The 115,343-nt window shown below is 69.7% G+C and carries 94 protein-coding genes and 2 pseudogenes (2 of these 96 only partly in view); 36 read left to right on the top strand and 60 right to left on the bottom strand.

Features of this window, described 5'->3' with window-relative positions; genetic code table 11:
• From ACZ7L1_RS20115 to ACZ7L1_RS20095, 5 genes are all read left to right on the top strand, one after another.
• Positions 1-466: the 3' portion of a hypothetical protein gene (locus ACZ7L1_RS20115; protein WP_471438850.1), read on the top strand. 239 nt of this gene lie to the left of the window's left edge; the window shows 466 of its 705 coding nt (coding positions 240-705); its start codon lies beyond the left edge, outside the window; its stop codon occupies positions 464-466.
• 318 nt (positions 467-784) lie between these two features.
• Positions 785-6,148: a toxin glutamine deamidase domain-containing protein gene (locus ACZ7L1_RS20110; RefSeq protein WP_471438848.1), complete on the top strand. Its 5,364-nt coding sequence runs from the start codon at positions 785-787 to the stop codon at positions 6,146-6,148.
• Between the two features lie 252 nt (positions 6,149-6,400).
• Positions 6,401-7,228: a hypothetical protein gene (locus ACZ7L1_RS20105; protein WP_471438846.1), complete on the top strand. Its 828-nt coding sequence runs from the start codon at positions 6,401-6,403 to the stop codon at positions 7,226-7,228.
• An 81-nt stretch (positions 7,229-7,309) separates the two neighbouring features.
• Positions 7,310-9,244, top strand: a complete 1,935-nt coding sequence (locus ACZ7L1_RS20100) for an ATP-binding protein (protein WP_471438844.1) — start codon at positions 7,310-7,312, stop codon at positions 9,242-9,244.
• Between the two features lie 520 nt (positions 9,245-9,764).
• Positions 9,765-10,283 carry a hypothetical protein gene (locus ACZ7L1_RS20095; protein WP_471438841.1) on the top strand — a complete coding sequence of 173 codons (519 nt, stop codon included), beginning with the start codon at positions 9,765-9,767 and terminating at the stop codon, positions 10,281-10,283.
• A 156-nt stretch (positions 10,284-10,439) separates the two neighbouring features.
• On the opposite strand, the gene ACZ7L1_RS20090 is transcribed toward ACZ7L1_RS20095, so the two are convergent.
• The 5 genes from ACZ7L1_RS20090 to ACZ7L1_RS20070 all read right to left on the bottom strand — a co-directional run bounded on the left by ACZ7L1_RS20090 (position 10,440) and on the right by ACZ7L1_RS20070 (position 14,912).
• Entirely contained in the window at positions 10,440-10,922 is a 483-nt protein-coding gene (locus tag ACZ7L1_RS20090) for a hypothetical protein (protein ID WP_471438839.1), read from the bottom strand.
• A gap of 30 nt (positions 10,923-10,952) precedes the next feature.
• Positions 10,953-11,384, bottom strand: coding sequence for a hypothetical protein (locus tag ACZ7L1_RS20085; RefSeq protein WP_471438837.1), 432 nt, complete (start codon positions 11,382-11,384; stop codon positions 10,953-10,955).
• A gap of 97 nt (positions 11,385-11,481) precedes the next feature.
• Positions 11,482-13,137 carry an alpha/beta hydrolase gene (locus ACZ7L1_RS20080; RefSeq protein ID WP_471438835.1) on the bottom strand — a complete coding sequence of 552 codons (1,656 nt, stop codon included), beginning with the start codon at positions 13,135-13,137 and terminating at the stop codon, positions 11,482-11,484.
• 297 nt (positions 13,138-13,434) lie between these two features.
• Positions 13,435-14,565 (bottom strand): WXG100-like domain-containing protein, encoded by a 1,131-nt coding sequence (locus ACZ7L1_RS20075; RefSeq protein ID WP_471438833.1) that lies wholly within the window; start codon positions 14,563-14,565, stop codon positions 13,435-13,437.
• A 20-nt stretch (positions 14,566-14,585) separates the two neighbouring features.
• Complete coding sequence (locus ACZ7L1_RS20070; RefSeq protein ID WP_471438831.1) at positions 14,586-14,912, bottom strand: WXG100 family type VII secretion target; 327 nt, start codon at positions 14,910-14,912, stop codon at positions 14,586-14,588.
• Between the two features lie 205 nt (positions 14,913-15,117).
• Here ACZ7L1_RS20070 and ACZ7L1_RS20065 point away from each other — a divergent pair, with 205 nt between their 5' ends.
• The 6 genes from ACZ7L1_RS20065 (at position 15,118) to ACZ7L1_RS20040 (ending at position 19,777) form a co-directional block, all read left to right on the top strand.
• Positions 15,118-15,621, top strand: a complete 504-nt coding sequence (locus tag ACZ7L1_RS20065) for a hypothetical protein (RefSeq protein WP_471438829.1) — start codon at positions 15,118-15,120, stop codon at positions 15,619-15,621.
• A gap of 30 nt (positions 15,622-15,651) precedes the next feature.
• Positions 15,652-16,233, top strand: coding sequence for a hypothetical protein (locus tag ACZ7L1_RS20060; RefSeq protein WP_471438827.1), 582 nt, complete (start codon positions 15,652-15,654; stop codon positions 16,231-16,233).
• A gap of 185 nt (positions 16,234-16,418) precedes the next feature.
• Positions 16,419-17,690, top strand: a complete 1,272-nt coding sequence (locus ACZ7L1_RS20055; protein WP_471438825.1) for a hypothetical protein — start codon at positions 16,419-16,421, stop codon at positions 17,688-17,690.
• 438 nt (positions 17,691-18,128) lie between these two features.
• On the top strand, positions 18,129-18,377 hold the full coding sequence (locus tag ACZ7L1_RS20050; protein WP_471438823.1) for a hypothetical protein: 249 nt from the start codon (positions 18,129-18,131) through the stop codon (positions 18,375-18,377).
• A 39-nt stretch (positions 18,378-18,416) separates the two neighbouring features.
• Positions 18,417-19,523, top strand: coding sequence for a hypothetical protein (locus ACZ7L1_RS20045; RefSeq protein ID WP_471438821.1), 1,107 nt, complete (start codon positions 18,417-18,419; stop codon positions 19,521-19,523).
• Positions 19,524-19,609: 86 nt separating this feature from the next.
• A complete protein-coding gene (locus ACZ7L1_RS20040) occupies positions 19,610-19,777 on the top strand; it encodes a hypothetical protein (RefSeq protein ID WP_471438819.1) in 168 nt (55 codons plus the stop codon).
• 200 nt (positions 19,778-19,977) lie between these two features.
• Here ACZ7L1_RS20040 and ACZ7L1_RS20035 read toward each other — a convergent pair whose 3' ends face one another.
• Positions 19,978-20,667 carry a hypothetical protein gene (locus ACZ7L1_RS20035; RefSeq protein ID WP_471438817.1) on the bottom strand — a complete coding sequence of 230 codons (690 nt, stop codon included), beginning with the start codon at positions 20,665-20,667 and terminating at the stop codon, positions 19,978-19,980.
• A 47-nt stretch (positions 20,668-20,714) separates the two neighbouring features.
• Here ACZ7L1_RS20035 and ACZ7L1_RS20030 point away from each other — a divergent pair, with 47 nt between their 5' ends.
• Positions 20,715-21,047 (top strand): hypothetical protein, encoded by a 333-nt coding sequence (locus ACZ7L1_RS20030; protein WP_471438815.1) that lies wholly within the window; start codon positions 20,715-20,717, stop codon positions 21,045-21,047.
• Positions 21,048-21,297: 250 nt separating this feature from the next.
• On the opposite strand, the gene ACZ7L1_RS20025 is transcribed toward ACZ7L1_RS20030, so the two are convergent.
• Positions 21,298-21,696, bottom strand: coding sequence for a hypothetical protein (locus tag ACZ7L1_RS20025; RefSeq protein WP_471438813.1), 399 nt, complete (start codon positions 21,694-21,696; stop codon positions 21,298-21,300).
• Between the two features lie 84 nt (positions 21,697-21,780).
• On the opposite strand from ACZ7L1_RS20025, the gene ACZ7L1_RS20020 reads away from it, so the two are divergent.
• Both ACZ7L1_RS20020 and ACZ7L1_RS20015 read left to right on the top strand, forming a co-directional pair.
• Positions 21,781-22,098 (top strand): WXG100 family type VII secretion target, encoded by a 318-nt coding sequence (locus ACZ7L1_RS20020; protein ID WP_200422704.1) that lies wholly within the window; start codon positions 21,781-21,783, stop codon positions 22,096-22,098.
• 121 nt (positions 22,099-22,219) lie between these two features.
• Positions 22,220-22,861 carry a hypothetical protein gene (locus tag ACZ7L1_RS20015; RefSeq protein WP_471438811.1) on the top strand — a complete coding sequence of 214 codons (642 nt, stop codon included), beginning with the start codon at positions 22,220-22,222 and terminating at the stop codon, positions 22,859-22,861.
• Between the two features lie 6 nt (positions 22,862-22,867).
• Here the strand turns inward: ACZ7L1_RS20015 and ACZ7L1_RS20010 are convergent, their stop codons facing one another.
• From ACZ7L1_RS20010 to eccB, 13 genes are all read right to left on the bottom strand, one after another.
• The gene (locus tag ACZ7L1_RS20010; RefSeq protein WP_471438809.1) at positions 22,868-23,458 is read right to left on the bottom strand and encodes a hypothetical protein; all 591 of its coding nucleotides are present in this window, start codon (positions 23,456-23,458) and stop codon (positions 22,868-22,870) included.
• Between the two features lie 333 nt (positions 23,459-23,791).
• Positions 23,792-24,937: a S8 family peptidase gene (locus tag ACZ7L1_RS20005; RefSeq protein WP_471438807.1), complete on the bottom strand. Its 1,146-nt coding sequence runs from the start codon at positions 24,935-24,937 to the stop codon at positions 23,792-23,794.
• A 62-nt stretch (positions 24,938-24,999) separates the two neighbouring features.
• The gene (locus tag ACZ7L1_RS20000) at positions 25,000-25,722 is read right to left on the bottom strand and encodes a hypothetical protein (RefSeq protein ID WP_471438805.1); all 723 of its coding nucleotides are present in this window, start codon (positions 25,720-25,722) and stop codon (positions 25,000-25,002) included.
• A 653-nt stretch (positions 25,723-26,375) separates the two neighbouring features.
• The gene (locus tag ACZ7L1_RS19995) at positions 26,376-27,002 is read right to left on the bottom strand and encodes a hypothetical protein (protein WP_471438803.1); all 627 of its coding nucleotides are present in this window, start codon (positions 27,000-27,002) and stop codon (positions 26,376-26,378) included.
• Positions 27,003-27,861: 859 nt separating this feature from the next.
• On the bottom strand, positions 27,862-28,986 hold the full coding sequence (locus tag ACZ7L1_RS19990) for a hypothetical protein (protein ID WP_471438801.1): 1,125 nt from the start codon (positions 28,984-28,986) through the stop codon (positions 27,862-27,864).
• 98 nt (positions 28,987-29,084) lie between these two features.
• Positions 29,085-29,486 (bottom strand): hypothetical protein, encoded by a 402-nt coding sequence (locus ACZ7L1_RS19985; RefSeq protein WP_471438799.1) that lies wholly within the window; start codon positions 29,484-29,486, stop codon positions 29,085-29,087.
• Positions 29,487-29,575: 89 nt separating this feature from the next.
• The gene (mycP, locus tag ACZ7L1_RS19980) at positions 29,576-30,934 is read right to left on the bottom strand and encodes a type VII secretion-associated serine protease mycosin (protein ID WP_471438797.1); all 1,359 of its coding nucleotides are present in this window, start codon (positions 30,932-30,934) and stop codon (positions 29,576-29,578) included.
• An 83-nt stretch (positions 30,935-31,017) separates the two neighbouring features.
• The gene (locus tag ACZ7L1_RS19975) at positions 31,018-32,472 is read right to left on the bottom strand and encodes a hypothetical protein (RefSeq protein WP_471438795.1); all 1,455 of its coding nucleotides are present in this window, start codon (positions 32,470-32,472) and stop codon (positions 31,018-31,020) included.
• A gap of 40 nt (positions 32,473-32,512) precedes the next feature.
• On the bottom strand, positions 32,513-32,860 hold the full coding sequence (locus ACZ7L1_RS19970; protein WP_471438793.1) for a hypothetical protein: 348 nt from the start codon (positions 32,858-32,860) through the stop codon (positions 32,513-32,515).
• Between the two features lie 81 nt (positions 32,861-32,941).
• On the bottom strand, positions 32,942-34,237 hold the full coding sequence (mycP, locus tag ACZ7L1_RS19965; protein ID WP_471438895.1) for a type VII secretion-associated serine protease mycosin: 1,296 nt from the start codon (positions 34,235-34,237) through the stop codon (positions 32,942-32,944).
• A 206-nt stretch (positions 34,238-34,443) separates the two neighbouring features.
• Positions 34,444-34,731 carry a WXG100 family type VII secretion target gene (locus tag ACZ7L1_RS19960; protein ID WP_471438791.1) on the bottom strand — a complete coding sequence of 96 codons (288 nt, stop codon included), beginning with the start codon at positions 34,729-34,731 and terminating at the stop codon, positions 34,444-34,446.
• Positions 34,732-34,862: 131 nt separating this feature from the next.
• The gene (locus tag ACZ7L1_RS19955) at positions 34,863-35,174 is read right to left on the bottom strand and encodes a WXG100 family type VII secretion target (protein ID WP_103843682.1); all 312 of its coding nucleotides are present in this window, start codon (positions 35,172-35,174) and stop codon (positions 34,863-34,865) included.
• A 208-nt stretch (positions 35,175-35,382) separates the two neighbouring features.
• On the bottom strand, positions 35,383-36,981 hold the full coding sequence (gene eccB, locus ACZ7L1_RS19950; RefSeq protein WP_471438789.1) for a type VII secretion protein EccB: 1,599 nt from the start codon (positions 36,979-36,981) through the stop codon (positions 35,383-35,385).
• A gap of 495 nt (positions 36,982-37,476) precedes the next feature.
• Between eccB and eccE the strand changes: the two genes are divergently transcribed.
• From eccE to ACZ7L1_RS19935, 3 genes are all read left to right on the top strand, one after another.
• On the top strand, positions 37,477-38,793 hold the full coding sequence (gene eccE / locus ACZ7L1_RS19945) for a type VII secretion protein EccE (protein ID WP_471438787.1): 1,317 nt from the start codon (positions 37,477-37,479) through the stop codon (positions 38,791-38,793).
• Positions 38,794-38,885: 92 nt separating this feature from the next.
• Positions 38,886-39,635 (top strand): hypothetical protein, encoded by a 750-nt coding sequence (locus ACZ7L1_RS19940; protein ID WP_471438785.1) that lies wholly within the window; start codon positions 38,886-38,888, stop codon positions 39,633-39,635.
• A 198-nt stretch (positions 39,636-39,833) separates the two neighbouring features.
• Positions 39,834-42,806 carry an SCO5717 family growth-regulating ATPase gene (locus tag ACZ7L1_RS19935; RefSeq protein WP_471438783.1) on the top strand — a complete coding sequence of 991 codons (2,973 nt, stop codon included), beginning with the start codon at positions 39,834-39,836 and terminating at the stop codon, positions 42,804-42,806.
• A gap of 108 nt (positions 42,807-42,914) precedes the next feature.
• Here ACZ7L1_RS19935 and ACZ7L1_RS19930 read toward each other — a convergent pair whose 3' ends face one another.
• The 9 genes from ACZ7L1_RS19930 to rimP form a co-directional block, all read right to left on the bottom strand.
• Positions 42,915-43,145, bottom strand: coding sequence for a DUF397 domain-containing protein (locus ACZ7L1_RS19930; RefSeq protein WP_103845576.1), 231 nt, complete (start codon positions 43,143-43,145; stop codon positions 42,915-42,917).
• Between the two features lie 96 nt (positions 43,146-43,241).
• Positions 43,242-44,198 (bottom strand): bifunctional riboflavin kinase/FAD synthetase, encoded by a 957-nt coding sequence (locus ACZ7L1_RS19925; RefSeq protein ID WP_471438781.1) that lies wholly within the window; start codon positions 44,196-44,198, stop codon positions 43,242-43,244.
• Between the two features lie 387 nt (positions 44,199-44,585).
• Entirely contained in the window at positions 44,586-45,491 is a 906-nt protein-coding gene (truB, locus tag ACZ7L1_RS19920; protein ID WP_471438779.1) for a tRNA pseudouridine(55) synthase TruB, read from the bottom strand.
• Positions 45,488-45,940 carry a 30S ribosome-binding factor RbfA gene (gene rbfA / locus ACZ7L1_RS19915; protein ID WP_471438777.1) on the bottom strand — a complete coding sequence of 151 codons (453 nt, stop codon included), beginning with the start codon at positions 45,938-45,940 and terminating at the stop codon, positions 45,488-45,490. The genes truB and rbfA overlap by 4 nt, the downstream gene beginning before the upstream one ends.
• Positions 45,941-45,985: 45 nt before the next feature.
• Complete coding sequence (locus tag ACZ7L1_RS19910) at positions 45,986-46,279, bottom strand: DUF503 domain-containing protein (RefSeq protein ID WP_200422685.1); 294 nt, start codon at positions 46,277-46,279, stop codon at positions 45,986-45,988.
• 422 nt (positions 46,280-46,701) lie between these two features.
• Positions 46,702-49,794 carry a translation initiation factor IF-2 gene (infB, locus tag ACZ7L1_RS19905; protein ID WP_471438775.1) on the bottom strand — a complete coding sequence of 1,031 codons (3,093 nt, stop codon included), beginning with the start codon at positions 49,792-49,794 and terminating at the stop codon, positions 46,702-46,704.
• 145 nt (positions 49,795-49,939) lie between these two features.
• Positions 49,940-50,251, bottom strand: coding sequence for a YlxR family protein (locus ACZ7L1_RS19900; RefSeq protein WP_471438773.1), 312 nt, complete (start codon positions 50,249-50,251; stop codon positions 49,940-49,942).
• A 101-nt stretch (positions 50,252-50,352) separates the two neighbouring features.
• The gene (gene nusA / locus ACZ7L1_RS19895; protein WP_471438771.1) at positions 50,353-51,372 is read right to left on the bottom strand and encodes a transcription termination factor NusA; all 1,020 of its coding nucleotides are present in this window, start codon (positions 51,370-51,372) and stop codon (positions 50,353-50,355) included.
• Positions 51,373-51,374: 2 nt separating this feature from the next.
• Positions 51,375-51,884 carry a ribosome maturation factor RimP gene (gene rimP / locus ACZ7L1_RS19890; RefSeq protein ID WP_471438769.1) on the bottom strand — a complete coding sequence of 170 codons (510 nt, stop codon included), beginning with the start codon at positions 51,882-51,884 and terminating at the stop codon, positions 51,375-51,377.
• A 259-nt stretch (positions 51,885-52,143) separates the two neighbouring features.
• Between rimP and ACZ7L1_RS19885 the strand changes: the two genes are divergently transcribed.
• Genes ACZ7L1_RS19885 through ACZ7L1_RS19875 form a run of 3 tightly spaced genes read left to right on the top strand, consistent with a single transcriptional unit; the run spans position 52,144 to position 54,125 of the window.
• Positions 52,144-52,671 (top strand): hypothetical protein, encoded by a 528-nt coding sequence (locus ACZ7L1_RS19885; RefSeq protein WP_471438767.1) that lies wholly within the window; start codon positions 52,144-52,146, stop codon positions 52,669-52,671.
• Positions 52,672-52,700: 29 nt separating this feature from the next.
• On the top strand, positions 52,701-53,156 hold the full coding sequence (locus ACZ7L1_RS19880) for a ferritin-like domain-containing protein (protein WP_471438766.1): 456 nt from the start codon (positions 52,701-52,703) through the stop codon (positions 53,154-53,156).
• Positions 53,157-53,213: 57 nt separating this feature from the next.
• A complete protein-coding gene (locus ACZ7L1_RS19875) occupies positions 53,214-54,125 on the top strand; it encodes an aminoglycoside phosphotransferase family protein (RefSeq protein ID WP_471438764.1) in 912 nt (303 codons plus the stop codon).
• Between the two features lie 134 nt (positions 54,126-54,259).
• Here the strand turns inward: ACZ7L1_RS19875 and ACZ7L1_RS19870 are convergent, their stop codons facing one another.
• The 7 genes from ACZ7L1_RS19870 to dxr all read right to left on the bottom strand — a co-directional run bounded on the left by ACZ7L1_RS19870 (position 54,260) and on the right by dxr (position 63,560).
• Positions 54,260-55,963 carry a proline--tRNA ligase gene (locus ACZ7L1_RS19870; protein ID WP_471438762.1) on the bottom strand — a complete coding sequence of 568 codons (1,704 nt, stop codon included), beginning with the start codon at positions 55,961-55,963 and terminating at the stop codon, positions 54,260-54,262.
• 73 nt (positions 55,964-56,036) lie between these two features.
• Positions 56,037-56,585, bottom strand: coding sequence for a GNAT family N-acetyltransferase (locus ACZ7L1_RS19865; protein WP_471438760.1), 549 nt, complete (start codon positions 56,583-56,585; stop codon positions 56,037-56,039).
• An 89-nt stretch (positions 56,586-56,674) separates the two neighbouring features.
• Positions 56,675-57,523, bottom strand: a complete 849-nt coding sequence (locus ACZ7L1_RS19860; RefSeq protein ID WP_471438759.1) for a GNAT family N-acetyltransferase — start codon at positions 57,521-57,523, stop codon at positions 56,675-56,677.
• A 98-nt stretch (positions 57,524-57,621) separates the two neighbouring features.
• Positions 57,622-59,445, bottom strand: coding sequence for an alpha-L-fucosidase (locus tag ACZ7L1_RS19855; protein ID WP_471438757.1), 1,824 nt, complete (start codon positions 59,443-59,445; stop codon positions 57,622-57,624).
• Between the two features lie 230 nt (positions 59,446-59,675).
• Positions 59,676-60,833, bottom strand: a complete 1,158-nt coding sequence (gene ispG / locus ACZ7L1_RS19850; RefSeq protein WP_471438755.1) for a flavodoxin-dependent (E)-4-hydroxy-3-methylbut-2-enyl-diphosphate synthase — start codon at positions 60,831-60,833, stop codon at positions 59,676-59,678.
• A 169-nt stretch (positions 60,834-61,002) separates the two neighbouring features.
• Entirely contained in the window at positions 61,003-62,307 is a 1,305-nt protein-coding gene (locus ACZ7L1_RS19845; RefSeq protein WP_471438754.1) for a M50 family metallopeptidase, read from the bottom strand.
• Complete coding sequence (dxr, locus tag ACZ7L1_RS19840; RefSeq protein ID WP_471438752.1) at positions 62,304-63,560, bottom strand: 1-deoxy-D-xylulose-5-phosphate reductoisomerase; 1,257 nt, start codon at positions 63,558-63,560, stop codon at positions 62,304-62,306. Before dxr ends, ACZ7L1_RS19845 begins: the two co-directional genes overlap by 4 nt.
• A 313-nt stretch (positions 63,561-63,873) precedes the next feature.
• On the opposite strand from dxr, the pseudogene ACZ7L1_RS19835 reads away from it, so the two are divergent.
• Positions 63,874-63,999, top strand: a pseudogene (locus ACZ7L1_RS19835) (PIN domain nuclease); the annotation flags it as partial.
• A 27-nt stretch (positions 64,000-64,026) separates the two neighbouring features.
• Here the strand turns inward: ACZ7L1_RS19835 and ACZ7L1_RS19830 are convergent.
• A complete protein-coding gene (locus ACZ7L1_RS19830) occupies positions 64,027-65,976 on the bottom strand; it encodes an acyl-CoA dehydrogenase family protein (RefSeq protein ID WP_471438750.1) in 1,950 nt (649 codons plus the stop codon).
• Between the two features lie 471 nt (positions 65,977-66,447).
• Here ACZ7L1_RS19830 and ACZ7L1_RS19825 point away from each other — a divergent pair, with 471 nt between their 5' ends.
• The gene (locus tag ACZ7L1_RS19825; protein ID WP_471438749.1) at positions 66,448-67,461 is read left to right on the top strand and encodes a LacI family DNA-binding transcriptional regulator; all 1,014 of its coding nucleotides are present in this window, start codon (positions 66,448-66,450) and stop codon (positions 67,459-67,461) included.
• A gap of 132 nt (positions 67,462-67,593) precedes the next feature.
• Positions 67,594-69,636 carry a glycoside hydrolase family 31 protein gene (locus ACZ7L1_RS19820; RefSeq protein WP_471438747.1) on the top strand — a complete coding sequence of 681 codons (2,043 nt, stop codon included), beginning with the start codon at positions 67,594-67,596 and terminating at the stop codon, positions 69,634-69,636.
• Between the two features lie 67 nt (positions 69,637-69,703).
• Here the strand turns inward: ACZ7L1_RS19820 and ACZ7L1_RS19815 are convergent, their stop codons facing one another.
• From ACZ7L1_RS19815 to ACZ7L1_RS19795, 5 genes are all read right to left on the bottom strand, one after another.
• Entirely contained in the window at positions 69,704-70,417 is a 714-nt protein-coding gene (locus ACZ7L1_RS19815; RefSeq protein ID WP_471438745.1) for a glycoside hydrolase family 12 protein, read from the bottom strand.
• Positions 70,399-72,633: a glycosyl hydrolase family 95 catalytic domain-containing protein gene (locus ACZ7L1_RS19810; protein WP_471438743.1), complete on the bottom strand. Its 2,235-nt coding sequence runs from the start codon at positions 72,631-72,633 to the stop codon at positions 70,399-70,401. The genes ACZ7L1_RS19815 and ACZ7L1_RS19810 overlap by 19 nt, the downstream gene beginning before the upstream one ends.
• Before the next feature lie 237 nt (positions 72,634-72,870).
• Positions 72,871-73,797, bottom strand: coding sequence for a carbohydrate ABC transporter permease (locus ACZ7L1_RS19805; protein WP_471438741.1), 927 nt, complete (start codon positions 73,795-73,797; stop codon positions 72,871-72,873).
• Positions 73,794-74,846 (bottom strand): ABC transporter permease, encoded by a 1,053-nt coding sequence (locus tag ACZ7L1_RS19800; RefSeq protein WP_471438739.1) that lies wholly within the window; start codon positions 74,844-74,846, stop codon positions 73,794-73,796. The genes ACZ7L1_RS19805 and ACZ7L1_RS19800 overlap by 4 nt, the downstream gene beginning before the upstream one ends.
• On the bottom strand, positions 74,846-76,525 hold the full coding sequence (locus ACZ7L1_RS19795; RefSeq protein WP_471438737.1) for an extracellular solute-binding protein: 1,680 nt from the start codon (positions 76,523-76,525) through the stop codon (positions 74,846-74,848). The genes ACZ7L1_RS19800 and ACZ7L1_RS19795 overlap by 1 nt, the downstream gene beginning before the upstream one ends.
• A gap of 370 nt (positions 76,526-76,895) precedes the next feature.
• On the opposite strand from ACZ7L1_RS19795, the gene ACZ7L1_RS19790 reads away from it, so the two are divergent.
• Complete coding sequence (locus ACZ7L1_RS19790; RefSeq protein ID WP_471438735.1) at positions 76,896-79,727, top strand: glycoside hydrolase family 3 C-terminal domain-containing protein; 2,832 nt, start codon at positions 76,896-76,898, stop codon at positions 79,725-79,727.
• 76 nt (positions 79,728-79,803) lie between these two features.
• On the opposite strand, the gene ACZ7L1_RS19785 is transcribed toward ACZ7L1_RS19790, so the two are convergent.
• The 3 genes from ACZ7L1_RS19785 to ACZ7L1_RS19775 form a co-directional block, all read right to left on the bottom strand.
• Positions 79,804-81,249 carry an aldehyde dehydrogenase family protein gene (locus tag ACZ7L1_RS19785; RefSeq protein WP_471438733.1) on the bottom strand — a complete coding sequence of 482 codons (1,446 nt, stop codon included), beginning with the start codon at positions 81,247-81,249 and terminating at the stop codon, positions 79,804-79,806.
• A 142-nt stretch (positions 81,250-81,391) separates the two neighbouring features.
• On the bottom strand, positions 81,392-83,074 hold the full coding sequence (locus ACZ7L1_RS19780; RefSeq protein ID WP_471438731.1) for a PucR family transcriptional regulator: 1,683 nt from the start codon (positions 83,072-83,074) through the stop codon (positions 81,392-81,394).
• A 135-nt stretch (positions 83,075-83,209) separates the two neighbouring features.
• Positions 83,210-85,327 (bottom strand): type IV secretory system conjugative DNA transfer family protein, encoded by a 2,118-nt coding sequence (locus ACZ7L1_RS19775; protein ID WP_471438729.1) that lies wholly within the window; start codon positions 85,325-85,327, stop codon positions 83,210-83,212.
• A gap of 290 nt (positions 85,328-85,617) precedes the next feature.
• On the opposite strand from ACZ7L1_RS19775, the gene gabT reads away from it, so the two are divergent.
• Positions 85,618-86,952 (top strand): 4-aminobutyrate--2-oxoglutarate transaminase, encoded by a 1,335-nt coding sequence (gabT, locus tag ACZ7L1_RS19770; protein WP_200422656.1) that lies wholly within the window; start codon positions 85,618-85,620, stop codon positions 86,950-86,952.
• Between the two features lie 324 nt (positions 86,953-87,276).
• Here gabT and ACZ7L1_RS19765 read toward each other — a convergent pair whose 3' ends face one another.
• On the bottom strand, positions 87,277-87,705 hold the full coding sequence (locus tag ACZ7L1_RS19765) for a DUF5959 family protein (RefSeq protein WP_471438727.1): 429 nt from the start codon (positions 87,703-87,705) through the stop codon (positions 87,277-87,279).
• A gap of 104 nt (positions 87,706-87,809) precedes the next feature.
• Between ACZ7L1_RS19765 and ACZ7L1_RS19760 the strand changes: the two genes are divergently transcribed.
• Complete coding sequence (locus tag ACZ7L1_RS19760) at positions 87,810-88,451, top strand: phosphatase PAP2 family protein (RefSeq protein WP_471438725.1); 642 nt, start codon at positions 87,810-87,812, stop codon at positions 88,449-88,451.
• A 17-nt stretch (positions 88,452-88,468) separates the two neighbouring features.
• On the opposite strand, the gene ACZ7L1_RS19755 is transcribed toward ACZ7L1_RS19760, so the two are convergent.
• The 6 genes from ACZ7L1_RS19755 to ACZ7L1_RS19730 all read right to left on the bottom strand — a co-directional run bounded on the left by ACZ7L1_RS19755 (position 88,469) and on the right by ACZ7L1_RS19730 (position 95,741).
• A complete protein-coding gene (locus ACZ7L1_RS19755) occupies positions 88,469-89,887 on the bottom strand; it encodes an NAD(P)/FAD-dependent oxidoreductase (RefSeq protein ID WP_471438724.1) in 1,419 nt (472 codons plus the stop codon).
• A 37-nt stretch (positions 89,888-89,924) separates the two neighbouring features.
• Entirely contained in the window at positions 89,925-90,725 is an 801-nt protein-coding gene (locus ACZ7L1_RS19750; RefSeq protein WP_471438722.1) for an ABC transporter permease, read from the bottom strand.
• 3 nt (positions 90,726-90,728) lie between these two features.
• On the bottom strand, positions 90,729-91,661 hold the full coding sequence (locus tag ACZ7L1_RS19745; protein ID WP_471438720.1) for an ABC transporter permease: 933 nt from the start codon (positions 91,659-91,661) through the stop codon (positions 90,729-90,731).
• Positions 91,661-92,854, bottom strand: a complete 1,194-nt coding sequence (locus tag ACZ7L1_RS19740) for an ABC transporter ATP-binding protein (protein WP_471438719.1) — start codon at positions 92,852-92,854, stop codon at positions 91,661-91,663. Before ACZ7L1_RS19740 ends, ACZ7L1_RS19745 begins: the two co-directional genes overlap by 1 nt.
• Positions 92,851-94,098 carry a polyamine ABC transporter substrate-binding protein gene (locus tag ACZ7L1_RS19735; protein ID WP_471438717.1) on the bottom strand — a complete coding sequence of 416 codons (1,248 nt, stop codon included), beginning with the start codon at positions 94,096-94,098 and terminating at the stop codon, positions 92,851-92,853. Before ACZ7L1_RS19735 ends, ACZ7L1_RS19740 begins: the two co-directional genes overlap by 4 nt.
• An 89-nt stretch (positions 94,099-94,187) precedes the next feature.
• Positions 94,188-95,741, bottom strand: coding sequence for a gamma-aminobutyraldehyde dehydrogenase (locus ACZ7L1_RS19730; RefSeq protein ID WP_471438715.1), 1,554 nt, complete (start codon positions 95,739-95,741; stop codon positions 94,188-94,190).
• Positions 95,742-95,922: 181 nt separating this feature from the next.
• Between ACZ7L1_RS19730 and ACZ7L1_RS19725 the strand changes: the two genes are divergently transcribed.
• Positions 95,923-96,552 (top strand): NADAR family protein, encoded by a 630-nt coding sequence (locus ACZ7L1_RS19725; protein ID WP_471438714.1) that lies wholly within the window; start codon positions 95,923-95,925, stop codon positions 96,550-96,552.
• Here ACZ7L1_RS19725 and ACZ7L1_RS19720 read toward each other — a convergent pair.
• On the bottom strand, positions 96,526-97,422 hold the full coding sequence (locus ACZ7L1_RS19720) for a DUF4190 domain-containing protein (protein WP_471438712.1): 897 nt from the start codon (positions 97,420-97,422) through the stop codon (positions 96,526-96,528). The genes ACZ7L1_RS19725 and ACZ7L1_RS19720 overlap by 27 nt on opposite strands.
• Before the next feature lie 14 nt (positions 97,423-97,436).
• Between ACZ7L1_RS19720 and ACZ7L1_RS19715 the strand changes: the two are divergent.
• Both ACZ7L1_RS19715 and ACZ7L1_RS19710 read left to right on the top strand, forming a co-directional pair.
• Positions 97,437-98,641, top strand: a pseudogene (locus ACZ7L1_RS19715) (adenosine deaminase).
• Positions 98,642-98,711: 70 nt separating this feature from the next.
• A complete protein-coding gene (locus ACZ7L1_RS19710) occupies positions 98,712-99,437 on the top strand; it encodes a glycerophosphodiester phosphodiesterase (RefSeq protein WP_471438710.1) in 726 nt (241 codons plus the stop codon).
• Here ACZ7L1_RS19710 and ACZ7L1_RS19705 read toward each other — a convergent pair.
• A complete protein-coding gene (locus ACZ7L1_RS19705; protein ID WP_471438708.1) occupies positions 99,419-101,074 on the bottom strand; it encodes an RNA polymerase sigma factor in 1,656 nt (551 codons plus the stop codon). The two genes, ACZ7L1_RS19710 and ACZ7L1_RS19705, sit on opposite strands and share 19 nt — an antisense overlap.
• Before the next feature lie 422 nt (positions 101,075-101,496).
• On the opposite strand from ACZ7L1_RS19705, the gene ACZ7L1_RS19700 reads away from it, so the two are divergent.
• The gene (locus tag ACZ7L1_RS19700) at positions 101,497-102,651 is read left to right on the top strand and encodes a serine hydrolase domain-containing protein (protein ID WP_471438706.1); all 1,155 of its coding nucleotides are present in this window, start codon (positions 101,497-101,499) and stop codon (positions 102,649-102,651) included.
• Between the two features lie 145 nt (positions 102,652-102,796).
• On the opposite strand, the gene ACZ7L1_RS19695 is transcribed toward ACZ7L1_RS19700, so the two are convergent.
• Positions 102,797-104,236: a gamma-aminobutyraldehyde dehydrogenase gene (locus tag ACZ7L1_RS19695; RefSeq protein WP_471438704.1), complete on the bottom strand. Its 1,440-nt coding sequence runs from the start codon at positions 104,234-104,236 to the stop codon at positions 102,797-102,799.
• Positions 104,237-104,401: 165 nt separating this feature from the next.
• Between ACZ7L1_RS19695 and ACZ7L1_RS19690 the strand changes: the two genes are divergently transcribed.
• From ACZ7L1_RS19690 to ACZ7L1_RS19665, 6 genes are all read left to right on the top strand, one after another.
• Positions 104,402-104,917, top strand: coding sequence for an Lrp/AsnC family transcriptional regulator (locus ACZ7L1_RS19690; protein WP_200422641.1), 516 nt, complete (start codon positions 104,402-104,404; stop codon positions 104,915-104,917).
• Positions 104,902-106,284, top strand: coding sequence for an aspartate aminotransferase family protein (locus ACZ7L1_RS19685; RefSeq protein WP_471438702.1), 1,383 nt, complete (start codon positions 104,902-104,904; stop codon positions 106,282-106,284). The genes ACZ7L1_RS19690 and ACZ7L1_RS19685 overlap by 16 nt, the downstream gene beginning before the upstream one ends.
• A gap of 218 nt (positions 106,285-106,502) precedes the next feature.
• A complete protein-coding gene (locus ACZ7L1_RS19680) occupies positions 106,503-107,240 on the top strand; it encodes an ABC transporter ATP-binding protein (RefSeq protein ID WP_471438701.1) in 738 nt (245 codons plus the stop codon).
• Complete coding sequence (locus ACZ7L1_RS19675) at positions 107,222-108,436, top strand: hypothetical protein (RefSeq protein WP_471438699.1); 1,215 nt, start codon at positions 107,222-107,224, stop codon at positions 108,434-108,436. The genes ACZ7L1_RS19680 and ACZ7L1_RS19675 overlap by 19 nt, the downstream gene beginning before the upstream one ends.
• 108 nt (positions 108,437-108,544) lie before the next feature.
• On the top strand, positions 108,545-108,952 hold the full coding sequence (locus tag ACZ7L1_RS19670; RefSeq protein WP_471438697.1) for a VOC family protein: 408 nt from the start codon (positions 108,545-108,547) through the stop codon (positions 108,950-108,952).
• A gap of 226 nt (positions 108,953-109,178) precedes the next feature.
• A complete protein-coding gene (locus tag ACZ7L1_RS19665) occupies positions 109,179-109,871 on the top strand; it encodes an LAETG motif-containing sortase-dependent surface protein (RefSeq protein ID WP_471438695.1) in 693 nt (230 codons plus the stop codon).
• 68 nt (positions 109,872-109,939) lie between these two features.
• Here the strand turns inward: ACZ7L1_RS19665 and ACZ7L1_RS19660 are convergent, their stop codons facing one another.
• The 5 genes from ACZ7L1_RS19660 to rlmN all read right to left on the bottom strand — a co-directional run.
• On the bottom strand, positions 109,940-110,380 hold the full coding sequence (locus ACZ7L1_RS19660) for a GNAT family N-acetyltransferase (RefSeq protein ID WP_471438693.1): 441 nt from the start codon (positions 110,378-110,380) through the stop codon (positions 109,940-109,942).
• A gap of 174 nt (positions 110,381-110,554) precedes the next feature.
• Positions 110,555-111,586, bottom strand: coding sequence for an ABC transporter ATP-binding protein (locus tag ACZ7L1_RS19655; RefSeq protein ID WP_471438691.1), 1,032 nt, complete (start codon positions 111,584-111,586; stop codon positions 110,555-110,557).
• Between the two features lie 2 nt (positions 111,587-111,588).
• On the bottom strand, positions 111,589-113,253 hold the full coding sequence (locus tag ACZ7L1_RS19650; RefSeq protein WP_471438689.1) for an ABC transporter permease: 1,665 nt from the start codon (positions 113,251-113,253) through the stop codon (positions 111,589-111,591).
• Complete coding sequence (locus tag ACZ7L1_RS19645; protein ID WP_471438893.1) at positions 113,229-114,269, bottom strand: thiamine ABC transporter substrate-binding protein; 1,041 nt, start codon at positions 114,267-114,269, stop codon at positions 113,229-113,231. The genes ACZ7L1_RS19650 and ACZ7L1_RS19645 overlap by 25 nt, the downstream gene beginning before the upstream one ends.
• Positions 114,270-114,534: 265 nt before the next feature.
• A protein-coding gene (gene rlmN, locus ACZ7L1_RS19640; RefSeq protein WP_471438687.1) for a dual-specificity RNA methyltransferase RlmN crosses the window boundary here: on the bottom strand, positions 114,535-115,343 show its 3' portion. Its footprint extends 298 nt past the window's final position; 809 of the gene's 1,107 nt are visible here — the last part of the coding sequence; the start codon falls outside the window, past its right edge; its stop codon occupies positions 114,535-114,537.

Genomic DNA, 115,343 nt, shown 5'->3' with positions numbered 1-115,343 from the left:
GACCGTGAAGCAGTGCCAGGTGAGCCACCCGAACAACGCCTCGCGGAGCAGTCACAAGAACCGCCGCCCCGTCCGCTGCGAGGGCACGTTCGTCTCCGACGGCGGCACGAGCAAGGACGCGGTCGCGGCGGTGCAGGTCAGGCATAGGTACGCGGAGGGCACCGAGTTGGCGGTGCAGCAGACGGACGCGCCGACGACGGCCACCTCGGGGAACGGCGACTATGTCCAGGGCGGAATGGACCGCGCCTGGCGCTTCTTCGGGGCCTTCTTCGGCGGATGGGTCCTCACCGGCCTGGGCGTCTTCTGCCTGGCCACGGGATACGCGCCGTTCGGCCAGAGCCGCGTCTCGTACGACGAGGCGTGGGAGGCGGCGGGGCGGGGGGTGACGCGTCCGGTCCTGCTCGGGATGATCGGCGTGGGGATCGTGGGAGCCGGGGTGTCCTTCCTGGTCAGCTACTTCGTCTGACCGGTGCCGGCAGGGGCCGACTGACACGCTGTGCTCCACCGGGGTCCGACCCTTCGGGCGCGCCCCGCCTCCGGCCGCCGTCAGCAGGAGCGGGGGCGGGCGGTGGGCCGCGGACGGTTCGCCGATGCGCGCGGTTGGCGGTCGCGCATGTCGAAGCAACCGTCAGGACCTGCAACGGATTTGTGACAGCGATGCCTGAAGTCGCCGGTGGGTGATTCCGTAAACTTTGCCAGCGGCTGTACTCCTGTGTGATTTCCCTTGACGGATGAGGGAGTTGTACGGCCGCGTCGGCTGACGGGGGTGCTTTCTGCTGTGTCGATGATGCTGCCGGACGAGCTCGAATGGGTTCTCGAGATGCTCGGCTACCGCTGGCCGACGGCAGACGAGGACAAGCTCAAGGAGTGCGCCGCCCTGTGGCGGAAGTTCGGCGACGACGTCACCGAACTGCACACCGCGGCGAACGCCAGCGCCCGCCAGGTGGTCGCCCACAACGCCGGCGAGTCGATCGACGCGTTCACCAAGGTCTACGCCAAGTTCGACGGCGGCGGCTCCGGAGGCTACCTCGCCAACGCCGCCCAGGCCGCCTACATCATCGCGACCGTGCTGGAGGCCTGCGCCTACCTCGTCGAGTTCGCCAAGTGGGCGGTGATCGCCCAGCTGATCGCCTTGGCCATCGAGATCGCCGCCGCCCAAGCCGCCGCCCCCTTCACCTTCGGCCTGTCCGAAGTCGGCGCACTGGGCGCCACCCAGGCCACCCGGCTCATCGTGCGGCGCCTCCTCGACGAACTCAAAGAAGCACTGCTGGAGGCGATCGTAGAGGCGATGAAGGAGCCTGCGATCTCCATGATCGAGGCGATCATCACCGACCTGATCCGCCAGACGGTCAACGTAGGCTTCGGCGCCCAGGAGGGCTACGACCTCGCCACGACCGTCAAAAAGGGCACCGACAGCGCCTGGGACGCCATCAAGCAGACCCCACAGACCCTCGCCGAGGGCGTGCGCGACAGCCTGGGCGAGAAGGCCGGCCACCGCGCCCACCACGCCATCGACAGCCGCATCGACGGGCATGAGGCGTCTGGGAGTGAGGGCCGGGACGGCTCGAGCGACAGTGCCGGGGATTCCGGCTCGTCCGGGAGCGATGGGGATTCGGACTCATCCTCGAACAACTCCTCCGACTCGTCCTCCAGCTCCTCGTCCTCCGATTCGCCCTCCTCAGATTCGTCCTCCGCCGACTCCCACTCCGGCTCCAACGGTTCCGACTCGTCCGGGTCGGACTCCTCGCCGTCGACGCGTTCGGACAGCGGCCCCGGCACGAACATAGGTGGCGGGATATCCGCCGACACCGGCGGCACTCACATCGGCACGCCAGATCTGGGTGCGGGCCCCGACTCCGACCACTCCGGGTCGGACCCCGGGCAGAATCCTTCCACCTCGGACATTCCGACCCCGAGGCATACGACGTCACTGTCCGACTTCGACGATCCCGCACTCAGCGCACCATCGCACAGCGCTCCGGACACCACCGGCTCGACCGACGCTCCCAGCACGTCAGGCCCCACCGGCACCGGCGGCGGCTCTTCCCCGGCCGGTATCTCCTCACCGACACCGCACGCCGCACCCAGCCACGCCTCCTCCAGCGGCACGGCATCCCCGGCGGAAGGCGGCAGCGGCGGCGGAATCGGCACGTCGATCGACAGCCTGGCCGCCAGCGTCCCCACCCACTCCAGTGCCGCACCCACACCGACGACGAGTGATCCGTCCCCTGCGGCCACCGGAGGCGGGGGCCGTGTGGATGGCGTCTCGGCCATCCCGACGCCTCCTGTCGCGCCTTCCACGACGGGCGGTGTGGCCGGTTCGCACCAGGGCGGGAGTACGTCCAGCAATGCCTCGCCCGCCGCGACCCCGAGCAGCCCGACCGCCAACTCGGGTGGGGTGAGGGTTCCTTCCGCCAGTGCCTCCAGTACGTCCTCCTCCACGGCCACCGGACCTGCCTCCACCCAGAGCCCCACGTCTCCGACGACACCCCGGAGCACTCCGGGCCCGACGGCGGACAGCCGGGTATCCGGCACGGCCGACGGTCGGGCATCCGGCACGGCGGACGGCCGAGTATCCGGCACCGCGGACGGCCGGGCATCCGGCACGGCCGACGGCCGGGCATCCGGCACCGCGGACGGCCGGGTATCCGGCACAGCGGACGGCCGAATACCGACCCAGCGCACGCCCGGGAGCACGGCGCCGGGCGACGGCACCACGCCGCGCAACACGCCTGGTACGACGCCCGGTGACCGCACGTCGCCTCGCGACACCCCCGGCACGAGGCCGGGCGACGGCACCACCCCCCGCACCACGATCCCGGGCGACGGCACCACGCCCCGCAACACTTCCGGTACCACTCCGGGGGACCGCACGTCGCCTCGCGACACCCCCGGCACGAGGCCGGGCGACGGCACCACCCCCCGCACCACGCCCCCGGGCGACGGCACCACGCCGCGCAACACTTCCGGTACCACTCCGGGGGACCGCACCGCCCCCCGCGATACCACGGACCCGGCCGGCAGCACCCCTACCCGCACTCCGGGCCAGAACACCTCCGCGACGACGCCGTCCCCCTCGACCGGCACCGGATCCGAGCGAGGATCGACACCGAGCAACGGCACCTCGAACTCCTCGACACCGAGCAGCCGTACCCCGAACTCCTCAACCGCGCCCGGCCCCGCCGCCAGCCCCACCGTCCAGAGCACACCCGGCACGCCCGGTGCCCAGAACCGGCCGGGCACCGACACCGGCTCCGCTCCCAGCAGGCCGCCCCACGAGCCCGCGGGCAGCAGGCCTCGCACCCCCAACGCGCCACAGCAGCCTGCCGCACAGCCGAACACGCCGTCGCAGAACGCACCGTCCAACAACCCGCAACAGCAACAACAACATCACCAGGTGACGGCGGTCCCGATCCACACCCCCGTCCACACCCCGAGCGCCTCGGCCTCACCGCCGCACTCGGCAGGGCCTGCCACGCCGCACCACCCGGGCTCCCCCCAGGCCACTCCCGGCACCCCGAATCATCAGCAACACCCGCAGCAGGACAGCCTGGAGGACATTCGCGCCGACCTGGACCACTACCCGGGAGGCCTGTCCGAACCCGACCCCGCCGATCAGCTGGCGCTGGTCGACGCGGTGCCGCACGACGAAGACGGCACCCCGCAACGCTTCCCGGACCCCTTCGGTCACTGGTCCCAACTCCAGAACGATGGCGGCAACACCGTCCCCGGACGCAGCAACAACTGCGCCGACTGCTCCCGCTCGTTCCTGGAGACCTGGTACGGAAACCCCCAGGTATCGGCCCCCCGCACCCTCGACACCGACGAACACGGCAACCCCGACGTCTGGTCCCCCGAGAACAACGCGAACGACAACCAGATCCGCTGGACGGGCGCCGCCCACACCTACGCCGGCCCGGGCAACAACCCCGACACCGCGAACAACATCGCCAACACGCTCCAGCAAGCCGGCCACGGCTCAGCGGCCATCGTCCAGGTCGACTGGCCCGGCGGAGGAGGCCACGCCTTCAACGCCGTCAACCACCACGGCGACATCATCTGGATCGACACCCAGACCGGGCAGGTCAGCCATGACCCCATACACATCGACAACGCCGAGCACGTCTGGCACATCCCGCTGGACGCCGACCGGAACCCGATCGACACCAGCCAGGCCCACTCGGAGACCTCCGAGGACGGTACGGACTCCTCTCAAGACGGAGCCGATGCCTCCCAAGAGGCTGCGGAGACCTCCCAGCAGAAGACCGACACCCCACTGCCAGACGGCGAAACCCAGACCACCACCGCTACGGATCCGTCCGCCGAATCCTCTGATGCTCCCAACCCGGACTCCGCCCAGCCGGACGCCGGGAAACCCACGGACGACCAGTCGGTCGCCGATGCCGACGACCGCAGCCGAGCCGACGAGGGTCCCTCCCATGCCGACTCGCCGCGGCCCGAGACACCTTCGACGGGTGAGTCGTCCGACACCACCCGTGCCCCCGACTCCAGCCCGACGCGTTCCGACGCCGAGAGCAGCCTGGACAACGCACGCGACCGGGAGACGCCCCCCGCAAAGGACGCCGTTCCGGCGCCGGACAGCACGCCGCGTACCGACGCAACGAACACGTCCGGACCCGACACGACCGATCCCGCCCCTCATGCGTCCCCGGGCGACCCGGTCACCGATTCGATCACTCCGGGTCGAACGTCCGACCAGGAACAGCACACTTCCCCCCCGGTCGACAGGCCCGATCACCGAACGCCGGAAGAGCCCGGTGGAAAGACCAACGGCGACAGCGAGAACCCTGCGGACTCCGGTTCCGCCCAGGACAGCCCCAAGAAGAACTCCGACGATCACCCCTACACCGATCCGCACGACCGCGGCGACAGTGACACCTCGGACGAGAGCCGCCGGATCACCGAGGAGGGCCCGGACAGCGACACCTCTCGCACACATGAGCATCCGGAGGACTCCGGCTCCAGGGAATACGGCATCGAGCCCGACGCACTGCAGGACACACTGCGCGACAACCGGGACGTCTACAGGGTCGAGCTGGACCGGGTTCATGACCGCCTGCACCGGTGGGCGGAGTCGGGGCAACTCACGAACGTATTGCGGGCGACTTCCGGAGACAGTCCGCACCCCCACCCCGACGGCCCGCGAAGCTTCACCAGGGCCCAGCTCAGCCAGCATCTGGAAGGGTTCGATCGACTCTCGCGAGGAGAGCAGCAGGCAGTCGTGGCTTCGCTTGCCCGGCTCGGCCTCTCCTTCCACAAGGAGCACAGCGTCGGCGTCAACCCGGAGCGAATCAGCCGCCCTTATCGAGGTGAGAACGAGGGCGACCCGGCTCCGAAAACACCCGACCGGGGCGCCAAGATGTCCAAGGAGTCACTGGGCGTACGACTGCACCGAATGGCGGTCAACCAACTCTTCAAGAAGGCGTCTTTCAACAAGCTCCCCTCCGACGAGGCAGGAAAAGTCAGGCGCAACGGACCGGATTTCAGCGGCAAGAACTTCGCGGTCCTCGAAGTACAGGGCCCGCCGCCGGACCACGAAGTCACCTATGTAGTGGATTCATCGGTTCCTGCCAATCAAAAGCTGCCGGGCGTTCAACCGCGCCACTCGGAGAGGCATCTGCTCGACTGGCTCAAACGCATGGACCAGGAAGGCACGAAGTACACACCGCTGGGACTCTATACCGAGCGCGAACCGTGCGGACAGGGCGAGGGGCACATGAAATGCTCCACGGTCCTCCTGGACGACCGCTTCAAAGGCGTGCCGATCCATTACAGCACGACCTACCGAGACGACCCTGAGGGTGTCGCGATCCGCAAGCAGATGCGCGCCGAGAAGAAAGAAACGCTCGCAATGCTGAAAGACATGCCGGACGACAAGATCAAGGAGCACATGGCTGAGCAGTGGAGTGAGCGCTACAAGGGTGACGAACAACGGCTCGCAAAGGCGCTGAGGAGGCTCGAAGGAAAATCCGGCACCAAACTGATCGACTCCATCACCAAAGAACTTGATGCCCAGCGCACCGAGACCCGGACCCTCAAGGAGCAGGCCATTACTGCTGAGTTCGATCGACACATCGATGCTCTCAGGGAAACCTGGGACACGATCCTTCCTGCGCTGAAGAAGTAACGTCACACACGCGGATACCGCTCAGGGACACATCCTCAACCACTCCCATGGACCAGAACTAGGCTATGCCCCATGCCAGAAACCGTTGACACCCTCGTTCGCGACCTGTCGGTTCGAGACCGCACCGTTCGCCGGGCGGCAAGGGACGCCCTGGCGGCACTCGGGCCGGAAAGCATTGACCAGCTCCTGCCCCATACCCTCGACCGAGGACCGAGGAGCCCCAGGCGTGACGTTCAGTCCATCATTGAACGCATGGGTGACGAGGCGCTCCCGCGCCTCCGTGCGATCCGACGTGAGGGCCCCGGGCGGCTGCGCGGCAACGCCTTGGAGATCCTGGTCAATCTGGGCGGTGCGGACGCGCTCGACGAGGTCGACCGCCGTGCCCTGGAACGCCTCGTACGCATCAAGATCATGGACGAACGCCCGGTTTCGGTCCCCTCGGAGGCCGGCCGCTGGCTGGCCTTCCCGGCGGACCGGCTCGACGACGCCGTAGCGGCTCTCGGCCTGCACGACCTTCGGCCGGTGACCACCGTCATGGGCGTGGCCGCGGCCACCCAGGCCACCGACGCCCTGGACTTCCAGGATTCCCGGGGCGAGACCCGGCGGGCCTACCGGGTCTTCATCACCCCGGAATTCGAGAACTGGCGCGCCAAGGGGCAGGTCGCGAACTGGCGCATGCTGTGGGGAAATTCGTTCCTGGACGAACTCGACGGATTCCGGCTGGCCAGGGAACTCAGCGAGCGATGCGGTGAGGCCCACTTCTACATCATCGACCCCTACAACTCCGCCGAGAACTGGTACGTCGCCCGCGACGGCCACCTGGTGCGCAGCTACGGCACCTACGAACATCCCCAGTTCGAAGGAGAACCGCTGCCCTTCGAGGTCTCGTACAGGGAGGACGCCGACGAGGACGAGGCCGAGGAGTACGCCGAAGGCGTTCCCGACGCGTCCAGGGCAGCCGACAATCTCTCGGTCGAACCCGGCCCTCAACTCGCGCAGTACACCCACGGCCACGGCTGGCTCGCCACCACCCACCCCGACGTCCCCAACTCCCGCTTCAAGGGAGCCCTGCCCATCTGAGGCCCGCACCGGCCGACGGCCCGGACCACCCGGAAGCCGAAAGCCTGCGCACACGTCCGCACCAGCGGAGGACGGGAATCCATGACCGATGCAACCGGCGGCTACGCTCCGCACCCCCACATAGGCGGTCGCACCAACGCCCTGCGCGCGCTTGCCGCCTGGCGCATGGCGTCGCCGGGGGCGCCTCGTGTGGTGGCACTCACGGGACATTCCGGCAGTGGCCGCTCTCGGCTGCTCACCGGGTTTCTGATGCTGTGCGACCCGGAGTCCCGCAAGCAGCTGGATCTGGATCGGCTCGACCCGTCGATCGTGCCTGCCGAGCTGCCCGCACCCGCTGCGGCGGCTTCGCGCGGACTGACGGCCCAACAATTCCTCTGGGCCCTCGCCGACCACTACGAGCTACCGGTGGAGCGAACCGAGGACGTCTACGCCGAGCTGGCAGCCGTCGACGAACCGGTGTCCCTCGTCGTCCTCGATGTGGATCAGGCGGGCCCGGTCCGGCACACGGACGAACCCTCCGTACTGGTACGCCACGTACTCAAGCCTCTCGCCGCCCTCGACTCGGTCCGCCTCGTGGCGGAGCTGCCGCGACATCTCGTGACCGAGCTGGCTGAGGGACTGCCGGCGAGCACACTGCAGATCATCGATCTCGACGAGCCGCCGTGGGCCGACCCCGAAGGGCTTGTACGGCACGCGGAGGCGGCGATGAGCCCTCGATTCGCCGGGACGGACCTGCCGTTCATCGATGACCCGGAGGCCCGGCGCGCCCTCTCAGCGGCCATCGGGCGCCGTGCGGGGACCAGCCCCTTGGTCGTGCAGCTCGCCGTCCAGAGCGTTCTCACCGCTCCCGAGGGCTTCGATCCGGCCGACGAGAGCCAGTTGCCGACCTCCGTCGGCGAGGCACTCGACCTGCACGCCAGACGGCTCGGCGTCGACCCGCAGACCCTGCGGCTGCTGCTGGCGCCGCTCGCCCTGGCCGAGACCGACGGCATGCCCGTCCACCTCTGGGCGCGGCTGGCGAGCGCGGTCGCCGGGCGGGACATGAGCCAGACCATCGCGGGCGGGATGGCACTTGTCGGTCCCTTCGTACAGCTCGTGGAGCACAAGTCGGACGGCGGCGAGGACGACAACAGCGAACGTACGCTGCTGCGCCTCCTGCACCCCGCCATCGGCGACGAGATCCGAGCCGGCCTGCCGAACGTTCGCGCCGCTCAGACGCAGATCGCGATGACGCTGCTGGAGGCCGTGCCCGAACAGGACTGGAGCAAGGCCGACCCGTACGTACGCGACCACATCGCGGGCCACACGCTGGCGGCGGACCTGCTGCCCCAACTCCTGACGGATCCTGGGCTGTTCGTTTACGCCGACCCGGTGCCGCTGCGCGCCGCCATCGAGGCCGTCCCGGTGGAGGAGCTGAGCGCACCCGCCCGTGCGTATCTGCGTGCCGCGCCCCTGCTGACCCGCAACGAGGTCTCCGCGCCGTGGCGTGCCGCTCTGCTGGAGACCGCGTTCGTCGAGCACGGCCTGCCCGAATACGCCGCTGCCGTACACCGGCTCGGAGTCGACCTGCCCTGGCAGACCCTGTGGAGCCTGCCCGTTGCGGGCATCAGCGATGTGACCGTCGCCAGCCTGCCCCAGGGCGAAGGGCCGGCGACCCCCGTGGCGGTACTCGTCGTGCCACCCGACACACCCGGCGCACGTTCGACGGACGAGATGAGTGGTTCCGCGGTGCTCGTCCACGGTCTCGCACAGGCGGATGACCTCGGCGACACCGATCCCGCACAGATCCTGCGTCCGACCGAGGAGGAACGGGGTGCCGCCCCGCTGGGCCTCAGCCGCGGCGCCGACTACGTGCGCATCTGGGACCGGGAGAGCCACGAGGTCGTGGCCGCGCTCATCTCCGACGTCCCGATCACCTCCGCAGACCTGTCCCCCGACGGCATCCTTCTCGTCGCCACCGAGCGCGGGGCGAAAGTCCTCCGCCTCCGTCCGGTGGACTCGGCGACAGCCACGTAGGGCATGAGACACCCACCTTCCCCCTCGATCAGTCGGCCACCTCCCGGGATGTGACACCCGCGCCGCCACGGGCAGCGCGGCCCTGTCTCCGCCCACCGAGGCGCACCCTGAAGAGACGCCCGGCGTGACCGCCGTACTCGCCCCTCGGCGCCTCACGCAGCCCGCTCCGGCTCCGACGGCCGCCTGCTGATCTCACTGGTAGGTTGCAACTTCTGCCAGTTGATATGCCAGTTGACTCCATGGGGGATTCATGAGCCGGCCGCCGTTCCAACCACCACCACAACCCGCACAGCCACCGACGAGCCCTTACAACCCTTTCAACCAGCCCGCCCCGCCGTCGCAGCAGCCGCCGGGATTCGGGCCGCCGACTTCCCCTGAACAGCCCCCGATGCAGCCCGGGCCGCCGCCGGTTGCGGGGCGACCCTCGATGCACGCCGGGTTGCCACCCGTTCCGGGCCAGACTCCGGTGTACGGTGGGCCACCGCCACTCCCAGGCCCGCCGCCGGTGCAACCGCCATATTTGGTGCAGCCCGGCCCGCCGTTCCAGGCACCCCCCTTCGGACAGCAGCCGAGCGCAAGCGGTAATCCGGTCGGAGCGGTCCTCCTCGGATTCTTCGTCTCGGTCGTCGTCTCGCTGCTCTACAGCGGTCTCATCCTGGCCACGTACAAGGATCAGTCGCTCACGACGGCCAACACCCTTTATCTCGCCCACGCGTTGCTCAACGGCGCGATCGTCGGCTCCCTGGTCGGCCTGATGGCTCACCGGAGCAACGGCGCCCGGATCGGTGGGGCCGTGATCGCCGCGCTCGGCGCCTTCTTCGGCTATGTCAACGCCATCCCGCTGGTCTTCGCCTGGGAGCGGTCGCCCATGGCCCTCATGGACCTGCTGGAGGCCGAGCCGTTCTTCCCGGCCAAGGCCTGGTGGACCAGCGAAGCCCACGGCGGAGTCGACTGGTTCTCCCCGCTCGGCCTCGTGGTCGCCGCGGCCGCAGCGTGGGGTCTTGCCTACGTGGTCGGCAACAGCCGCCGTCAGACATGACTGCCCGTCAGTAGCGCTCCGTGGCTGGACCTGAACCGATTCCGGGGGCCGCGGTCACGGAAATCCCGTCGCCGTGTGGGTCCGTGCGGTGAGGCACGTGCAGCGAGTCAGCCGAAGTCGTTCGTGCCGGGCGTGGGGCGGGTGCCGATGGTCTCGTCATATGTCGGCATGTTGGTGCCGTACGAGGTGCGCGGGTCCAGTGGACCGTCGCCGGACGGGCGGCCCCCCCGGGTCCAAGCCCGGGGCGGCGCCCGGGTGCCGGACGGGGTGCTGCTCGCCCCCGCGCGGGCGAAGCACCGCGGGCATCACACCGGGGGTGGCCTGCGTCGCGGTGTCCGTGCCCATCTTCTCGAAGTCCTGGGAGACCCGCTCGTCGTTCCACTCATGGCCGTCCGCCGACGACCTGAGATTGTCCCCGCCGGCTTGGACACGGGCGTGCAGACCGGCGAGCGCGGGCTTCCAGCTGGTGGCGATCTCCGCCAGGGCGGGTCCGATCGACCAGCCGGTGAGTGAGGTGCCCGCGGTGCCGGTCTCCTTGACCGCCTTGTCGGCTGGGTCCTTCATGGCCCGGGCCATGCCGTCGCAGGCTCCGGCGGAGGCGCGAAGTTCAGCCGGGTCGACGTCCGTGCGCTGGGACACGTGCGGTTCCTCCCAGTTCCTCGTGGCCGTTCAGAACTGCTGCTGCTTCACTCCGGGCGGCAGCATGCAAGGGGTGCGTACGGCGAAGGAGAGTTCCTGTGGCTCCGTCTTGCCGGAACCGACGGTGTCGGCCGTGACCACATAGGAATTCTTCTTGTTGCGGGCTCTGAACACCGCCGACGCATAAGCGTTCTTGAACTCCCGGTATGAGGTGACCTCGTACCCTTGCTGAGAGAGTTCCCGGCGGAGCGTCCGCACGACGCGTGTGTGCTCCGTCACAGGGGCCGGGGAGTTGACGTAGTAGAAGAGGCTGTACCGGCCGTCCTCGGCGACCTCGTCGTTCTCCCCGATGCACGCCTCGAAGTTCACCTCGGCCGTCGAGGGGGTGAGTTCGACATCGGTGAGCCGGGCCATGTACGCGGTGTAGTCCTTGGCCCATTTCACCGCGGCGTCCTTTTCCATGCGGGGTAGCGGAGCGTTCGGGTCGTCACCTTGAGACATACAGCCTCCAGTCAGGAGCAGGGCTGCGGAGACAGCCAGTACCGTGCGGAGAAGGGAGTTAAAGGCCGGGTACGATTTGAGCCTCCGGTGGCAGGTCCTCCTTCGGAACCTCCGTGGGCTGCTTCCCCGCGATGACTGCTCCCTGGTTGGCGAGGGAGTCGCTGCCCTTGTTCCAATAACCGCTGTGGCCGTGCGTGTCGACTTCGAAATCGTTGCCACCGAATTCTCTCCACATCGGGTCGGGGCCAAGGGTGAGATTGGCGGCGTGCTTGATTACGGCGTCGTCATCCGCCCCGCCGATCCATACGTGCTCCGGGTCCATCTGCAGATCATTCGCCTTGTCCACGGTCATCCCCGGACTGCCGACCACCACTACGTCGTCAGCTCCCAGACCGGAGCCCCCCGCCGCAGCGGCACCGACAACCGTCGAGCCATAGCTGTGTCCGAGGACGGTGGTGTGACTCGGCGACCCGTCGTGGGAGGCGTGCATGCCCGCCACGAACTGGCGCAGGTCCGGAGCGGCGTCCTCGGCCCGTCCGGTCCCGCCGACGCTGTTGAAATCGGTCAGGGAAGCCTCGGGGGCGTCGTAGCCGAGCCAGGTGACCATCGCCACGCTCTGGCCGTTGGACTGCTGCATCGCCGCCGACTGCAGCCTGCCGATGCGCTCGATCTGACCAGGCACGGCGTCCATGTTCGTGTTGGTGCCTGGCACCAGGATTCCGGTGTGCGCGGCGGTGTCCGGGTCACCCATGGCGATGATGGCCCGTCCGTCGTCCTTGGAGTCATAGCCAAGGAGGTACAACTCCTTGCCCTTGGGTGCGCCGTCCGCGGCGTCGAGCCGCTCGTTGAGCACCAGCATGTTGTTCAGACGCCTGTTGACCGTCTCCAGGCTGTCACCCGGGAACCCTTCGGCGTAGTTGCCCTCCTGGGCCAGATTGATCTCCTGGGCGAGGGCCGTGCGATTGGCGTCGTCGCGTGCGTCGGTCGGCAGACCATCGGTCGCGCCGATCTCCTTCGGATAGAGCGTGGTGTAGGCCTGACGCTCCTCGGGGCTGAGAGCCTTCCACCACTCGGCGGCGGCCTTCGGGTCGTCGTCGGGGATCTGCGGAGGCTGGACGCCCACCGCCTTCATGGCCTGCTTGACGTCCTGGGCGGATTCGGCTGCCGCGTCATGGCTGAGCGGGTCGGTGAGGATGTCACCGTTCAGCTCCGCAAGGGCCTTCGCGCCGTCATAGCTTGCCTTGTGCGCGGCGGTCAGGGCCTCGTCGATGGCCGCGCGGTGCTCTCCCAACAGGGCACTGCGGTCCGCGATGGTCTGCCGTGCGTCGGGGTCCTGGTGTGGCAGGCCGGTGGTCGTCGGATCGCTGACCTCCCCGTCACCGTCGACCTGGAAGTGGTCCTCTTCTGCACGTCGCACCGCGTTGCGGAGGTCCGTCTGGGCCTGCTCCATCCAGAACTTCGTGGTGTCCAGGACCTCGGCGATGGCCATGGCCTCCGTCTCGACCACACCGATCCGCGATTCGACGTCCTCCAGGTAGAAGAGGGCCGCGTCTGCGTCGTCGCCCTTCCAGGACTGGTGCAGTGGTCCGGTGACCTGCCGGCGGTGGCGGTCGGTGAGGGAGTCCATGGTCGTCGACAGGTTGCGCCAGCCCTTGGCAGCGGCTTCCAGGTCGGAGAAGTCCTGTTTCATCAGCCGGGAGAAGTCAGAAGCCACGTAGGCCCCCGGTCGGCCGGCCCGCGCGCCCCTCAGGGCATGGCAAGTCCACCCACGTGGCCATGAGGCAACCCCCGTTGCTACTGCTCACTCATGAGTTCGAGGCGCACAGCCTAGCCGACGGCCTCGCCACCGGGGCAATCGCCAACTCGGCCCGCTCGCCGGCCGCTTCGACCGATGCGGGCCGAAGCACCCGTACCCATGAGTTCCTCGTCCTCGATCTCCCGGTCGGCGGTCACGGGTCGGGCACGTCCTTGCAGCGATGGAGCGGTGAGGCGGTGAAAGGCAGCCGCGGCGTCATCCGAACTCGCTGCGCGCCCAGTCGTCCGTGCTCTCCGAGGTGTTCGGGGAGCTGGAGCGCCCGGCGGAGGCGATGGCCACGGCTCTGTTGGACCCCTGCGTGGCGCCCGCGGAACCGGAACCTTCCGTGGAGGCGCCTCCGGCCGGCTGCGTCGTACGGGCACCGTGTCCGGCCACCGCGTCGACACCCCGCTGCACGCGGTCCCCGACCGCCCCGCTGACCTTCTCCGTCGCGCTGTCCACGGCGTTGTCCACGTGCCCGGACACGTCGGTGTAGTCGGCGAGGGTCGACCCCTCTCCCCCGGTGACCTCGTTCTTGAGGCCGTCCACGTACTCACCGGCCGCCGTCCTGGCGACGCCCGCCGTCTCTCCGAGGTCGATGCCGGACCGCGCGTCGAAGTAGGTCTCGACGCTCTGCCGGCCGATGTCCTGCGCCATTCCGATGGCGGCCTCTTTGGCCTTGTCCTTGGCGGCGTCGACCACCTTCTCCTGGACGAACTGCTTGGCCTGCTGCTTGATCTGGTCCTTGGCGAACTGCTTGACCTTCTCCTTGGTGATCTTCTCGAACTGCTCCTTGGCGATCTTCTTGAGAGCGTCCATGGAGGCGTGCTCCATGGCCTTCGTGATCGCCTCCATGACCTCCCTCTTGAGCTTGTCCAGCAGCTCCCGAACGATCACGCGCGTGGCCTGCGTGGCGCCCAGCCCGCCGATCTCGGACAGTCCGAAGGTGAAGGGTGCCGACGCCTGCGCCGCGATGATCTCCAAGGCGAGGGCGACGAGCTGCGCGATCACGGACAGCTTTGCCGTGAGGACCGCCACCGCGGCCGCGTCGAAGGCGAGGGCGATCACCTCGCACGCGGTCTTCGCGTCGGGGATGTATCTGTCCTCGCCTTTCGCGCCGGTGTAGGCGCCCCAGGACTTGCTGAAGCCGTCGACGGCCGTGCCGACGTTGGCGCCGACGACGGTGCGGGCGAAGCGTTCGCCCTGCGTCTCGATGTCTTCGAGCGCCTTGCCGAAACTCCGCCAGGCCTCGGCGACCTCGTGCAGTGCCTCTTCATCGGCCTCGGGCCAGCTGTAGCCGAGGAGGTCGAGCACCCAGACGAGCTCGCTGGGCAGTGTGAGCGACATGCCAATAGCCCCGTATTTGATTAGATGTGGCCGGAAATTCCGTTCAGCAGGTCGCTGTTCGACGCGTCCGATCCGTCGTAGTCGCGTGCCATGTCCTGTAGGTTGTGCCCGATTTGCTGGAGCCGTTCCGCAAGGCTGTCCATCGATGTGAGGATTCCGTCGCGAATCGGGGTGTAGACCTGGCCGAAAAGCTCCCCGAAGTCCGCGTCCTCCCAGGGCTCTCCCAGCCCTTCGAGGGTGCCCTGAAGCCCTTTGGAGGCTTTCGAGAAATCACCCCCGAGGTCGATGAAGTTCTGCCCCTGATTCCGGAGCACGGCCGTGTCAACGTCAAAGGTGTCGAACTCCATCGCTCTCCCCCGGACTCCCTGTTGCTGCAGTTCGTATTGCACGACAGGCCGATACCTTAGACTCCTCGCGCACGACCCAGCCAGCCCGTAAGTCAAGAGATCGTCAAGTCGCCCGGGGGGACCAACAGTGCTGACAGCACAGCCGAGTTACAGCAGTACAGGGAGCCTGTGGGCGGGAAGACTCCTCGGACTGGGACTGCTCGTCGTGGCTGCGGTCGTCGCCGCGTCGACCATTCCGGAACTGCGCAGCGAACTCGCCGGCGAGGGCACCGACGGAACCCTCACCGTCTCTTCATGCGAAGCGCACACGAAGACCCACTACGGCACGCACAGGCGGACCACGGAACTCAGGTTCAGTTGCACCGGGACCTGGACCGCAGAACGCGGTGGGGTGACCTACCAGGATGTGGCGGTGCAGACTACGTCGCGTTTCGAGACCGGGACGAAAATCCCCGTTGTACAAGTGGACGACACCTTCGAGCAGCCGCAGGACCGGGATCCCGGAAAAGACGCCGCAATTCTCTCGTTCTGCCTCTCCTTGCTGGCATTCGGCAGCTACTGCCTCCTCACCGGCTTCGGCACACGCAACGCTCCCGGTTTCACGGCCTCCTGGCAGCGCCTGCCGGCCGCGACCGTGACCGGCCCCGTCCTGGGCGGCGTCTTCGCCGTGGGCGTCCTGGCAGCGCTCGTATGCTCGTTCGCCCTGTGAAGCCCGCATCCCCATCCTGAGGAACCCTCAATGACCCAAGTACACGGGAACGCCGCGACGAATGCCTCCGCATCCGGAGACCGGACGCGCCTCGGCCGCCTCATCGGTGCGGGCCTGGTCCTCGTGGGCCTCGTCCTCCTGGCCCTCGGCGTCTTCCTCGGCCCCTACACCTACGCCACGTCCACACCGGGCAAGCTCACCGTCGAGACCTGCACCGTCGACTACAAGTACCGGAGCACGTCAAGCAGTTCACGGAAGAAGACCAGGACCAGGTGGTGCTACGGCACCTTCACCGCCGACGACGGCAGCGTCAAGGACCTCAACGCCGAACTCAAGAGCGACTCCCTGTACCAGCGCGGCCACGTCCTCGAGGCCCGCAGGACCGGCGACACCTCCTACAAACTGGACCACGGTTGGGTCGGCGCCATCGCCGTCGGCTGCGCATGGTGGTTCGGCGCCCTGATCCCCCTCGCCGTCGGCCTCCTCGGCGCAGTCACCGGCTTCTCCTCCAGGCTGCCGGCGAGCCAGGCCCTGCTGCGCACCACCGTCGTACTGGTCGTGGTGGGCGTTGCAGGGTTCGCCATCAGCCTGCTCGTGGTGTTCTTCACCTGACGGAGGCCCCCGGCGTGCGCCTGTCACCCACGCCTGTCACCCACCTGACCTTCTGAGGCGGTGCACCCCGCGCATGCGGGGATGGGCCCTTGTTCTCCGCCGGCCGTGCCCACGGGGTTCGCCGGTGAGGCACAAGCCGGGTTGTGCTGCTTGATCAATTGTGCATAGCTTTCCGCCTCATGACCATGACACGGAGAACGATCCTCAAGGGGCTGACCGCCGCCCCGTTCGCCGCAGCCGCCGGCAGCCTGACGGTCCCCACCGTCGCCGAAGCGGCCACGATCGACGCGGGACAGTTCAGCCTCAGCAGCCGGTCCTCCAACAGTTACGGCGAGTTCGCCGATCTGGCCGCGGGCCTGGCGACCAAGCTGACCAAGGTGGACGCGACGACCGTGATCGCCGACACCAACCGCAACGCCACCCACCTCACGAGCGCCCCCAGCACCGTCGAGGCGTTCGCGACCGGATTCGCCTGGGACAGCGCCGACCAAGCGGTGGACTACTGGATCCCGCAAGGCGTCACGACCAGCGCCGACGCCTACGGCAACGGGGTCTACCCGGCAGGCGGCAGCAACAGGGTCGTCCTCGTCTCCTGGTACTTCGAGACCGACCCCGACGACGACGGCGTCGACGAGTACGCGCTCGACAAGGGCCTGAGGCTGACGTTCGTCGACTACACCACCGCCGGCACACCGACGTACCGGCACGTCCTTCTCGTAGAGCCGGTCATGACCGGCACCGGGGAGTACTCCTTCAACCCCATCCACAAGCACGCCGGCGGCATTATGTGGTACGGCAACCTGCTCTATGTCGTCGACACCTACAAGGGACTGAGGGTGTTCGACCTGAACACCCTCTTCAAGGTCGCCACCACTCAACCGGATGTGTGCGGACTGCACACCGACGGGTCCTACTACGGCTACGGGTACCAGTACGTCCTGCCGCAGAGCCACGCCTACGACAACGCGGGGACGTACCTGCGCTACACCACGATCGGGCTCGACCGGGCCAGCAGCCCCGACAGCCTGGTGGTGAGCGAGTACTCCCTGTCCGGGACCGTCGACTACACAGACGGCACCTTCAACGGCACGGGCCCCGGTACGACCACACCCAAGGTCGTCCGCTGGAACCTCGACTACACCAACCGGCAGATCGCCTCGCTCACCGCGTCGGAAGCGGTCACCGTCGCCCAGCAGAAGATTCAGGGAGTGGTGTCGCGCAACAGCAAGCACTACCTCGCGACGAGCGCCGGAACGTCCACGAAGGGTTCGCTGCGCACCTTCAGCTCCGGCGACTCGACCGCGGCCACCGTCTGTGACCTGGCCATCGGCTGCGAGGACCTCAGCTACCACAGCAGTGGCGCGTCCGGCTGGGCCTACAGCGAGTCCGTCATCTGGAACCTCAGCGAGTACGTCGGCAAGAGGTACGTCTACGCGGTCCACGCGGACGGTTCGTAGCCGCGTTTGGGGACGGCCCCGAAGCAATCGCCGTCCCCATCCGGCCAGAAGCAGACGAGCGGAGCCCGCGATCAGATGCCCGATCGCCCTCTGCGGCCTGCCGCCTGCAGGCGGCTGCGGTTCAGGGAGATGTCACTGGCATGCCAAGTGACCGCTGGCCTAGGCTGAGCAAGAACGTTCCTTCCGTACGGGGTGAGGGCCGGCCAACCGGCTCCAGGAAAGGCGACGATGAACCAACCGGTCGATCCGAGGCTGGCCTATGCCCAGGTATCGGCACCAGCCACGACCGCTGCACCGCAGCCAGAGCCGTCGCCCTCGCCGGGTCCTCCGCCCGCGCCTCCGCCGGCCTCGCCACCGGTCTGGGGCGGCGATCCGGACGTCGGCGTCAGCTCGTCCTTCCTCCGGGCCAGGGCCGGCGTGTGCGACAGCACGTCCGAGATGCTCCGCAAGACGCGGGGCGCTGCCGAGGACGCCGACGGCGACCTGGCGAAGGCAGCGCCCGGATGGTCGTTCGTCGGCAGCATCGACGACATGCAAGGCCGCTGGGAGGGCCTGCTCAAGGTCGTCACGGACCGCTTGGCCGAGGCCGCGCATAACTTCCGCGACAGCGCGGACGCCTACGACCGGAACGAGCTCGCGACCGCCTCGCAGTTCGCCGACCCGCACGCCCCCAACCCGTTGGGCTGAGCCGGAGGCAGCAAAACTGTGGTCACTTTCCATCAACTCATGGAACTCGACACGAACGCGCTGGAGACGTTCGCCGACAGGTGGAACGCCATCCACCGCAAAATCGACGAAGCCCGTGCGGAGTTCCACGACGGCGTGGTCCAGAAGCTGCACCAGGACCACTGGCGCGGCGAGGCCGGTCAGCGGGCGCAGGTGTTCTGCGACCGCGTGCAGATGGACATCGACGCCTTGGACAAGGAGGTCAGGGGGCTGCGCGACTTCATCGACACGGAGGTCGACGGCGCCAAGGGCACCGGCGGGACCAAGGGTTTGCAGGCACTCCAGCGCCAGGCCCAGGAGATCCAGCAGGAGGCGCTGGAGCAGGGCATGACGGTCAGTGCGGACGGTCGGATCGAGTTCTGCGTCATCGACGACCCGGACGACCCCGAGGTGCACGAGAACTACGAGAAGCACCAGAACACCGCTGACCGTCTCCAGGAGCGGCTGAACCAAGTCCTCGGCCGGGCGAGCGAGGAGGACGAGTGGCTGGCCAAGAGCCTGAAGGTGGCCTTCGGCACGGCCCACAACTTCGAGAGCGAGAACCGGAAGTTCGACATCGAGGAGCCGGACGCAAAGGACCACAAGGTCCGCAACCAGCTGAACAACGTCGGCGCGTACTTCGCCACGGTCAAGGACTGGCCCACGGCTGCGGGACTGATCCAGCACTACCTCGACTGCAGTGGCAAGACGGTCGAGGTGGAACCGCAGACCATGATGGATCAGATCCCGGCATTCCAGTCGGACGTCGACGACACGTTGCGGAAGGATGTCCACGGCCGCCCGGACGGCCCGTTCACCACCGAGTGGAACTCCACCGCTCCCAACCCCGCGGACGGCGACAGCAGCACGGAGTGGTACTACGCGCTCAACCACTTCCAGTACCGGCTGACCGGCTACGTGCACGACGGGGAGGTCACGTACCGGGTCGAGGTCAAGAAGCGTTACGACTGGGGCATTCCCAGCGAGCACCGCGCCAACGCGACCGGGGGTTGGGGGCCGGCCAGCATGAACCTGGAGCAGGCCGACATCGCCCACCTCAACACCGTGGGCATGGGCCGGGACTTCGATGTCGTCGGCACCTCCGACGAGATGACGTCCTGCGCATGACCGGCCGGCACACCCCCAGCAACGGCGCTCGCGGGGACCTGGACCCCGACCCGACAGCCGAGCCGACCCCTGGCCGCCGCGGATCCGTGAGGTCGTTACTACGGGTCGTACTGTGGCTGGCGGCGCTGGCCGCCGTCGCGTTCACCGTCGTCGTGGTCTACGGCTTCATCAGACTCGACCACGACATCGACCACCCACAGGACGGCTTCTCGGGCTGGCAGTGCGCGAGCGAGTCGGGGACCTGCGATCGGTGAGCCCAGCCGGGCAGGTTGGCCAGGTTTGCCGTCCCATGACATCGGTTCTTCGCCGTCAGGCCTGACCCCACCTCATCCGCAGGACGGCCGTAGGACACCGGCCGCCGGTGCGTGCCACTCTCGCCTCGCAAGGCGCCGGCCACTGGACGGGGTCTGCGCCAGGACACACCCCGTTTCCACTAGGGCTTCGGTGTGCCGGATCAGCGTCGCGGGGGTGGGACGATGCCCTGACTCAGCGCCTCCAGAGCGCGGGCCTGCTCCTTGGTCGCCTCGACCGCAGCCATGGAGCCGTCGGCGAAGTGCAGGTCCACACGTTCCGAGAGCGATGTGTGCCGGATGACGACGTTCCGGAGCTGTCCCGGCAGGATCTCGCCCAGACACCGGGCCTCCCTGAGCGGCGTTCCGGACGGGACCTTGCCGAACAGGGACACCTTCTTGGTGGAGACCGTGCACATCAGCAGGATCCTGCGGTCGGTGAAGACCATCAGCGCCCGCTCATTGTCGTAATCGGTGCGCGAGGTGTCGGGTCCGGTGCGCACAGCGATCACGAACTGGCCGGCCATGCTCTGCCATCCGCCGGTGAGACCGGCCCCGCGCACGATGCGTCGGAGCCTGCGAATGATGCCGAAGTCGAAGAACTCGACGGCATCCGCGACCGAGGCAGCAGCATAGACGGCACCTTCCACTGCACCGAGCGCGCCCCTCCACTGCTGGCCGGGCCGCAACTCACGGGGCACGCGGCGGATCAGATCGCTCAGCTTCACCTCGACGATCCCCAGCAGATGCTCACGCGGGTGCAGCCACGGCGCCATCAATGGCACATGGGAGCCGCCGGCGAACAGGCGTGGCTCGAAGATGGGCTGTGGTGGACCGTACTGACCGGCGCTCATCCGAAGTCCTCCTCGATCCGCGTCTTCGGCACACGGTACGGGGCATCATGCTTGCGGCCATCGAGCTGCCCGGTCCCAGCGTCGATGGCAGGGTCCTTGTTCAGTCCGTCCGTGACGGCGCTCGTCGGGGCGGCGGTAGCCAGGTCGGTGACGCCTCGTCGACGGTCAGCGCGCCCGTGGTCCGCGTACACAAGAACATCGTGTACAGCAGCCGGAGTGAGTACCGGATGTACACGCCCTCTAACTTCGGCCGACTCGACGGCTTTGCAATCGATTCCGGCATCAGTTCGGTTGAACGGAACGCCGCTCGGTGGAGTCCCCCGTGGGCGCGGCTGCTCCGCGACAACGAGTGGATCGTTAGAGAGACCTGGGTGAGCTGACCGGCGAATCGGGGCGGAGGTGAACTGCGGTTGGCGCACTGCAGGGTCAAGTGCGGTAAGGATCCGAACGAATCCTGAATATGCCGGTCACTCTGCGAGTGAACGTCGCAGCATTCACCCAGCAATGGACATGTTTGCCAAGAACCCGTCCATATGGACGGGATGGAGCGCGCCGACCCTGCTACCCCCGACTCGCCACGTAAAGCACTCCGTGATGATTAGTAGCTCCGGCACCTGCCCCCGGAACGCTTCACAGCTGCCAGCCACGGCTATGGTGTCGAGCCGTCGCCCCCTTCTTGCGCGTCACCCGCTCCCCCTGCCGGTCAGCGTGCTCCCGGTCGATCTCCTCCTGATACTCGTCCAACTGCCGCTGGCCCTCGGCTTCTGCAGCACGGCGCTCTTCAGCACTCATCTGCTCGTACGCACGCTTTCCCAGCGTGGCGCTCTCTTGCAGCGCCTCCCGGTAGACTCCCGTCCGCATCGCTTGGCGCAACCCGACCCTGCCAGCCAGCACTTCGCGAGCCATCTCCCGCAAGGTTTCGTCTCCGCTACCCGCGAGCCTCTGCAGCGACTTGCGCAACGCCCGGGCCCGAGCCGGGTCCTTGGCGATGTCGAGGAATTCGTCGTCTCCGACCTCGCGTTCATCCATGCGCACTGCTCCTCACGTGGGGTTCCTGGACAGCGCTAGAGTAGCTGGCGGCTGTGGATCGGAAGCATGGTGACGGGGTGAGGAATGACGTTCGAGGTCAAGCCGGATGATCTTGACGGGTACAGCCGCCAGGTGGAGCGTGCAGCTGAAGACGTACATCAGGCGCAGGAGTACATCAAGAAGTACGGCGATATGGGGGCAGTCACCGGGCAGGGGCTGTTCCTATGGGCGACCGGCATGCATGCGCAGGCAATGGACGGCGTCAACAACGTGGTCACCCGACTTCACGGCCTCCTGACTGCCAGCGCAAAGGAGCTGTCGAAGTCCGCAGAGTACTACCGCACAACCGACCAGGACCAGGCGTCAAAGCTCGACGCCACCTACCCGCCGAGCAAGCGCTGACGCACCTGGAGACCTCCCTCACATGAGTTTTACGGACGCCGTCGAACCTGTCACTCACCTCAAGGCACCAAGCCAACCTGAGGAGTTCTCCAAGGGAATTGTCGGTGACACTGTCAGTACGGTGAGCGACTTCCTCAGCCCCAGCGAATGGGCGCTCTCGACGATTGAGTTCGTCTTCGGCTTCAATCCTTTGGAAGAGGCCATCGCCTGGTTCACCGGTGACTGGGAGTCGTACGTCAAGTGCGGTGAGATGTGGGCAAACACCGGAAAGCTCGCCAAGGACGTGGCAACGAACCTGAAGTCCGGCAACAGAGAGCTGGACGCGACATGGAACGGCAATGCGGCCGATGCCGCCTACGTCTACTTCAATGAGCTGGCGAAGAAGATCGGCTCCCTGGACGGGGACCTGAAGGAGCTTCAGAGCGCCTACAAGGAGGTCGGCCTCGCTGTGGCCAGGGGCGCGGACCTCATCAAGGGCCTGCTTGAACAACTGGCGGATGAGGCAATCATCGCTGAGGTCGAGCTCGCGGCGGGCACACTGCTGGCCGAGACGGGTGTGGGTGCCGTCGTGGGCTATGCGGCTGCTGCTCTGGAAATCGCTGAAATGATCAAGACGTGGGGGCGTATCACCGAAGCGTACAGTGCCGCCCAGCAAGCTGTGGATGTCGCCACGACCGCCAGCGGGTTGGTGGTCGGCAGGCTCAGCGTCGCGCTGAATAGCTTTCCCGAGCCAGGGAAGAGCTATGACAATCCCGCGGTGTAGCCGCCCTCAGCTCAGGAGCCAGGCCAGCAGTGTCAGGAGGAGACAGACACCAGCACCGGCGAGGCCTCCGCGAACGAACCACTTTCGCACCATGCCGACCCTGGTTCCTGATACCGCCCGGGTGATCAGGGCCACTTGCATCCCGCTACGGGGGAACATGCCTGTGGCGGCGAACGCCATGCCGAACGCCGCCACAAGCCAGCCAAGGAAGAACATCGCGATCCACCGGGTCGTCTCACCGAAGCCGACCTTCACGTACCAGCCCCCAGTCCGCTGCACGGAAACCTTGCCACCCGGTTTCACCTTCGCCCGAATGCTCGCCTGATCGTCGACGACCTTGCCGTCGTCGGACCTGAAGGTCCCCCCGCATACCGTGGTGTCGCTGGAGCTGCGGCTACCTTGTTCGACCCAACAGCGCTCTACGCTCAGAGTGCCATGGGTGCCGACGACGCCGGCCGCGTGGGACGCGTTGTAAAGCCCGACCCCGAAGATCACCAGAGCAAGAACGAAGAACAGTCCCCCGAGAGCACGGCCCATGACGCCGGGTTGGGGGAGCGTCGTGGCTGGTGCGAGCGGCGTCAATTCCGGCTGCGTCACTACGCGACCTCTCCCATGTCGTACTTTTCGACCAGCTCACGGTCAAACCTCATGCCGTCCCTCGGCACCGACTTCACACTGAACCGACCGTGTCCCGCTCCCTCATATGGCCCAAGTAAACCAGGACGCTGGCCCCGGTGTGCAGCCCGGGTGTGGCTGCCCGCGTGGAGATGAAGTTCGGCGTCTGGCACGCAAGCACCAAGTGCTGTGGCTCCGTCTGTAGCTACAGCCGTTTCAGGCTCGTGGGCCGCGTCAAGAACGCAAGAGCGCCTTTTGGCGGTCGGCCAAGAACGGACTTCCGCCTACCAGGGACCTTGCTGTTCGGCCGAGAGTTCAGCCCGGGAAAGCCCCCTGAGGCTGGGGCATGCCAGCCGCTGAGGCCGAACGCTTGCGCCGACCCCACATGGCAAATAGCACACCGCCGATCAGGAACAGCAACCCCCCGCCGACAGCGGCCAGACCGGTGATCCACAGCCCCTGCTCCAGCGGCGCGTTCTTGGTCTTCGGTGTGCCGTCCGGAGCCGCCAGGTGCTCCTTGCCCTTGTACGCCACCGGGGCCGTGGTGTCCTTGGGGGGCGAGGCAGCGGCCTTCACCGCTGCGGCCGCGTTGATCGGTCCGTAGCCGAGCAGGGCGCTGCCTCCACCCGCGGGGTGATGGGCGGTTGCGCTCAGGATGTTGTTCACTTGCGCCGGGGTCAGCTTCGGGTTTTTCGCGTGCATGAGGGCCACGACACCGGCGGCCAGTGCACAGGCCGGCGAGGTGCCATCGACCGTCTCGTAGCCGCCGGTGTTCGTGGCGCTCGTGATGCCCACACCGGGTGCAGCCACGTCGTTGTAGGTATGCACCGTGGAGAAATCGGCATGCCCGTTGCCGGGTTTGGTGGCGGCCACCGAGATCACGCCCGCGTAACCAGAGGGGTACTGGGCAGCGTTGAGCCCGTCGCCGTCATTGCCGGCCGAGGCGAGCAACGTCACCCCCGCACGCAGGGCATAGGCCACGGCCCGGGTCTCTTCGGCGTCAAAGCTCAGGAACGTGTCATTACTGCCGAACGACATGGAGATCACGTCGGCTCCGTGGTCGACCGCGTACCGAATGCCTTTGGCGACCCGGCCCTGGCCCTGCTTCATGGCTTCCTCCTGCTCCTTCTCACCAGCCTCCGGAGAGTCCTTGTCGGAGGTGACGCGCACAGAGAGGATCTTGGCCTTCGGGGCCACCTTGAGGACGTCAGACGCCATGGCTGTCCCGTGCTGCCCCCACTTCGAGTCCCCCGGCTCCAGCCCGTCCTGACGGTAGTCGGGCCCGGCGGTTACTTTGCCTTTCAGCGCTGGATGGTCGACGTCCACGCCACTGTCGAGCACCGCGACAGTCACTCCCTGGCCCTGGCTCAGCCGCTGCGCTGCCGACAGGCTTAGTGCCTGCCCTTCCCAACCGATCGGCGTACTCGCTGCCTCGGCGGGCGCGGCGGCCAGAGTGCACATCAGTCCGGCGATAGCAACCGCGGTGGCGGTCGCGCGTATGCTCCCGAATCGCACTGCTGGTCTCACGTCTCCAGGTCCTCAATGTTGTCGTAGAAGATCTGGCTCAGGGCATGGGCCTCGGCCATCCAGGGCATTTTGTCCTGGCTGTTCCCGTCGTACTTGCCGTATGAACCGGGCAAGTTGCCCGTCGTACGGCCGTCGACCGCGCCGGTTGTAACGGCGATGGCATAGGGAAAGTTGTCACCCAGTCCGGTCCCGCCCATGCCGTTTCGCCGGTTCGCCTGCCACTTCGCCGCGAGCGTCCCTGGAACCTTCAGCGGCATCACGGCGGCGTGAGGGACGTCCGCGCTCTCCTGCTCGTGGAGATACTCGCCCATCTCCTGCGCCGCGGTTCCCTGAGGCAGCACGATAATGGCGACCGTGGCGACCATCTCACCGCTGAGATCGACGTACGTAGCCCGCAACACAGCCTTGCACCCGAGCTTCTCAGCCCTTTCCTTGGTTTGCCCGGTGAGCCCCGCGGCGCACGATGTGTCCTGGGAGATGCCCAACCGGTTCCACTGCGCCGCCTTCTTGTCCGCCACCTTGCCGTAGCCGGTCGCGTCACCGACGGTCGCCGGGAAGAGGTTTTCGGCGGTCTCGTTGCGCCACAGCATCGGCCCGTATGCCTCGGAGTTGGACACCTGCTGCTGATGGTTGTTGTACGCATGAGCTGCCAGCGCTCCACCGCCCACCATGCCGAGTACGCCGAACACGCCGAGCAGGCCCCCGAAGACCCGTCGCACAGTACGGCTTCCACCCGAAGGGGGCACTGTTGGCGTCCCGGACACAGGGCTCCCAACCGGAAAGTAGGCCCCGTGCTGAGATGGCCCCGGCTGAGCGGGAATGCCGACCGGGTTCACCCCAGGAGGTGCCGTCGGCATGGGCGGCGCAGGACTCGCTCCCTGCCATTGCTGCTGCCAACCACTCTGCGGGGGCGGCTGCCCATACGGATTACCGCCTACGGGCGGCGTGGGGTAAGACATGGGTTCCCTCTCACAGGCCAATCTGCGAGGGAGCACGTGGGTGGGTCCGGCCTCACATGACAGAGCCCACGTCTCAGAAGACCCACAGCCCAGGTGGCTACGAGGCACAACTACAGCCACTCACACACCTTTTGGCGCCCCCGCGAATCTCAGGACAGCTTATGGCCTTCGCAGACGCAAGCGTGTCCCGCTCCGTAGAGCTCATATAACGATCTCATTGAAGGACGCTGGCCGACCGTGACCAATGTGACGATTTCCACCGGATCGAGTCGCCTGACGCTCTACTCGTACACGCACGCGCCAGGGGTGCTGTAGCGCCCTGGTATAGGGCGAGGCCGGCGGTCGCGGTGCCGCACGAGAAGGCCGTCACGAGGGGGAGAATACGTCCACACACCCAGCCGGCTACGCGCGCATCAACCACCCACCAAGAAATTCGGCTCCTTCTCCAACAGCCTCGAGATACCAGCCCGTTCGGCAAGGGCATTGCGCTGCGGATCGGCCTGGGCGCGCTCCCTTTCGAACTTCTCCCAGTCAGCGGGCTGCACGAAGAGCATGTCGTTGCTCCCCGGCACGATCATGACGCCGCCGAAGGCAGGGTCACCGGCGAACCAGGCGCCAACCTCCTCGGCCCCCTTCGGCCAACGGCGCACCGTCGAGGCATTGATCGCACGCAGATAAGGGGCGCCGTTCTGCCCGCGCACCGATAGCCGGACAGTGTGCACATCGCCGAGGTACTTCCACTCGGAGCCCCTCTTGGACACCCGGGTGCGGTACTCCAAGGGGTAGGTGCGCAGCACCTTCTCACACACCCCAAGCCGCGACCCATGGCGCAGTCGGAGGATCAGGAAGATCAACACGATCAGGCCCGCAGGCATACTGAACGCCGGCAAGGCAGCATCCCAGCCGAGCAGATGTGCCACCAACGGCACGGCGAACAGCACCGCCGCAAGCGCGAGACGCGTGGCGATGTGCCGGTACAGCAGCATGCGATTGTGTTTGAGCACCTGCGCAACGTCGGGTGCTACGGGCGGATCGTCCATCAGCTGATCGCGTCCTTATACGAAGTCGTTGGGCGTGGCTGCCACGGCAAGTCCGCTCGCGGCTTATCCGGTGCCAGAGCCGGCTATGTCGGGCCAGGTAGACGCACAGGCCCGAAGATCCGCTGCGTGCGGCCAAGCAGAAGGCTTTCGTGGTTCGCCGGGCGCCGGTCTGGGAAGCCTGCTCGTGCAGTTCATGCCCGACCGCCCGCTCCCGCTCTTCCCATGTCATCGACCCGACGCAGAAGCAGCCATCGCGGGACTTCCATCCCGGTCGTGAATCTCTATCCGCCCGTCTCGGTGCCGCCACGGCGTTGCCCAGCTCCGCCGCACCAGCAGGATAGGTGCTCTGCCGTCGAACAGCGCACTCAATTGGTTCCCCCGCCGATGGAGATCAATGGCGGAGGCATGCAAGGCAAAATCCGATATCGACACTGGACAAATCGCACGCCACTGCGGGGCCCGCCGGGAGCGACGGCCTTCTGGAATCAGTTCAGCACACTGAACAGTGACGTACAGACAATCAAGCACGCCATGGAACTCAACAGTGCGGCATACATGCGACGAGTCTGACTGCTCCTCCAGGCGCGAATAATGAAGTAGAATCCCGTATACATGCCGATCAGATTCAGCACGGAGAGCCAGAGAAGCCCCGGGGCCCTCATCGAGACGTAAATAAAGATCCACGGGGACACCACGCCACAGAACGCCAATGCGTTCCTATACAAGGTGTACTTGCTCCGAGTAGGCCCCTCCCGCGGAATCGATTCTCCCATATCGGGGAGTTCCGGCATCGTCACGCTATTCCTCCAATACCCGACAGCTCTTGAGCAGCGATAAACGCGGCCTGTACCCGATGCTCCTAAGCAGCCCGGTTGTCGTAGGCCGAGCCGGGCACCGGAAAGCTGTTAACACGATCGCAAGTTTCAGCGAGGATGCCATTAATGATACCTGCGGCAGCATTCGTATATTCCATTGCCTTACCGAACGCATCCATCGCCTCCCCCCACCGTTCCATCACTTTCACGATTTGCAGCGCCGCCATGGCGTAAAAGCCCGCAGCTGCAGGCGCCCCCAGGACCGTGGCCTCCGCCGCGGTGCCCGCCACGACATTCAGCATGGCTTTGAGGCCGAGATCAAGAACCTCCACCAAGATACCCTTATAGAACTCGGCGAAGGAGTAGACTGCACGTGAAATGCTCGAGTAGTTATCCTTCAGAGAATTAAAGGTTTCCTGGAGATGGAGGAGCTTGTCACCCAATTCATCAAAATACGCGTACGCAGCATCTGCCGCATTACCCTGCCAGGTGGCATCCAGTTCATTGTTCCCCGCTTCAATATTCCGGGAAATTGCCCCAGAGAAATCTGCCAATGCCCCCCAGACGTCTGCACAGTTCAGGAATGACTCCCAGTCTCCCGACATCCAATTGACAAAGTCTCCGAGCGGATCCCACCCAGTCATCAGCTTAATGAATTCGAGAACCGAGGCGGAAGGGCTGGCAAAGTCGAGGGCCGTTCCCGCGGCCTTCTCGAGCGGGTGCACCGAAAATTCTCCTACCCAGTCGGCAGCATACCCGTCCCCGCCGCCAGGGGGTTTCAAGTACGAGCTAGCATCTTCCTTGTCCGAAAAATTGGACGATGCCCCCCTCGTCTCACTGTTATCCGCCCTTCGGCCAGCCTTGCTCTTCGGATAGGTGGCATCGAGTTTTTGAGCCTCCTTCTGATCGGTCTCTCGGTAGTAGTTGGCAGACTTTGAGAGCTCACGCGAAGAAGCTTCGAGGATGCGCTTAAATCCATTAAGGCAATTCTTCGCGTCCGATAAATGCTGCCCGTGAGGCAGAAAGACGGTCTGCCAGAGATCTCCAATCGAATCTTCGACGGTAGCATTTCTCTGCATGAATTCGCTAGCCGCCTGGATGTTCTCGCTCGCGCGAGATACCAGCTTTGCATAGCCATCCAGGTCAGCGACCTCTACAGAAAAAGTCACGATCTCTCCATCCCTCTTTGGGCCTGTAATGGATTGGTGCTGCCGCAGGGACAACGGCAGCACCAATTGCGCTGGAATACGGACACGACACAGGCTACTTAATACAGCGACCAATTTCGCCCACTGTGAGCGTCGCCAGACTTCGAATTTCGATGCTGAGCCGCGCTGCGCTCTTGTTCAATTTCGCGTCGGTATTCGTCGAGGGCTCTCTCGCCCTCGGTAGCACGCGCCTGGCGTTCAGTTTCAGACATGGCATCCCATTGCTGCCGAAAGGGATGAACCTTCTCGATCAGTGCATCTGTGTAACCAAAGCCTTGTGTAGCCTGGCGCAGACCGGCACGACCGGAGAGGACTTCTTGAGCCATCTCCTTCAGCGCATCTCCCGCCCCGCCACCCGCAATCTGCTGGAGAGCCTTGCGGAGAGCACGCGCCTCTGCTGGGTCCTGGGCGATGCCCATGAATTCTGAGTCATCAACCTGCTTCTGTGGCTCGATGGGCACAACTATTCCTTCGGCAGGTGCAATTTCTTATGACAACGGTAGCGGCAATAGGGAGCTGAGGCCGCAATGCAGCGGAACAGTCCTGGCCCTTACTGCCCCTGGTTCGGAGGCTGTCGAGCGTAAGGGTGGTTGGGGTTGGGGTACAGCGGAGGCTGGCCTGGAGCCGTGGGGTATCCCTGGGTGGGAGGTGTGTTGGGGTACGGTTGGTTGGCCGTCTGGGGATGGGACGGGTAGCCCATGCCGTGCGAGGGCGTTCCGCCGCCGGAGCCAGGGCCGCCGTTACCGCGATTGCGGCGCCTGCGGATTGTCACGAGGGCGATCGCACCGATCACAACGACGGCTGCGATGCCGCCAGCGAGGATGAGGATGCCACCGGAGGAATTCTTCTTTTTGCTCTCCGCCGAGGTGTCCGTTCCCTCCGTCGCCTTGCCAGAAGTCGAGTTAGAGGCCTCGAGTTGGCCCAGTGGGTTCTCTTTAGAACCCGCGGGGATGTCCATCGTGACCGCCTGGTAGGGGCGGATAATTCCGTAGCCGTACTCCTGATCAGGCGCCTTCAGTCCCTTGTGGTCAAGGAATGAAGCCGACTTGATGAGACGGTTGATTACCTGGCCTGCGGTGAGGTCGGGATACTTTGCACGAACCAAGGCAGCAGTAGCGGATACGTAAGCTGTGGCATCCGATGTACCTGTTGACAAACTATATTTCTGCGACCGAGTCATATCCGCCGCTAGAACGTCAACACCGGGGGCCATGAGTGTGAGCCCCTTTCCGGTATTGGAGCCATCCCAACGATTTCCCTCTTTATCTACAGCGCCGACAGACACAACGCCGGGCAGCGCCGCTGGCTCGTCGACAGAAACAGCCCCCTCATTCCCGGCGGACGCAACGACTACGACATCATGGGATTCCGCATATGCGATGGCCTCACGACCGTCACTCAGAGTCTTGCCGCCCTCGTTAGAAAAAGAGAGGTTGATGACCTTTGCACCATGGTCCACAGCGTATCGGACCGCTGCGCCCCAGGTCGCATCGCGATTAGGATCTTTCTGTGTCTCAATGACACGAAGAGGCAAGATCTTTGCTTTTGGCGCGATCCCCACCATTCCAGAATTATTCCCGGCGCCATGGCCGTGTCCAGCGATCAGGCTCGCCATACTCGTGCCATGCCCATCCAAGTCCTTGTGGGCGTCACCTCCACCAGTGAAATCTTTGCCGTCAAGGACTCGACCAGCTAGATCAGGGTGGCTGCTATCAACACCGGAATCGACAACAGCGACAGTCACGCCTTCCCCCTGGGTCTCGGCCCAGGTGTCTTTCATCCTGTATACATCCAAGACCCACTGTTGGTCCCTGACGTAGTCAGCCGAGGCAATCGGGGCTGAGGTGAGGAGCACGGCTCCCGCCAAAGCCACAACTCCTGCCATTGACGAGACACGTTTGAAACTCAATTCTTGCTCCTCGCTCAGTGACGGCTGGACATGCCAGCATTCATGAGGGGCAGACGGGAGCTTCCCGTCTGCCCCTCATTTGTTTACTCGATCGTTCGCGGTACGTTGCGGTTGCGATCCTCTTCCGAGATCCAGGTCTCTTCGTCCTCAACCAGGTAGTCGGGACGGTCGTTCAGGTTGTTCTCTTCCTCAGACCGTCGGCCCTTACGGCCACTGCCACCGGCCGCACCGCCCGCCATGGCGCCACGCTGGGTTCCGCCGCGGCTGCCATGCAAACCCGCACCGCCACCGGTGCCCTTGCCGACCCCCTTGGCCGCGCCAACCACACCGCCCCGAGCCTTGGCGAGGGCTCCACGGCCGCCGACGCCAGCACCGCCTCGACCAGCCGCGCCGGCTCCGCCGCCCATGCCTCCCATGCCAGCTCGGCCGCCGGCGCCACGACCCGCTGCCGCACCGCTACCGGTCACACCACCGCGAGCACCCATGCCTCCGCTGAACCCACGTCCGGCGCCACCAGCACCGAGTCCTCCTGCAGGGGCCACAATGCCTGGGCCCTCAGCCCCGCCGGTGCCGATACCCGCGCTGCCACCGCCTACTCCGACAGCGCCGGTGCCAACGCCGGGCCCCGTCAGACCAGGGGTAATGCTATCCACATTCGTCTTGGCCGTCGGGAGTTGCGTTCCTCCCGTGATGCCTTGGCCGCGGGGCACCGTAATGCCCTGTTCTCGAGGCACAGTCGGGGCTGGCTTGATGCTGGTCGTCGGGCCAGCGCTCCACGGCTTACTACCTGACCCCGAGACACTCGGTCGAGACGCACCGATGGCGACCGGAGTCACAGGCGGCGGGTACTCCACATTGCCGCTGGGCTCTTTAATGTTTCCCCGGTCGTCGGTCTGAATTCGGTTCCTGTTCAGGTTTCCCGTGACCCGCATGTACTGAGCCGCGAGGTTCTCCATGACAGCAACACCGTTGAGCTGGGCTTCTCGACTGGCGCCGATCTTGCCTTCATCCTTCTGAGCGATCTGAGCGGCGGTCAGCTTGCCTCCACGGAGATCATTAGCTACCGCTTCACCGTCATCCCACTGCCAGTCGCTGAAAGCATCACCGATCTTGTCTAGGGTGCTGGGTTCCTTAATGTCGTCCAGCTGTTGCTTGTAGTTGCGCAACTGTGAAGCGGCGTCGGCCATCTGGGAGCTGTTCAGATCGGCATACCAGGCCGCGTTTCTGATGCTCTGTGCGATTTCGCGAGCCTTCTTCTCGAAACTCTTGGCTGCTTCGCCTTCCCAATGCTCCATGACATTGTCGACCGCTTTGTCGAGCAGGGCAGCAACCCCGCCGCCTTCGCCGCCAGCGAGGATCTCGTGGACCTTGCCCCAGTGACGGCCGACCTCCTCGATCGACCCCGGGTTGCTGCCCTCAAGCATCTGCTTCAGCTCTTTGAGCGAGTGCTCAATGAATTGAGTTTTGGTCTGAGGCCGCCCCGCGATGCAGGTGTCATTCACGATTACTGGCTTGGGCAGGTCCTTGTCACCGGCCATTTTTCAAACTCCTCTTGGTTGGTGATCTCGATCCGGAGTACTAGTCCCACTTGCCGTTCGAGCCCCCAGAGTCACCACCCATTTGCCGCTTGTTCGCGTACTCCTGCTCGGTGTACTTGTCCTTGACCTTCGAGGTGCTTGTGCCGAACTTGTCGATCAGGCCGTGGAGATCCTTGATCGCCGTCTCAAGGTCGGTCTTCATATCCTTGTGGGCGGCGAGGAGATCGCCCGCCTCCTTGAACATGCACGTGTTCCCGAACGCGTCCGCCGGGATCTCCGTGTTGTACCGCGAAGTCTGCCCGGCCTTGTCCATGTCGTCCAGCAACGACCAGAGCTTCCGGATGACCTCATCCAGCGCGCTCAGATCAACCCGCATCCCGCTGCTCATACCCCGTTGTCCTCTCCCCTGTTTCTTAAGTTCTCAGCACGCGCTCGACGCCCAAGTCATGGCCTCAGTTGGCGGGGCCGACTATCCAATCCGTCCAACACGTCCCGCCCGCTTACTACGCCAGTCCCGCACAGCCACCCCACTCCCCGCAACCGTAAGCACCAGAGCAAGGCCCGTACCCAGCACATAAATGGCCGTCCGACGGTCCTTCTCCGCCTCGCTCTCCCCCATCGTCACCGCCATCGGAATGACTCCGCCAGACCCGGCCTTCACCGGCGGATCCGGTGTCGGGGACGAGGCCGGTGTCGAGTCGTCCGACAGTGCGGCGACCGGGTCGATGACGCCCCAGCCGGTGAAGCGGTTGGGGCCGCGGCCCGGGCGTTGGGCAGTTTGCTCGATGCGGGTGGCGATCTGGGCCGCCGTCCAGTTCGGGTGCTTCTCCTTCAGCAGGGCCGCCACGCCCGCGACGTACGGGGCCGCGAAGCTCGTGCCGTCGGCGGTGCACTGGCCGCCCTTCGGGACCGTGGAGACCATGCCGACGCCCGGTGCCGCGACGTCGACGAAGTCTCCCGCCTGTGAGAAGAAGGCGCGTTCGTCGTTGCGGTCGGAGGCCGCCACCGCAAGGACGCCCGGGTACGAGGCCGGGTAGGTGTCCGCGGATTTACCGTCGGCTCCGTCGTTACCTGCGGCGGCGACAATCAGGGCGCCCGCATTCACGGCCGATGCCACGGCGCTCCGCAGGGTCGGGTCGTCCTTCTTGTTCGCGGTGTCCGACGAGATGTTGATGATCTTCACACCCTTGGCGACCGCGTCGCGAATCGCCGAGGCCATCGTCCCCGAGTTGCCCTGCTTGTTCTCCCCGCCCGTGTAGCGGAGAGAAAGGATCTTGGCGTCGGGAGCGATGCCTTCGAAGCCCGTACCCTTCATCGGGCGAGCCGCGATGATGCCCGCCACCCGCGTGCCGTGGCCTTCCAGGTCCTGCGTACCGGGGCCGCCGACGTAGGACTTGCTGCCTGACGCCACGGCTGCGCTCAGCTGGGGGTTGGAACTGTCCACGCCCGTGTCGATCACCGCGACCGTGACCCCCTGGCCCGTCGCCTGTGCGCGCAGCTGGTCCAGGAGGATCCGCTGGAGTGACCACGGCGTCGACTTGATGACGGGGCCGCCGAACGTGCACTCGGTCGTGGCCGTGTCGCCGGAGCCGGGGTCCGAGTCGGTGAGGTGGGTGGGCGCCGCCACTCCGGCCGGCGTCGGGACGGCCACTGCCGGCGTACCCGATGCGAGGCAGATTCCCGTGGCTGCGAGCACGCCGAAAGCCCGCCGCACTGCGCGGATCTCAGCGATGCGGCTACGCGAACGGGCGGTCGTGCCCCGCATGTTCAGGTCCCCCATGTTCAGGCCCTGAGGGCTTCCTTGCTTCCTTCGAAGCTGGGTCATGTGCGTGTAGGTGAAGATGCGCCAAGGCTTGTGAAGATTCCAGGTATTTACCGTGCGCGGCCCCGGACAAGGGCTCGGCCCAGCGGACGCCGTGGCGTCGGCTGGGCCGATTCTCCTCATCTCATGTCCCTCGGGCCGCCGACGGCTCAGCCCCAGGTCGAGGCGTTGCTCTTCTCGGTGGCCTGGTAGTTCTCGGCCGCGTTCTGCAGGGCCGTGGCGATCTTCAGCAGCGTCGCGTGCAGGTCCGCGGCGGTCTTGTCCCACTCGCGCTGCTTGCGCTGGTAGCCCTCCTGGGCCTCGCCTTCCCAGGTGCTGGCGACGCGCTTGACCGCGGCCTCGAGGTCGTCGAGCTGCTGCTTGATGCGACCGGCGGTGGAGCGCACGTCCGAGGACGCGTTGGTGATGGTGGCGTAATTTACGAGGATGCCCGACATCGTCGTTCCCTTTCAGGAAGAGTCGAAGGAAATCGGCGGCAACCGGTCACAATCGGCGGCAACCGGTGACCACCGCGGAAAGTGGTGAAGAGCTCTGGAGAGCAGGAAGAGTCGTGTCCTGAGCGTTCGGCTCAGCCGAAGTCGGACATGATCTTGCTGATCTCGGAGTTCTGCTGCTCTTCCGACGCGGAGTAGTTGCTCCGCGTGGAGTCCACGGCTTCCTTGATGTCGTTGAGGATGTCGCTCATCCTCTTCGCGTCCGCGTTCCAGCGTTCCTGCAGCTGGTGGTAGGACTGGGCCGCCTGGCCCTGCCAGCCGCCCGCGATCTGGTCGATCACTCCGTTGAGGCGGCGGATCTCGCCCTGAAGCTGACCGTTCACGGTGTTGATGTCGCCGGAGAGCTTGGTCAGTTCATCTTCTGTTACCCGGAACTGGCCGGCCATGTTGAACCTTCCCCCATGTCGTCGTTGATCCGGGAAACCTGCACCAGTACCCGGAGAAGCGGCCCATCCGTGAGCGCTGAAAGCACTCTATCGTCCGGCCGTCACACATCCACAAGCAAGGCCTATGCGTTACAGGGTTCACACAGTTGAGCGATGATCCTGTGATCCACGACCCTCAAGTTCCGCCTGTTTTCGGCCAGTTGGCCTGTCACTGGCTCTGCGGCTGCGCAGCGCTGCCGGTGTCCAGGGTGGGGCCCTTGGGGATGAACGTCGCCCAGGACTGCGGCACGACCGCGGGGTTGGAGACCTTCTCGTAGCCCAGCCGGGTGCGCGCCTTGTCCGTCTCGCTCGCCCCCTCCGACGAGGAACTCGCCTCTCCCGAAGAGGACGAGCCGGTGCCGCTGCCCTGCGCGGCGCTGTCGTTGTTGGACGGCAACGAGTAGCGCAGGCCCGTGTCCGTCAGCAGATACGTCGCACCGCCGCCCTGTGCCGTCCCCGTGACCTCCTGGAAGAGCAGGCCGGAGCCGGACGAGACGTAGGCGCTCAGCGAATCCGCGATGACCTTCTTCGGGTAGGCCGTCCCGGCCCACGCGGCGAGCTGCGGCTTCCGGTTTTCTCCGATGGTGCCGTTGTAGACACTGCATGAGGTGGTGCGGGCCTCCCCGGTCGCGGTCGCCGCGGGGTTGGCCTGCCGGGGCACGGTCTGGGGCCAGCCCTTGTCCGCGTAGAAGGTGTCCGCCTGGCCGCCGTTGGCCGCGATGATGTCCGGGGTGTCGACCCGGATGTCGCTGATCGTGTCCGTCCCGTACGCCAGCTTGGCGGAGGGCGCACTCTTGAGCAGGCTGGCCACGAACGGCGTGATGGCGGCGACCCGGTCCCGCAGGACGACGTAGTACTGGGTGCCCTGCGCATCCTGCGCCTTGAGCACCCGGCCCACCGTCCGTGCGTCCTGGGGGAGCCCCGAGACCGAGGTCGGCTGTCCGGCGGACGGAACCTGCGGGAAGGTGATGACCCCGCCTTCGTTGAGGGTGTGCAGCCACTGCTGGCTCACCGGCTGCGGCTTGGCCGTTGTGCCGATGACCGCGGCGCGCAGCTGCTCCATGGTGGTGCTGTCGAGCCCTGACGGGCCGCCCAGCAGGAAGGCGCTGCCCTTGCCGTCGACCAGGTACTCCCGTGAGGTCTTGGGGTCGACGACGTACAGCGCCTCGCTCGCGTCGACCTTCCCCTCGTTCCCCAGCGCCTTCGCATCCTCGGCGTCGAGGACGAAGACGGAACGGTCGATGGAGTCGTTCGATCCGGGGGCCGGCCGCTCGCACACCGCCCAGGTCTTCGCCTTCTCCGCGTCCGCCGCGGCGGGCAGCCGGTCGGGGGCGTACGGGATGCCGAGGGTCGCGCCGTGCGGGATGCCGCTCTTGTCGATCTCCTTGCCGGGAACCTCGATTACGCTGCCCTTGCCCTTGTCCAGGAGGAGCTTGGCGGAGGCGTAGTTGAGAACGGGGTGGAGTGTCGGGATCTCCTTGCCGTTCGTCGCCTTGTCCTTGAGGACGACGTAGCGCGTCGTGGAGTCGCTGTCGACGATGATGTACTCGCCGGGAGTGTCCCAGCCCGCCGGCGCCGACGGCTTGATCACGCCCCAGGCGATGAAGCCCACCACCAGCACGACACCCACCGCGAGGCTGGGCATGACCGTCTGCATGGGGCGCGGCGCGCCTTCGTCCGAGCCACCCGGCGACGGCGCCAGGAACGCCGCGACGGTGCGCTTGCGAGCGAACGTGTAGGCAGCGAGCTCGTCGCGACGCTTTGCCATGGTCCCCAGGTCTCCCGTTGTGTGATGCTCGACGTGCTGCTCGGTTGTGGTGCTCGGTTGTGATGCTCGATCCAGCTACTCGATCCAGCTACTCGATCCAACTGCTCGATGGACCTGCTCGATGGAGCTGCCCGATGGAGCTGCCCGATGGAGCTGCCCGACGGAGCTGCTCGATGTGCTCGACAGGCCGTCTCGTCCGAGCAGGCACTTACTATGCCCTGTGCCGCCAGGCGACGTTCCATCAGGTCCGTGGCGGCCCCCGCATCTTCACAGAGCCTCAACTCCTGCGCCCCACCATGCGCGACCGGTCCGTGAAAGGCTGGCCACCTGGGGTTTCGGTGTCCCCTGTGTCCGCCCGCGTGCAGCAGCGGGTACCGTGAGCCACTCGCATGGATGATGTGGGCCATCGGTGCCCCTGGCCCGTCGCCGGGATCCCCAACAGAGGATCTCCGCCCGACATATGGCCACTACTTCGCGAAAGGGATGTCCCGGGGGATGACCAGCGCTACGAGCACTCGGCGCGGAGGCCGCGCACAGCAGCAACAGGACGGTCCGGGCCGCAGACGCGGGCCGGCTCCGACCCCCGCCGCCGCGTCGCCGCGGCTGCTGCCCAGCCCGGGTGGTATGGGTCCGCTGCGGCTGCAGCAGCTCATCCTGGTGGAGCTCGCGGCGGCCGTGATGCTGGTCGCCTGGGCCGCGCACGCGTCCTGGCTCCTGGCCCCGGCCGGTGGGGTGGCGGCCCTGCTGTTGCTCCTGGCGGTCCTGCGCCGGGGCCGTCGCCCGCTGCCCGAGTGGTACGAGACGACGCGCGCGCTCAGGCGCCGTCAGCGCGGGGCCAAGACGCCCGTCCCGTCCGGGACGGATCCGATGCTGGCCCCCACCGTGGAGTGCGACCCGGCCCTGCGGACGTACCGCTTCGTGTCCCGAGACGACCGCTCGGTCGGCATGATCGGCGACGGGACGTTCCTGACCGCCGTGCTCTTCGTGCAGCCGGCGGACCAGCCGCTGCGTCCCGACTCCGCCGGGCGGCAGCTGCCGCTGCACCTGGTCCAGGAGGCGCTGGAGGTCGACGGGATCCGTCTGGCGTCCGCACAGGTCGTGCAGCACACCCAGCCGGCGCCCGCGCCGCATCTGCCCCAGCAGTCGGTCGCCGCGCGGTCGTACGGGCCCCTGCAGGCGCAGACGGGTTCACCCGCGCTCCGGCTCACCTGGGTCGCCCTCAAACTCGACCCGGAACTGTGCCCGGAGGCGGTTCAGGCACGCGGAGACGGCGTTCCCGGGGCGCAGCGCGCACTGCTGCGGGTGGCGGACCAGCTGGCGAGCCGGCTGGCCGGGGCCGGCTTCCGGGCGACCATTCTGGACGAGACCGAACTCGTGCAGGCGCTCGCGACGTCCAGCTGCCTGAACCCGCGGGCCAACGCGCAGCACGCTCAGGACGGGCGGTCGCCCCAGCGGCGTACGGTCGAGTCGGTACGGACCTGGCGGGTCGACGACCGGTGGCACACGACGTACTGGCTCTCCCGCTGGCCGCAGTTGGGGAACGGGGGTGTGGCGCTGCCCGAGCTGATCACCAGGTTCACCTCGCTCCCGGTGCTCGCCACGACGTTCAGCGTGACGCTGGGCAAGGCCGGCAGCCGGGGCGTCTCCCTGGCCGGGCACCTGCGCGTCACCGCCCGTGGCGACAGCGAACTCGCCGAGGTCGCCCGTGAGTTGGAACGGGCCGCGAGTGCCGCGAAGGTCGGTCTGGTCCGCCTCGACCGGGAGCAGGTCCCCGGAGCCCTCGCCACTTTGCCGCTCGGAGGTACGTACTGATGTCCCACCCCGCCACGGCCACGGACCCGCGGCAGCAAGGCCGGGCCTCCGGACGCACGCCGGCGCACGTGGCCTCGCCGACCGATACCGGCATGATCCCCATCATCCGGCAGCCGGAGTCCCCGCAGCAGCAACGGCGCATCTTCAGCCCGGGTTTCGGGCTGCGCGGCCCGCGTCGGAACCGCCATGTCGTCACCGTCGACGAGCTCGCGGCCATCAGCATGCCGATCGGTGACGACGGCGTGATCATCGGCACCGACCCGGAGTCGCAGCCGGCCGTGCTGGGCCTGTCCCGTCCCACCCCGTTCGACGTCGTGCTCGTGGGCGGCCTCTGGCTCGCGCAGGTGCTGGCGCTGCGCGCGGCCGCGACGGGGGCGCGTGTGGGTGTCGAGACGGGCCGTCCGCAGGCCTGGCAGCAGTTGGCACAGGTCGCGGGGGGCGGCCAGCAGTGTGTGACGGTGTATCCGGTGGGACGGGTGCCCGCGCAGGGCCCCTCCGTCTCCAGTCCGGTGGTGCTGATCCGGGACTGCGGCGTTCGTCCGCCCCGCGGGCGGGTCACCTCGCTGCCGTGGCAGGCCGTGGTGACGGTGCTGCCGTTCGTCGGCGAGCACGCGCCGCGTTGGCTGGCCCAGGCCCAACTGGTCGGTATCCAGCGCATCTCGCCCCAGGAGACCGAGATCGTGCGCGACACTCTGGGCATTCCGGACGAGCATCTCCAGCTGCTGCCCACCCTTTACGACGGCGTCGCCCTGTGGTGTACCCGTAAGCATCGCAAGTTCGTCATGACCGAGCCCACCGATGCGGAGACGGGCCTGCTGGGCGTGGCCCGCCGTATGGACTGACGCCTCGTCCGACGCCTCGTCGTCCCCGGATCGCGGTGCCTACCGGTCGGGTCGACAGTCACTTTTCCGTACCGCGATCCAAGTGATTAGTCTCTTCTGGTGATGCGGTGACGATCGCAGCCGCGTGGGAATCGCCACTCGGTCCGCCGGCCGCGACGACGACCAACTCAGCAGCAGTGGCTGACCAGGAGGCAAGCAGTGAACAGCGATCGGTCCGAGTACAACGGCGGCAGCCCGTCCTCGGACGGGGACGATCAAGACGTGGACCTCACCGGCGAGTTCGAGATCGTCTACACCCCTCCCGCCTGGTACGCCCAAAGCACGCAGGGTGGCTCCGCGGCCGGCGGACAGCACGACGCCGGACCGGCGGCCTCGCCGCCTCCGCCGCCCGGCCCACCCGTCGGACCGCCCACCGGACCGCCGGGCGGCCCCGCACCGCAGGTTCCCGCACCGCAGGTTCCCGCACCGCAGGTTCCCGCACCGCAGGTTCCCGCACCCCAGGTTCCCGCGCCCGCGCAGCCGTACGCCCAGGGTGTTCCGCAGCAGCCCACGCAGGGCGGGCCCGGAGCGAACCCGAATGGCACGGGTGGCTACGGTTTTCCGCAGCCGCAGTCCGCTCCGAGCACCCCGCAGGCGACGGGAGGCGCGCCGGTGCCCGGCGGGTACGGCTACCCCCAGCAGACGGGAGCGGGCGCGCCCCAGCAGGGCCAGGACACGTCGGCCGGTCAGGGACAGCCGCAGACGCCGACCCAGCCGCCCGCGCCGGGCTTCCCCGTGCTGCGGCCCGTCGACGACGACGCCCAGGCCGCCCCGCCCCAGGCCGCTGCCCCGGCGGCGGGCGCTCCCCAACAGCCCGCCTCCGCGCAGCCGCTGCCCGAGCAGTCGACGGCGGAGCTCAACCATGCCGCCGCCGACGCCGAGGCGGCGAAGCTGTTCGGCGGATCCGACGACGAGAAGCCGGAGGAGGGGCGGAGCGACGAGGCGGAGTCGGGTGACTCCGCGGGGTCCGGGGTCTCCGATGCGGAGGGCGACGAGACTGCGGACGTCCGTTCCGATGCGGAGTCCGCCGCGCGGACCGATGCCGAGGCCACGTCGGCGATCGGGGAAGCAGAGCCGGAAACAGAGACGGAGCCCGCGCCCGCCACTCCCGTACCCACGCCCGCGGCGCAGGGGCAGCAGCCCCAGGCGGCGCCCGCTGTCCAGCCCCCCGCCGCGCCCCAGGCCGGCCAGGAGCTTCCGCCGCTGCCCCAGGGCTACGTGCCCGCACAGCCCGCTCAGGGGGTAGCGCAGCCGGACCAGCAGGCCGCGGCCGCAGCAGCACAGGCCGCCGGATACGGCTACCCGCAGCCGCCCGCCCAGCCGGTACCGGGGCAGCCCGGGTACCCGACGCCCCCGCAGGGCACGTTCGGTCCGGCCCAGCCTCCCGCGTACCCGGCCCAACCTCCCGCGTACCCGGCGCAGGGCGGGCAGCCCGCACCGGTGGACCCTCGGCACGCGCCGCAGCCCCCGCAGGCCGCCGGATACGGCTACCCTCAGCCGCCCGCCCAGCCGCTGCCGCAGCCCGGGCCCGTCGGCTACGGTTACCCGCCCCAGCAGGCCGGCTACGGCTACCCGCAGCCCACCCAGCCCCAGCAGCCCGCGCCGCATCAGCAGCCCGCGCCCCAGCAACCGGCTCCGCCCCAGCAGGCCGGCTACGGCTACCCGCAGCCCACCCAGCCCCAGCAGCCCGCGCCGCAACAACCGGCTCCGCCCGTGCAGGCCGGCTACGGCTACCCGCAGCCCACCCAGCCCCAGCAGCCCGCGCCCCAGCAACCGGCTCCGCCCCAGCAACCGGCTCCGCCCCAGCCGCAGCCCCCGGCACAGCCACTGCCGCAGCAGCAGGCGCCCCAGCAGCCTCCCGCTGCCCCGCCCGCCGCCTACGGCAACCAGGGCTGGACCGCCCCGGTCGGCCCCCAGGCGGGGCCCGGTGCCCCCCAGCAACAGGCCGCGCCCGGCACCCCGCTCGGCTACAACGCCGCCGTGGAGCTCTCCTCCGACCGGTTGCTGCGCCATCAGCCCAAGGCGCGCAAGAACAACACGGCTCCGTCCCGCTTCAAGTTCGGTGCCAAGAAGGAGGAGGCCGAGCGGCAGCGGAAGCTGGAGCTGATCCGCACCCCGGTGATGTCCTGCTACCGGATCGCGGTGATCAGCCTCAAGGGCGGCGTCGGCAAGACCACGACGACCATGTCGCTCGGAGCGACGCTCGCCACCGAGCGTCAGGACAAGATCCTGGCGATCGACGCCAACCCGGACGCCGGCACCCTCGGCCGACGGGTACGGCGCGAGACGGGAGCCACCATCCGCGACCTGGTCCAGGAGATCCCGCGGCTGAACAGCTACATGGACATCCGCCGCTTCACCTCCCAGGCGCCGTCGGGGCTGGAGATCATCGCCAACGACGTGGACCCGGCGGTCTCCACGACCTTCAACGACCAGGACTACCGTGCCGCACTCGACGTGCTGGGCCGGCAGTACCCGATCATCCTCACGGACTCGGGTACCGGCCTGCTCTACAGCGCGATGCGTGGAGTCCTCGACCTCGCCGACCAGTTGATCATCATCTCCACGCCCTCGGTGGACGGCGCGAGCAGCGCCTCGACCACGCTGGACTGGCTGTCGGCGAACGGCTTCGCCGATCTCGTCCAGCGGTCGGCCACCGTGATCTCCGGTGTCCGCGAGACCGGGAAGATGATCAAGGTTGAGGACATCGTCGCGCACTTCGAGACCCGCTGCCGCGGTGTCGTCGTCATCCCCTTCGACGAACACCTCGCGGCAGGCGCCGAGGTGGACCTCGACATGATGCGTCCCAAGACCCGCGACGCCTACTTCGACCTCGCCGCCCTCGTCGCCGAGGACATCGCCCGTACGCAGCAGGGCTTCGGCAACCCGAACCTGCACTTCCAGCAGCCCCCGCAGGGATACGCGGCCCCCCAGCAGCCGTACGCCCAGCCCGGCGGCGCCCCGCAGCCGGGGCAGGGCTGGCAGCAGCCTCCGCAGCAGCCCGGCCCGGGTCAGGGCTGGCAGCAGCCCGGTCCGGGCCAGAGCTGGCAGCAGCAGCCGGCCCCGGACCAGAACCCGCAGCAGCCCCAGCCCCCGCAAGGCGCCGTACCGCCCGGCTGGACGCAGCAGTAGCGAACCGGTCGCAACGCCGGAGGGCCGGCACCTTCACGGTGCCGGCCCTCCGGCGTTCGCGTACGTCGCGGTGCGAGCGCACTTGTCCCCGGTGTCACTCCGGGAGCACTACTTCAGGTCGAACTCCCCGTCGCGCGCCCCGAGTACGAACGCCCGCCACTCCGCCGCGGTGTAGCGGAGCACCGTGTCGGGGTCCGCGGAGTTGCGCATCGCGACGGCGCCACCCGGCAGGTAGGCGATCTCCACCCGCTCGTCCTGGGGACCATCAGGGGAGCCGACCCACTCGACGCCGCTGATGTCCATGGCGTACAGCGCTTCCTTCTCCTGCTCGGTCGCCACCGGGTCCACTCCGTTCCACCGACCTTACGGACGAGGGGAATTGTACAACTGGGGGCGGCGTCGGGAGGTTTGCGAGCGAGGGGACGCGGGCGTTGTTCAGGCGGGGTCTCCGGCCGCCGCGATCAGTTCACGGCAGCGCTTCACGTCCTCCGCCATCTGTGCCAGCAACCCGTCCAGCGAGTCGAACCTGGCCTGGCCGCGGACGAACGCCAGGAAGTCGACGGCGACGTGCAGCCCGTACAGATCAAGACCCACCCGGTCGATGGCGTACGCCTCCACGGTGCGCTCGGTGCCGTCGAACTGGGGGTTGGTCCCCACAGAGATCGCGGCCGGCATCGCCTCGCCCTCGACCTGCAGCCAGCCGGCGTAGACGCCGTCGGCCGGGATCGCGGTGTGCGGGAGCGTCTCGACGTTGGCGGTCGGGTAGCCGAGGTCGCGGCCGCGCTGGGCGCCCCGCACCACCACGCCCTCCACTCGGTGCGGGCGTCCGAGGATCTCGTGCGCGCCCTCGACGTCGCCCTCGGCGATCAGCCGGCGGGTCAGGGTGGAGGAGAAGGGCTCGCCGCCGCCGGCCTCACCGGTCACGTAGAGATCGACCACCTCGACCTCGAAGCCGTACGTCTTGCCCTGCTCGGCCAGGAACTCCACGTTGCCGGCGGCCCTGTGGCCGAAGCGGAAGTTCGGGCCCTCGACGACGGCCTTGGCGTGCAGCTTGTCCACCAGCACCTTGACCACGAAGTCGGCGGGCGAGAGCCGGGAGAACTCGGTGGTGAAGGGCAGGACGAGGACCGCGTCGACGCCCAGTTCGGCGCACAGTTCGGCGCGGCGGTGGTGCGGGGCGAGCAGCGGCGGGTGGCTGCCGGGGCGCACGACCTCGCTGGGGTGCGGGTCGAAGGTCACGACGACCGAGGGAGCGCCCAGCTCACGGGCGCGTTCCACGGCATGCCGGATGATCAGCTGGTGACCGCGGTGGACTCCGTCGTAGGAGCCGATGGTGACGACGCTGCGCCCCCAGTCCTCGGGGATGTCCTCCAAGCCACGCCAGCGCTGCACTGTGACCGCTCCTCGTCGAACCCGTGTCCGTCTCTGCCTTGTACGCAGGTCTAAGGGTGCCATGCCGGGCGGCCTCGGCCCGCATCGGCATGGGGGCTGTGACGGGCGGCACGTCGTAGCAAGGGGGGTCGGCCGGCAGATCGGCCGGCAGATCACGGGGTGGCCGGCGGGCAGGCGCCCGCCGTGCGGGCCCGGTGTCACCGGTCGGGACGATCGTGCGGTGAACGCGCCCCCTTCCGCTCCCTCGGTTCACTCCGAGCGCCCGCTCCCCGGGGTGAATAGATACGGGCGGTTGGATACACCTCTGTGAGGGGGAACCGAGGGGGGACCGTGGAGCGGCGACCGGCATCCCCGCGATCGCCGCTCCACGGGCAGGCACGGCGGGCGTCAGCCGAACACGGCCAGGCTCTTGGCCTTGCCCCGGTGGGCCTCCACGAGCGCCAGGAGGCGGTCTTCGGGGCCGAAGACGGCGACGGGGCCCGCGCCCGCGTACTCGTCGGGCAACTCCAGCCGCACGCCGTTGGCGAGCAGCCGGGCCCGCTTGGCGTCCACGTCCCAGCGAGGGAAGGCGGCGGCCGCGGCCTCGGCGATCGGCATCACGGTCAGCTCCTGCTGGAGCTGGTCCAGGGTGCGGGCGGCGTCCAGCTTGTACGGCCCCACCCGGGTACGGCGCAGCGCGGTGAGGTGGCCGCCGACGCCCAGGTCCGCGCCGAGGTCGCGGGCGAGGGCCCGGATGTAGGTACCGGACGAGCAGACCACGGACACGAGCAGGTCGAGCACCGGGGTGCCGTCCTCGGCGACGGCGTCCCGGACGTCGTACACCGCGAAGGACGAGACGGTGACCGGCCGGGCCGGGATGTCGAAGTCCTCGCCGTCCCGGGCCCGCTTGTACGACCGTACGCCGTTGATCTTGATGGCGCTGACCTTGGACGGCACCTGCATGATGTCGCCGGTCAGCTTGGCGATCCCGGCGTCGATGGCGTCCCGGGTGACCTTGGAGGCGTCGGTGGAGGAGGCGACCTCTCCCTCGGCGTCGTCCGTGAGCGTCGTCTGCCCGAGGCGGACGGTGCCCACGTACTCCTTCTCGGTCAGCGCGAGGTGACCGAGGAGTTTGGTGGCCTTCTCCACGCCGAGGACGAGGACGCCCGTCGCCATCGGGTCGAGGGTGCCGGCGTGGCCGACGCGCCTGGTCTTCGCGATCCCGCGCATCTTGGCGACGACGTCGTGCGAAGTGAAGCCCGACGGCTTGTCGACGATGACGAGGCCGTCGGGCGTGGTGTGCTGCTGGGTCATTCGGCGGTGTCGTCCGTCTCGTCGTCGGAGCCGGGCTTCCGGTACGGGTCGGCGTCACCGGCGAACGACTTGCCCGTGGCCGCCTCGCGCACCTTCGCGTCCGACTGCCGCGCCTTGTCGAGGAGGTCCTCGATGGTCCGGGCGGTGTCGGGGAGGGCGTCCGCGACGAAAGTGAGGGTCGGGGTGAACTTCACGCCGGCGGCGCGTCCGACCTCGGAGCGCAGGATGCCCTTGGCGCTCTCCAGGCCGGCCGCAGCGGCCGTGCGCTCCTCCTCGTCCCCGTACACCGTGTAGAAGACGGTCGCCTCCCGCAGATCGCCCGTCACCCGGGTGTCCGTGATGGTGACGTGCGAGCCGAGCCGCGGGTCCTTGATCCCGCGCTGCAGCTTCTGGGCCACCACCTCTCGGATGAGGTCCGCCAGCCTTTTAGCCCGCGCGTTGTCGGCCACTGGTCCGTCTCCCTGTCTTTCCTGTCTGTGTTCTTCGGTCGGTCGTCAGTCGTCGTCGCCGTGGAGACGCCGTCTGACGGACAGCAGCTCCACCTCGGGGCGCCCGGCGACCAGCCGCTCGCACCGGTCGAGTACGTCGGTCAGGTGCCCCGCGTCGCCGGAGACCGCCGCGAGCCCGATGACGGCCCGCCGGTAGAGATCCATGTGGTCCACCTCGGCGGCGCTCACGGCGTACTTGCGCTGGAGCTCGGCGACGATCGGGCGGACGACGGAACGCTTCTCCTTCAGCGACCGTACGTCGCCGAGGAGGAGGTCGAAGGACAGGGTCCCCACGTACATGTGTGTCCGGATGACCCGCCGGTACGGGATCGGTGGCCCTGCCGTCGGTGTGGGCAGGGACACGAAAACCGTACAACGAACCGTGCGGGCCACTCGACGGGATTGTTCGCCCCCGCCGCCCCTACCCGTCCCGTCCTCCAGGGGCTCCGCCCCTTCCACCCCACCGGGGCTCAGCCCAGCAAGCCGCCAGGGCTCCGCCCTCGGACTCGGACGGGGACTACGTCCCCAGCACTCCTCACGGGGCACCACTCGAGTTTGAGGACGGGGCCGCAACGCAGACAACGGGGGTCTGGGGGCGCAGCCCCCCAGGGACGGGAAGGGTAGGGGCGGCGGAGGCGGAACACCCTCACCGGCGGCTGCGCGTGGCAGACGGCCGCCGGCCGACGGAACCGTGGTTCCGTCGGCCGGCGTGAACCCCGGGCTTAGGCCCGCGGCTTCTCGCGCATCTCGTACGTCGCGATGACGTCGTCGACCTTGATGTCGTTGAAGTTGCCGAGGTTGATACCGCCCTCGTAGCCTTCGCGGATCTCGGTGACGTCGTCCTTGAAGCGACGCAGGCCCTCGATGGTGAGGTTCTCCGCGACCACCTTGCCGTCGCGGATGAGGCGGGCCTTGGTGTTGCGGCGCACCTCGCCCGAGCGGATGAGGACACCGGCGATGTTGCCCAGCTTGGACGACTTGAAGACCTCGCGGATCTCCGCCGTACCCAGCTCGACCTCTTCGAACTCCGGCTTGAGCATGCCCTTGAGGGCCGCCTCGATCTCCTCGATCGCCTGGTAGATGACCGAGTAGTACCGGACGTCCACACCCTCGCGCTCGGCCATCTGCGCCGCGCGACCGGCCGCACGGACGTTGAAGCCGATCACGATGGCGTCGGAACCCATCGCCAGGTCGATGTCGGACTCCGTGACCGCACCGACACCGCGGTGCAGGACGCGGATGTCGACCTCTTCGCCGACGTCCAGCTGGAGCAGCGAGGACTCCAGGGCCTCGACGGAACCAGAAGCGTCACCCTTGATGATCAGGTTCAGCTGCTGGACCTCGCCGGCCTTGAGCACCTTGTCCAGGTCCTCCAGCGACACGCGGCGCGTGCGCTTGGCGAAGGCCGCGTTCCGCTCACGGGCGGCACGCTTCTCGGCGATCTGACGGGCCGTACGGTCCTCGTCGACCACCAGGAAGTTGTCACCCGCACCCGGGACGTTGGTCAGGCCCAGGACCTGGACCGGCGTCGACGGGCCGGCCTCGGCGACGTTGTTGCCGTTGTCGTCGAGCATGGCGCGGACTCGGCCGTAGGCGTCGCCCACGACCATCGTGTCGCCGACCCGCAGCGTGCCTCGCTGGACGAGGACCGTCGCCACGGCACCACGGCCGCGGTCGAGGCGGGACTCGATCGAGATGCCCTGCGCGTCCTGGTTCGGGTTGGCCCGCAGGTCGAGCGAGGCGTCGGCCGTGAGGATCACGGCCTCCAGCAGCGAGTCGATGTGCAGACCCTGCTTGGCGGAGATGTCGACGAACATGGTGTCGCCGCCGTACTCCTCGGCCACCAGGCCGTACTCGGTCAGCTGACCGCGCACCTTGGTCGGGTCGGCACCCTCGACGTCGATCTTGTTGACCGCGACCACGATCGGCACGTCGGCCGCCTTGGCGTGGTTGAGCGCCTCGACCGTCTGCGGCATGACGCCGTCGTTGGCCGCGACGACCAGGATCGCGATGTCGGTCGACTTCGCACCACGGGCACGCATGGCGGTGAACGCCTCGTGACCCGGGGTGTCGATGAAGGTGATCTTGCGCTCTTCGGCGTTGACCTCGGTCGCGACCTGGTAGGCACCGATGTGCTGGGTGATGCCACCGGCCTCGCCCGCGATGACGTTCGTCTTGCGGATCGCGTCGAGCAGTCGGGTCTTACCGTGGTCGACGTGACCCATGACGGTCACCACCGGCGGACGGACGACCAGGTCCTCCTCGGAGCCCTCGTCCTCGCCGAACTCGATGTCGAAGGACTCGAGCAGCTCGCGGTCCTCCTCCTCCGGGCTGACGATCTGAACCGCGTAGTTCATCTCGTCGGCGAGGAGCTGCAGGGTCTCGTCGGAGACGGACTGCGTCGCGGTGACCATCTCGCCGAGGTTCATCATGACCGCGACGAGGGACGCCGGGTTGGCGTTGATCTTCTCCGCGAAGTCGGTGAGCGACGCGCCGCGGGAGAGACGGATGGTCTCGCCGTTGCCGCGCGGCAGCATCACGCCGCCGACGCTCGGGGCCTGCATGGCCTCGTACTCCTGGCGCCTCTGCCGCTTCGACTTGCGGCCACGACGCGCGGGACCGCCGGGACGGCCGAAGGCGCCCTGCGTGCCACCACGGCCACCGGGACCACCGGGACGGCCACCGAAGCCGGGACGGCCACCGCCGCCGGCACCGGGACCACCGGGACGACCGGCGAAACCGCCGCCACCGCCACCGGGACCGGCGGGACGACCGGCGAAGCCGCCGCCACCGCCACCCGGACGACCGGCGAAGCCGCCGCCGCCCGGACGACCGCCGCCGCCACCGGGACGGCCACCGCCACCGGGACCGCGGCCGCCGGGGCCACCGCCGCCGGGACGCGGGCCGGCAGCGGGACGCTGCGGCATCATGCCGGGGTTCGGACGCGGGCCGCCGGGGCCGCCGCCGGGACGGGGACCGCCCTGCGGACGCGGCATCGAGCCCGGGGTCGGGCGCGGACCGCCCGGAGCCTGGGGACGCGGGCCGCCACCGGCCGCACCCTGCGGACGGGGACCACCCTGGCCCGCGCCCTGCGGACGCGGACCGCCCGGAGCACCGGGGCCACCCGGACGGGGGCCCTGCGGACGGGGCGCCTGCGGGCGCGCCATGCCGGTGGAGCCACCGGAGGTGAAGGGGTTGTTACCCGGACGGGGACCGGCCGGACGGGCACCCGGACGCGCGCCGGAACCACCCTGACGCGGGGCGCCGGGACGAGCACCCTGGGCACCGCCCTGACCCTGCCCCTGACCTGACGCGGCCGGACGTGCGCCGGGCTTGGGGGCGCCGGGACGGGCACCCGGGCGCGCGCTGGGGGCGGCCGGAGCCGACGGGGGTGCCGTGAACTCGGGGGCACCCGGGGCGGGGGACGCCGGGGCGGGCCGCGGCGCGGGCTTCGGGCCCGGCGTCGGGCGCGGACCCGGGGCCGCGGGCTTCTCGGCGGCCGCGGGCTTCTCGGCGGCCGCGGGCTTCTCGGCGGCCGGGGGCTTGGGGGCCGCCGGACGCGGGGCAGCCGGACGTGCGGCCTGCGCCGGGGAGGGCGCGGCCGGCTTGGCCGGAGAGGCCTTGCGCGGGGCGGCGGACTTCGCGCCACCGCCGTTGCCCTGCTGGAGGGCGTCGGTCAGCTTGCGTACTACGGGCGCTTCGATGGTCGAAGACGCCGAACGGACGAATTCACCGAGTTCCTGGAGCTTGGCCATGACGACCTTGCTCTCGACACCGAACTCCTTGGCGAGTTCGTAGACCCGGACCTTAGCCACTTCGCTCCTCTGAGGTCCGGGTGAAGCCGGACCGTCGCTAGTTCATGGGCGTACTCATCGCGTACTCATCGAGTGCTCATCGCAATCTCGACCTGCTTTCGACTCGCGAGGTACCAGGACCGCACAGAGATCCGTGCGGCACGTCTTACGGTGTTGCCTGCCCAGCTGGGTGCTGCTGACAACTTTCTTCCTGCTCGAGGTACTGGCGCAACGCCTTTGTGTCGAGCGGACCCGGGGCGCGGAGCGCCCGTGGGAACGCCCGGCGGCGGACCGCCAGGTCCAAACAGGACAGTGCGGGGTGCACGTACGCACCCCGGCCGGGCAGCGTACCGCGAGGATCGGGGACACATGCGTCCTCGATCGCCACGGTGCGCAGCAGTTCGGTCTTGGCCGCTCGCTCCCGGCACCCCACACAGGTGCGTTCAGGGCATGCTCCGGCGTGCGTCCGGCCAGACACGGTTAAGTCTACCTCCCCGCACCGACCTCACCCCTTCGGGGCAAGAGTCGAACAGCTGCTGCACCAAAACTGTCGTGATCTCAGCGTTGCACGGCCGGGATCTATTCCCGGCCGAGGTCACGCGCCTCAGGCTGCCTCTCGGCGGGCTGTTCGGTGTCGGGGCGGATGTCGATCCGCCAGCCGGTCAGCCGGGCCGCCAGACGGGCGTTCTGCCCCTCCTTGCCGATCGCCAGCGACAGCTGGTAGTCGGGGACCGTCACGCGCGCGGAGCGGGCCGCGAGGTCCACCACCTCGACCTTGGTGACACGGGCCGGGGACAGGGCGTTCGCCACCATCTCGGCCGGGTCGTCGGACCAGTCGACGATGTCGATCTTCTCACCGTTCAGCTCGCCCATGACGTTGCGCACACGGCCGCCCATGGGGCCGATGCAGGCGCCCTTGGCGTTCAGGCCCGAACGGGTGGACCTCACGGCGATCTTCGTACGGTGGCCGGCCTCACGGGCGATCGCGGCGATCTCCACCGAGCCGTCGGCGATCTCCGGCACCTCGAGCGCGAACAGCTTCTTCACCAGAGCGGGGTGGGTGCGCGAAAGAGTGACGGACGGACCGCGCACGCCCTTCGCCACCCGGACGACGTACGAGCGGATGCGCTTGCCGTGTTCGTACGTCTCCCCCGGCACCTGCTCCTGCACCGGCAGGATGGCCTCGAGCTTGCCGATGTCGACGAGCACGTTCTTCGGGTCGCGGCCCTGCTGGACCACTCCGGTGACGATGTCGCCCTCGCGGCCCGCGTACTCGCCGAGCGTCGCGTCGTCCTCGGCGTCGCGCAGACGCTGCAGGATGACCTGCTTGGCGGTGGTGGCGGCGATGCGGCCGAAGCCCGACGGGGTGTCGTCGAACTCGCGCGGCTCCTGCCCCTCCTGAAGATCCTCGGGATCCTCCTTCGCCCATACGGTCACATGGCCGGTCTCCCGGTCGAGCTCCACGCGCGCGTGGCGGCGGCTTCCCTCGGTGCGGTGGTAGGCGATGAGGAGGGCCGCCTCGATCGCCTCGACCAGCAGGTCGAAGGAGATCTCCTTCTCCCGCACCAAGCCCCGCAGGGCACTCATGTCGATGTCCACGGCTACGCCTCCTCCTCTTCCTTCATGTCCCTCGTGTCCTTGCGGTTGAACTCGACCTGGACCCGCGCTCCGGCGATGTCCGGGAAGGCGAGTCTGCGGGCGGTGGCCTTGCGGCCCTTCACACCGGGCACCTCGAGGTCGACACCGTCGTCGTCGACCTGCTGAATCCTGGCGACCAGTTCCCCGCCCTCGGCCAGCTGGAACCGCACCAGCCGGCCCAGGGCCCGTACGTAGTGCCGGTGTTCCTTGAGGAGGCGCTCCGCGCCCGGGGTTCCGACCTCGAGGGTGTATTCGCCCTCACCCATCGCGTCCGTCTCGTCGAGCTTCGCCGAGAGCGCACGGCTCACATCGGCGATCTTGTCAAGGTCGGCACCGGTGTCGGAGTCGACGACGACGCGCAGCACACGCTTGCGCCCGACGGAGTCCACCGCGATCTCCTCGAGATCGAGCCCCTGGGATGTGACGAGCGGTTCCAGAAGTTCTCGCAGCCTCTCGCTCTGGGTGGTGCTCATCCGGGTGACTCCTCGGCCGCGTGTGCTGTTGTGGGATGGTCGCTGTCAGGTCAAAGGGTATCCGGTCCCGGAGGGTGATGCCGTCCACCTGGACGGAGGCGAACGGCGTCCCGGCGGGCCCCACGCGTGCGTGCGCGCTGTCGGCCGAGCCGATGGCAGGCACGGGCGGGGTGCGCGGGTACGGTGATCATCGGGCTCCCGCCCATTCGTTGGGGTCCCGCCCATCCGTTCGTACCGAAGCCTCCGAGGACGGTCTGCCGTGCCCCTCCCCCCGCCCGCCCGCGCCCCGCTGCGCAGAAGGAGCCTGTTCGCCTCGGCCGCGGGTGCCGCGCTGCTGGCGGGCTGCTCCGGCGCCTCCGATTCCGGCGCCACTGGCGGCAGCCCCGCGGCCGCCGACCGGGCACGCGCGCGTGCGGCCCGGGACAGCGAGGCACTGGCGGCGCGGTACGCGGCGGTCATCGACGCCCATCCGGACCTGGCGGCGCGGCTGCGGCCGCTGCGGGCGGAGGTCGTCCGGCACGCACAGGCGTTCGGCGGCGGGGCCGGCGCCTCGGCGTCCCCGTCCACCGGCTCGGCCGGCGCCTCCGCGTCCCCCTCGGCCTCCTCCTCCCCCGTACCGGCGGACGCGAAGTCCGCACTGGCCGGCCTGGCCGCGGCCGAGCGCGTCCTGGCCGACCGGCGGGGCAGGGCGTTGCTGGAGGTGCCGGGCGAGCTGGCACGGCTGATGGCGTCCGTGGCCGCGGCAGGGGCCGCGCACGCGTACCTGCTGACGGAAGGCGGAAAGTGAGCACGAGCAGCACCGGCACACCGACACCCGTGAGCGATGAGCTGACGGCCCTGCGGGCCGCCCTGCGCGCCGAGCACGCCGCCGTCTACGGCTACGGCGTCGTCGGCGGCCGCATCCAGCAGGCACGGCGCGAGGAGGCACGGGCCGCCTACGACGCCCACCGCGCCCGGCGGGACGAACTGGCCCGGGCGGTGCGGGACCTGGGCGGCACGCCGGACGCCGCCGCGGCCGCGTACGCGCTGCCGTTCCCGGTGCCCGACTCCTCCGCCGCCGTACGGCTGGCCGCCGAGCTGGAGGAGCGGGTGGCCGGGGTGTACTCGGATCTCGTGCGGGCCTCGACGGGTGCGCGGCGCGGCTTCGCCGCCGGGGCGCTGCGGGAAGCCGCGGTGCGGGCGGTGCGCTGGAGCGGCAAGAGCGTAGCCTTCCCTGGTCTCGCCGAGCGGGCGGCGGCCACCCCCACCGCGTCGGCGACACCGCGAACCTGACCCGTACGCGCTCGACCGTACGCGTGCGAAGCCGACCTGGAAGGGAACAACTCGCGCATGGCTTTCGAACCGCCGCAGCGCCTGGTGAGAGCGCTCGGCGAGACGCAGCGGGACGGTGGCGCCGACTGGCTGGGCAGGCTCCCGGAGCTGGTCCGCCGGGCCGTCGGGCTACGCGAGTTGACCGTGGAGCGGGTGCAGGCGCCGGGCGGCCGCAGCAGCCTGGTGCTGCTGGTGCGGCAGGCCGACGGGACGCCGGCCGTGCTGAAGCTGGTACCGCCCTGGGCCCGCCCGGGCAGCGAGCGGGCCGCGCTCGTGCGGTGGGACGGCTTCGGGGCCGTACGGCTCCTGGACGCGGACGCCTCGGCCGCCGGGGAGGGCGTGCTGCTGCTGGAGCGCCTGCACCCGGAGATGTCCGTGCGCTCACTGCCGGAGGCGAAGGCCCTGCTGGAGGCGGCCGGCACACTGCGGCGACTGTGGGTCGAGCCGCCCGCCGCTCACTCCTTCGAGACGGTGGCCGTGCGCACGGGACGGCAGGCAGAGGCGATGCGCAGGAGCGCGGAGGCGGACCCGGAGACCGCGCCGCTGGTCGAGGCGGCGCTGGCGGCCCGTGAGCAGCTGCTCGCCGCCCCGCCCGAGGAGCGGCTGCTGCACGGCACGTTCCGGCAGAGCAAGATCCTCGCCGGGGAGCGGATGCCGTGGCTCGCGGTGGGGCCGGACCCGGTGGTCGGCGAGTGCGCCTTCGACCTGGCCCGGCTGGTGCGCGACCGGGTGGAGGACCTGATCGCGGCGCCGTCCGGAGCGGCGATCACCCGCCGCCGGGTGAAACGGCTCGCGGAGTCCCTGGACCTGGACCAGGAACGGCTGCGCGGCTGGACGCTGTTCCGGGCGGTGGAGTCGGGGGTGCGGGCGCGCCGGGTGGGCCGCCCGGGGGACGCGGAGCTCTTGCTGGAGTTCGCGAGCTGGCTCTAGTGCTGTGGCCGGAAACTGCTGACGGCCGTGCGCGGCCGCGGTCGGCCGGGCCCGAAGAAGTGACCGGGCCGGCAACGCCTGCGTCACACAGCGAGACCGCCGCGTGACGCAGGCGTCATTGGCCGATGTACGGATCAGGCGGTGAGGCGGGCGATCGCCTCGTCCACCGTGAGCTCCTCGCGCTCGCCCGTCCTGCGGTCCTTGAGCTCGACGACGCCCTCGCCGGCGCGGCGCCCGGCCACCAGGATCTGCGGCACGCCGATCAGCTCGGCGTCGGTGAACTTGACGCCCGGCGAGACACCGGCCCGGTCGTCGACCAGGACGCGGACACCGGCCGCCGCCAGCTTCTCGGAGACGTCGAGCGCCACCTCGGTCTGCAGGGCCTTGCCGGCTGCCACGACGTGCACGTCGGCCGGGGCGACCTCCTTGGGCCAGCACAGGCCCTGCTCGTCGGCGGTCTGCTCGGCGAGCGCGGCGACCGCGCGGGAGACGCCGATGCCGTAGGAGCCCATGGTGACGCGGACCGGCTTGCCGTTCTGGCCGAGGACGTCGAGCTTGAGGGCGTCGGTGTACTTGCGGCCGAGCTGGAAGATGTGGCCGATCTCGATGGCGCGGTCCAGCTTGAGCGCGGTGCCGCACTTCGGGCAGGGGTCGCCCTCCTGCACCACCACGACATCCACGTACTCGTCGACCTCGAAGTCGCGGCCGGCGACCACGTTCTTCGCGTGGGTGTGCTCCTTGTTGGCGCCCGTGATCCACGCGGTGCCCGGCGCCACGCGCGGGTCGGCGATGTAGCGGACCTTCTCCCCCAGGCCCTGCGGGCCGACGTAGCCGCGGACGAGGTCGGGCCGGCCCGCGAAGTCGGCCTCGGTGACCATCTCGACGACGGCCGGGGCGAAGTGCGCCTCGACCTTGTCCATGTCGACCTCGCGGTCGCCGGGGACGCCGACGGCGACGATCTCGCCGTCGACCTTGACGAGGAGGTTCTTCAGCGTGGCCGAGGCCGGGACGCCGAGGGAGGCGGCGAGGGTCTCGATGGTGGGGGTGTCGGGGGTGGGGATCTCCTCGGCGGCCGGGACACCGGAGGCGTCGACCGGCTGGAGCGCGTAGGTGATCGCCTCGGTGTTGGCGGCGAAGTCGCAGTTCGGGCAGTCGGCGAAGGTGTCCTCGCCGGCGCCGGCCGGGGCGAGGAACTCCTCGGACTTGGAACCGCCCATGGCGCCCGCGGTCGCGGCGACGATCCGGTAGTCCAGGCCGAGGCGCTCGAAGACGCGCTGGTAGGCCTGGCGGTGCAGGGCGTAGGACCGGGCGAGGCCCTCGTCCTCCAGATCGAAGGAGTACGAGTCCTTCATCAGGAACTCACGGCCGCGCAGGATGCCCGCCCGGGGCCGGGCCTCGTCACGGAACTTGGTCTGGATCTGGTACAGGATCACCGGCAGGTCCTTGTACGAGGACGCCTGGTCCTTCACCAGCAGGGTGAAGATCTCCTCGTGGGTGGGACCGAGCAGGTAGTCGCCGCCCTTGCGGTCCTTCAGGCGGAACAGCTCTGCGCCGTACTCGTCCCAGCGGCCGGTCGCGTCATAGGGCTCGCGGGGCAGCAGGGCGGGCAGCAGCACCTCCTGGGCGCCGATGGCGTCCATCTCCTCGCGGACGATCCGCTCCACGTTGGCGAGGACCTTCTTGCCGAGCGGCAGCCAGGTCCACACACCGGCGGCGGTGCGGCGGACGTAGCCCGCACGGACCAGCAGCTTGTGGCTGAGGACCTCGGCGTCGGCCGGGTCGTCGCGCAGCGTCTTCGCCATCAACTGGGACATGCGCTGGACCGGTGCGTTGGCCATGGTTCTGGTACTCCTGCCGCGTAAGGGTGATGGCTAGGAGGTTAGCCGGGCTTGCCGTGCGGGTGGAAATCCGTTAACGGCGTCGCAGGGGCAGCGGGGCGCCCATCACCGCGTACGGTTTCGGCGCGCTCGGGAAGAGGACCTGCCGCGCGAGATCCACATAGCCCAGCGAGTGGTACAGGCCCCGGGCCGGGCTGTCGGTGTCGATCGCGGAGAGGATCGAGCGGGGCTCGGCGGCGCCGTCGGTGATGGTGGTGATCAGGGCGCGGCCGATGCCGCGGTTCTGGTACCGGGGGTGGACGTGCAGCTCGGTGATCACGAACGAGTTGTCGAGCCAGTCGTCGTGGCGCTGGGCGCGCAGATACGGTTGGACGACGGTGGACCACCAGTGCGCGCGGTCGTTGGGCATGCCGTACACGAACCCGACCAGCCGTCCGTCCGCGGTGGTGGCGCCGAACGCGCGGGCTCCCGGGTAGGTCATGTGCCGCAGCACGATCTGACGGCGTACGGCGACCTCGTCGGCGCCCAGCCCGAACGCGAGGGCCTGGACGGCGAGCGCCTCGTCGACGCGGGCGGACAGGTCCAGGGGGCCGATCACGACGTCGTCGACGGTACGAGGCATGGTCGTGAGCCTACAGGGGTACGCGTCGGTGCTCGGCTGCAGGCCGTGTGCGGCTTGCCCCTCAGCGCCCGAAGCACCTGCGGCGGCGCTCAGAACAGGACGCTCATGAACGCCCCGACCTCCTGGAAGCCCACCCTGTGGTACGTCCGCCGCGCGGGGGTGTTGAAGTCGTTGACGTACAGGCTCACCACCGGGGCCACATCGGTCAGCGCATAGCGCAGCACCGCCGCCATACCCGGTGCGGCCAGGCCCGTCCCCCGGTACTCGGGAGCCACCCACACGCCCTGGATCTGGCAGGCCAGTGGGGTAGCGGCGCCGATCTCCGCCTTGAAGACGACCCGGCCGCTGTCGTCGAGGCGGGCGAAGGAGCGGCCCGCGCCGACGAGTTCGGCGACGCGTGCCTGGTAGAGCAGACCTCCGTCGCCCGCGAGCGGGGAGACGCCGACCTCCTCGGTGAACATCGCCACGCACGCCGGCATGATCGTCTCCATCTCGTCCTTGCGGATGCGGCGGACGAGCGGATCGGGGGCGATGCCGTCGGGCATGCGGTCGGTGACCATGAGCGGCTGGTGGGCGCGGACCTCGCGGGCGGGGCCCCAGCTCGGCTCCAGCAGCCGCCACAACTGGGCGGTGGGTTCGGCGGGGCCGACGATCGAGGAGCAGCGGCGGCCGGTGCGCCGGGCGCGGTCGGCGAAGGCCCGCACCGCGCGCGGAGTGGCGCAGATCGGGACGAGGTTGGCGCCTGCGTAGCACAGCGAGGTCAGCATGCCGTCCTCGTACCAGCCCCACATCTCCCCGCCGAGGCGCCAGGGATCGAGGCCCGCGACATGGACGCGGGACGTCACGAAGGCGTTAACGACCGGCTCGCGGTCGAGGACGGCGAGTGCGGCGTCCAGGTCACTCGGTTCGAGGACCCGGGTGGTCGTCTGCGTCAACACGTGCGGGAGCCTCACCCTTGGGTCTGCTGATCTCCGCACTGTACCTGCCGGATCCTGACCGCGCCGCCCCCGGGGAGCGGCGCGGTGGGACAGCCGGGTCAGCCGTGACCGAGGGGGTGGCCGTAACCGACCTGGATCTCGTCGATCTTGAGCTGCCGGTAGAAGTTCGGGACCGTGGCCGCGGCCCAGGTGGTGGAGACGTCGAGCCGGATGTAGCGGGTGCGCAGGCGGTCGCCGAGGTCGATGAACCGGATGCCCCGGGCGCTCTCCAGCACACCCGCCCTCACCTCACGCCATGTGGCACCGTCGTCACTGACCGCCACCGTGTAGTCCTTGATCCGAGCCGAGTCCTCCTTGCGGCCGAAGGTCTCCCGGTCGTGCGTGGGTGACCACTCGCGCTGGTTGATTCCGAGGAAGGCGGCCTTGCGGACCCGGCCGAGGTCGAGCGTGTAGCCGACGGGCAGCACGCCCTTGTTGTCGCTGTACGTGGTGAAGTCCCCGTCGGTGAGCGCGGGTTCGCTCGCCTTGACGAGCCCCGTCGGGTAGACGCCTTGGCGGTGTGCGGCCGTCGTCACCTTGAACACCGTGTCGTACGGGTCCCAGTCGGTGATGCCCTTGACGGTGAGCGTCCCGCCCCCCTGGTCGAAGTGCAGCCGCCTGCCCGTCCGCAGGTCGGTGATCCGCTCGATGCGGTAACCGTTGTCGCGGATGCGGACCTCGTCACCGGAGGTGGGCCGCGTGGTCACGTGGATGTACTGCGTGGTCGCGGGGCGGGTGCGGCTGAGGGTGATGTAGCCGTGGGCGCCGTCGTTCCAAGCGCCGGGCTGCATGCCGCCGTACATGAAACCGCCGCCGTACACGTCGTGCAGGGACTCCCAGACGGGTGGGAGGTAGTCCTTCAGCAGGTCGATGAACTTCTCCTGCTGCGGCGGGAACCTGCCGTCGACCATGGCGGTGAAGTCCATGAGGGACAGCACCGAGTTGCCCGCGTTGGCGATGTACCGGTCGACGTTGAGTCCGGTCGACACCGGCCGGTCCTGGCCGTCGTACCACCAACTGCCCGTGTCGGGGACCTTGTAGCAGGATTCCGCCAGGCGCGGCATCGGGGTCCAGATCGCCGAGGGCTGGTCGTACGGCGGGGTCATCCCGGTCTTCTGCTCGTGGGACACCATGTCCATGATCGGGGTGTCCTCGTTGTTGTTGCTCAGCGTCATGTCCGGGCGGAGCTGCCGGATCTGCTCGTAGAGCTGGTGCTGCTCCCAGTACTCGTTGTCGTTGTCGATCCAGAAGCCCGCGAGCTTCGGGTAGTTCCGCATGACCTCGAAGAAGTTGTCGTAGGAGAACTCCCCGAAGCCCTCGCGGGTGGTGAGGTCGACGTCACGGCCCTTGTAGGCGGAGTAGGCGGCGGAGTTCAGGGTCTCGACACCCTGCTCGTTGTGCCACTTGGGGTCGTCGGTCATGTAGAGGACGACCTTGAGCCCCTTGCGGCCGGCCGCGTCGATCAGCTCACCGAGGATGTCCCGCCCGGTCGAACAGGAGCCGGGGATCTGCGACGGCCAGGGGCGGGCGTAGCCGAGGCGGGAGTGGAAGGTGGCGAGGACGATGTAGCTCGCACGGATCTTGCGGGCCTCGTCGACCCAGTAGTCCGGCGTCCAGCCGCCGTCGGTGACGGCCTGCTCCCAGGAGGCGCAGTCGTCGTGCCTGGGGGCGGTGAACATGCCCCAGTGCAGGAAGAGACCCGCGGTGGCGTTGCGGAGCATGGCCTGGCGGGCCGGATAGGGCGCGGGGGCGGTGGATCGGGACGAGACTGCGGAAACTGCGGAGGCGGTGGCGGCCGGTGCCGCGGGTGCGGAGGCGAGCAGCGCGCTCCCCATGAGCGCAAGGACAGCGGCCCACAGGGCCAGGGCTCGGCGATGTCTCATACGGTCACCCATCCGACGAATTCCCGTGAGGGGCACCACACTTGACGTGAACACCCCCTGGACCCGCCAAAGGTCCCGCCATACATCGGACCTGTCAAGGGATCAGGTCCATACCAGAGCTGTGGAACGCCTGCCGTGCCGCGGGCGGCAGGCGGGAGGGTGGGCGTTCTCGTGCCGGAGCCCCGTCACCGATCGGTGACGGGGCTCCGGTCAGACGGGCGCGCGGGGCGTCAGCCCGCGACCGACACCGACGGCTCGCCGGAGGCCGTGCCGTCCTTCTGCATCTGCTCGGCGAGCTTCATGGCCTCCTCGATGAGGGTCTCCACGATCTTGGACTCGGGCACGGTCTTGATGACCTCGCCCTTGACGAAGATCTGGCCCTTGCCGTTGCCGGAGGCGACACCGAGGTCGGCCTCGCGGGCCTCGCCGGGGCCGTTGACGACGCAGCCCATGACGGCGACGCGCAGCGGGACGTCCATGCCGGTGAGGCCCGCCGTGACCTCCTCGGCCAGCTTGTAGACGTCGACCTGGGCGCGGCCACAGGACGGGCAGGAGACGATCTCCAGGCCGCGCTCGCGCAGGCCGAGGGACTCCAGGATCTGGATGCCGACCTTGACCTCCTCGACCGGAGGCGCGGACAGGGAGACACGGATGGTGTCGCCGATGCCCTGCGACAGCAGCGCACCGAAGGCGACCGCCGACTTGATCGTGCCCTGGAAGGCGGGACCGGCCTCGGTGACGCCCAGGTGCAGCGGGTAGTCGCACTGGGCGGCGAGCTGCCGGTAGGCCTCGATCATCACGACCGGGTCGTTGTGCTTGACGGAGATCTTGATGTCCCGGAAGTCGTGCTCCTCGAAGAGGGACGCCTCCCACAGGGCGGACTCGACGAGCGCCTCCGGGGTCGCCCTGCCGTACTTCTGCAGCAGGCGCTTGTCCAGGGAGCCCGCGTTGACGCCGATGCGGATCGGGGTGCCGTGGTCCTTGGCGGCCTTGGCGATCTCCTTGACCTTGTCGTCGAACTGCTTGATGTTGCCCGGGTTGACGCGGACGGCGGCGCAGCCGGCCTCGATGGCGGCGAAGACGTACTTCGGTTGGAAGTGGATGTCGGCGATCACCGGGATCTGCGACTTCTTCGCGATCGTCGCGAGGGCGTCCGCGTCGTCCTGCGTCGGGCACGCTACCCGGACGATCTGGCAGCCCGACGCCGTCAGCTCCGCGATCTGCTGCAGGGTGGCGCCGATGTCCGACGTGCGGGTCGTCGTCATCGACTGCACGGACACCGGCGCGTCTCCGCCCACCGCCACCGGTCCGACCTGGATCTGCCGGCTCTTCCGGCGCTCGGCGAGCTTGGTCGGAACGGACGGCATGCCGAGAGAAATCGCAGTCATCTGCTGTGCAACCCCAAGTCGTGGATCAAGGTCCGGTCCCGGACAGGGCGGGCTCCAGGCTCCGAGATTACGCCACGGGCGCGGACGCCAGCACATCACCGTCCGTAAACCCACCCAATGGGCGGCGGTCGGGGAGACAGTGTTTCCGGCCGCCGCCGACTCCGCGTGGCTAGGAGATTTTCACCGGGTTGACCACGTCCGCGATCAGCACGAGCAGGGTGAAACACACGAAGATCCCGGCCACCACGTACGCCACCGGCATCAGCTTCGCCACGTCGAAGGGCCCCGGGTCCGGGCGGCGCAGCAGCTTGGCCAGGTTGCGGCGCAGCGACTCCCACAGGGCGCCCGCGATGTGCCCGCCATCCAGCGGGAGCAGCGGAAGCATGTTGAACAGGAACAGGGACAGGTTGAAGCCCGCGACGAGCATGAGCATCATCGCGATCTGCTGGGACGGCGGGATGTCCAGGGTGAAGACCTCGCCACCGACCCGGGCCGCGCCGACCACGCCCATCGGGGAGTCCGCCTGGCGCGGGGCGTTGCCGAAGGCCGCGTCCCACAGGCCGGGGATCTTGCCGGGCAGGGAGACGATCGACTCGACGCCGTTCTCCATCATGTCGCCCATGCGCTGCACGGACTGGTCGAGGGACTGCTGCACGATGCCGGTGGCCGGGGTGAAGCCGAGGAAGCCGGCGTAGACGTACTTGCCCTCGACGTAGCCGCCGTTGCCGTCCGTCTTGCTGACCTGGTTCTTGATCAGGTGGGCGTGCAGGTCGACCGTCTGTCCCTTGCGCTCGACGGTGATCGTGACGTCCTTGCCGGGGTTGGCGCGGATGTCGGACTGGAGGGTGGACCAGTCCTTCACCTGCTTCCCGTCGAACCGGACGATCTCGTCACCCGGCTTCAGCCCGGCGGCCAGGGCGGGTGCGGCCGGGTCGCCCTTCTCGCACTTGGTGCGGTTCTCGCTCTGCTGGATGACGCAGTCGGAGATCTTGGAGACCGTGGTGGTCTGGGTCTGGACGCCGAAGGTCATCATCACGCCGAGGAAGACCACCACGGCGAGGATCAGGTTCATGAAGGGGCCCGCGAACATGACGATGACGCGCTTCCACGGCTTGCGCGTGTAGAAGAGCCGCGTCTCGTCACCGGGCTGCAGTTCCTCGAAGGACTGTGCCCGGGCGTCCTCGATCATCCCGCGCCACGGCGAGGTGGAGCGGGCCTCGATCCGGCCGTCGGGGCCGGGCGGGAACATGCCGATCATGCGGATGTAGCCGCCGAGCGGGACCGCCTTGATGCCGTACTCGGTATCGCCCTTCTTCCGCGACCAGATGGTCGGGCCGAAGCCGACCATGTACTGCGGCACGCGGATGCCGAAGAGCTTGGCCGTCGACAGATGCCCGAGCTCGTGCCAGGCGATCGAGAACAGCAGGCCGACCACGAAGACGACTATGCCGAGGATCATCATCAGGGTCGTCATGCACGAGCCTCCACCGTTGCCGTCTGCGCCGTCAGTTCCCTGGCCCGGGCCCGCGCCCAGGTCTCCGCTTCGAGGACGTCCGCGACGGTCAGGGAAGTTCCCCGACGAGGGGTGCCGTGCTCCTCGACCACCCGTGTGACCGTATCCATGATTCCGAGATACGGCAGGCCACCGTTCAGGAAGGCGTCCACGCACTCCTCGTTGGCCGCATTGAACACCGCCGGGGCAGTGCCCGCGAGCTGCCCGACGTGCCGGGCGAGTCCCACCGACGGGAACGCCTCGGTGTCGAGCGGGAAGAACTCCCAGGTCGACGCCTTGCTCCAGTCGAAGGCGGGCGCCGCGTCGGGCACCCGTTCGGGCCAGCCGAGTCCGATGGCGATCGGCCCCCGCATGTCGGGGGGCGTCGCCTGCGCCAGGGTCGAACCATCCGTGAATTCCACCATCGAGTGGACATACGACTGCGGGTGTACGACGACCTCAATGCGATCGAAGGGAATGTCGTACAGCAGGTGCGCCTCGATCACTTCCAGGCCCTTGTTGACGAGGGTCGCGGAGTTGACCGTGATGACCGGGCCCATGGCCCATGTGGGGTGGGCGAGCGCGTCCTTGGGCGTCACGGTCGCGAGCTGCGCCTTGGTGCGGCCGCGGAACGGTCCGCCGGAGGCGGTGACGACGAGTTTGCGCACGTCGGCCCGGGTGCCGGAGGCCAGGGCCTGGAACAGGGCGGCGTGCTCGGAGTCCACCGGGATGATCTGGCCGGGCTTGGCCAGGGCCTTCACCAGCGGGCCGCCGACGATGAGCGACTCCTTGTTGGCGAGCGCGAGCGTGCGGCCCGCCTCGAGGGCGGCGAGCGTGGGCGCGAGGCCGATGGAACCGGTGATGCCGTTCAGGACGGTGTGGCAGTCGGAGCCGGCGAGCCGGGTGGCCGCGTCGGGTCCGGCGAGTATCTCGGGGAGCGCCTCCCCCGGCCCGTACTGTGCGCTCAGGGCCTCCCTCAGGGCCGGCACGACGTCCTCGCGGGCGACCGCGACCGTGCGCACGCGCAGGCGGTGGGCCTGCTCGGCGAGCAGTCCGACGCGGCCGCCGTTGGCGGAGAGCCCGGTGACGCGGAACCGGTCGGGGTTGCGCAGCACGAGGTCGATGGCCTGGGTGCCGATCGAGCCGGTGGAGCCGAGGATCACGACGTCCCGCACTCCGTCCACGGGGTCGAAGACGAGATGGGGGTCGGCAAGAGGGGCTGGGCTGTCGCTCATCCCTCCATTGTGGCCGCACGGCGGGGGCGGGCGGACAGGGCGTCCCTCTCTTGAGGGGCGCGTCGTTGAGCATGCGTAGGCGTACACGTGCCCGTTGGCTCCAAGGAGGTGCCGTCATGGCGGGGGAAAGCGAAGAAGACCGCTTTCTGATCGAAACGAACGCGGCCTGCCAGGCCCTCGAGGGGACCGGCCCAGCCGCTGGCGAGGTGTCTCTGTCGCTCCTGTAGTCCTGCCGTCCCTGTAGTCCTGCCGTCCCTGTAGTCCTGCCGTCCCTGTAGTCCTGCCGTCCCTGTAGTCCTGCCGTCCCTGTTGCCACCGCTCGGCGGGCGCGGTCGATCTGCTGGTCGTCGCGACCGCCGAGTCGCGGGGTCTCACCTTGCTGCACTGCGACAACGACTTCGAGACCATCGCTTCGGTGACCGGCCGGCCCGGTGGCTGATGCCCCCGGGCCGCCTGCAGCCCTCGGTCACCGGATGGGACGGTGGACGTTCTCCTTCCGGGAGGGGCCGGGTGTCGCGTCCGCGATCCACGGGCCCTCGCCCGACGGGTCGATGACGCCCTGCTCCAGCCACTCGTACGTGCCGGTCAGCACGCCCTTGACCACCTTGCGGTCCAGGTCGTCCGTGTTGGTCCACAGGTGGTCGAACAGTTCGTCGACACGGATGCGGGACTGCCGGCAGAAGGCGTCGGCCAGCTGGTAGGCCTCGCGGCCGTGGTCCCCGGTCCTGTGCAGGTGCTCGGCGCGTACGCAGGCCGCGGACATCGCGAACAGCTCGGCGCCGATGTCCACGACCCGGCCCAGGAAGCGCTGCTTGGTCTCCATGCGGCCCTGCCAGCGGGACATGCCGTAGAAGGTGGAACGGGCCAGCTTGCGGGCGCTGCGCTCGACGTAGCGCAGGTGCCCCGAAAGGTCGACCTCCCGGCGGAACTCCCCGAACGCGCCGGGCACCTGCCCCTGCCCGGCGACCAGCTTCGGCAGCCACTTGGCGTAGAAGACGCCCGCGTTCGCGCCCGCCCTCGCCTTGTCGGACAGGGACTTCTCCGGGTCGATCAGGTCACCGGCCACCGACAGGTGGGCGTCGACCGCCTCCCGCGCGATGAGCAGGTGCATGATCTCCGTGGAGCCCTCGAAGATGCGGTTGATGCGCAGGTCGCGCAGCATCTGCTCGGCCGGCACGCCCCGCTCGCCGCGGGCCTGCAGGGATTCCGCCGTCTCGAAGCCGCGCCCGCCGCGGATCTGGACCAGCTCGTCGGCCATCAGCCAGGCCATCTCGGAGCCGTACAGCTTGGCGAGGGCGGCCTCGATGCGGATGTCGTTGCGGTCCTCGTCGGCCATCTGGGACGACAGGTCGACGACGGCCTCCAGGGCGAAGGTGGTCGCCGCGATGAAGGAGATCTTCGCGCCGACCGCCTCGTGCAGAGCGACCGGCTTGCCCCACTGCTCCCGGGCCGCCGACCACTCGCGGGCGATCTTCAGGCACCACTTGCCCGCGCCCACGCACATCGCGGGCAGGGAGAGCCGGCCGGTGTTCAGCGTGGTCAGGGCGATCTTGAGACCCTGGCCCTCCTCGCCGATGCGGTTGGCCGCCGGGACGCGCACGCGGTGGAAGCGGGTCACGCCGTTCTCCAGGCCCCGCAGACCCATGAAGGCGTTGCGGTTCTCGACGGTGATGCCCTCGGAGGCCGACTCGACGACGAACGCCGTGATGCCGCCCCTGTGGCCCTCGGACTTCGGCACCCGCGCCATGACGACCAGCAGGTCGGCGACGACGCCGTTGGTGGTCCACAGCTTCACCCCGTCGAGGACGTAGTCGTCGCCGTCGGGGACTGCCGTGGTGGCCAGACGGGCCGGGTCGGAGCCCACGTCCGGCTCGGTGAGCAGGAACGCGGAGATGTCGGTGCGGGCGCAGCGCGGCAGGAACGTCTCCTTCTGCTCCTGCGTGCCGAACAACTTCAGCGGCTGCGGTACTCCGATCGACTGATGCGCGGACAGCAGCGCGCCGATCGCGGGGCTCGCGGAGCCTACGAGGGCGAGCGCCTTGTTGTAGTACACCTGGGTGAGGCCGAGACCGCCGTACTTCGTGTCGATCTTCATGCCGAGGGCGCCGAGCTCCTTGAGCCCGGTGATCGTCTCGTCGGGGATCCGGGCCTCGCGCTCGATCCGGGCGCCGTCGATGTGCGTCTCGCAGAAGTCGCGCAGCTTGGCGAGGAACTCCTCGCCGCGCTGGACGGCCTCGGCGTCCGGTACCGGGTGAGGGTGGATGAGGTCGAGCCGGAAGCGGCCGAGGAACAGTTCCTTGGCGAAGCTGGGCTTGCGCCAGTCCTGCTCGCGCGCGGCCTCCGCGACCTGGCGGGCCTCACGCTCGGTGACCGTCGGCTTGGTCGGCTTGGGAGTGGGGGCTGTTGGTGCGGTCATGAGGCTCACCTCGCCGCGAATAGGGATGTTTGGGGCGAACACCGCTCGAGGCGCCGCACGGCGACCAAGGGTGCCGTACGGTGATCTTGCGGGCGTACGTTACTGACCGGTGCTACTCGATCGTTGGTACCCCGATCCGGGCAAGGTCACCAGTCCTCGCGCAGCGACCGGCCGCGGAAAACGCTCAGCCGACGCTCACCGGCTACGTCTGGGCGTCAAGTCGATCCGACTCCCTCGAAGTGCTTGCGTCGGGGGGCCTTCCGGGGGGACGGTTCGGATACGCCCGTTCGGTGGCCGCCCAGGAGCCAGTGAGCTCGACTGGCCGCTCGGTGAATCTCCTTTGTTCGTCGAAGCGCTTCGACAAACTATGGACAGCCCACTCACGTCAAGCTACTGTCGATCCACCCTCATACGTCCTTGTTCCACGGCGCGCGCCTTGTCGAAGCGCTTCACTCACGCTTGGAGAGCCGGATGGTCACCCTCGCCGAGGTCGCCCAGCACGCCGGAGTGTCGGCGAGCACGGTGAGCTATGTCCTCAGCGGCAAGCGGTCCATCTCCGCGACCACCCGGCAGCGGGTCGAGCGGAGCATCCGGGAGCTCGGCTACCACCCGAACGCCGGGGCGCGCGCCCTGGCGAGCAACAAGTCGAACATCATCGCGCTGATGGTGCCGCTCCGCACCGACATCTACGTTCCGGTGATGATGGAGATCGCCATCGCGGTGGCGACCACCGCACGCGCTCACGGGTACGACATCCTGCTGCTCACCGGTGAGGAGGGCCCGGACGCGGTGCGCCGGGTCACGGGCAGCGGCCTCGCGGACGCCATGATCCTCATGGACGTCGAACTGGACGACGAGCGGCTGCCCCTGCTACGTGAGACGGACCAGCCGTCGGTGCTCATCGGCCTGCCCGCCAGCACCTCCGGACTGACCTGTGTGGACCTCGACTTCGGGGCCACGGGCGCGCTGTGCGTCGAGCACCTCGCGGGCCTCGGCCACCGTGACATCGCTGTCATCGGCGAGGCGCCCGCCGTCTACGAACGGCACACCGGCTTCGCGGAGCGCACCCTCGACGGCCTCAGGTCCCGCTCCCGTGAGCTCGGCCTCAGGGTGCTGCACCGCCCCTGCGAGGGCGGGTACGACGCGATGGCCGTGACCCTGGCCCGGATCCTGGACGAGCGGCCGGGGACCACCGCGTTCGTCGTGCAGAACGAGTCCGCGGTCGAACCGCTGCTCGCGCTGCTGCGCCAGCAGGGCCGGGCCGTCCCCGAGGACGTCTCGGTGATCGCCGTCTGCCCGGACCAGGTCGCCACCCAGGCGTCGGTTCGGCTGACGTCCGTCGCCATCCCTGCGCAGGAGATGGGCCGACGTGCGGTCGAACTGCTGGTCGCGAAGCTGGACGGCCACGGCACGGACGAAGTGGTGCTGCTCGCACCGGAGCTCACGGTCCGGGCGAGCACCGGCCCGGCGCCGTCCGCGCCCTGACACCCGCGGCTCCGCGCCGCGCCCACGGCCGCAGGGGCACCCCACGCCTTCCTCCTCCCGGGCGCCTGCCGTTCCCGGCGCCCGAAGTTCCAGGCACTCTTCCTGTCTGCACTCCTCCAGGAGCACCCCACCGTGAATCAGCCTGCCGAAAACCAGCCCAAAATCAGCCTCGCCCAGTCCTCCCCCACCGTGGGCACCTTCCGTGAGCGGGACGGTGCGCTGGAGTGGAGCGGCCGTCAGGAGACCGTACGCATCGAGCCGTGGGGGCCGGACGCCGTGCGCGTGCGGGCCCGGCTCGGCGGTCCGGTCCTCGACGGACTGCCGGGCGCCCTGCTCGACGAGCCGCCGGCCGCCGGGAGCACCGTCAAGATCGAGGAGGGGCGCGGGCGGCTCACGGTCGGCGCGCTCACGGTCGACGTGGACGCAGAGGGCCTGATCCGCTTCCTGCGCACCGAGGACGGCGGCGAGCTGCTGGCCGAGGAACGCGCCCACTTCTGGTGGCCGGGCCCGCGCCTGTACACGGCCGTCGGCAACGGCCACCACCGCCTGGAGCAGCGTTTCGCCGCGTACGACGACGAGCGGCTGTACGGCCTGGGCCAGCACCAGCACGGGCGGCTGGACCAGAAGGGGCTGGTCGTCGATCTGGTCCAGCGCAACGCCGAGGTCTCCGTCCCGGTGCTGACCTCCAGCCGCGGCTACACCCTGCTGTGGAACAACCCGGCGATCGGCCGTGTGGAGCTGGCGGGCAACGGCACCCGCTGGGTGGCCGACTCGGCCCGCCAGATCGACTACTGGATCACCGCGGGCGCCCCGGCCGAGGCGCAGCGCGCGTACAGCGCGGTCACCGGCCGCACCCCGATGCTCCCGGAGTGGGCGGCGGGCTTCTGGCAGTGCAAGCTGCGCTACCGCACCCAGGACGAACTCCTCGCTGTGGCCCGGGAGTACAAGCGGCGCGGCCTGCCGATCGACGCGATCGTGTGCGACTTCTTCCACTGGACGCACCTGGGCGAGTGGAAGTTCGACCCGAAGGAGTGGCCCGACCCGGCGGCGATGGTGCGGGAGCTGGCCGAGCTCGGCATCAAGCTGGTGGTGAGCGTGTGGCCGTCGGTGTCGCCGCTGAGCGAGAACCACCCGGTGATGGAGCAGCGCGGCTACTTCATCGGCACCCAGTACGGCCCGATGGCGCACGCCGACTGGCCCGACAAGGAGGTCGCCTCCACCGTCCAGGTCGCCTTCTACGACGCCACGAACCCGGACGCCCGGGAGTTCGTGTGGTCACGGGTGAAGGAGAACTACCTCGACCCGTACGGCATCAAGGCGTTCTGGCTGGACGCCTGCGAGCCGGAGCTGAAGCCCGGCTTCCAGGAGAACCTGCGATACTGGGCGGGACCGGGCCTGGAGGTCGGCAACATCTACCCGGCCGAGAACGCCCGCACGTTCTACGAGGGGATGCTCGCGGCCGGTGAGAGCGATGTCGTCACCCTCAACCGCTCGGCGTGGGCGGGCAGTCAGCGCTACGGCGCCGCCCTGTGGTCCGGCGACATCGGCACCGACTTCGCGACCCTGCGCCGCCAGATCGCGGCCGGCCTGAACACCGCGCTGTCCGGCATCCCGTGGTGGAACACGGACATCGGCGGCTTCCACGGCGGCGACCCGGACGACGAGGCCTACCGCGAGGTGATGGTCCGCTGGTTCCAGTTCGGCGCGCTGTCCCCGCTGATGCGCCTGCACGGCTTCCGCGACCCGGGCATGCCGCTGGGCCCCGAGATGACCGGCGGGCCCAACGAGGTCTGGTCGTACGGGGAGGAGGCCGGCGCGATCCTGGAGAGGTACCTGCGGCTGCGCGAGCGCCTGAAGCCCTACGTCCTGAAGGTCATGCGACAGGCCCACGAGGAGGGTCTGCCGGTGATGCGGCCGCTGTTCCTGGAGTTCCCCGGGGACGAGCGCGCCTGGCAGGTGGCCGACGCCTACCTGTTCGGGCCGGACCTGCTGGTCGCCCCGGTGCTGGAGCCGGGCGCGACGACGTGGACGACGTACCTGCCGGCGGGTGCCCGCTGGAAGGACGCGTGGACGGGCGAGACGTACGAGGGCGGCGCGTCCGTCACGGTCGACGCGCCGCTGGACCGGATCCCGCTGTTCCTGCGGGACGGGGCCGAGCTGCCGATCGCGGAGTGAGGCCCGGGTGACGAACGTGCGGCCGGTCCCGCAGGGGGCCGGCCGCACGACCATGAGCTCCTCCGGCTCAGCTGCTGCTGACGCTCTCGCTGTTGGTGGTGAAGTTCAGACCGCCGGACGAGGACGTGATCTCGAAGCCGAACTGCAGGTCCCCGATGGTCACGTTGCCGAACCAGCCCTTGGTGTCCTTGATCCACTTGAGGATCGGCAGGATGTCGACGGTGCCGGAGCTGGAGTTGGAGGTGCGGACGAACGAGAAGACGTCGTTCGAGCCGTTGTTGCCCTTGTAGACGGCCCAGGTGTGACCGCCCAGCGTCACGCTGCCCTGCGAGGTGCCGAGCGGCCCGACGGCTCCCGTCTTGTTGACCCAGAGCATGATCTCGTACTTGTAGCCGGTGTCCCAGATGTCGTACGACGTGTTGTACGCGCCGGACGACGGCACCGTGACGTTGTAGCTGCTGGACAGCGAGGAGAGCGAGGTGATCGACTTGTTGATCACCTTCTTGGCGTTCGGGTAGGACTTGATGCCGCCGGTGTCGGGGTGGTTCGCCCACACCCCCCAGTTGGTGCCGGAGTTGGCCCAGATGCACTGGCTGCCGGCGCCGGAGCCCCAGATGTCGTTGTAGAGCGTGTAGCCGTTCAGTGTGGTGCTGCCCCACTGGTCGCAGGAGTTCCACACGGCGGCCTGGGCGGGGGCGGAGGCGATGCCGACGGTGGCGCCGACCGCGAGCGCGGGGGCGATCAGCGCCTTGGTCAGCCTGTTCAGCGTGCGTATTGCCATGGTGTCCCTTCCATGGGTGGGGGGAATTGCTGCTGGTCCTGCGGCCCCGTGGTGAGGACGCAGTCTTCGCCGGCGACGAGGTGGAGCGGGGTCGCGCCGGCGGAAGTCCTGAGGTCGACGCGGCAGCTGCGGGTGGGGCGCAGCACGGCTGTCGTCCGCTCGGGGCTCCAGGTGAGGTCGAGTTCGGCGCCGAACCGGGTGCGGACGCCGAGGAGCCGGCCACGGGGGTACGCGGCGGGCAGCGCGGGCAGCAGCACCAGCCGGCCGGGCGTCGACTGGACGAGCGCTTCGATGAGCACGGCCGGGAGCGCGTGGGCCGCGTCGGCGTTGTAGACGTCGAGGTGCGGGTAGTGGGCGCTCATCAGGGAGGCGTGGAAGTAGTCGCCTTGCAGTACCTGACCGACGGCGTGCGCGACCCGGTCCGCGTCGCGCAGACGTGCGGCGACGAGCGCGTGGTGCAGGTGCCCGTGCGCCGAGTCGTTCTCGGCGCCGCGCAGTTCGAGCGCCCGGTGGGCGGCCGCGGCGAGGTCGGGCGTGTCATAGGGGTTGATCTCGTCGAGCGGCCACACGCCGTAGAGGTGGCTGAGATGACGGTGGTCGTAGGTGTCTTCCAGGCCCGGCCAGGCCCATTCGGCGAGGGCGCCGTCGGCGTTGACGCGGTGCGGCGGGAGGCGGTCGGCGAGGACACGCCAGTCCTCCGCCCGGTTCGGGTGGTAGGCGGCGGCCGTGAGCAGCGCGTGGCGGGCCGCCGAGAGGTCCATGGCGGCGTTGATCGTGCCCCAGCTCGCGTTCGCCGGACGGTTCTCGGGCGAGTAGGAGGGGACGACGACGAGTCGTCCCTCCTCGTCGGTGCGGGTGAGGAAGTCCTCGTAGAACGCGGCGACTTCAGCGAGGACGGCGGCGGTGCGGGGGTCTCGCCGGCCGTAGGTCTCGTCGTGGTCGACGAGCGGCTTGAGCAGCCAGTCGGCGCCCGCGGTCCACAGGTGCAGTGGGTACTCCCGGCTGAAGTGGTAGGCGTACCCGGACTCCCCGTCGGTGTGCGCGGGGGCGACGACACCCCGGGCGCCGTGGACGGCGCGGGCGTTCTCCCGCCAGTGGTCGAGTTGGCCGTGGATCAGCGCCGCGTGGGCTTCTGTGACCTCGGGCAGGGCGCCGGCCGACGCGGAGGCGGTCTGCAGGTTCAGGTTGGCGTCGGTGGTGAACGCACCGGACCACGCCGTGTTCCAGTCGCCGGTCCACAGGCCGGTCAGGCGGGGCGGGAGCATGCCGCTGGAGCTGAGCAGGTGGTAGCGGCCGGCGGCGAAGAGCCGCTCCAGCAGGGCGGCGCTCGTGGGGCGCCGGAGGAGCTCGCTGCCGGGCAGGGCGCGTTCGGCGGCGTCCGCGTCGAGATCGAGGGTGGCGCGGAGGTAGGCCGGGCGGTGGAGCGCCAGATGGCGGTCGAGGAGCCCGGCGAAGGGTTCCTCGGACGGCAGCAGGGCGCGCAGGGCCCGTGCCTCCGCGAGGGCGTCCAGTTCGCCGGTGTGCCGGTGCACCCGGGTCAGCAGCAGGACCGACTCGGCGTCGGTGATGCGTACGCCCTGCGGGGCGAGGGCGGTCGTGCCACCGGTGACGACGGCCAGCGTCACGCCGGTGTAGGCGCGGTCGCTGCCCGGGTAGCGGGCGCGCAGGGTGAGGAGGGCGCCCTCGGCGGTGAGAGCGCTGCCGTGGCCGACGGCCAGGTCGCGTGGGGCGCCGGGCAGCCGGTGGTCGAGGGACAGCTCGAGTACCGCTCCGGGGGCGGTCACGTACTGCACGATCACGTCGTCCGCGCGCGAGACGAAGACCCGGCTGCTCCAGCCCGCGCACCCGGCCGTCGTGACGCCCGTGGTGAAGGCCACCGACCGCCGGTAGTCGCCTCCCTCCCCCGCGGGCCGCCGCAGCCGCGTCTGGAACGCCGGGTGGAACGGCTGCACCCACTGCAGCTCCCGCCCGTCGGTGAAGTGTTCGGCGGCGGCGGTCTCGCCCGCGAGCAGCCGGTCCTGGAGGTCTGGGAGCCGGGAGGCCAGCTCGGGCGGCCGTGCGCGTTCGCTGCCGTTGGGGCGTACGAGGGCGTGGTGCGTGACGATGACCCGGTCGTCGTTCGGATCACCGGACATCATGGCGCCATGTCGGCCGTTGCCGCTCAGGAAGGCGTCCTCCCAGCGGGCGGCGGGACGGGGCTCCCAGGTTCCATGCATGACTCCACCGGTCATGGGCGCAGCACCGCCACTCCGTATCGGCCGAGGGCGAGGCGCGGCCGTGGTTCCGGCAAGGACGGCACGTCTGCTCAGGGGGTGGGACGCGTGCATGACTTACCTCGCTGTGTGCGCTCGGGGAGATCCCGGAGGAGGGGGGAGGTGACGCGTTGGCAGGCGCCCTGGCCGACCGCGGGGCAGGAACAGGTCGGCCACGGCGAGACCGAGGAGCGCCGGGCGTCAGCCCTTGATGGCTCCGGTGAGCATGCCCTTCTTGAAGTGCCGCTGGACGAAGGGGGAGGCGACCGCGACGGGGATCAGGGCGAGGACCATGACGGCCATCTGCAGTCCGAGGGCGGAGAGTTGACCGGTGCGGACCGCCTGCCCGAGGCCGGTGGGGGCCTCGGTGTTCTTCTGGACCAGCTGGATGAGCACGTTCTGCAACGGCATCATCTCCTGGTCGGTGAGGTAGATGGAGGCGTTGAACCAGGCGCTCCAGTACCCGACCGCGTAGAACAGCGAGATGACGGCCAGCACCGCCCGCGACAGCGGCATGATGATGGTCAGCAGGATGCGCAGGTCACCGGCCCCGTCGATGCGGGCGGACTCGGTGAGTTCGGGGGAGATCCCCATGAAGAAGGCCCGCAGGACGAGGATGTTGAAGACACTGACCGCGCTCGGCAGGATCAGCGACAGATAGGTGTCGGTGAGGCCCAGCGACTGCACCAGAAGGTACGTCGGGATGAGGCCGGCCCCGAAGAACATGGTCGCCATCATGGTCATCAGGAAGAACCGGTGGCCCAGAGTGCCCCGACGGGACAGACCGTAGGCCGCGAGGACCGACACCGTCATCGAGAACAGCGTGCCGAAGAGCGTGACGCCGACCGAGACCATGATCGCCCGGCTGACCTGACCGCCGCTGAGCAGTTCCGAGTAGTTGACGAAGGTGATGCCCTGGGGGATCACGACCAGACCGCCGACCCGGTCGATCACCGGTTTGGGCGAGAGGCTGGTGACGATCACGATCCACAGCGGACCGAGGACCCCCAGACAGCACAGGAGGAGGAATCCGCTCTTGGCGGTGAGTCCGACCTTGTTGGGCGGCTCCTCCCACACGGGGCGGGCGGGAGCCTTGAGGCTGCGGATGAGCGTCGTGTTGAGGCTCACTTCTTGTACACCCCCTGCTCGCCGAGCAGATGCGCGACCTTGTTCGCGCCCAGGACGAGACACACTCCGATGACTCCCTTGGCGAGGCCGACCGCGGCCGCGTAGCTGAAGTCGCCGTTCTGGATGCCGACGTTCCACACGTAGGTGTCGAGGACCTCGCTGGCCCCGGCACCGACCGCGTACCGCTGGAGCAGGAACTGCTCGAACCCGACGCTCAGCGCGTCGCCCACCCGGAGGACCAGCAGCAGCGCGATCACCGGGCGCAGCGCGGGCAGCGTCACGTGCCACATGCGCCGCCAGCGTCCCGCGCCGTCCATGGCGGCGGCCTCGTACAGATCGGTGCTGACGGCGGCCAGCGCGGCGAGGAAGACGATGATCCCCCAGCCGGCGTCCTTCCACACGGCCTGCGCGGTGACCAGGTACTTGAACAGGCTCGCGTTGGTCATCAGGTCGAAGCCGCTCCACCCGTGCTTCTCCAGGGTCTGGGCGATGATGCCCGCGCCGCCGAAGATCTGCTGGAAGACGGTGACCACGAGGACCCAGGAGAAGAAGTGCGGCAGGTACATGATCGCCTGCGCCACGGCCCGCACCCGGGGCCGGATCACGCTGTTGATGACCAGCGCGAGGGCGATGGGGATCGGGAAGAACAGCACCAGTTGCAGCACGAACAGCACGATGGTGTTCTTCGCGGCGCTCCAGAAGAGCGGGTCGCCGAACATCCGCGAGAACTGCTCCACACCGACCCAGGGACTGTGGAAGATCGCCGTGATGCCGTTGCTGGAGGCGTACGGGTCGTAGTCCTGGAAGGCGACGACGTTGCCGAGCAGCGGGACGTAGTTGAAGATCAGGAGCAGGACGATGACGGGCAGCGTCATCAGGATGAGTGTGCGGTCGCGGCGCCACCGGACCCGGAAGGGAACCTTGCCCGCCTTGCGGGACGTACGCGGCACGCTCTTCTTCACGGTGGCTGCGGCGACCGCGGCCGTCGGTTCCTCGACGGCCGCGGGGGGACGTGTCCCGTCAGGCCTGCTCCCGGCCGTGAGGGACATCAGTTGCCACTGCCGTTCTTGTCGAGGAGCTGCTTGTACCAGTCGCGCAGCTTGTCGCCGCCGGAGGACTTCCAGGTGGAGATGGCCTGCTGCACGTCGGACAGCTTCTTGTTGCCGCGCACGTAGTCGATCTCCAGCTGCTCGAACTGGCTGGAGAGGTTGGCATAGCGGCTCGGCTCGATGATGTTCATGCCGTAGGTGGACGTCTTCTTCACGAAGGCACCCTGCCGCTGCTGCCACTCGACCTGCTTGCGGGCGATCTCGGGGAAGTCGGGGTGGGCGAGGTAGGGAGCCGGGGCCGCCAGCAGCACCCAGGCGTTGTTCACCTCCTGGTTACCCAGGTCGTTCTTGACCGGGACACCGTTCTTGACCGCGTAGTGGGTGCCCTCGACGCCGTAGTCGACGAACATCCGCTCCTTGGTGCCGTAGGGTGCTGCCGCGAAGTTGGCGGCGGCCAGCGCGTTCTCGATCGTCTCCTTCGAGGCGCCCTTGCGGATCATCGACCAGATGCTGGCGGGCGGGGCGGCGTACAGCGTCGGGTTGCCGCCGCCGGCGCCGAAGTAGTCCATGCCGTCGATCTGGAACTCCGGGTTGGACTTGGCCTGTTCGGCGGTCATGCCGTACCAGCCGGACATGTCGCTGTTGATGACCAGGACCTGCCCGGCGGTGAACCGCTGGCTGGCGTCTCCCGTGTTCGCCTTGTCGTCGGGATGGACCACGCCCGCGTCGAACAGCTTGCGGACCCACTCCAGGTGTTCGAGGTACTCGGGGTGCTCGATGCGGTACGTCAGCTTGCCGTCGGCCCCGATGTTCCAGCCGAGCGGCCCGGCGGGCAGGACACCGAAGATGCTCGCCGCACTCCACCTCATGTCACCACAGGCCCACACCTTGGCCTTGGCGCTGGTGGCCTCCTTGGCCCAGCTGAAGAACTCGTCGGCCGACTTGGGAACGGTGTAGCCCTTCTTGTCGAAGACGTCCTTGCGGTAGAAGGGCACGATGTTGGGCACGGAGGCGGCGGGCATCGGGATGCCGCGCAGCGCGCCGCCGAAGATGCTCATACGCCAGGAGTCGGACGGTATGGCGGCCAGGTTCGGGTACTTCTTGACCTTGTCGCCGGCCAGGTAGGGGCCGAGGTCCATGAACTTCGCGGTGACCGCGCTCGAGATCTTGCCGACCAGTTCCCAGCTGGGCACGACCACCATGTCGGGTATGGAGCTGGAGGCGAGCACGGCGCCGAGCTTCTCACCGTAGGTGTTGCCGTCCTGGTTCTGCCAGGTGATCTTGGTGCCCGCCGCCGCGTCGAGTGCCTTGTAGTACGCGCAATCGGGCTTCGGCGGGGTGCCCCAGAGCGGGGACATGATCGTGAAGGGGGCGCCGGTGCCGAGCTTGTCCGGGACCGACGTGGCAAGGGACGCGAGATCGGTCTTGCTGGTGAAACCGGCGGCCGACCCGTTCTTCGACGGAATGTCCGGCTTGGCGACCGTGCTGGCGACGTACGTCGGGAGCATCCTGTCCGCGGCCTTGCGCGACGTGGTGCCCTCACGCGAGCCGCTGTCCGAACCGCCACAGGCGGCGAGCAGCGGCACACCACCGGCCACCGCTGCGGTGGCGACCGCCGTGGAGGCGAGGAAGCTTCTCCGGCTGGGTCCGGAAGAGGCGGTAGCGGAGTTCGGCGTCATTGCGTCAACCCTTCGTGGCGCACCAGGACACCCGGCGGAAGTGCCGTCGGCTGCGGTGTCTCGAGTGGAACTTGGCTGAGCTGAAGCGGCGGTGACGGCGGAGGGAGTGGTGAGCACGCTGAGCGGACCCTCCGCAGTCGAAGCGCTTCGATGTTGCTGCGAGGTTAAGTGAACACCCGGGGGCGCACAAGGGTCGCTCCCAAGATTCCTCCCAGGCGCGGAGATACCGGTTGAACGGGTTGGAAGGCTTGTAATCACGGTGAGGAAATGGAGTTGTTGCGTCTGGGTGTCTTGACACCCGCCCTGAAGCCGAATGAGCATCGAAGCGCTTCGAAAGCGCCCTGCCGCTCGACCTCCGAAGGATCACCACGTGACCGCACAGACGCCGCCCGCGCCCCCTTTCCGTGATCCGCATCTGCCGTTCGAGAAGCGCATCGACGACCTGGTGGCGCGGCTGACGCTCGATGAGAAGATCGCGTTCCTGCACCAGTTCGTGCCCGCCGTCGAGCGCCTCGGCATCGCCGCGTTCCGCACCGGCCAGGAAGCGCTGCACGGAGTGGCGTGGATGGGCCCGGCGACGGTGTTCCCGCAGGCGGTCGGGCTCGGCGCGACATGGAACGCGGACCTGGTGCGCCGGGTCGGCGAGGCGGTCTCCAAGGAGGCCCGCGCGATGCGCGCCCGCGACGAGCGCGTCGGTCTCAACGTCTGGTCGCCCACGGTCAACCTGCTGCGCCACCCGCTGTGGGGCCGCAACGAGGAGGGCTACTCGGAGGACCCGCAGCTGACCTCGGCGATCGCGACGGCGTACACGCGGGGCTTGCGCGGCGACCATCCGACGTACTGGCGCACCGCCCCGGTCCTCAAGCACTGGCTCGCCCACAACAACGAGACGAACCGCGACACCACCTCCTCCTCGGTCCGTCCGCGCGTGCTGCACGAGTACGACCTGCGGGCGTTCCGCGAGGCGGTTCAGGCGGGCTCGGTGGCCGGGGTGATGCCCGCGTACAACCTGGTCAACGGCCGCCCCAACCATGTCTCGCCGTATCTGCGCGAGCAGCTGCGCCGCTGGAGTGACCAGGAGCTGTTGGTCTGCTCGGACGCGAGCGCGCCGTCCAACCTGGTCGACTCCGAGCACTACTTCGACACGCACGAGGAGGCGACGGCCGCGGCGATCCAGGCCGGCGTCGACAGCTTCACCGACCATGGCACGGACAGCTCGACCATCGTCGCGCGGATCAGGGGCGCGCTGGTGAAGGGGCTGCTCAGCGAGGACGAGGTCGACCAGGCGGTGCGCCGGCAGCTCTCGGTGCGGTTCCGGCTCGGCGAGTTCGACCCACGCCTCGACCCGCACGCGGGGACCCGGGACTTCGACACCCCGGCCCATCGGGCGCTCGCCCAGGAGGCCGCCGAGCAGGCGGTCGTGCTGCTGAAGAACGACGGCCTGCTGCCGCTCGCCGACGACGTGCGCGTCGCGGCGGTCGGGCTGCTCGCGGACGAGTGCAAGCTCGACTGGTACAGCGGCACACTGATCCACCGGTCCACGCCTCTGGAGGGCCTGTACGAACGCTTCGGCGCCGATCGTGTGGAGTTCGCGGAGGGTGTGGACCGGGTACGTCTGAAGACCTCCACCGGTGCGTATCTGCGGGTGCCCGTGGCCGACGCCGACGACGAGGTGCGCGGCGCCGAGGGCGCCCTGGACCCGGCGCTGCTGCAGGGCCGCACCGACCTGCCGCCGCTCACCGCCGACGCGCACGGCAGCGAACTCGCGCTGATCGAATGGGGCGAGGACCTGCTGACCTTCCGCGCCCCCGACGGGCGGTACCTCTCGGTCGCCGACGACGGGTACGTCCGCGCGTCCGCGGACCAGCCCGGCGGCTGGGTCGTCCAGGAGACGTTCCGCCTGGAACCCCATGGCAGCGGCCACCTCCTGAAGCATGTCGGGACGGGCGGGTACGTGTCGGTCGCCGCCGACGGCGTGAAGGTTGCCGAGGACCAGCGGGAAGTCTTCGAACTGGAGGTCGTCGAACGCGGCGAGGACGCGGTCACCCGGGCGGCCGCGGGTGCTGACGTGGTGCTCGTGTTCGCGGGCAACGACCCGCACCTGAACGGCCGCGAGACCGAGGACCGTACGACGCTGCGTCTGCCCGATCACCAGGAGCGCCTGCTGCGCGCGGCCCGCGCCGCGAACCCGCGCACAGCGCTGGTGCTGGTGTCCGCGTACCCGTACGCGCTCGACCCCGCGGATCTCCCGGCCGTCATGTGGACCGCGCACGGCGGCCAGGCCGCGGGCACCGCGCTGGCCCGGGTGTTGTCCGGCGACGTCTCCCCCGCGGGCCGTCTGCCCCAGACCTGGTACGCGGACGACGCGGACCTGCCCGATCTGCTCGACTACGACGTGATCGGCAGCCGTCAGACCTATCTGTACTTCGAGGGAACGCCGCTGTTCCCGTTCGGGCACGGGCTGTCGTACGCGTCCTTCGCCTACGGCGGCCTCGCCGCCCGGGTGGAGGACGGGCGGGTGGCGGTCTCCTTCACGGTGACCAACACGAGCACACGGGCCGCCGACGAGGTCGCCCAGGTGTACACCCGGGCCGTCGATCCGACGGTCCCGCGTCCGCGCCGTGAGCTGGTCGCCCACCGGCGCGTGCACCTGGCGCCCGGCGCCTCGGCGGAGCTGGCCTTCGAGGTGCCGTTGCGCGCCTTGGAGTTCTGGGACGTGGCGCACGGGCGGTGGCGGATCGAGCCGGGCCCGTACGAGATCCTGGTGGGCGCGTCGAGCGAGGACATCCGGCTGCGGACGACCGTCGAGCCGCCCGGTGAGCCGGCCGGGCCGCGCCCGGTGCGTGAACGGGGCCTTCAGGCCGCCGACTTCGACGAGCAGCGGGGCACGGTGATCGTCGACCGTACGAAGGTGTCGGGGGACTCCGTGGCACCGGTGGAGGGCGAGAGAGGCGAACTGCTCTTCCGCCGCTGCGACTTCGGGGACGGCGTCACGGGCGTGTCGGCGCAGCTCGCGGGCGAGGGGGTCCTCGAGGTCCTGGTGGACGGAGGCGATCCGCCGACCGTGCTCACGCTCGCCGCCCCCACCGGCCCGTACGACTACACCACCGTGGACGCCGCGTTCACCGTCTCCGGTGTGCACGACGTCCGTCTCAGGCTGCGCGGCCCGCTGAGGCTCGCGCGCGTCGGCTTCTCCGGTTGAGGGTCCGGACCAGGCCGACGCACCGACGGCCGGAGCCCCCGCACAGCGGGCTCCGGCCGTCGTTCTGCGAGTGGGTTCAGAGGGCGAGGCCCGTCAGGACCAGCACCCGCTCGTAGGTGTAGTCCTCCATCGCGAACTTCACGCCCTCGCGTCCGACACCGGAGAGCTTGGCACCGCCGTAGGGCATCTGGTCGGCGCGGTAGGACGGCACGTCGCCGATGACCACGCCGCCGACCTCGAGGGCGCGGTGGGCGCGGAAGGCGACCTGGAGGTCGTGGGTGAACACGCCCGCCTGGAGGCCGTACTTGGAGTCGTTGACCGCGGCGAACGCCTCGGCCTCCCCGTCCACCTTCTGCACGGTGAGGACGGGCCCGAAGACCTCCTCGCAGGAGATGGTCACATCGGCGGGGACGTCGGTGAGGACGGTCGGCGCGTAGGAGGCGCCGTCCCGCTTGCCACCGGTGAGCAGCGTGGCGCCCGCGTCCACCGCCTCGTCGACCCAGGACTCCACGCGCTTCGCGGCGTCCTCGCTGACCAGCGGGCCGACATCGGTCGCGCCGTCGGAGGGGTCGCCGGTGACCTGCGCCTCGACGGCGGCGACGATACGCGGCAGCAGCCGGTCGTACACCGAGGCGTCGGCGATCACGCGCTGCACGGAGATGCAGGACTGGCCGCCCTGGTAGTTGGAGAAGGTGGCGATGCGGTTCGCGGCCCAGTCCAGGTCCTCGTCGCTCGCGTAGTCGGCGAGCACGACGGCCGCGCCGTTGCCGCCCAGTTCCAGCGTGCAGTGCTTGCGCGGCACCGAGTCCATGATCGCGTAGCCGACCTTCTCGGAGCCGGTGAAGGAGATGACCGGCAGGCGCTCGTCCTGGACGAGGGCGGGCATGCGGTCGTTGGGGACCGGAAGGATCGACCAGGAGCCGGCGGGCAGCTCGGTCTCGGCGAGCAGCTCGCCGATGATCAGGCCGGACAGCGGGGTGGCCGGGGCGGGCTTGAGGATGATGGGGGCGCCGGCGGCGATGGCCGGGGCGACCTTGTGGGCGCACAGGTTCAGCGGGAAGTTGAACGGCGCGATGCCGAGGACGACGCCCTTGGGGAAGCGGCGGGTCAGCGCCAGACGGCCCTGGCCGCCGGCGTCGGTGTCGAGGCGCTGGGCCTCGCCGCCGTTGAAGCGGCGGGCCTCCTCGGCGGCGAAGCGGAACACGGAGACGGCACGGCCGACCTCGCCGCGGGCCCACTTGATGGGCTTGCCGTTCTCGGCGGAGATCAGCTGCGCTATCTCCTCGGTGCGCTCCGCGAGCCGCTTCGAGACGTGGTCGAGGGCGGCGGCGCGGACGTGGGCCGGGGTGGCGGCGAACTCGTCGCGCACGGCGTACGCGGCGGCCACGGCCTCCTCGACCTGCGCCTCGGTCGGGACACTGACCTTTCCGACGAGCCGGCCTTCCCACGGGGAGGTGACGTCGAAGGTGGTCTCGCCGGTGGCCTGGCGGCCGGCGAGCCAGAAGGCGTGGGTGGAAGTCATAGCGTTCAGTCCCGGCCCTTCCGAGGTTGGCTGGTGCTTGGGGTTGCGTGCTCCACGGTAGGGCCGGGGCGGCGACGGGTCGTTTGTCCGGGCAGTAAGACTGCCCGGCCGGGCTTGGACGCCATGTACAGAGGCGTCGGCGTCACTCCCCCGCCGCTGCCGTGGCCTTGAGCGCGAGCCACAGTTCCATCCGGACGTCCGGGTCGTCCAGGGAGCGGCCCAGGATCTCCTCGACCCGGCGCATCCGGTAGCGCAGCGTATGGCGGTGGACGCCGAGGTCGGCCGCCGCCGCGTCCCACTGGCCGTGGCGGGACAGCCAGGCCCGCAGCGAGGCGACCAGGTCGCCGCGGCCCGTCGCGTCGTGTTCGCGCAGGGCGCGCAGCAGTCCGTCCGCGAAGGCGCGCACGGCGTCGTCCTGGAGCAGCGGCAACACCGATCCGGTCGCCAGTTCCTCGTGCTCGACCAGCGCCCGGCCGCGCCGCCGGGCCACCGAGAGCGCCTGTTCGGCCTGTTTGTAGGCGGCGGCCGCGGCGATCGGCCCGGCCGGCGCCGACATCCCGACGACCAGTTCGTCCTCGTCGGTGGCCGACTGCTCGCGGGCGGCGGCCCGGGCCGCCTGGACCGCCGGCGCGTACTCCTGGCAGGCGGCGACGGCAGCGCCCCCGTCGGCGGCGAGGATCACGAGGCGGGCCTCCCCCTCGGGCACGACGAGCACGGCCTCGCCGGAGCGGGCGGCGGCGGACTCCACGGTCTCCACGAGCCCCTCCAGGGGGTCGCCGTCCGTGTCGGCCGCAGCGAGCGCGGCGGCGGTCGGCTGCGCGGTCACCACGCGCGCGTGCCCGTCCGCGTGCGCCCGGGCGGCCGACGCGGACGCCGACTCGGCGACGATCACCCGGAAGGGCGCGTCCAGGAGGTCGCCGTACAGGTCCCCGGCCACGGCGCGGGCGTGGTCGGGCTGCCCGGCCAGCAGCATGCGCAGCACGGCTGCGCCGATCCGCTGCTCGGCGGCCTGCAGGGACCGGGAGCGTTCGGTGGTGAGGGTGAGCAGGGCGATGGCGGAGTGCACGGCGTACCGCTCGGCGGTGCCCAGCGGGGCGGCCGTGCCCACGGCGAGCGCGGCGCGCGGGCGCCGTCCGGTGCCGAGGGAGTGCAGTTCGACCCGGTCCTCTCCGTTCGCCTCTCCGTTCGACCCACCGACCACGGAGGTGGCCGGCGCGGGCCGCTCCCGCAGGCGCTCGACGTCGGCGGTGAGCCGTGCCGCGCGCCGTCCCGCCCACTCGGGCGCCGCGGCGACGACGGCGCCGGAGGCGTCGTACAGGGCGGCCCAGCCGTCGACCTGGGCGGCGAGCGCGGCGAGCAGTCCCTCAGGCCCGTCGCTGAGGGCCTGTCTGGTCAGCTCGCGCTGCGCGGCGAACCCTGCGGTCACGGCCCGGTACTGGTCTGCGGCGATCGCGGCGGAGACGGCCTTGCTGATGGCGAGGAACGGGGTGCGGCGCGGCACCTCGAGCAGCGGGAGCCCCTCCTCGCGGGCCGCGTCCACGAGGGCCTTGGGGACCTCGTCGTAGTTGACGCCGACGGCGAAGCCGAGGCCGACCACGCCCGCGCCCACCAGCCGCTTCACATAGCGGCGCATGGCCTCCGGGTCCTCCGCGTCCAGTTTCAGCGCGGTGATCAGGAGCAGTTCGCCGCCCTCCATATAGGGCACGGGGTCGGCGAGTTCGCTGACGTGTGCCCAGCGGACGGGGACGTCCAGGCGATCCTCGCCCGCGCGCACGGCCAGCTTGAGCGCGGAGTGGTGGACGAGCGAGGCGAGGGTGAGGGGCATGGGGCCTTCGGGTCCTGTGTGATCTCTGTGATCGTTGCGATCATCGCGTGATCGTCGTGATCCTTTGGCCGCCGCGTATGAACGACCTATGCCGATTCTGCCTCACCGTACGGTCGGCGCGTGCCCTGATGCCCGTCAGTTCCGTAGATCCACCAGCAGCGGCGGGGCGTGCTCGCCCTTCACATTCGTCAGGGAGAGCACCGCGTGCCCCGGCGGCACGGCGTGCGCCAGTTCGGACGCGGACCACCGCTCGCGCTCGACCTGGCGGACGGTCACCGCGCGCGCGGTCGGCGCGTGGCCGGTGATCACACGGCGCAGCATGTGCAGGGCCTTGCCCGCAGGGGTCTCGGCGATGATCTGCCGGTCGGTGACGTCCCGGGTCTCGGTCCACTCCTTGCCCCACACCTCGGCGAAGTCCTGGCCGTCCCAGGGGGTGAGGCCGGACAGCGCCATCCGGCAGCCGGTGGCGCCGAGCAGGGGCCCGCGCAGCGGCCGGGGCACGTCGTCAAGGGTGCGCAGGGTGAGGACGACACCGGCGTTCGCGGACCTGAGCCGCTGAATGCCGCGGACGGCCTCGGGCGTGACGACCCCGCTCGCGTCGTCGAGGAGCAGGCAGGCGAACAGCGACCGGTCCTCCCGGGCGGCGACACTGGCCGTGAACTGGGCGAGCACCAGTCGCGCGAGGATCCGCGAGGCGTCGGCGTGACCACGCTCGGGCAGATCGATGCGGACCCGCACCGGGTGGTCGAGGGCACGCAGCGAGAACGGCCGGGTCTGCCCGGAAGTGTCGAAGAACTGTGCGAAGGCGGGCCGGTCGAGCAGCGCGACCCGGTCGGCGAGGAGGCCACCGACATCGCCGGGGTGCCGGGACTGCCGCTCCCGGGCGTCCAGTTCCCGCAGCAGGGCGTCCTGTCCGGTGTCCTGCAGGGCCTTGCGCAGGGCGGCGAGCGGCCCGGGCGTGCCGTCGAGGAGCTGGCGCAGCTCAGGTACCGACGGGAAGCGGCCGTGGACGGCCCGGTAGGGCCCGAGGAGCTGGGCGAGGACGGTGGCGGAGCGGCGGCTGTCCCCGCCGGGGTGCGGGTCGACGAGGTCGCCGACGAGCGCCTCGGCGAGCACGGACGCCGCCTCGTCCGGGTCGGTGGTCCCGCCGTACAGGTCCAGGTCGTAGACGGATTCGGGGTGTCCGACACGTACGACGACGTCGTAGGCGTCCGCCGGTCCGAGCCCGGCGCCGGCCGCGCCGACCACGACGACGGCGGCCTGCCCGGTGAGCGCGTGCAGGCACAGCGACTCGGCGAGCGGCCACACCAGCGAGCTGGTCTTGCCGGACCCGGCGGGCCCCACGGCGACCACGGAGGTGGCGAGCAGGTCGGGGCCGAGGGCGAGTCCGCTGCCGCGGTAGGCATAGGGGTTGCGGGGGTCGTCGACGGTGGTGCCGAGCCGGACCTGGCCGGTGAACAGGTCGTGGCGGGCGAGCCGGGCGGGCAGGTCTCGCTCCCCGGAGGGGTGGGGGCAGGCGGCGGCGCCGTCCTTGAGCACCGCACTTGTGAACGTGGTCAGGTCGTGCCGCCCGCTGAGCACGCCCTGCCAGGCGCGGCTGATGCGGGCGTGGTCGACGTCGCGCATCAGCCCGGCGTGCGCGTCGGCGGCGAGCCGGTCGGCGGCCTCGTGCGCCCCGGCGACGCGGAGCTCGTTGAACCGGGCGGGGTCGTCCTCGGGCGCGGGGGGCTTCTCGGCCACGGGGGCTGCGGCGCGCCAGGCGGGCGGTCCGAAGCGGCGCCAGACCTCGCCCCAGCGGCCGAGCTTGCCGACCGTGAGCATGATGGCGAGTGCGATCACCGTGTAGTAGCCGTACCAGAGGACGGCGTTGCCGACGCGGTCGTCGCTGTGCCGCCAGGAGTCGGGGGTGAACAGCTCCAGCGGTACCACCCACCAGCCGCCGAGGTAGCCGTTCCACAGCAGCGACCAGATCAGCCAGCCGACCAGGAAGGCGATCAGCGCTCCGCTGAGCAGCTGCCGTGTCGGGGTGCGCTCCGGTTGCTGCTCGGGCCGTGGCCGGTGCCCGAAGCGCCACACGCCGGGCAGCGCGGGCGGCCGTGGCGCCCGCAGCCAGGCCAGGAACGCCGAGCCGTCCGGCCGCGGCGGCAGCCCGGGGGCGTGCGCCGGGCGGGGCGGCACCGGGGGCGGCCCCGCCGGACGCGGCACGGGATGAGCCCGTGTGCTCCGTGCGTCCTGCGTTCCGTCGCTGTCCATCGCCGTCGCCCCCTGACCAGCCGCTCCGTCCACCATCAGCGAGTCAATCTAACGTCCTCGCAAGGGGAGTTCACCGCATACGCGACCGGGTGTCCGGTGAGGCGTCCCCTTCCGTGGCGTCCACCGCTATGTCCACGGCGGACAAGCGGGCGCGCGCAAGGCGCCCACATGGAGCATGCCCACCCTCCGCGACCCGTCCTAGCCTGCGAGAAAAGAAGGCAAGCGTCCGAAAAACACCTTCGTCGACACGACCGTCGACATGCCGAACGCAAGATCATCAGGGAGCCCCCATGACCGCACTTCCGCAGGAGCGCCGCGTCGTCACCGCCATCCCCGGCCCGAAGTCGCTCGAGCTGCAGGCCCGTCGCACCGCCGCGGTCGCGCAGGGCGTGGGCTCCGTGCTGCCGGTCTTCACCACGCGCGCGGGCGGCGGGATCATCGAGGACGTCGACGGCAACCGGCTGATCGACTTCGGTTCCGGTATCGCCGTGACGTCCGTGGGCGCCTCCGCCGAGGCCGTCGTCCGCCGGGCCTCCGCGCAGCTGCAGGACTTCACGCACACCTGTTTCATGGTCACGCCGTACGAGGGCTATGTGGCCGTCGCCGAGGCGCTGGCCGAGCTGACGCCGGGTGACCACGCCAAGAAGTCGGCGCTGTTCAACTCGGGCGCCGAGGCCGTCGAGAACGCGGTCAAGATCGCCCGCGCGTACACCAAGCGCCAGGCGGTCGTCGTCTTCGACCACGGCTACCACGGCCGCACGAACCTCACGATGGCGCTGACGGCGAAGAACATGCCGTACAAGCACGGTTTCGGGCCGTTCGCGCCCGAGGTCTACCGGATGCCGATGGCGTACGCCTACCGCTGGCCGACCGGCCCGGAGAACTGCGGCCCCGAGGCCGCCGCCCAGGCCATCGACCAGATCACCAAGCAGGTCGGCGCGGACAACGTGGCCGCGATCATCATCGAGCCGGTGCTCGGTGAGGGCGGCTTCATCGAGCCGGCGAAGGGCTTCCTGCCCGCGCTGCGGAAGTTCGCCACGGACAACGGCATCGTCTTCGTCGCCGACGAGATCCAGTCGGGCTTCTGCCGCACCGGCCAGTGGTTCGCGTGCGAGGACGAGGGCATCGTCCCGGACCTGATCACCACCGCCAAGGGCATCGCGGGCGGTCTCCCGCTCGCGGCCGTCACCGGCCGCGCCGAGATCATGGACGCCGCGCACGCGGGCGGTCTGGGCGGCACCTACGGCGGCAACCCGGTCGCCTGCGCGGGCGCGCTCGGCGCGATCGAGACGATGAAGGAGCTCGACCTCAACGCCCGGGCGAAGGAGATCGAGGAGACCATGAAGGCCCGCCTGACGGCGATGGCCGAGAAGTTCGACGTGATCGGCGACGTGCGCGGCCGCGGCGCGATGATCGCGATCGAACTGGTGAAGGACCGTACGACGAAGGAGCCGAACCCGGAGGCGACCTCGGCGCTCGCCAAGGCCTGCCACCAGGAGGGCCTGCTGGTCCTGACCTGTGGCACCTACGGCAACGTGCTGCGCTTCCTGCCGCCGCTGGTGATCGGCCAGGACCTGCTGAACGAGGGGCTGGACATCATCGAGCAGGCGTTCGCGCGCATCTGACCACCAACGTCAGAGGGTGTGAAGAAGGTGTGCGAGGTGGATGGCGGGACGCGATTGCGTCTGTCGGAGCGGTTTTCCCTGCCGTAGGTTCTACCCAGATGAGAGATACACCCGCTCACAGGGGACTGTGGGCGGCACCGGGCCGGGGCCTCCCCAGCTTCGACCTGGTCGTGCCCTCGCGCACACATGGAGCCTTCGGCTCCGGATCTCCTCATGATCGGACAGCCGCACGCCCCAAACCCCCCGGGGCGGGCGGCAACCCGATCACTACGGCCGCCTCGGAACCACCCCCCCTGTTCCGGGGCGGCCGTCCCGCGTCCCGCCTCACTCGTTCAGGGGCCAGGTCTCCCAGGCGAGGTCCAGACGTCGGTACGCGTCGTCGAACCACTCGTCCTTCAGGGGGACCGTCACGGTCACCGACGTCCCGGGCGCCGAGGCGTCCTCGACGGTGACGCGGCACCGTTCGCCGTCCTCATCGCGTTCGACGAACAGCCGGGGGCCCGGTGCGCCCTCGCGCCACGCGATGTCCTGCCCGGCGTCCAGCGCGTCCAGGGCCTGCTGCCACTGCCGCAGGTCCTCGGGCAGGAGCCGGGCCGCGACACCGCCCCGTCCGAACGGCGTGTCGACCAAGAACTCCCCGGCCAGCGCACCGGTCGCGGCCGCGCCCTTCCGCGGCTCCCGACCGGTGATCCGGACCACGACGCTGCTGCCCCCGCCCTCCAGGCGAATCAGGTCGATCGGCGCATCGGCCATTCCTGCCCCTCCACGGCTCGCGTGCTGCTCACCCTAACGGCCGGCACGGGCACCGGGCGGCACCCGATCACGGCGGGCCGGCCGGCCCTGCGAAGCTGTTCGGCGTGTCGACGTCCCGAGAACCCACACCTCGGCGCAGGTGGCCGGCCTGTGTCCTGGCCACCGCCGTCCTCCTCTTCCTCCTCCTCACCTGGCAGGTCGTCGCTCAGGGGCCGCTCGCGCGGGCGGACCGGCGGCTGAGCGGGGACCTGGTCCGTCCCGACCGGGTCTCCGGGGTGCTCGCCGACCTGGGGAACATCTCCGTCGCCGTGCCGGTCCTCGCCGTGGTGCTCGTGTGCGTCGCCTGGCGTGCCCGGCGCGCCGGCAGGCGGCGGTGGTGGCTGCCGTCCGTCGCCGCGGCCGTCCTGATGGCCGTCGTCCCGGTGGTCGTCGTCCCGCTCAAGGACCTCGTCGCCCGGCCGGGCCCACCCGGGATGGGCCCGGCCACCGGCTTCTTTCCCTCCGGCCACACGGCCACCGCCGCCGTCGCCTACGGTGCGGCGGCCCTCGTCCTGTGGCCCTGGCTGCGCACGTCGTACGCCCGCCGCGGCGTGCTCCTCGCCTGCCTCGCCCTCAACCTCGGCGTGGCCTTCGGCCTGGTCCGCCACGGCTATCACTGGCCTCTGGACGTCGTGGCCGGTTGGTGCCTGTGCGCCGTGCTGCTGACCGGCCTCGCGGTCTTCCTCGGCCGGGGCCACCGGCCGTAGCGGTCGGCGGCAGGCCCTCAGCTGTCGAAGCCCAGGCCCAGTCTGTCCATGGTCCTCAGCCACAGGTTGCGCCGCCCCGCGTGCGCGTCCGCCCGCGCCAGCGACCACTTCGTCAGCGCGATGCCCGTCCAGGCGAACGGCTCCGGCGGGAACGGCAGTGGCTTCCTGCGGACCATCTGGAGTTCCGTCCGCTCCGTTCGCTCCCCCGCCAGCAGGTCCAGCATCACCTCCGCGCCGAAACGGGTCGCGCCGACGCCGAGGCCTGTGTACCCGGCCGCGTACGCCACCCTCCCCTGGTGGGCGGTGCCGAAGAACGCCGAGAAGCGCGAGCAGGTGTCGATCGCCCCGCCCCACGCGTGGGTGAAGCGGGCGCCCTCCAACTGCGGGAAGCAGGTGAAGAAGTGCCCGGCGAGCTTGGCGTACGTCTCCGGGCGGTCGTCGTACTCGGCGCGCACCCGGCCGCCGTACGGGTAGATCGCGTCGTAGCCGCCCCACAGGACACGGTTGTCGGCCGAGAGCCGGAAGTAGTGGAACTGGTTCGCCGAGTCCCCGAGGCCCTGGCGGTTCTTCCAGCCGACCGAGGCCAGCTGGTCGGCGGTGAGCGGCTCGGTCATCAGCGCGTAGTCGTAGACCGGGATCGTGTACGAGCGGACGCGCCGCACCAGGTTCGGGAAGACGTTCGTGCCGAGCGCGACGCGCCGCGCACGCACCTCGCCGTACGGGGTGCGGACGGCCATGCCGGCGCCGTACGGCCTCAGGGTGAGGGCGGGCGTGTGCTCGTGGATGCGGACGCCGAGCCGCAGGCAGGCCCGCTTGAGGCCCCAGACGAGCTTCGCCGGGTGCACCAGGGCCACGCCCCGGCGGTCGTACAGGCCCGCCAGGAAGGTAGGCGAATCGACCTGTTCCCGCACCGCGTCCGAGTCCAGGTACTCGACGCCGTCGGCGAGGCCCCGGCGTTCCATCTCCTCGTACCAGTCCTCCAGTTCCCACGCCTGGTACGTCTCCGTCGCCACGTCGATCTCGCCGGTGCGCTCGAAGTCGCAGTCCAGCGCGTGGCGGGCGACCGCCTTCTCGATCTCGTCGAGGTTGCGGGCGCCCAGTTCCCGCAGCTTGTGGATCTCCTCCGGCCAGCGGGCAAGCCCGTTGGCCAGGCCGTGGGTGAGGGAGGCGGCGCAGAACCCTCCGTTGCGGCCGGAGGCGGCCCAGCCCACCTCACGGCCCTCCACCAGCACCACGTCCCGCCCGGGGTCGCGCTCCTTGGCGATCAGCGCGGTCCACAGTCCGCTGTAGCCGCCGCCCACGACCAGCAGGTCGCAGGTGTCGGCGCCGGTGAGCGCGGGCTCGGGTCGCGGCCTTGTGGGGTCGTCCAGCCAGTACGGGACCGGCCGGGCTTCGGAGAGGGATTTCGTCCAACGGGTCATGGCGCTCGGGGCCATGATGTCAACTCCCTACGGAATTCCAAGGAACGGAGGACTACGCCTTCTGGCGCTTTCTGCGGTTGCCGACGGCCATGGACGCCAGCACGAACAGGACGGCGACGACGAACATCGTCGTGCCGATGACATTGATCTGGACGGGCGTTCCGCGCTGCGCCGAACCCCACACGAACATGGGGAAGGTGACGGTGGAGCCCGCGTTGAAATTGGTGATGATGAAATCGTCGAAGGACAGCGCGAAGGCGAGCAGCGCGCCGGCGGCGATCCCGGGGGCGGCGATGGGGAGCGTGACCCTCAGGAACGTCTGAGCCGGGCCCGCGTACAGATCCTGCGCCGCCTGTTCCAGCCTCGGGTCCATCGACATCACGCGCGCCTTGACCGCGGTGACGACGAAGCTGAGGCAGAACATGATGTGCGCGATCAGGATGGTCCAGAAGCCGAGCTGAGCGCCCATGTTGAGGAACAGGGTGAGCAGCGAGGCCGCCATGACGACCTCGGGCATCGCCATCGGCAGGAAGATCAGCGAGTTCACCGCGCCGCGCGCGCGGAAGCGGTAGCGGACCAGCGCGAAGGCGATCATTGTGCCGAGGACCGTGGCGCCGAGCGTCGCCCACACGGCGATCTGGAGGCTGACCGCCAGCGAGCCGCACATTCCGGCGACACCGCACGGATCCTTCCACGCGTCCATGGAGAACTGCTGCCACTCGTAATTGAAGCGGCCCGTCGGCTTGTTGAAGGAGAACACCGTGACGACGACGTTCGGAAGCAGGAGATATCCGAGCGTCAGCAGTCCGGCGAGGACGACGAGACGGCGCTTGAGCCAGTTGACGAAGGTCATTTTTTAAACCAGATCCTCCGTGCCGGACCTGCGGATGTAGACCGTGACCATGACGAGGATCGCGGCCATCAGGATGAACGAGAGGGCGGCGGCCTTCGGATAGTCGAGGACGGTCAGGAACTGTGTCTGGATGACGTTGCCCACCATGCGGGTGTCCGTGGAGCCGAGCAGATCGGCGTTCACGTAGTCGCCGGCCGCCGGGATGAAGGTCAGCAGGGTGCCGGAGACCACACCTGGCATCGACAGCGGGAAGGTGACCTTGCGGAAGGTGGTGAAGGGCTGGGCGTACAGGTCACCCGCCGCCTCGTGCAGGCGCGGGTCGATGCGCTCCAGCGAGGTGTACAGCGGCAGGATCATGAACGGCAGGAAGTTGTACGTCAGTCCGCACACCACCGCGAGCGGGGTGGCGAGCACGCGGTCGCCGGAGGTCCAGCCGAGCCAGTTGGTGACGTCCAGGACATGCAGGGTGTTGAGGGCGCCGACTACCGGGCCGCCGTCCGCGAGGATCGTCTTCCAGGCGAGCGTACGGATCAGGAAGCTGGTGAAGAACGGCGCGATCACCAGGATCATGATCAGGTTCCGCCAGCGGCCCGCGCGGAAGGCGATCAGGTACGCGAGCGGGTAGCCGAGGAGCAGACACAGCAGCGTCGCGGCGGCCGCGTAGAGGACCGACCGCACGAACTGGGGCCAGTACGCGGACATCGCGTCCCAGTAGGTGGCGAAGTGCCAGGTGACCTTGTAGCCCTGCTCCAGCGAACCGGTCTGCACCGACGTGGACGCCTGGTAGATCATCGGCAGGGCGAAGAAGACCAGCAGCCACAGGATGCCCGGCAGCAGCAGCCAGTACGGCGTGAGGCGGCCCCGTCTGCGCGGGGGTTTCTGCCTCTGGGGGGCGGTGGGCGCGAGGGGCGGGGGCGCCTCGGTGACGGCGGCCATCAGACGGCCACCCCCTCTTCCGGCTCCACGGTCTCGACACCGGCGTCGCCCGTTGTCCCGGCAAGCGGGGACTGAGCCGCGTCCAGGCCGAAGGTGTGGGCCGGGCTCCAGTGCAGGACGACCTCCGCGCCGGGCACCAGACGGGGGTCGCGGTCGACGTTCTGGGCGTAGACCGCGAACTCCGGACAGACCGGGCTGTCGACGACGTACTGGGTGGAGACGCCGATGAAACTCGCGTCGGCGATCCGGCCGGTGATGCGGTTGCGGCCCTCGGGGACCTCGCCCGCGTCATCGGCGTGGGTGAGGGAGATCTTCTCCGGGCGGACGCCCACCAGCACCTTTCCGCCGCTCGCCGTCGGTGCGGAGCAGCGCGCCTCGGGGAGGGTGAGCTTGCCGCCGCCCGCCTTGAGGACGATCTCCTCGCCGTTCTTGGAGTCGACCTCGGCCTCGATCAGGTTGGAGGTGCCGAGGAAGTTGGCGACGAAGGTCGTCCGCGGGTTCTCGTACAGGTCGGTGGGCGAGCCGAGTTGCTCGACCCGGCCCGCGTTCATCACGGCGACCGTGTCGGCCATCGTCATGGCCTCCTCCTGGTCGTGCGTGACATGGATGAAGGTGATGCCGACCTCGGTCTGGATCCGCTTGAGCTCCAGTTGCATCTGGCGGCGCAGCTTGAGGTCGAGGGCGCCGAGCGGCTCGTCCAGGAGGAGCACCTTGGGGTGGTTGATCAGCGCGCGGGCCACGGCGACGCGCTGCTGCTGCCCGCCGGAGAGCTGGTGCGGCTTCTTGCGCGCCTGCTCGCCGAGCTGCACCAGCTCCAGCATGTCCTCCACCTGCTTCTTCACCGACTTGATGCCGCGCCGGCGCAGGCCGAAGGCGACGTTCTCGAAGATGTCCAGGTGCGGGAAGAGGGCGTAGGACTGGAAGACCGTGTTCACCGGGCGCTTGTACGGCGGCAGGTGCGTGACGTCCTGGTCGCCGAGGCGGACGGCGCCGCTGGTGGGTTCCTCGAGGCCGGCGATCATGCGCAGGGTGGTGGTCTTGCCGCAGCCGGAGGCGCCGAGCAGGGCGAAGAAAGACCCCTGGGGAACGGTCAGGTCGAGCGGGTGCACGGCGGTGAAGGAGCCGTAGGTCTTGCCGATGCCCGTCAGGCGGACGTCGGCGCCGGTGTCTGTCGTGGTGGTCATCGTCGTCACGCCCCTGTGAGCTTCGCGAACTTCTCTTCGTAGGCCGTCTCTTCCTTCTGCGTCAGCGAACGGAAGGCGTGGGACTTGGCGGCCATGGCCTTGTCGGGAATGATCAGCGGGTTGTTCGCCGCCGACTTGTCGATCTTCGCGAGGTGGTCCTTCACGCCGTCGACGGGGGACACGTAGTTGATGTAGGCGGCGAGCGCGGCGGCCTGCTCGGGCTCGTAGTAGAAGTCGATGAGCCTCTCGGCGTTGGTCTTGTGGCGCGCCTTGTTGGGGATCAGCAGGTTGTCGGTCGACGTCATGTAGCCGCTGTCCGGGATGACGTAGTCGACGTCCGGGCTGTCCGCCTTGAGCTGGACGACGTCGCCGCCCCAGGCGACGCAGGCGGCCAGGTCGCCCTTGGTGAGGTCGGACGTGTAGTCGTTGCCGGTGAAGCGGCGGATCTGGCCCTTGTCGACGGCCTTCTGCAGGCGGGCTGTCACCGCGTCGAAGTCGTCGTCGGTGAACTTCGCGGGGTCCTTGCCCATGTCGAGCAGCGTCATGCCGATGGTGTCGCGCATCTCCGACAGGAAACCCACGCGGCCCTTGAGCTTGGGGTTGTCGAGCAGGTCGGACACCGACCTGACCTCGACGCCGTCGAGGGCCTTCTTGTTGAACGCGATGACCGTGTCGATGCCCTGCCAGGGGTAGGAGTAGGCACGGCCGGGGTCCCAGTCGGGGCTGCGGAACTGGGCCGACAGGTTGGCGAAGGCGTGCGGCAGGTTGGACGGGTCCAGTTTCTGCACCCAGCCGAGGCGGATCAGCCGGGCGGCCAGCCAGTCGGTGAGGACGATGAGATCGCGGCCGGTGTCCTGGCCGGCGGCGAGCTGCGGTTTGATCTTGCCGAAGAACTCGTTGTTGTCGTTGATGTCCTCGGTGTACTTGACCTTGATCCCGGTCCGCCGGGCGAACGTGTCGAGCGTCGGGTGGTGCTTGCCGCTGTCGTCCGCGTCGATGTACTCGGGCCAGTTGGAGAAGTCGACGACCTTCTCCTTCGCCGAGAAGTCCTGGGTGGACGTGCCGCCCTGTGTCTTGCCGGCCGGCGGGATGCCGCAGGCGCTCAGCGCCCCCAGTCCGCCCACCGCGAGCACGCCGCCCGCGGAGGCGCGCAGCAGCGAACGGCGGGTCAGGGCGGCCCGGCCGCTGCGGAAACTGCGCCGCACAGCGGCCACTTGGGCCGGGGTCAGGCGTTCGGGCTCGTACTGCTCCATGCGCGTGGTGCCCTTTCGGAGGTGGTGCCCTTTCGGGAGGGTGTGCGGCCGCGGGTCGGGCGGCCCGTCTGCCAGTGCCCCGACAGGCACTAGCGGTCCCCGAAGATCGTGCGGTGCCAGTCCTTGCGGGCCACCGCCGTGTTGTCGAACATGACGTGCTTGATCTGGGTGTATTCCTCGAAGGAGTAGGCGGACATGTCCTTGCCGAAGCCGGACGCCCTGAAGCCTCCGTGGGGCATCTCGCTGATGATCGGGATGTGGTCGTTGACCCATACGCAGCCGGACCTGATCTCGCGGGTCGCGCGGTTCGCCCGGTAGACGTCCCGGGTCCAGGCGGAGGCGGCGAGGCCGTAGGGGGTGTCGTTGGCGAGCCGGATGCCGTCGTCGTCGCTGTCGAAGGTCAGGACGACCAGGACGGGCCCGAAGATCTCGGACTGGACGATCTCACTGTCCTGGGGCGCGCCGGCGATCAGGGTGGGCCGATAGTAGGCGCCGCCCTTGAGGTCGCCCTCGGGGGCCTCCCCACCGGTCACCACGCGCGCGTAGGCACGCGCCCGGTCGACGAAGCCGGCCACGCGGTCCCGCTGGACGTGTGAGATCAGCGGACCGAGGTCGGTGCCGGGGGCGAACGGGTCGCCGAGCCGAACGGTCTCCATGAGGGCGGCGGTCCGGGCGACGAACTCCTCGTACAGGGGCCGCTGCACGTACGCGCGCGTGGCCGCCGTGCAGTCCTGGCCGGTGTTGATGAGGGCGCCCGCGACCGCGCCCTGCACAGCGGCCTCCAGGTCCGCGTCGTCGAACACGACGAAGGGGGCCTTGCCGCCGAGTTCCAGGTGGAGGCGCTTGACGGTCGTGGTGGCGATCTCGGCGACGCGCCTGCCGACCGGGGTCGAACCGGTGAAGGAGGTCATGGCCACGTCGGGGTGACCGACGAGATGCTCGCCGGCCTCCTTGCCGGTGCCGGTCACGATGTTGATGACACCGTCCGGGATGCCGGCGTACGTGGCGGCCCGTGCGAAGAGCAGGGAGGTCAGCGGGGTCAGCTCGGCCGGTTTCAGGACGATCGTGTTGCCCGCGGCGATCGCCGGGAGGATCTTCCAGGCGGCCATCTGGAGGGGGTAGTTCCAGGGCGCGATGGAGCCGATGACGCCGATGGGTTCGCGGCGGACGTAGGAGGTGTGGTCGCCGGAGTACTCACCGGCGGACTGCCCCTGGAGGTGGCGGGCGGCGCCGGCGAAGAAGGCGGTGTTGTCGATCGTGCCGGGCACGTCGAACTCCCGCGTGAGCTTGAGCGGTTTGCCGCACTGGAGCGTCTCGACGCGGGCGATGTCCTCGGCGCGGTCGGCGAGGACGGCGGCGAAACGCTGCAGTGCGTCGGAGCGTTCGCCCGGGGTCGCGGTGGACCACTCGGGGAAGGCGGCGCGGGCGGCGGCCACGGCGCGGTCGACGTCGTCGGTGCCGGCCAGTTCGTAGGTGTACACCTCGGTGCCGGTCGACGGGTCGACCACCGAGTGCGTGTGGCCCGAGGTGCCGGTGGCGGGCCGGCCGGCGATGTACTGCGCACCGTCCGCGAAACGTTCCCGTACGTCGTCCCGCGTCGTCAGGCGGGTGTCGGCGTCGCCGGCGTTGCCGGGGTTCTGCATGTCGCTCTCCTCCGCCGCCGACCCCGCGTGCGCTGCGGAGGCCGGCGTGGCTTCGGCTCGATGTGAGTGCCGATCCTGACAGAGGGAGGGAGGGCCAACAAGTGATTCCGTTGTTGCCTTTTGGTTACGCGACGAAATCTGTCGACCAGGTGTCGAGTGCGACCCGTAAAGGGAGGACGGAATGTCAGTGGCGGGTGCCAGACTCGGCGGCATGCAGAAGATCGATTCTTGGGACGCCCTGATCAGGGAGGTCCGCACGGGGGCGAGGATCAAGTACCTCCACTTCTGGGGGCACCGGCCGCGCGGGGACGGGCAGATCGGGGCGAGCTGCCTCAGCCAGTGGTGGCCGTCGCCGTTCACCGTGGACGGCGTGGAGTACGCGACGGCGGAGCACTGGATGATGGCGTCGAAGGCGCGGCTCTTCGACGACGCGGAGGCGGAGCGGAAGGTGCTTCAGTCGCCGGAGCCCGCGCTCGCGAAGAAGGCGGGGCGGCTGGTGCGCGGCTTCGACGAGGCGATATGGGAGCGCGAGCGGTTCGGCATCGTGGTCGAGGGCAGCGTCCACAAGTTCGCCGCGCACGAGGAGCTGCGGGGCTTTCTGTTGGGCACCGGGGAGTGCGTGCTCGTCGAGGCGAGCCCGCTGGACCGGGTGTGGGGCATCGGGCTCGCGGCGGACGACGAGCGGGCGGCGGATCCGGGGCGGTGGCGGGGGCCGAACCTGCTGGGGTTCGCGCTGATGAAGGCGCGGGGGCGGTTGGCCGCAGGTCAGGGGGCCTGCGGTGGATCAGCCGGCGGCGCCCGTCACCAGTGAGGTCGAGTAGCCGTCGTCGGTGCCCGTCCACGGGGCGTCGCCGCTGTCGTCCGGGATGGCGAGGAGGACGATGAGCAGGACGGTGCTCAGGACGAAGCCGACCGCTCCGCAGATCAGGCCGGCCAGGGCCATGCCCCCGTTCGTCGCCTCGCCCCGGTGCACCTTGCGGCGGGCGACGATGCCGAAGATCACGGCGAGCACGCCGCCGATCATGGCCACCGGCCAGAGGCAGAACAGGACGAGGGAGATGACGCCGAGCACGAGCGAGGCGATCCCCATGCCGTTGCTCGGCGGGAGGGGCATACCGGGCCAGCCGTGGCCGGCGCCCTGGGAGTCGTAGGACGCACCGTACCCGGGATGTCCGGGGTACTGGGGATAGCCGTACGGCACCTGCCCCGGCCCCTCGGGCCCGATGGGGGGCGGCGGCACGGCCCCGCCCTGGACGGCGGGCGAAGGAGCGAAGGGGGTGCGGGGGGCTGCGATGCCGGGGCCCGGAGCGGCGTACGGGGTGGCCCTGACGGGGCCCGGAGCGGCGTACGGGCCGGCCCAGGGCCCCTGGGGCGGGGTGCTCGGCAGGGCGGGACCCTGGGGCGGAACGGCCGTGGGCCGGTCGTGCACGGAGGGGCTGCCGCCGCCGGAGGCCACGGTGCCCTGGGGGTCGGCGGGGGGCGCCCACGGGTCGGCGGCGGGCTTGTCGAGCCGCACTCCGGAGGGCCGGTCGGCGGGAGCACCCGGTATCGGGCCGTCCCCACCGTCCGGGGCGCCCGGCGCACGTCCGCCCGCCGCCCCGTCCGCCCCGTGGCCCGGGAAGGCCCACCCGTCCGGAGCCGCGTCCTGAGGTGTTCCCGGGCGCTGGGCGTCGTCGGACATGCGTGGGTCCCCCTCTGTCGAATGTTCCGTCATGCTACGGCCGCGTCTCCCCGACGCGGCCCGCGCCCTACGATGATCCCGCACGTCACCGATCAGCCGATCACCCGCGTCCCGCCCGAGCGCTGGCCCGGCGCCGGGACGCCGTTCCCGGGGAGGAACCTTGACCGACCACCGCGACGCTCCCGCCGCGCGCGACCTGCACGCCTTCATCGCCGGGCTGCCCAAGGCCGAACTGCACGTGCACCACGTCGGCTCCGCCTCCCCCCGCATCGTCTCGGAACTGGCCGCCCGCCACCCCGACTCCAAGGTGCCCACCGACCCCGAGGCCCTGGCGGACTACTTCACGTTCACGGACTTCGCCCACTTCATCGAGGTGTACCTGTCGGTCGTCGACCTGATCCGGACCCCCGAGGACGTCCGCCTGCTGACGTACGAGGTCGCCCGTGACATGGCCCGCCAGCAGGTCCGCTACGCGGAGCTCACCATCACCCCGTACTCGTCCACCCGCCGCGGTATCGACGAGCGCGCGTTCATGGACGCCATCGAGGACGCCCGCAAGGCCGCGGAGGCCGAGTTCGGGACCATGCTGCGCTGGTGCTTCGACATCCCGGGCGAGGCGGGGCTCGTCTCGGCCGAGGAGACGGTCCGGCTCGCCACCGACGACCGGCTGCGTCCCGAGGGGCTCGTCTCCTTCGGGCTCGGCGGTCCCGAGGTCGGCGTACCGCGGCCGCAGTTCAAGCCCTACTTCGACCGGGCCATAGCGGCGGGCCTGCGCTCCGTTCCGCACGCGGGCGAGACGACCGGGCCCGAGACGGTCTGGGACGCGCTGAACGAGCTGCGCGCAGAGCGCATCGGGCACGGCACCAGTTCCGCCCGCGACCCGAAGCTGCTGGCCCATCTCGCCGAGCACCGCATCCCGCTGGAGGTGTGCCCGACCTCCAACATCGCCACGCGCGCGGTCCGTTCGCTCGACGAGCACCCCATCAAGGAGTTCGTGCGCGCCGGGGTCCTCGTCACCGTCAACTCCGACGACCCGCCGATGTTCGGCACCGACCTCAACAGCGAGTACGCGGTCGCCGCGCGCCTCCTGGACCTCGACGAGCGGGGTCTGGCCGCGCTCGCCGGGAACGCGGTCGAGGCGTCGTTCCTCGACGACGCCGCCAAGGCGGCGCTGTCGGCCGAGATCGACGCGTACACCACGGCCTGGCTCGCCCCCTGACGGCCCGCCCGTCGCCCGGCCACCACCCCGGCGGGCCGTTGCGCGGCGCCGCACCGTCACAATGAGCCCCATGCGTACCGTGACCGCCGTGGCCCATCGCGGCGACCCCTACCGCCACCGTGAGAACACGATCGACTCGCTGCGTTCCGCGCTCCGCCGTGGCGCGGACGCGGTGGAGATCGACGTACGGCTCACCCGGGACGGTGTGCCCGTGCTGCTGCACGACGGAACGCTGAAGCGTCTGTGGGAGCAGGACCGCCCGCTCGCGGCGCTCTCCTCGGACGAGGTGCGGGGCCTGACAGCGGGCGGCGTGCCGACGCTGACGGACGCGCTTGCGGCGACCGACGGCAGCCGGGTGATGATCGACCTGCCGGGCGGCCCCTCCTCCCGTGCCGTACGCCGGATCGTCGGCATCGTCCGGGACTGCGGGGCCGCCGAGCGCGTGTACTACTGCGCGGGCGCCGAGACCATGCTGGCGGTGCGTGCCGCCGACCCCGCGGCGGAGATCGCCCTGACCTGGACGACCCTCGCGCCGCCGCGGCCCGCGCTGCTCGACGCGGTGCGCCCGCGCTGGCTCAACTACCGCTTCGGCCTGGTCGACCAGGACCTGGCGGCCCGCGTGCACCGGGGCGGCCATCTGCTGTCCGTGTGGACGCCGGACACCCGCCGTTCCATGCGGCGCCTGCTCGAGGCAGGCGTGGACTCCATCACCACCAACCGCATCGACGCGCTGCATGCGCTGCGCCGGCCGGCTAGGCCTGATCCAAACGAGAGGCCCTACACGCGCGAGCGCTGAGGGACGGTGGCCGGGTCGGCCGGGGAGCGGGTGGCGTACTGGGGCACCGGTGCGGTGTCCTTGCCGTTGTCGCGGACCAGTCCGTAGCGGATCGCGCCCTGGGCGGGACCGGTCATGACGTCCTTGTGGGCCTCGTCCCAGCTGGACGGGAAGACGATCAGGCCGTAGTCGCAGCCCCGTTCGTTCTGGGTGAGGGTGACGGAACCGTCCAGGTAGAAGTACTCGTTCTGCCACATCTGCTGGGTGCCGGCCGGCAGGACGGCGTACCCGATGGCCGGTCCGCCCATCCCGGTGGCGTATCCGCCGGGGCTGCCCGGCAGGGGGTCGTCCATGCGGCGGCCACCGCCCGACGCGACGTGGAACAGCTTGCCCTCGAGACCGGTCCAGGTCGGCATGACGAGGGCGCCCGGCCGGTTCTTCGGCGAGATCTGCCAGCGCACGAGGACGTATCCCCGGCCCTTGAGCGTGACGCTTTCCCCGCGGTGCTGCAGGACGGCCTTCGGGCCGCCGCTGCTGGTGATCCCGGACTCGGGGCGGTGCGGCAGCGCCCCGGGCGGGGTGTTCACGGGGGGCGCGCTGTCGACGGAGTCGACGACCGTGCCGTACAGCTCCGCCGTAGTGGTAGTGGAGGGTGAGGGGCTCGCCGTCGAAGGGGAGGGCAGCAGGCGCGGCGGGGTGTGCGCGCGCGGGCGGGCCGTGCTCGCCGCCGTGGGCGTGATCTCCCGGGCGGGGGGTGCCTGTGGCGTTCGGGTCACGACGTACGCGCCGCCCGCGACGATCGTCGCGCCCGCCGTGACGACGACGGCGGGCTTGGTGAGCGCGCCGAGCACCTTGGCGGACCAGCCGACGGAGACGGCCGCCGCGGACGTCTTGCCGCCCAGCGCCAGCGACAGGGCGAAACCGGCCGGGACGGGGACGAGCGCGATCCCGGCGAGCAGCCGTTCGGCGGGCACGACCGCCTTCTCGGCCCCGGCGCAGACCGGGCAGTCGCGGATGTGCCGGGCCAGTCGCTTGCGCCACAGGGAGCCGGGCCGGCCGTCCCACCGGGCGGTGACGGCGGCCAGCTCGGGGCAGGGTTCCTCCAGCGCCCGTACGATGCCGCGCGCCACCTCAAGGCGCTCCTTCATCCGCTGCACCCGGACGGCGGCGTGCTGGCGGCTGATGCCGACGGCGGCGGCCAGCTCCCGGCGGGTGAGTTCGCCCGCGACCTCCAGCCACCACAGCGACAGCAGCTGCCGGTCCTCGTCGTCGAGCCAGCGCACCGCCTCCGCGACCTCGCGCCGCTGGCCCTCCAGCTGCAGCCGCAGCACGGTGAGTTCGGCGAAGTCGGCGGCCCGGTCCCCCGCGTCCCCGGCCAGCGGCTCGGGCGTCCGGCGGCGCGCCCGGTCCCGTATCTGCCGCATGGCGATGGCCACCAGCCAGGAGCGGAAACTGTCCGGATCGCGCAGGGCGCCGAGGTTGCCGACGGCGCGCAGCATCGTCTCCTGCACGACGTCGTCGACGTCGGCATGGCCGTTGAGCGCGCGGCCGACGATGTTGTAGACGAGCGGCAGCCAGCCCGCGACCAGCTCGTCCAGCGCACGCCGGTCACCGGCCTGCGCCGCCGCGATGGTGGAACGCCACTGCCGGGTGTCCACGTGCGTCCTCTCCCTGGTCGTCGCACCGCCCTGCGGACATACAGTCTCAGCCACGGCCCAAATCCACGGGGCGGACGGTCCACGACGGCTCACGGCGGAACGCCGTATATCCGTCGAAACCGGGATGGATCACCGGTCGCGGCCGGCGGTCGGGGCGGGCGCGGTCGCCGTGCCCGTGCCTCACGCGGTTCGCTCCTGTGCGTCGGGATCTGGGGGCGCTGAGGGAGACGGAGCGGCGGGGGCCGCGATAACAGTTTTTCGGGTGCGACACGGACCACCCGCTCCCGTGCCGGGCCGGCGCCGTCCCCTAGGGGCGACCCTCGGTCCCATGCCCGGGGCCGCACCCTCCTTCGAGACGATCCCCCACCGCAGGAACGGTCCGCAGGATGATCACCGACATCGCCTCGATCAGGGAGCATCCCATGCAGTTACGTCCGACCGCCGTCGCCCTCGCCACCGCCCTCACCCTGAGCCTGACCGCCCTCCCCCTGGCGGGAGTCGCCTCCGCGCACTCCGCGGCCCCGTCGACCGCGGCACGGACGACTCCGCCGTCCGCGACCGGGGGACCCGACACCGAGGCCCTGCGCGCCGCGATCGCCGGGCTGCCCGACCACGACGCCACCGCCGCGCTCATCCGCGTGGGTGGCCAGGGCAGTTGGCGCGGCGTCGCAGGGGTGCGCGACGTCCGGACGGGGGCGCCGGCGTTGGAGGACGCCCGCTTCCGGGCCGGTTCGGTGACCAAGGTGGTGACCGCGGCGATCGTGCTGCAGCTCGCCGCCGAGGGGCGGATCAGCCTGGACGGCACCGTGCAGCAGTATCTGCCCGGGCTGCTGACCAAGGACTTCGAGCCCGTCACCGTACGGCAGTTGCTCAACTACACGAGCGGACTGCAGCCGGGAGCGTCCCTCGGGGAGACGGTCGAGGAGGGATACGCGCACCGCTTCGAGACGCTGACGCCACGTCAGGTGGTCGCGGCCTCGGTCGCCAAGGGCCCGGAGTCCGCGCCCGGCACGCAGCAGGACTACGCCAACATCCACTACACCGTCCTCGGCATGCTGATCGAGAAGATCACCGGCGACTCGTACGCGCACCAGGCGGCCGTGCGGATCTTCCGGCCGCTCGGCATGCGGGACACCTCGTTCCCGAAGGGGTCCGATCCGCGCGTCCACGGTCCGCACAACCGCGGATACGACTGGATCGACGGCAGGCTGGTCGACGTGACCGACTGGAACATGTCCGACCGGTGGGCGGCCGGCGACATGATCTCGACGACCGCCGACCTGGAACGGCTGCTGGTGGCGCTGTTCCGCGGCCGGGTCGTGCCCGAGCCGCAGCTGAAGGAGATGTTCACACTGCCCGACGTGCCCGGGGCGCGGTACGGGGCGGCGCTGGAGCGGTTCGAGCTGAACGGCAGGGTCATCTGGGGCAAGACGGGCTCCCGCCCCGGCTACGCCACGGTGATCGCCGCCACCCGCGATCTGTCCCGGACCCTCGTCTACTCCGTCGACGCCACCGATGCCAAGGGCGACGGCGCGGCTGTCGCGCAGCGGTTCGGGTTCCCCGCGTTCAACCGCTGACGTTCGGCTCGGGCCGGGATGTCGGGCGACGGACCGCCGCCCACTGCGCGCGCCCCGGGCACACCACGGCCCCGGGCGGAACGACTCCCGCCCGGGGCCGCGTTGCTCGCGCCGGCCCCGAGGGCCACGCGTCGAGCGACGTCGACTACGCGTCGAGCGACGTCATCACGTGCTTGATGCGCGTGTAGTCGTCGAAGCCGTACGCCGACAGGTCCTTGCCGTAGCCGGACTTCTTGAAGCCGCCGTGCGGCATCTCCGCGACCAGCGGGATGTGCGTGTTGATCCACACACAGCCGAAGTCGAGGGCCTTGGACATGCGCATCGCGCGGGCGTGGTCCTTGGTCCACACCGAGGAGGCGAGGGCGTAGTCGACGCCGTTCGCGTACTGGACGGCCTGCTCCTCGTCGGAGAACGACTGCACGGTGATGACCGGGCCGAAGACCTCGTTCTGGATGATCTCGTCGTCCTGCTTGAGGCCCGAGACGACGGTCGGGGCGTAGAAGTAGCCCTTCTCGCCGACCGGGTGGCCGCCGGCCTCGACCTTGGCGTGGGCGGGCAGTCGCTCGATGAAGCCGGTGACCTGCTTGAGCTGGTTCGGGTTGTTCAGCGGGCCGTAGAGCACGTCCTCGTCGTCCGGCTGCCCCGTCTTCGTCTCGGAGGCGGCCTTGGCGAGCGCGGCCACGAACTCGTCGTGGATCGACTCGTGGACGAGGACACGGGTGGCGGCCGTGCAGTCCTGGCCGGCGTTGAAGAAGCCCGCCACCGAGATGTCCTCGACGGCCTTGGCGATGTCGGTGTCCTCGAAGACGACGACCGGTGCCTTGCCGCCCAGCTCCAGGTGGACGCGCTTGAGGTCCTTGGAGGCGGACTCGGCGACGGACATGCCGGCGCGGACGGAGCCGGTGATGGAGGCCATCGCCGGGGTCGGGTGCTCCACCATCATGCGGCCGGTCTCGCGGTCGCCGCAGATGACGTTGAAGACGCCCTTGGGCAGGATCGAGCCGATGATGTCGGCGATGAGGACCGTGGACGCCGGGGTGGTGTCCGACGGCTTCAGCACGACGGTGTTGCCCGCCGCGATCGCCGGGGCGAACTTCCACACGGCCATCATCATCGGGTAGTTCCACGGCGCGACCTGCGCACAGACGCCGACCGGCTCGCGGCGGATGATCGAGGTCATCCCCTCCATGTACTCGCCGGCCGAGCGGCCCTCGAGCATCCGGGCCGCGCCCGCGAAGAAGCGGATCTGGTCGATCATCGGCGGGATCTCCTCCGACCGGGTCAGCCCGATCGGCTTGCCCGTGTTCTCGACCTCGGCCGCGATCAGTTCCTCAGCGCGCTCCTCGAACGCGTCAGCGATCTTCAGCAGGGCCTTCTGCCGCTCGGCGGGCGTGGTGTCGCGCCAGCCGGGGAAGGCCGCCGCGGCGGCCGCCATCGCGGCGTCGACGTCCGCCTGCCCGGACAGCGGGGCGGTCGCGTACGCCTCACCGGTCGCGGGGTTGACCACCTGAGTGGTCCGTCCGTCGGCGGCGTCACGGTATTCGCCGTCGATGTAGTTGCGCAGACGACGCAGCTCGGTGCTCACTGCGGGCCCTCCAAGTTCGGGTGTCCAATCGCTGAGACACCCACCCTAGTCCGTAGGCCGACGTTTTCAACACCCTTCATTGCGCCAGTACTGCGAAATCCGCAGACTGGGATCACAGAAACAACGAATTTCATCGATCACGCCTTGCGGAACTGTCGATACGTCGTGCACAGTGAGGTCGTGGCCAGTCGAAGCGCAGACCAGAGGGACTCCCGCGAGTCCAAGAACGGCACACCCCAACTGGACGCCGTCTCCCTCGCCATCGTCGAACAGCTCCAGGAGGACGGCCGGCGGCCGTACGCCGCGATCGGCAAGGCCGTCGGCCTGTCGGAGGCGGCGGTACGCCAGCGCGTCCAGAAGCTGCTCGACCAGGGCGTGATGCAGATCGTCGCCGTCACGGACCCGCTCACCGTGGGCTTCCGCCGGCAGGCGATGGTCGGGGTGAACGTCGAGGGCGACGTGGAGTCCGCGGCCGACGCGCTGGCCGCGATGGACGAATGCGAGTACGTCGTGATGACCGCGGGCTCCTTCGACCTCCTGGTGGAGATCGTCTGTGAGGACGACGACCACCTGCTGGAAGTCATCAACAAACGCATCCGGGCCGTCCCCGGAGTGCGCTCCACCGAGAGCTTCGTCTACCTCAAGCTGAAGAAGCAGACCTACATGTGGGGAACCCGATAGCCGTGAGTACCAAGGACCTCAGCAAGACCGCGTACGACCACCTGTGGATGCACTTCACCCGCATGTCCTCGTACGAGAACGCTCCCGTCCCCACCATCGTCCGGGGCGAGGGCACCTATATCTACGACGACAAGGGCAAGCGCTACCTCGACGGTCTCGCCGGTCTCTTCGTGGTCCAGGCGGGCCACGGCCGCACGGAGCTGGCGGAGACGGCGTTCAAGCAGGCCCAGGAACTGGCGTTCTTCCCGGTGTGGTCCTACGCCCACCCCAAGGCCGTCGAGCTCGCGGAGCGGCTCGCCGACCACGCCCCGGGCGACCTGAACAAGGTCTTCTTCACCACGGGCGGCGGCGAGGCGGTGGAGACCGCCTGGAAGCTCGCCAAGCAGTACTTCAAGCTGGTCGGCAAGCCCACCAAGCACAAGGTCATATCCCGCGCGGTCGCCTACCACGGCACCCCGCAGGGCGCCCTGTCCATCACCGGCCTGCCGGCCCTGAAGGCCCCCTTCGAGCCCCTGGTGCCGGGCGCGCACAAGGTCCCCAACACCAACATCTACCGGGCCCCGATCTTCGGCGACGACCCGGAGGCATTCGGCCGCTGGGCCGCCGACCAGATCGAGCAGCAGATCCTCTTCGAGGGCCCGGACACGGTCGCCGCGGTCTTCCTGGAGCCGGTGCAGAACGCCGGCGGTTGCTTCCCGCCGCCGCCCGGCTACTTCCAGCGGGTGCGCGAGATCTGCGACCAGTACGACGTACTGCTGGTCTCGGACGAGGTCATCTGCGCCTTCGGCCGCCTCGGCACGATGTTCGCGTGCGACAAGTTCGGCTACGTCCCGGACATGATCACCTGTGCCAAGGGCATGACCTCGGGCTACTCCCCGATCGGCGCGTGCATCGTCTCCGACCGCCTCGCCGAGCCCTTCTACAAGGGCGACAACACCTTCCTGCACGGCTACACCTTCGGCGGCCACCCGGTCTCCGCAGCGGTGGGCCTGGCCAACCTCGACCTGTTCGAGCGCGAGGGCCTGAACCAGCACGTGCTGGACAACGAGGCCGCGTTCCTGTCCACGCTGCAGAAGCTGCACGACCTGCCGATCGTCGGCGACGTCCGCGGCAACGGCTTCTTCTACGGCATCGAGCTCGTCAAGGACAAGGCGACCAAGGAGTCCTTCGACGAGGAGGAGACCGAGCGCGTCCTGTACGGCTTCCTGTCCAAGGCGCTGTTCGACAACGGCCTGTACTGCCGCGCCGACGACCGCGGCGACCCGGTCGTCCAGCTCGCCCCGCCGCTGATCTCGAACCAGGAGACCTTCGACGAGATCGAGCAGATCCTGCGCGCCAGCCTCACGGAGGCTTGGACCAAGCTGTGACCCGTCGATGTGGGGTTCGTCCTCCCGGATGATCGGCAACGGCCCCTGGCCACCCGTTCGAGTGAGAAACGGGGGTCCGGGGCCGTTCGCTGTCCGGGCTCACGGGTGCCGCCTGCTTAGCGTGCGAGGTGACCGATCGCCCTTGCCATCGTTCGCCCGAACGGGTCCCCCGGACGGGGATCGGCACGGGAAAACGGATCAGAACCGAGGTGTACGCGATGGTGGCCCCGCCGGACAACGACGTGCTCTGGGCACGCGCCCTGCACTTCCAGCACAACGGCTCACCCGCACTGCGCGGGGTCTCCCTGGGGGTGCGCGAGGGTGAGATCCTGGCCGTCACCGGCCCGCGCGGCAGCGGCAAGACGACCCTGCTGCAGTGTCTGGCGGGGCTGCTCCCCGCCCAGCGGGGCGAGGTCTGGTTCAACAGCATGCCCGTGCACACCATGGGCCCGCTCACCCGCGAGAGGCTGCGGCGCGACCGGTTCGGCTGGATCGACCCGGCGCCGATGCTGGTCCCCGAGCTGAACGCCTGGGAGAACGCGGCGCTGCCGCTCCTGCTGCGCGGCACGAGCCGCCGCCGCGCCAAGACCGCGGCGCTGGAGTGGCTGGAGCGCCTCGACGTCGGCGACAGCGCCCGCAAGCGCCCTCATGAGCTGACCCAGGCTCAGCGGCAGCGGATCGCCGTCGCCCGGGCGCTCGCCACCTGTCCGACCGTACTCTTCGCGGACGAGCCCACCGCCTCCCTGCACCGCGCCGACGGCGCCCAGGTGCTGCGCACGCTCACCACGGCGGCCCGCTCGCACGGCATCACCGTCGTCATCGCCACCCACCCGGCTCAGGCCGCGGGCCTCGCCGACCGGACGGTGTCGCTGCTGGACGGGCGGCACGTGAACACCGTCCATCTGCCGCCGGTGTCCGAGACGGAAGGCCGTCAGACGTGCTCGCTCTCCGCCTAGCCCGCGGGGCGCGCCCCCTGGTCCAGCTCCGCCGGCTCCTGGTCGTCGCGGCCTCGGCGGGCACGGGCTTCCTGCTGCTGTTCACTCTGGGGTACGCGCTGGGGCACCCGGAGGCGGCGGAGGGCTCGACGCTGCGGCTGGCCTGGTGCCTCGCGCCGATCGCGGCCACCGTGTACCTCGCGGTCGCCGTCGCCCGCACCGACCCGGGCACCCGTCCACGGTCGGGTCTGGCCGCGATCGGCCTCGGCCCGGCCCGGCTGATGGCCCTTTCGGCGGCCACCACGGCCTTCACGACCTCGCTCGGCTCGCTGCTGGCACTGCTGGGCTTCCTGCATCTGCGCGGCGACCCGACGGGGATGCCGTTCGACGGCGCGGCGGCGGACCTCCTCGCCGCCGACCAGCCCCTGCCCGTGCCCGCGGCGCTCACGCTGCTGGCGCTGGTGCCGTTCACGGCGTCCGTGGCGACCGCGGTGGCGCTGCGCCCGCGCGGCGAACGGCCGGCGCGCGGCGGCGACGCCGACCCCGACGCCGACGACTCCCCCGAGGCGCCGGCCGAGGATCCGGCACCGGAGCCTCCCACCGCCCTCCAGCCCGCCCCCGACGGTCTGCCCTGGGGTGTGGCCGCGCTCGCCGCGGGCTTCGCCATCGAGGCACACGCGAGCCGGCCGGGCCCGGCGCCGAGTGCCCCGCTGCCCGGCGGACTCACGGGCGGGCCCGTGGCGGTGCTCGCGGGCTGGGCGCTGACCGCGCTGGGGCTCGCGCTGGCCGGGCCCGCGCTGACGCATCTGTGCGGGTGGCTGCTGCAGGCGGTGCGCCCGGGTGCCGTGCGGCTGCTGGCCGGGCGCGGTCTGCAGGAGGAGGCACGGCGGATCGGCCGGCCGCTCGGGGTGCTGTGCGCGGTGGCGTCGGGCTTCTACGCCATGGCGGCGCTGTACGCCGACACGCGTCCGTCCCCGGGACCGCTGACGACGCTGGGCGCGGTGGTGGTGGGGGGCTGCGCGGTCGCGGCCCTGGCGACCGCCGCGGTCGAGGCGAGGCAGGCGCGTACCGACACGGTCGCCGCGCTGGTGCGGCTCGGCGCCCCGGCCACCGTGCTGCGTACCGCGGCACTGCTGCGCGCGGGCGCTCTGGCGGTGGTGTTCACACCGCTGACGTGGGTCGTGGCGGAGCTGGCGGCGATGCCGCTGACGGGCTGAGAAGATCCCGGAAGGTTTTTCGCGACCGGCGATGAGTTTGGCATCGGCGCGCGGTCCATCTCTGCGTACGGCTCATCCGCCACGTTGAAGTTGAAAGAGAGACCGCCCATGTACCAGCAGATGATCTTCGTGAACCTGCCCGTCGCCGACGTCGAGACGTCGAAGAAGTTCTTCACGGAGCTGGGCTACACGATCAACCCGCAGTTCACGACGGACGACTGCGCCTGCGTCGTGATCAGTGACACCATCATCGCGATGCTGCTGAGCCACCAGCACTACGCCAACTTCACAAAGAAGGAGATCGCGGACGCCACCAGGACCAGCGAGGTGCTGCTGTGCCTGAGCGCCGAAAGCCGCGAGAAGGTCGACGAGTTGGTCGACCGGGCGGTCTCCGCGGGCGGCACGGTGTCCGGCGAGACGCAGGACTACGGCCACATGTACGGCCGTGCCTTCGACGACCCGGACGGCCACACCTGGGAGGTCATGTGGATGGATCCGGCGGCAGTGCAGGGCTGAGCACGCGCAGGTGAACGGGGGCGCTCCGGCGGGGGGTTGGGAACGATTCTGCGGATCTCAAACGCATGGGCGGTTAATGAGCAGGCAAAGACGGCCGTCATGCCGGACATCGGCGTTGACAGCACTTAGCTGACGCTTATAAACCTGTGAGCCTCTCGGGGATGTTGTGATCGCAGCGCAGCATCCCCTGAACCCCCCGCAGTTGCGCATCCCGTGAAGGGCAATCGTGTCCATATCCTCCCGCACCGCTCGAACGGTGCGCATCCTCGGCGTCGCCTCGGCCTCCGCCGCGCTCGCGCTCGGCGTCGCCGGCAACGCGCTCGCCTGCAACATCCGTGACTTCTCGGCCGTCGCCTCCTGCGACAACGGGAAGGGCATCATCACCGTCACCGACAAGGACGCCTCGGGCAAGGAGGCGACCGTCAGCGTCTACCTGGAAGAGAACGGCGCGGACGCGAAGAAGGTCGGTGAGAAGACGGTCACCGGCACCAAGGACGGCGCGATCGTCACGTTCTCCGAGGACTGGGCCGCCGGCGCCCAGTACCGGGTCCACATCAACGCCAACGGCGGCCAGGTCAACGAGGACCTCTCTCTCCTGACCACCTCGTCCAAGGCCTGCGCGACGTCGCAGACCACCCCGCCGGCCTCCGAGACCCCGAAGCCGTCGGACACGCCGGCTCCGGCCCCGTCCTCCTCCGCATCGCCGTCGGCCACGCCGTCGCAGGCGCAGAGCACGGCCCCCGCCACGGCCGGGGACAACTCCCCCTCACCCGCGGCGGGCAGCTCCAACCTCGCCGAGACCGGAGCCGGCTCCAACACGCCCATGATCGCCGGTATCGCCGGCGGCCTGGTGGTCATCGGTGGCGGTGCGGTGTTCTTCGGCATGCGCCGCCGCGGCAGCGCGTCGAAGAGCAACTGACGCCTCGGCACCCGTACGAATCGACGGCCCGCCCCTTCGCCGGGGCGGGCCGTTGTGCGTGCCGCACATCAGGCCGGCTTGCGAACCATGAATACGTCCACCGAGTCCTCGGTCTCCGCGGTGAATCCGTGCCGCTCGTAGAGCCGTCGGGCGGGACTGCCCTGCAGCACGTTCAACCGGACGAGGACACCGCGGCGGTCACACCGCCCCAGCAGCTCGCGCAGCACGCCCGAACCGATACCGCTGCCCTGAAGCTGCGGGGCCAGGTAGAAGTGCTCCAGCCAGTGGGCGTCCTCGGCCGGTCGCAGCGCCACGCAGCCGACGAACGCACCGCCCGCCTCGATCACCCATGTATGGGCCGGGTCGAATCCGTCCCGCAGCCGCTGCCGCACCCGCCGCTCGTCGTACCGCCCGAGCCGTTCCAGATCCGCCCGCAGCACCACGGCACGCAACTCGGCCACTGCCTCGACGTCCGACACCGACGCCGGGCGAATATCCCAGTCCGCCATGATCGCCACCCTAGTGCTGTGGCCGGAAAGGTCTGCCGGAAAGCTCGCGGCGTCCGGTGCGGTGCATCGCACGGCGGAGCGTCGCCCGCGTACCGGATGTACTCGGGCGATGCGACAACGCGGCGAGGTGCCGTGCCGGGCGTCGCGAGCCGGTGAGCCTTTCCGGCCACAGCACTAGGTGCCGGATGCCCCGCCGAGCACCATGATTTCCGCTGCGTCGAACACGACCCCGACCTCGTCCCCGGGCTCCGGGGCCGACCGCAGCGGGCAGGCCGCCTCCAGCGCGGGTGCCCCCTCCGGTTGCAGGCGCACGGCGACGTGGGTGCCGCGGAAGGTGCGGGCGGTCACGGTGCAGCTCAGGCCCTCGGTGGCCGCCGTCAACCCGACGCCCGCGGGTCGGACCAGCAGTGTGCCGGGCCCCTGCGGAGAGCCTTCCGGGACCGGGAGCTTGCCCCACGGAGTGTCCGCGGCCTCGCCGGCGACGGTCGCCTCCACCACGTTGTCGAAGCCGAGGAAGCGCGCCACGAACTCGTTCGCGGGCCGCTGCCACACCTCAAGCGGCGTACCCGACTGGGCGATCCGTCCGTCGCGCATCACCACGACCCGGTCGGCGAGAGCGAAGGCCTCGCCCTGGTCGTGGGTGACGGCGAGCACGGTCGTGCCCAAGCGGCCGAACAGATCGCGCAGTTCGACGACGAGCCGCTCGCGCAGCGACCGGTCGAGCTGGCCCAGCGGCTCGTCCAGCATCAGCAGCCGTGGCCTGGGCGCGAGGGCGCGGGCGAGCGCGACCCGCTGTTGTTCGCCGCCGGAGAGCTCCGACACCGCCCTGCGCGCGGCCCCCGGAAGTCCGACCAGGTCGAGCAACTCCGCGACCCGTGCCTCCCGTTCGACGCGCGGGGCTTTGTGCATGCGCAGCCCGAAGGCGACGTTCCCGCCGACGTCCCGCTGCGGGAACAGCTGATGATCCTGGAACATCAGGCCCACCCCGCGCCGGTGCGCGGGCACCCCTTCCAGGTCACGGTCGTCGAGGAACAGCCGCCCCGCGTCGAGGGGTTGCAGCCCGGCCACCGTTCGCAGCAGCGTCGACTTACCGCTGCCGCTCGGCCCGAGCACGCACACGATCTCCTGCTCGGCGACCTCGAGGTCCACTCGGTCGAGCGCGGCGCGCCCGTCGAAGCGCACGGTCGCGCCCTGCAGCGTGAGCATCGTCAGAACTCCCCCGTCCGATCCGTCCGCAACCTCTCCAGGACGCCCAGCGCCACCGCGCACACCACCATCAGAATCGTCGAAAGGGCCATCGCCTGCCCGTAGTTGAGGTCCCCGGGCCGCGCGAGCAGCCGCGCCACGGCCACCGGCAGTGTCGGGTTGTCGGGCCGCGCGATGAACACGGTCGCCCCGAACTCGCCCAGCGACACGGCGAACGCGAACCCGGCGGCGATCAGCAACGCCCGCCGTACGATCGGCAGATCGACCTCGCGCCACACCCGCCACGGCGACGCCCCGAGCACGGCGGCCGCCTCCCGCAGCCGTTCGTCCACGGCCCGCAGCACCGGCAGCATGGTGCGCACCACGAAGGGGGCGCCCACCAGCGCCTGCGCGAGCGGCACCAGGATCCAGGAGCCGCGCAGGTCCAGCGGCGGTTTGTCGAGCGCGATGAGGAAGCCGAAGCCGACGGTCACCGCGGACACCCCGAGCGGCAGCATCAGCAGGGCGTCGAAGCCCCGTACGAGCCGGCCGGCGTCCCTGCGGGCGAGGGCCGCGGCGGCGAGCGATCCGATCAGTACGGCGATGAGGGTGGCCGCGACGGCGTACTGGAGGGAGTTCGCGATGGCGTCGACGGGCGGGACGAGGAAGGTGCTGTCATCGGTGCGGGTCAGCGCCTTGTAGTAGGCGAACCCGGGCGCGTCGAGCGAGCGCTGGACGAGGACGGCGAGTGGCAGGACGAGCAGGAGGGCGACGGTCGCGAGGACCGCGACGAGCAGCGCCCACTGTGCGGCCCCGCGCGGCCTGCGCGCCGTGCGCGACGGGTCGACCAGCTTCAGCGCGCTCTCCCGGCGGCGCACGGTCCAGGCGTGCACCCCGAGGATCGCGCCCACCGCGGCGAACTGGACGATCGTCAGCACGGCGGCGGTGGACAGGTCGAAGATCTCCGAGGTCTGCCGGTAGATCTCCACTTCGAGAGTGGAGAAGGTGGGGCCGCCGAGGATCTGCACCACGCCGAAGGAGGTGAAGGTGAACAGGAACACCATCAGCGCGGCGGCGGCCACCGCCGGCGCGAGCGCGGGTAGCGTCACCGTCCGCCAGGCCGTGAGCCGGGAGGCGCCGAGCACGCGCGCCGCCGCCTCCTGGCGGGGGTCGAGCTGCGCCCACAGGCCGCCGACCGTGCGGACGACGACGGCGTAGTTGAAGAAGACGTGGGCGAGCAGGATGGCCCACACGGTGGTGTCGAGACGTATGCCCCACAGGTCGTCGAGGAGTCCGCCGCGACCCACCAGCGCCAGGAAGGCGGTGCCGACCACGACCGTGGGCAGCACGAACGGGACGGTGACGACGGCGCGCAGCACCTGCCTGCCCGGGAAGTCGTAGCGCGCGAAGACATACGCGCCGGGCAGCGCGATCAACAGCGTCAGGGCGGTGGAGGCCAGCGCCTGCCAGGTCGTGAACCACAGCACGTGCCGCACGTCCGGCTGGGCGAGCACGTCGGCGATCCGCCCGAGCCGCCAGGCCCCGCCGGCTTTCAGACCGCGTGCGACGATCGCGGCGACGGGGTAGGCGAAGAAGACGGCGAAGAACGCGACGGGCAGGGCCATCAGCCCGAGCCGCGCCGCGTTCCCCCGCCTGCGTGGGGTCACTTCAGTACGAGCGACGTCCACGACTTGACCCACTGGTCACGGTTTGCGGCGATCTTCGTGGGGGCCATGGTCTCGGGGTCCTTGGCCGCGGGCCCGTACTCGGTGAACTCCGCGGGCACCTTCGCGCCCTCGACCACCGGGTAGACGAACATGTTGAGCGGCATGTCCTCCTGGAACCTCCTGCTGATCAGGAAGTCGAGGAACGCCTTGCCGCCCTTGGTGTTGTGCGCGTTGCTCAGCAGACCGGCGAACTCGATCTGGCGGAAGCAGGTGCCGGTGGCGACACCGGTCGGCGCGGTCTTGGGCCGGGGGTCGGCGTAGACGACCTCGGCGGGCGGCGAAGAGGCGTAGGAGACGACGAGCGGCCGGTCGCCCTTGGCCTTCTTTCCGCCGGCGGAGCCGGAGAACTCCTCGTTGTAGGCCTGCTCCCAGCCGTCGACCGCCTTCACACCGTTGGCCTTGAGCCTCTTCCAGTAGTCCTGCCACCCACCGTCGCCGTACTTCGCGGCGGTGCCCAGCAGGAAACCGAGGCCGGGTGAGGAGGTGGAGGCGTTCTCGGTGACGAGGAGGTTCTTGTACTCGGGCTTGACGAGGTCGTCGAAGGAGGCCGGCGGGGTCAGCTTGTGGTCGGCGAAGTACTTCTTGTCGTAGTTGACGCAGATGTCGCCGTAGTCGATGGGCGTGACCCGGTGCTTGTCCCCGTCCAGCCGGTACGGGACGCCGACCTGGTCGAGGCCCTTGGCCTCGTACGGCTGGAAAAGGCCGTTGTCCAGCGCCCTGGACAGCAGTGTGTTGTCGACGCCGAAGAAGACGTCGCCCTGCGGGTTGTCCTTGGTGAGGATCGCCTTGTTGACGGCCTGGCCCGCGTCGCCGTCCTTGAGGACCTTGACCGTGTAGCCGGACTCCTTCTCGAACGCCGCGATGACGCTCTTGGAGGCGGCCCACGAGTCATGGCTGACGAGGGTCACGGTCTTGGAGTCGCCGCTGCCGTTCCCACTTCCCGAACCGGACGACCCGCACGCGGACAGCGTGACCATGCCCAGCCCTACGGCCACGGCCGCGAACTGCTTACCGGTGATGCTCAACTGGATTCCTCCTGGGGGTGACCAGGAAGAGACGCGGCCCTGACCCGGACCTCCGAGGGTCCGGGCAGGGCGCAACAGCTCGAGTGAAGACCGAACTCCCTACCCAGAATGACCTGGGCGAGGTTCAGAGGGTCTGCGGTCGCTACCGCACTCTCAGCGCTGTGGCGCTCCCCTGTCGGAATATGAAGATGTACGTACTGACGGAACAGCCCTCAGACTACCGCTCGGTGGCGGCGAGCTGACCGCACGCCCCGTCGATCTCCTGCCCCCGGGTGTCCCGGATCGTCACCGGCACACCGTGGGCGGCGATCGCCTCGACGAACGCCTTCTCGTCCTCGGGGCGGGAGGCGGTCCACTTGGAGCCGGGCGTCGGGTTCAGCGGGATCAGGTTGACGTGCACCGGCTTGCCCTTGAGGAGCCGGCCCAGCAGATCACCGCGCCACGCCTGGTCGTTGATGTCCCGGATGAGGGCGTACTCGATGGACAACCGGCGTCCGGACTTCTCGACGTAGTCGAACCCGGCGTCGAGGACCTCGCGCACCTTCCACCGCGTGTTGACGGGGACGAGGGTGTCGCGCAGCTCGTCGTCCGGGGCGTGCAGGGAGATGGCGAGACGGCACTTGAAGCCCTCGTCGGCGAACCGGTGGATGGCCGGCACCAGTCCCACGGTGGAGACGGTGATGCCGCGCTGGGAGAGGCCGAGCCCGTCCGGCGCGGGGTCGGTGAGGGCGCGGACGGCGCCGACGACCCGTTTGTAGTTCGCGAGGGGCTCGCCCATGCCCATGAAGACGATGTTGGACAGCCGCGCCGGGCCACCGGGGATCTCGCCGTCGCGCAGCGCCCGCATGCCGTCCACGATCTGGTGCACGATCTCGGCGGTAGACAGGTTGCGGTCCAGGCCCGCCTGGCCGGTGGCGCAGAACGGGCAGTTCATGCCGCAACCCGCCTGCGAGCTGATGCACATGGTGACCCGGTCGGGGTAGCGCATCAGCACGGACTCGACGAGCGTGCCGTCGAACAGCCGCC

Source organism: Streptomyces sp. NPDC107546 (assembly GCF_055639175.1).
The sequence above is the reverse complement of the archived record's forward strand: the minus strand, read 5'-3'. Positions and strand labels throughout refer to the sequence as shown.

Excerpts from the sequence above, each read along its gene's own strand:
- ACZ7L1_RS20110 (WP_471438848.1), top strand. The coding sequence starts at position 785 with ATGATGCTGCCGGACGAGCTCGAATGGGTTCTCGAGATGCTCGGCTAC.
- ACZ7L1_RS20105 (WP_471438846.1), top strand. The coding sequence starts at position 6,401 with ATGGGTGACGAGGCGCTCCCGCGCCTCCGTGCGATCCGACGTGAGGGC.
- ACZ7L1_RS20100 (WP_471438844.1), top strand. The coding sequence starts at position 7,310 with ATGACCGATGCAACCGGCGGCTACGCTCCGCACCCCCACATAGGCGGT.
- ACZ7L1_RS20085 (WP_471438837.1), bottom strand. The coding sequence starts at position 11,384 with ATGGAAAAGGACGCCGCGGTGAAATGGGCCAAGGACTACACCGCGTAC.
- ACZ7L1_RS20075 (WP_471438833.1), bottom strand. The coding sequence starts at position 14,565 with ATGTCGCTCACACTGCCCAGCGAGCTCGTCTGGGTGCTCGACCTCCTC.
- ACZ7L1_RS20070 (WP_471438831.1), bottom strand. The coding sequence starts at position 14,912 with ATGGAGTTCGACACCTTTGACGTTGACACGGCCGTGCTCCGGAATCAG.
- ACZ7L1_RS20060 (WP_471438827.1), top strand. The coding sequence starts at position 15,652 with ATGACCCAAGTACACGGGAACGCCGCGACGAATGCCTCCGCATCCGGA.
- ACZ7L1_RS20055 (WP_471438825.1), top strand. The coding sequence starts at position 16,419 with ATGACACGGAGAACGATCCTCAAGGGGCTGACCGCCGCCCCGTTCGCC.
- ACZ7L1_RS20050 (WP_471438823.1), top strand. The coding sequence starts at position 18,129 with ATGCTCCGCAAGACGCGGGGCGCTGCCGAGGACGCCGACGGCGACCTG.
- ACZ7L1_RS20045 (WP_471438821.1), top strand. The coding sequence starts at position 18,417 with ATGGAACTCGACACGAACGCGCTGGAGACGTTCGCCGACAGGTGGAAC.
- ACZ7L1_RS20035 (WP_471438817.1), bottom strand. The coding sequence starts at position 20,667 with ATGAGCGCCGGTCAGTACGGTCCACCACAGCCCATCTTCGAGCCACGC.
- ACZ7L1_RS20030 (WP_471438815.1), top strand. The coding sequence starts at position 20,715 with ATGCTTGCGGCCATCGAGCTGCCCGGTCCCAGCGTCGATGGCAGGGTC.
- ACZ7L1_RS20025 (WP_471438813.1), bottom strand. The coding sequence starts at position 21,696 with ATGGATGAACGCGAGGTCGGAGACGACGAATTCCTCGACATCGCCAAG.
- ACZ7L1_RS20020 (WP_200422704.1), top strand. The coding sequence starts at position 21,781 with ATGACGTTCGAGGTCAAGCCGGATGATCTTGACGGGTACAGCCGCCAG.
- ACZ7L1_RS20005 (WP_471438807.1), bottom strand. The coding sequence starts at position 24,937 with ATGTGCACTCTGGCCGCCGCGCCCGCCGAGGCAGCGAGTACGCCGATC.
- ACZ7L1_RS19995 (WP_471438803.1), bottom strand. The coding sequence starts at position 27,002 with ATGGACGATCCGCCCGTAGCACCCGACGTTGCGCAGGTGCTCAAACAC.
- ACZ7L1_RS19975 (WP_471438795.1), bottom strand. The coding sequence starts at position 32,472 with ATGGCCGGTGACAAGGACCTGCCCAAGCCAGTAATCGTGAATGACACC.
- ACZ7L1_RS19970 (WP_471438793.1), bottom strand. The coding sequence starts at position 32,860 with ATGAGCAGCGGGATGCGGGTTGATCTGAGCGCGCTGGATGAGGTCATC.
- mycP (WP_471438895.1), bottom strand. The coding sequence starts at position 34,237 with ATGCGGGGCACGACCGCCCGTTCGCGTAGCCGCATCGCTGAGATCCGC.
- ACZ7L1_RS19960 (WP_471438791.1), bottom strand. The coding sequence starts at position 34,731 with ATGTCGGGCATCCTCGTAAATTACGCCACCATCACCAACGCGTCCTCG.
- ACZ7L1_RS19955 (WP_103843682.1), bottom strand. The coding sequence starts at position 35,174 with ATGGCCGGCCAGTTCCGGGTAACAGAAGATGAACTGACCAAGCTCTCC.
- eccB (WP_471438789.1), bottom strand. The coding sequence starts at position 36,981 with ATGGCAAAGCGTCGCGACGAGCTCGCTGCCTACACGTTCGCTCGCAAG.
- eccE (WP_471438787.1), top strand. The coding sequence starts at position 37,477 with ATGACCAGCGCTACGAGCACTCGGCGCGGAGGCCGCGCACAGCAGCAA.
- ACZ7L1_RS19940 (WP_471438785.1), top strand. The coding sequence starts at position 38,886 with ATGATCCCCATCATCCGGCAGCCGGAGTCCCCGCAGCAGCAACGGCGC.
- truB (WP_471438779.1), bottom strand. The coding sequence starts at position 45,491 with ATGACCCAGCAGCACACCACGCCCGACGGCCTCGTCATCGTCGACAAG.
- ACZ7L1_RS19910 (WP_200422685.1), bottom strand. The coding sequence starts at position 46,279 with ATGTACGTGGGGACCCTGTCCTTCGACCTCCTCCTCGGCGACGTACGG.
- rimP (WP_471438769.1), bottom strand. The coding sequence starts at position 51,884 with ATGAGCACCACCCAGAGCGAGAGGCTGCGAGAACTTCTGGAACCGCTC.
- ACZ7L1_RS19875 (WP_471438764.1), top strand. The coding sequence starts at position 53,214 with ATGGCTTTCGAACCGCCGCAGCGCCTGGTGAGAGCGCTCGGCGAGACG.
- ACZ7L1_RS19870 (WP_471438762.1), bottom strand. The coding sequence starts at position 55,963 with ATGGCCAACGCACCGGTCCAGCGCATGTCCCAGTTGATGGCGAAGACG.
- ACZ7L1_RS19865 (WP_471438760.1), bottom strand. The coding sequence starts at position 56,585 with ATGCCTCGTACCGTCGACGACGTCGTGATCGGCCCCCTGGACCTGTCC.
- ACZ7L1_RS19855 (WP_471438757.1), bottom strand. The coding sequence starts at position 59,445 with ATGAGACATCGCCGAGCCCTGGCCCTGTGGGCCGCTGTCCTTGCGCTC.
- ispG (WP_471438755.1), bottom strand. The coding sequence starts at position 60,833 with ATGACTGCGATTTCTCTCGGCATGCCGTCCGTTCCGACCAAGCTCGCC.
- ACZ7L1_RS19845 (WP_471438754.1), bottom strand. The coding sequence starts at position 62,307 with ATGACGACCCTGATGATGATCCTCGGCATAGTCGTCTTCGTGGTCGGC.
- dxr (WP_471438752.1), bottom strand. The coding sequence starts at position 63,560 with ATGAGCGACAGCCCAGCCCCTCTTGCCGACCCCCATCTCGTCTTCGAC.
- ACZ7L1_RS19830 (WP_471438750.1), bottom strand. The coding sequence starts at position 65,976 with ATGACCGCACCAACAGCCCCCACTCCCAAGCCGACCAAGCCGACGGTC.
- ACZ7L1_RS19825 (WP_471438749.1), top strand. The coding sequence starts at position 66,448 with ATGGTCACCCTCGCCGAGGTCGCCCAGCACGCCGGAGTGTCGGCGAGC.
- ACZ7L1_RS19815 (WP_471438745.1), bottom strand. The coding sequence starts at position 70,417 with ATGGCAATACGCACGCTGAACAGGCTGACCAAGGCGCTGATCGCCCCC.
- ACZ7L1_RS19810 (WP_471438743.1), bottom strand. The coding sequence starts at position 72,633 with ATGCATGGAACCTGGGAGCCCCGTCCCGCCGCCCGCTGGGAGGACGCC.
- ACZ7L1_RS19800 (WP_471438739.1), bottom strand. The coding sequence starts at position 74,846 with ATGTCCCTCACGGCCGGGAGCAGGCCTGACGGGACACGTCCCCCCGCG.
- ACZ7L1_RS19795 (WP_471438737.1), bottom strand. The coding sequence starts at position 76,525 with ATGACGCCGAACTCCGCTACCGCCTCTTCCGGACCCAGCCGGAGAAGC.
- ACZ7L1_RS19785 (WP_471438733.1), bottom strand. The coding sequence starts at position 81,249 with ATGACTTCCACCCACGCCTTCTGGCTCGCCGGCCGCCAGGCCACCGGC.
- ACZ7L1_RS19780 (WP_471438731.1), bottom strand. The coding sequence starts at position 83,074 with ATGCCCCTCACCCTCGCCTCGCTCGTCCACCACTCCGCGCTCAAGCTG.
- ACZ7L1_RS19775 (WP_471438729.1), bottom strand. The coding sequence starts at position 85,327 with ATGGACAGCGACGGAACGCAGGACGCACGGAGCACACGGGCTCATCCC.
- gabT (WP_200422656.1), top strand. The coding sequence starts at position 85,618 with ATGACCGCACTTCCGCAGGAGCGCCGCGTCGTCACCGCCATCCCCGGC.
- ACZ7L1_RS19765 (WP_471438727.1), bottom strand. The coding sequence starts at position 87,705 with ATGGCCGATGCGCCGATCGACCTGATTCGCCTGGAGGGCGGGGGCAGC.
- ACZ7L1_RS19755 (WP_471438724.1), bottom strand. The coding sequence starts at position 89,887 with ATGGCCCCGAGCGCCATGACCCGTTGGACGAAATCCCTCTCCGAAGCC.
- ACZ7L1_RS19750 (WP_471438722.1), bottom strand. The coding sequence starts at position 90,725 with ATGACCTTCGTCAACTGGCTCAAGCGCCGTCTCGTCGTCCTCGCCGGA.
- ACZ7L1_RS19745 (WP_471438720.1), bottom strand. The coding sequence starts at position 91,661 with ATGGCCGCCGTCACCGAGGCGCCCCCGCCCCTCGCGCCCACCGCCCCC.
- ACZ7L1_RS19735 (WP_471438717.1), bottom strand. The coding sequence starts at position 94,098 with ATGGAGCAGTACGAGCCCGAACGCCTGACCCCGGCCCAAGTGGCCGCT.
- ACZ7L1_RS19730 (WP_471438715.1), bottom strand. The coding sequence starts at position 95,741 with ATGCAGAACCCCGGCAACGCCGGCGACGCCGACACCCGCCTGACGACG.
- ACZ7L1_RS19725 (WP_471438714.1), top strand. The coding sequence starts at position 95,923 with ATGTCAGTGGCGGGTGCCAGACTCGGCGGCATGCAGAAGATCGATTCT.
- ACZ7L1_RS19720 (WP_471438712.1), bottom strand. The coding sequence starts at position 97,422 with ATGTCCGACGACGCCCAGCGCCCGGGAACACCTCAGGACGCGGCTCCG.
- ACZ7L1_RS19710 (WP_471438710.1), top strand. The coding sequence starts at position 98,712 with ATGCGTACCGTGACCGCCGTGGCCCATCGCGGCGACCCCTACCGCCAC.
- ACZ7L1_RS19700 (WP_471438706.1), top strand. The coding sequence starts at position 101,497 with ATGCAGTTACGTCCGACCGCCGTCGCCCTCGCCACCGCCCTCACCCTG.
- ACZ7L1_RS19680 (WP_471438701.1), top strand. The coding sequence starts at position 106,503 with ATGGTGGCCCCGCCGGACAACGACGTGCTCTGGGCACGCGCCCTGCAC.
- ACZ7L1_RS19670 (WP_471438697.1), top strand. The coding sequence starts at position 108,545 with ATGTACCAGCAGATGATCTTCGTGAACCTGCCCGTCGCCGACGTCGAG.
- ACZ7L1_RS19660 (WP_471438693.1), bottom strand. The coding sequence starts at position 110,380 with ATGGCGGACTGGGATATTCGCCCGGCGTCGGTGTCGGACGTCGAGGCA.
- ACZ7L1_RS19655 (WP_471438691.1), bottom strand. The coding sequence starts at position 111,586 with ATGCTCACGCTGCAGGGCGCGACCGTGCGCTTCGACGGGCGCGCCGCG.
- ACZ7L1_RS19645 (WP_471438893.1), bottom strand. The coding sequence starts at position 114,269 with ATGGTCACGCTGTCCGCGTGCGGGTCGTCCGGTTCGGGAAGTGGGAAC.